Origin of the sequence: Sphingobacterium chuzhouense (assembly GCF_014692525.1) — a bacterium.
GTDB lineage: Bacteria > Bacteroidota > Bacteroidia > Sphingobacteriales > Sphingobacteriaceae > Sphingobacterium > Sphingobacterium chuzhouense.
Map to the genome: position 1 here is coordinate 346,028 of NZ_JACNYL010000003.1, position 115,343 is coordinate 461,370.

At 39.7% G+C, this 115,343-nt stretch carries 116 protein-coding genes and 1 pseudogene (1 of these 117 cut by a window edge); 53 read left to right on the forward strand and 64 right to left on the reverse strand.

Annotated features, from left to right (window positions below; translation table 11 throughout):
- The first annotated feature begins 34 nt into the window (after positions 1-34).
- The 4 genes from H8B21_RS13500 (at position 35) to H8B21_RS13515 (ending at position 4,091) form a co-directional block, all read left to right on the forward strand.
- Entirely contained in the window at positions 35-472 is a 438-nt protein-coding gene (locus H8B21_RS13500; RefSeq protein WP_190314301.1) for a hypothetical protein, read from the forward strand.
- Positions 473-765: 293 nt separating this feature from the next.
- Positions 766-1,215, forward strand: a complete 450-nt coding sequence (locus H8B21_RS13505) for a hypothetical protein (RefSeq protein ID WP_190314302.1) — start codon at positions 766-768, stop codon at positions 1,213-1,215.
- 219 nt (positions 1,216-1,434) lie between these two features.
- On the forward strand, positions 1,435-3,282 hold the full coding sequence (locus H8B21_RS13510) for a DUF6119 family protein (protein WP_190314303.1): 1,848 nt from the start codon (positions 1,435-1,437) through the stop codon (positions 3,280-3,282).
- A gap of 119 nt (positions 3,283-3,401) precedes the next feature.
- The gene (locus H8B21_RS13515) at positions 3,402-4,091 is read left to right on the forward strand and encodes a hypothetical protein (protein WP_190314304.1); all 690 of its coding nucleotides are present in this window, start codon (positions 3,402-3,404) and stop codon (positions 4,089-4,091) included.
- A 67-nt stretch (positions 4,092-4,158) separates the two neighbouring features.
- On the opposite strand, the gene H8B21_RS13520 is transcribed toward H8B21_RS13515, so the two are convergent.
- From H8B21_RS13520 to H8B21_RS13555, 8 genes are all read right to left on the reverse strand, one after another.
- Entirely contained in the window at positions 4,159-4,335 is a 177-nt protein-coding gene (locus H8B21_RS13520; RefSeq protein WP_190314305.1) for a hypothetical protein, read from the reverse strand.
- A gap of 621 nt (positions 4,336-4,956) precedes the next feature.
- On the reverse strand, positions 4,957-5,169 hold the full coding sequence (locus H8B21_RS13525; RefSeq protein WP_190314306.1) for a hypothetical protein: 213 nt from the start codon (positions 5,167-5,169) through the stop codon (positions 4,957-4,959).
- A 46-nt stretch (positions 5,170-5,215) separates the two neighbouring features.
- A complete protein-coding gene (locus H8B21_RS13530; protein ID WP_190314307.1) occupies positions 5,216-5,389 on the reverse strand; it encodes a hypothetical protein in 174 nt (57 codons plus the stop codon).
- 126 nt (positions 5,390-5,515) lie between these two features.
- Positions 5,516-7,462, reverse strand: coding sequence for an RNA-binding domain-containing protein (locus H8B21_RS13535; RefSeq protein WP_223815026.1), 1,947 nt, complete (start codon positions 7,460-7,462; stop codon positions 5,516-5,518).
- Positions 7,463-7,468: 6 nt separating this feature from the next.
- Entirely contained in the window at positions 7,469-7,693 is a 225-nt protein-coding gene (locus H8B21_RS13540) for a hypothetical protein (RefSeq protein ID WP_190314308.1), read from the reverse strand.
- A 57-nt stretch (positions 7,694-7,750) separates the two neighbouring features.
- Complete coding sequence (locus H8B21_RS13545; protein ID WP_190314309.1) at positions 7,751-8,941, reverse strand: AbiH family protein; 1,191 nt, start codon at positions 8,939-8,941, stop codon at positions 7,751-7,753.
- 185 nt (positions 8,942-9,126) lie between these two features.
- Complete coding sequence (locus H8B21_RS13550) at positions 9,127-9,564, reverse strand: hypothetical protein (protein WP_190314310.1); 438 nt, start codon at positions 9,562-9,564, stop codon at positions 9,127-9,129.
- A 177-nt stretch (positions 9,565-9,741) separates the two neighbouring features.
- Complete coding sequence (locus H8B21_RS13555; protein ID WP_190314311.1) at positions 9,742-10,569, reverse strand: class I SAM-dependent methyltransferase; 828 nt, start codon at positions 10,567-10,569, stop codon at positions 9,742-9,744.
- Between the two features lie 404 nt (positions 10,570-10,973).
- Between H8B21_RS13555 and H8B21_RS13560 the strand changes: the two genes are divergently transcribed.
- The 3 genes from H8B21_RS13560 to H8B21_RS20760 all read left to right on the forward strand — a co-directional run bounded on the left by H8B21_RS13560 (position 10,974) and on the right by H8B21_RS20760 (position 12,321).
- Positions 10,974-11,444 carry an OsmC family protein gene (locus tag H8B21_RS13560; protein WP_190314312.1) on the forward strand — a complete coding sequence of 157 codons (471 nt, stop codon included), beginning with the start codon at positions 10,974-10,976 and terminating at the stop codon, positions 11,442-11,444.
- A gap of 221 nt (positions 11,445-11,665) precedes the next feature.
- A complete protein-coding gene (locus H8B21_RS13565; protein WP_190314313.1) occupies positions 11,666-12,073 on the forward strand; it encodes a hypothetical protein in 408 nt (135 codons plus the stop codon).
- A 125-nt stretch (positions 12,074-12,198) separates the two neighbouring features.
- A complete protein-coding gene (locus H8B21_RS20760) occupies positions 12,199-12,321 on the forward strand; it encodes a hypothetical protein (RefSeq protein ID WP_262891558.1) in 123 nt (40 codons plus the stop codon).
- 16 nt (positions 12,322-12,337) lie between these two features.
- On the opposite strand, the gene H8B21_RS13570 is transcribed toward H8B21_RS20760, so the two are convergent.
- The gene (locus H8B21_RS13570) at positions 12,338-12,739 is read right to left on the reverse strand and encodes a type II toxin-antitoxin system HicB family antitoxin (protein WP_190314314.1); all 402 of its coding nucleotides are present in this window, start codon (positions 12,737-12,739) and stop codon (positions 12,338-12,340) included.
- 37 nt (positions 12,740-12,776) lie between these two features.
- Entirely contained in the window at positions 12,777-12,881 is a 105-nt protein-coding gene (locus H8B21_RS20900) for a type II toxin-antitoxin system HicA family toxin (protein ID WP_380907436.1), read from the reverse strand.
- Positions 12,882-13,110: 229 nt separating this feature from the next.
- On the opposite strand from H8B21_RS20900, the gene H8B21_RS13575 reads away from it, so the two are divergent.
- Positions 13,111-13,863, forward strand: coding sequence for a hypothetical protein (locus H8B21_RS13575; RefSeq protein WP_190314315.1), 753 nt, complete (start codon positions 13,111-13,113; stop codon positions 13,861-13,863).
- 18 nt (positions 13,864-13,881) lie between these two features.
- Here H8B21_RS13575 and H8B21_RS13580 read toward each other — a convergent pair whose 3' ends face one another.
- Genes H8B21_RS13580 through H8B21_RS13630 form a run of 11 tightly spaced genes read right to left on the reverse strand, consistent with a single transcriptional unit; the run spans position 13,882 to position 30,460 of the window.
- A complete protein-coding gene (locus H8B21_RS13580; RefSeq protein WP_190314316.1) occupies positions 13,882-14,172 on the reverse strand; it encodes a DNA/RNA helicase domain-containing protein in 291 nt (96 codons plus the stop codon).
- Positions 14,169-14,381, reverse strand: coding sequence for a hypothetical protein (locus tag H8B21_RS13585; RefSeq protein WP_190314317.1), 213 nt, complete (start codon positions 14,379-14,381; stop codon positions 14,169-14,171). Before H8B21_RS13585 ends, H8B21_RS13580 begins: the two co-directional genes overlap by 4 nt.
- A gap of 12 nt (positions 14,382-14,393) precedes the next feature.
- Positions 14,394-15,677, reverse strand: coding sequence for a glycoside hydrolase family 88 protein (locus H8B21_RS13590; protein ID WP_190314318.1), 1,284 nt, complete (start codon positions 15,675-15,677; stop codon positions 14,394-14,396).
- A gap of 28 nt (positions 15,678-15,705) precedes the next feature.
- Positions 15,706-18,099, reverse strand: coding sequence for an alginate lyase family protein (locus tag H8B21_RS13595; RefSeq protein ID WP_190314319.1), 2,394 nt, complete (start codon positions 18,097-18,099; stop codon positions 15,706-15,708).
- 38 nt (positions 18,100-18,137) lie between these two features.
- Entirely contained in the window at positions 18,138-19,316 is a 1,179-nt protein-coding gene (locus H8B21_RS13600) for an alginate lyase family protein (RefSeq protein WP_190314320.1), read from the reverse strand.
- A gap of 27 nt (positions 19,317-19,343) precedes the next feature.
- On the reverse strand, positions 19,344-20,759 hold the full coding sequence (locus H8B21_RS13605) for a PKD domain-containing protein (RefSeq protein WP_190314321.1): 1,416 nt from the start codon (positions 20,757-20,759) through the stop codon (positions 19,344-19,346).
- A gap of 1 nt (position 20,760) precedes the next feature.
- Positions 20,761-21,636: a DUF5017 domain-containing protein gene (locus H8B21_RS13610; RefSeq protein ID WP_190314322.1), complete on the reverse strand. Its 876-nt coding sequence runs from the start codon at positions 21,634-21,636 to the stop codon at positions 20,761-20,763.
- A gap of 43 nt (positions 21,637-21,679) precedes the next feature.
- Entirely contained in the window at positions 21,680-23,206 is a 1,527-nt protein-coding gene (locus H8B21_RS13615; RefSeq protein ID WP_190314323.1) for a RagB/SusD family nutrient uptake outer membrane protein, read from the reverse strand.
- Positions 23,207-23,228: 22 nt separating this feature from the next.
- Positions 23,229-26,411, reverse strand: a complete 3,183-nt coding sequence (locus H8B21_RS13620) for a SusC/RagA family TonB-linked outer membrane protein (RefSeq protein WP_190314324.1) — start codon at positions 26,409-26,411, stop codon at positions 23,229-23,231.
- A gap of 21 nt (positions 26,412-26,432) precedes the next feature.
- Positions 26,433-28,742: an FAD-dependent oxidoreductase gene (locus H8B21_RS13625; RefSeq protein ID WP_190314325.1), complete on the reverse strand. Its 2,310-nt coding sequence runs from the start codon at positions 28,740-28,742 to the stop codon at positions 26,433-26,435.
- Positions 28,743-28,753: 11 nt separating this feature from the next.
- Positions 28,754-30,460 (reverse strand): sodium:solute symporter family transporter, encoded by a 1,707-nt coding sequence (locus H8B21_RS13630; protein WP_223815027.1) that lies wholly within the window; start codon positions 30,458-30,460, stop codon positions 28,754-28,756.
- Positions 30,461-30,696: 236 nt separating this feature from the next.
- On the opposite strand from H8B21_RS13630, the gene H8B21_RS13635 reads away from it, so the two are divergent.
- Both H8B21_RS13635 and H8B21_RS13640 read left to right on the forward strand, forming a co-directional pair.
- Positions 30,697-31,866, forward strand: coding sequence for a LacI family DNA-binding transcriptional regulator (locus H8B21_RS13635; protein ID WP_190314327.1), 1,170 nt, complete (start codon positions 30,697-30,699; stop codon positions 31,864-31,866).
- Between the two features lie 4 nt (positions 31,867-31,870).
- Positions 31,871-32,845, forward strand: a complete 975-nt coding sequence (locus H8B21_RS13640; RefSeq protein WP_190314328.1) for an aldose epimerase family protein — start codon at positions 31,871-31,873, stop codon at positions 32,843-32,845.
- Between the two features lie 242 nt (positions 32,846-33,087).
- Here the strand turns inward: H8B21_RS13640 and H8B21_RS13645 are convergent, their stop codons facing one another.
- Complete coding sequence (locus tag H8B21_RS13645) at positions 33,088-33,318, reverse strand: prolipoprotein diacylglyceryl transferase family protein (RefSeq protein WP_223815028.1); 231 nt, start codon at positions 33,316-33,318, stop codon at positions 33,088-33,090.
- Positions 33,319-33,417: 99 nt separating this feature from the next.
- On the opposite strand from H8B21_RS13645, the gene H8B21_RS13650 reads away from it, so the two are divergent.
- Positions 33,418-33,960, forward strand: coding sequence for a hypothetical protein (locus H8B21_RS13650; protein WP_223815029.1), 543 nt, complete (start codon positions 33,418-33,420; stop codon positions 33,958-33,960).
- 47 nt (positions 33,961-34,007) lie between these two features.
- Positions 34,008-35,441 carry a leucine-rich repeat domain-containing protein gene (locus tag H8B21_RS13655; protein WP_190314330.1) on the forward strand — a complete coding sequence of 478 codons (1,434 nt, stop codon included), beginning with the start codon at positions 34,008-34,010 and terminating at the stop codon, positions 35,439-35,441.
- Positions 35,442-35,464: 23 nt separating this feature from the next.
- On the opposite strand, the gene H8B21_RS20905 is transcribed toward H8B21_RS13655, so the two are convergent.
- Both H8B21_RS20905 and H8B21_RS13660 read right to left on the reverse strand, forming a co-directional pair.
- On the reverse strand, positions 35,465-35,575 hold the full coding sequence (locus H8B21_RS20905) for a hypothetical protein (protein ID WP_380907261.1): 111 nt from the start codon (positions 35,573-35,575) through the stop codon (positions 35,465-35,467).
- The gene (locus H8B21_RS13660; protein WP_317170404.1) at positions 35,533-35,931 is read right to left on the reverse strand and encodes a DNA/RNA helicase domain-containing protein; all 399 of its coding nucleotides are present in this window, start codon (positions 35,929-35,931) and stop codon (positions 35,533-35,535) included. The genes H8B21_RS20905 and H8B21_RS13660 overlap by 43 nt, the downstream gene beginning before the upstream one ends.
- 419 nt (positions 35,932-36,350) lie before the next feature.
- On the opposite strand from H8B21_RS13660, the gene H8B21_RS13665 reads away from it, so the two are divergent.
- Entirely contained in the window at positions 36,351-37,025 is a 675-nt protein-coding gene (locus H8B21_RS13665) for an acyl carrier protein (protein WP_190314332.1), read from the forward strand.
- 320 nt (positions 37,026-37,345) lie between these two features.
- Here the strand turns inward: H8B21_RS13665 and H8B21_RS13670 are convergent, their stop codons facing one another.
- Positions 37,346-38,347 carry a PDDEXK nuclease domain-containing protein gene (locus H8B21_RS13670; protein WP_190314333.1) on the reverse strand — a complete coding sequence of 334 codons (1,002 nt, stop codon included), beginning with the start codon at positions 38,345-38,347 and terminating at the stop codon, positions 37,346-37,348.
- A gap of 385 nt (positions 38,348-38,732) precedes the next feature.
- Here H8B21_RS13670 and H8B21_RS13675 point away from each other — a divergent pair, with 385 nt between their 5' ends.
- Both H8B21_RS13675 and H8B21_RS13680 read left to right on the forward strand, forming a co-directional pair.
- Positions 38,733-39,602, forward strand: coding sequence for a sulfurtransferase (locus H8B21_RS13675; protein ID WP_190314334.1), 870 nt, complete (start codon positions 38,733-38,735; stop codon positions 39,600-39,602).
- Between the two features lie 73 nt (positions 39,603-39,675).
- Entirely contained in the window at positions 39,676-39,840 is a 165-nt protein-coding gene (locus tag H8B21_RS13680) for a DinB family protein (protein WP_190314335.1), read from the forward strand.
- A gap of 11 nt (positions 39,841-39,851) precedes the next feature.
- On the opposite strand, the gene H8B21_RS13685 is transcribed toward H8B21_RS13680, so the two are convergent.
- From H8B21_RS13685 to H8B21_RS13700, 4 genes are all read right to left on the reverse strand, one after another.
- Positions 39,852-40,886 carry a Fic family protein gene (locus H8B21_RS13685; RefSeq protein WP_190314336.1) on the reverse strand — a complete coding sequence of 345 codons (1,035 nt, stop codon included), beginning with the start codon at positions 40,884-40,886 and terminating at the stop codon, positions 39,852-39,854.
- Positions 40,887-41,128: 242 nt separating this feature from the next.
- Positions 41,129-41,443 carry a nucleotide pyrophosphohydrolase gene (locus H8B21_RS13690; protein ID WP_190314337.1) on the reverse strand — a complete coding sequence of 105 codons (315 nt, stop codon included), beginning with the start codon at positions 41,441-41,443 and terminating at the stop codon, positions 41,129-41,131.
- Positions 41,444-42,078: 635 nt separating this feature from the next.
- Positions 42,079-42,228 (reverse strand): hypothetical protein, encoded by a 150-nt coding sequence (locus H8B21_RS13695; protein ID WP_190314338.1) that lies wholly within the window; start codon positions 42,226-42,228, stop codon positions 42,079-42,081.
- 557 nt (positions 42,229-42,785) lie between these two features.
- On the reverse strand, positions 42,786-43,223 hold the full coding sequence (locus H8B21_RS13700) for a hypothetical protein (RefSeq protein ID WP_190314339.1): 438 nt from the start codon (positions 43,221-43,223) through the stop codon (positions 42,786-42,788).
- A gap of 150 nt (positions 43,224-43,373) precedes the next feature.
- Between H8B21_RS13700 and H8B21_RS13705 the strand changes: the two genes are divergently transcribed.
- The 4 genes from H8B21_RS13705 (at position 43,374) to H8B21_RS13720 (ending at position 45,713) form a co-directional block, all read left to right on the forward strand.
- On the forward strand, positions 43,374-44,204 hold the full coding sequence (locus tag H8B21_RS13705; protein ID WP_190314340.1) for a DUF695 domain-containing protein: 831 nt from the start codon (positions 43,374-43,376) through the stop codon (positions 44,202-44,204).
- Positions 44,205-44,301: 97 nt separating this feature from the next.
- Positions 44,302-44,733, forward strand: a complete 432-nt coding sequence (locus tag H8B21_RS13710; RefSeq protein ID WP_190314341.1) for an acyl carrier protein — start codon at positions 44,302-44,304, stop codon at positions 44,731-44,733.
- On the forward strand, positions 44,718-44,975 hold the full coding sequence (locus H8B21_RS13715) for an acyl carrier protein (RefSeq protein WP_190314342.1): 258 nt from the start codon (positions 44,718-44,720) through the stop codon (positions 44,973-44,975). The genes H8B21_RS13710 and H8B21_RS13715 overlap by 16 nt, the downstream gene beginning before the upstream one ends.
- 96 nt (positions 44,976-45,071) lie before the next feature.
- Complete coding sequence (locus H8B21_RS13720; protein WP_190314343.1) at positions 45,072-45,713, forward strand: alpha/beta fold hydrolase; 642 nt, start codon at positions 45,072-45,074, stop codon at positions 45,711-45,713.
- On the opposite strand, the gene H8B21_RS20765 is transcribed toward H8B21_RS13720, so the two are convergent.
- From H8B21_RS20765 to H8B21_RS13735, 3 genes and pseudogenes are all read right to left on the reverse strand, one after another.
- Positions 45,672-45,956: a DNA/RNA helicase domain-containing protein gene (locus H8B21_RS20765; protein ID WP_190314344.1), complete on the reverse strand. Its 285-nt coding sequence runs from the start codon at positions 45,954-45,956 to the stop codon at positions 45,672-45,674. The two genes, H8B21_RS13720 and H8B21_RS20765, sit on opposite strands and share 42 nt — an antisense overlap.
- A 5-nt stretch (positions 45,957-45,961) precedes the next feature.
- Positions 45,962-46,450 (reverse strand): annotated as a pseudogene (locus H8B21_RS20770) (DNA/RNA helicase domain-containing protein); the annotation flags it as partial.
- Positions 46,451-46,496: 46 nt separating this feature from the next.
- Positions 46,497-47,294: an ATP-binding protein gene (locus tag H8B21_RS13735; protein ID WP_190314345.1), complete on the reverse strand. Its 798-nt coding sequence runs from the start codon at positions 47,292-47,294 to the stop codon at positions 46,497-46,499.
- On the opposite strand from H8B21_RS13735, the gene H8B21_RS13740 reads away from it, so the two are divergent.
- A complete protein-coding gene (locus H8B21_RS13740; RefSeq protein ID WP_190314346.1) occupies positions 47,286-48,239 on the forward strand; it encodes a hypothetical protein in 954 nt (317 codons plus the stop codon). The two genes, H8B21_RS13735 and H8B21_RS13740, sit on opposite strands and share 9 nt — an antisense overlap.
- 90 nt (positions 48,240-48,329) lie before the next feature.
- Here the strand turns inward: H8B21_RS13740 and H8B21_RS13745 are convergent, their stop codons facing one another.
- Positions 48,330-48,863 (reverse strand): Crp/Fnr family transcriptional regulator, encoded by a 534-nt coding sequence (locus H8B21_RS13745; RefSeq protein ID WP_317170397.1) that lies wholly within the window; start codon positions 48,861-48,863, stop codon positions 48,330-48,332.
- A gap of 110 nt (positions 48,864-48,973) precedes the next feature.
- Between H8B21_RS13745 and H8B21_RS13750 the strand changes: the two genes are divergently transcribed.
- The 4 genes from H8B21_RS13750 (at position 48,974) to H8B21_RS13765 (ending at position 51,467) form a co-directional block, all read left to right on the forward strand.
- Entirely contained in the window at positions 48,974-49,663 is a 690-nt protein-coding gene (locus H8B21_RS13750) for an HAD family hydrolase (protein WP_190314347.1), read from the forward strand.
- A gap of 2 nt (positions 49,664-49,665) precedes the next feature.
- Positions 49,666-50,292 carry a chloramphenicol acetyltransferase gene (locus tag H8B21_RS13755; protein WP_190314348.1) on the forward strand — a complete coding sequence of 209 codons (627 nt, stop codon included), beginning with the start codon at positions 49,666-49,668 and terminating at the stop codon, positions 50,290-50,292.
- A 242-nt stretch (positions 50,293-50,534) separates the two neighbouring features.
- The gene (locus tag H8B21_RS13760; RefSeq protein ID WP_317170405.1) at positions 50,535-50,729 is read left to right on the forward strand and encodes an ORF6N domain-containing protein; all 195 of its coding nucleotides are present in this window, start codon (positions 50,535-50,537) and stop codon (positions 50,727-50,729) included.
- A gap of 153 nt (positions 50,730-50,882) precedes the next feature.
- Positions 50,883-51,467 (forward strand): hypothetical protein, encoded by a 585-nt coding sequence (locus tag H8B21_RS13765; protein ID WP_190314349.1) that lies wholly within the window; start codon positions 50,883-50,885, stop codon positions 51,465-51,467.
- Positions 51,468-51,577: 110 nt separating this feature from the next.
- On the opposite strand, the gene H8B21_RS13770 is transcribed toward H8B21_RS13765, so the two are convergent.
- Together H8B21_RS13770 and H8B21_RS13775 are read right to left on the reverse strand one after the other, a co-directional pair.
- A complete protein-coding gene (locus tag H8B21_RS13770) occupies positions 51,578-52,378 on the reverse strand; it encodes a penicillin-binding transpeptidase domain-containing protein (RefSeq protein ID WP_223815030.1) in 801 nt (266 codons plus the stop codon).
- A gap of 333 nt (positions 52,379-52,711) precedes the next feature.
- Positions 52,712-53,182, reverse strand: coding sequence for an Imm53 family immunity protein (locus tag H8B21_RS13775; protein ID WP_190314350.1), 471 nt, complete (start codon positions 53,180-53,182; stop codon positions 52,712-52,714).
- 220 nt (positions 53,183-53,402) lie between these two features.
- On the opposite strand from H8B21_RS13775, the gene H8B21_RS13780 reads away from it, so the two are divergent.
- The 5 genes from H8B21_RS13780 (at position 53,403) to H8B21_RS13800 (ending at position 57,529) form a co-directional block, all read left to right on the forward strand.
- Positions 53,403-54,476 carry an energy transducer TonB gene (locus H8B21_RS13780; RefSeq protein ID WP_190314351.1) on the forward strand — a complete coding sequence of 358 codons (1,074 nt, stop codon included), beginning with the start codon at positions 53,403-53,405 and terminating at the stop codon, positions 54,474-54,476.
- Positions 54,477-54,685: 209 nt separating this feature from the next.
- On the forward strand, positions 54,686-55,264 hold the full coding sequence (locus H8B21_RS13785) for a hypothetical protein (protein ID WP_190314352.1): 579 nt from the start codon (positions 54,686-54,688) through the stop codon (positions 55,262-55,264).
- Positions 55,265-55,279: 15 nt separating this feature from the next.
- Positions 55,280-56,032: an RNA polymerase sigma factor FliA gene (locus tag H8B21_RS13790; protein WP_190314353.1), complete on the forward strand. Its 753-nt coding sequence runs from the start codon at positions 55,280-55,282 to the stop codon at positions 56,030-56,032.
- 163 nt (positions 56,033-56,195) lie between these two features.
- Positions 56,196-56,780, forward strand: a complete 585-nt coding sequence (locus H8B21_RS13795; RefSeq protein ID WP_190314354.1) for a hypothetical protein — start codon at positions 56,196-56,198, stop codon at positions 56,778-56,780.
- 320 nt (positions 56,781-57,100) lie between these two features.
- Positions 57,101-57,529, forward strand: a complete 429-nt coding sequence (locus H8B21_RS13800; RefSeq protein ID WP_190314355.1) for a hypothetical protein — start codon at positions 57,101-57,103, stop codon at positions 57,527-57,529.
- Between the two features lie 14 nt (positions 57,530-57,543).
- Here the strand turns inward: H8B21_RS13800 and H8B21_RS13805 are convergent, their stop codons facing one another.
- From H8B21_RS13805 to H8B21_RS13845, 9 genes are all read right to left on the reverse strand, one after another.
- Positions 57,544-58,002 (reverse strand): GNAT family N-acetyltransferase, encoded by a 459-nt coding sequence (locus H8B21_RS13805; RefSeq protein WP_190314356.1) that lies wholly within the window; start codon positions 58,000-58,002, stop codon positions 57,544-57,546.
- Positions 58,003-58,058: 56 nt separating this feature from the next.
- A complete protein-coding gene (locus H8B21_RS13810; protein WP_190314357.1) occupies positions 58,059-58,283 on the reverse strand; it encodes a VOC family protein in 225 nt (74 codons plus the stop codon).
- A gap of 77 nt (positions 58,284-58,360) precedes the next feature.
- Positions 58,361-59,449, reverse strand: a complete 1,089-nt coding sequence (locus tag H8B21_RS13815; protein ID WP_190314358.1) for a Fic family protein — start codon at positions 59,447-59,449, stop codon at positions 58,361-58,363.
- A 136-nt stretch (positions 59,450-59,585) separates the two neighbouring features.
- On the reverse strand, positions 59,586-59,786 hold the full coding sequence (locus H8B21_RS13820; RefSeq protein WP_223815031.1) for a hypothetical protein: 201 nt from the start codon (positions 59,784-59,786) through the stop codon (positions 59,586-59,588).
- 123 nt (positions 59,787-59,909) lie between these two features.
- On the reverse strand, positions 59,910-60,443 hold the full coding sequence (locus tag H8B21_RS13825; RefSeq protein WP_190314359.1) for a dihydrofolate reductase family protein: 534 nt from the start codon (positions 60,441-60,443) through the stop codon (positions 59,910-59,912).
- A 35-nt stretch (positions 60,444-60,478) separates the two neighbouring features.
- Complete coding sequence (locus tag H8B21_RS13830) at positions 60,479-60,760, reverse strand: DUF6597 domain-containing transcriptional factor (RefSeq protein WP_223815032.1); 282 nt, start codon at positions 60,758-60,760, stop codon at positions 60,479-60,481.
- Between the two features lie 140 nt (positions 60,761-60,900).
- Positions 60,901-61,593 (reverse strand): hypothetical protein, encoded by a 693-nt coding sequence (locus H8B21_RS13835; RefSeq protein WP_317170406.1) that lies wholly within the window; start codon positions 61,591-61,593, stop codon positions 60,901-60,903.
- Between the two features lie 312 nt (positions 61,594-61,905).
- Positions 61,906-62,256 carry a hypothetical protein gene (locus H8B21_RS13840; RefSeq protein WP_190314361.1) on the reverse strand — a complete coding sequence of 117 codons (351 nt, stop codon included), beginning with the start codon at positions 62,254-62,256 and terminating at the stop codon, positions 61,906-61,908.
- Between the two features lie 74 nt (positions 62,257-62,330).
- Positions 62,331-62,744: a hypothetical protein gene (locus H8B21_RS13845; RefSeq protein WP_190314362.1), complete on the reverse strand. Its 414-nt coding sequence runs from the start codon at positions 62,742-62,744 to the stop codon at positions 62,331-62,333.
- Between the two features lie 280 nt (positions 62,745-63,024).
- On the opposite strand from H8B21_RS13845, the gene H8B21_RS13850 reads away from it, so the two are divergent.
- Positions 63,025-63,282 carry a redox-active disulfide protein 2 gene (locus H8B21_RS13850; protein ID WP_190314363.1) on the forward strand — a complete coding sequence of 86 codons (258 nt, stop codon included), beginning with the start codon at positions 63,025-63,027 and terminating at the stop codon, positions 63,280-63,282.
- Positions 63,283-63,582: 300 nt separating this feature from the next.
- Here H8B21_RS13850 and prfH read toward each other — a convergent pair whose 3' ends face one another.
- Both prfH and H8B21_RS13860 read right to left on the reverse strand, forming a co-directional pair.
- Positions 63,583-64,203: a peptide chain release factor H gene (gene prfH / locus H8B21_RS13855; RefSeq protein ID WP_190314364.1), complete on the reverse strand. Its 621-nt coding sequence runs from the start codon at positions 64,201-64,203 to the stop codon at positions 63,583-63,585.
- A complete protein-coding gene (locus H8B21_RS13860) occupies positions 64,203-65,600 on the reverse strand; it encodes an RtcB family protein (protein ID WP_190314365.1) in 1,398 nt (465 codons plus the stop codon). The genes prfH and H8B21_RS13860 overlap by 1 nt, the downstream gene beginning before the upstream one ends.
- Before the next feature lie 304 nt (positions 65,601-65,904).
- Here H8B21_RS13860 and H8B21_RS20915 point away from each other — a divergent pair, with 304 nt between their 5' ends.
- From H8B21_RS20915 to H8B21_RS13880, 4 genes are all read left to right on the forward strand, one after another.
- On the forward strand, positions 65,905-66,210 hold the full coding sequence (locus H8B21_RS20915) for a hypothetical protein (RefSeq protein ID WP_449618949.1): 306 nt from the start codon (positions 65,905-65,907) through the stop codon (positions 66,208-66,210).
- 296 nt (positions 66,211-66,506) lie between these two features.
- Positions 66,507-66,767, forward strand: a complete 261-nt coding sequence (locus tag H8B21_RS13870) for a hypothetical protein (RefSeq protein ID WP_190314366.1) — start codon at positions 66,507-66,509, stop codon at positions 66,765-66,767.
- Between the two features lie 32 nt (positions 66,768-66,799).
- Positions 66,800-67,627: a helix-turn-helix domain-containing protein gene (locus H8B21_RS13875; protein WP_190314367.1), complete on the forward strand. Its 828-nt coding sequence runs from the start codon at positions 66,800-66,802 to the stop codon at positions 67,625-67,627.
- A 71-nt stretch (positions 67,628-67,698) separates the two neighbouring features.
- The gene (locus H8B21_RS13880; RefSeq protein ID WP_190314368.1) at positions 67,699-68,304 is read left to right on the forward strand and encodes a DUF417 family protein; all 606 of its coding nucleotides are present in this window, start codon (positions 67,699-67,701) and stop codon (positions 68,302-68,304) included.
- Between the two features lie 99 nt (positions 68,305-68,403).
- Here H8B21_RS13880 and H8B21_RS13885 read toward each other — a convergent pair whose 3' ends face one another.
- On the reverse strand, positions 68,404-71,037 hold the full coding sequence (locus H8B21_RS13885) for a tetratricopeptide repeat protein (protein ID WP_223815033.1): 2,634 nt from the start codon (positions 71,035-71,037) through the stop codon (positions 68,404-68,406).
- A 475-nt stretch (positions 71,038-71,512) separates the two neighbouring features.
- Positions 71,513-71,680: a hypothetical protein gene (locus H8B21_RS13890; RefSeq protein ID WP_190314369.1), complete on the reverse strand. Its 168-nt coding sequence runs from the start codon at positions 71,678-71,680 to the stop codon at positions 71,513-71,515.
- A gap of 179 nt (positions 71,681-71,859) precedes the next feature.
- Between H8B21_RS13890 and H8B21_RS13895 the strand changes: the two genes are divergently transcribed.
- The 3 genes from H8B21_RS13895 to H8B21_RS13905 are packed head-to-tail and all read left to right on the forward strand — an operon-like array spanning position 71,860 to position 73,883.
- On the forward strand, positions 71,860-73,134 hold the full coding sequence (locus H8B21_RS13895) for an ATP-binding protein (RefSeq protein ID WP_223815034.1): 1,275 nt from the start codon (positions 71,860-71,862) through the stop codon (positions 73,132-73,134).
- A gap of 31 nt (positions 73,135-73,165) precedes the next feature.
- Positions 73,166-73,390: a VF530 family protein gene (locus H8B21_RS13900; RefSeq protein ID WP_190314370.1), complete on the forward strand. Its 225-nt coding sequence runs from the start codon at positions 73,166-73,168 to the stop codon at positions 73,388-73,390.
- 49 nt (positions 73,391-73,439) lie between these two features.
- Entirely contained in the window at positions 73,440-73,883 is a 444-nt protein-coding gene (locus H8B21_RS13905) for a DinB family protein (RefSeq protein ID WP_190314371.1), read from the forward strand.
- Positions 73,884-73,920: 37 nt separating this feature from the next.
- On the opposite strand, the gene H8B21_RS13910 is transcribed toward H8B21_RS13905, so the two are convergent.
- Positions 73,921-74,373 carry a GNAT family N-acetyltransferase gene (locus H8B21_RS13910; RefSeq protein ID WP_190314372.1) on the reverse strand — a complete coding sequence of 151 codons (453 nt, stop codon included), beginning with the start codon at positions 74,371-74,373 and terminating at the stop codon, positions 73,921-73,923.
- A 211-nt stretch (positions 74,374-74,584) separates the two neighbouring features.
- On the opposite strand from H8B21_RS13910, the gene H8B21_RS13915 reads away from it, so the two are divergent.
- From H8B21_RS13915 to H8B21_RS13925, 3 genes are read left to right on the forward strand one after another with little or no spacing between them, the layout of a single operon-like run.
- Positions 74,585-76,078 (forward strand): gluconokinase, encoded by a 1,494-nt coding sequence (locus H8B21_RS13915; protein WP_190314373.1) that lies wholly within the window; start codon positions 74,585-74,587, stop codon positions 76,076-76,078.
- A gap of 13 nt (positions 76,079-76,091) precedes the next feature.
- Positions 76,092-77,411, forward strand: coding sequence for a gluconate:H+ symporter (locus tag H8B21_RS13920; RefSeq protein ID WP_190314374.1), 1,320 nt, complete (start codon positions 76,092-76,094; stop codon positions 77,409-77,411).
- A 58-nt stretch (positions 77,412-77,469) separates the two neighbouring features.
- A complete protein-coding gene (locus H8B21_RS13925) occupies positions 77,470-78,120 on the forward strand; it encodes a YiiX/YebB-like N1pC/P60 family cysteine hydrolase (RefSeq protein WP_190314375.1) in 651 nt (216 codons plus the stop codon).
- Positions 78,121-78,146: 26 nt separating this feature from the next.
- Here H8B21_RS13925 and H8B21_RS13930 read toward each other — a convergent pair whose 3' ends face one another.
- The gene (locus tag H8B21_RS13930) at positions 78,147-78,563 is read right to left on the reverse strand and encodes a VOC family protein (protein ID WP_190314376.1); all 417 of its coding nucleotides are present in this window, start codon (positions 78,561-78,563) and stop codon (positions 78,147-78,149) included.
- A 226-nt stretch (positions 78,564-78,789) separates the two neighbouring features.
- Between H8B21_RS13930 and H8B21_RS13935 the strand changes: the two genes are divergently transcribed.
- The 4 genes from H8B21_RS13935 (at position 78,790) to H8B21_RS13950 (ending at position 81,584) form a co-directional block, all read left to right on the forward strand.
- Entirely contained in the window at positions 78,790-79,290 is a 501-nt protein-coding gene (locus tag H8B21_RS13935) for a DinB family protein (protein WP_190314377.1), read from the forward strand.
- 184 nt (positions 79,291-79,474) lie between these two features.
- Positions 79,475-80,665 (forward strand): D-arabinono-1,4-lactone oxidase, encoded by a 1,191-nt coding sequence (locus H8B21_RS13940; protein ID WP_190314378.1) that lies wholly within the window; start codon positions 79,475-79,477, stop codon positions 80,663-80,665.
- Positions 80,662-81,048, forward strand: coding sequence for a sensory rhodopsin transducer (locus H8B21_RS13945; RefSeq protein ID WP_223815035.1), 387 nt, complete (start codon positions 80,662-80,664; stop codon positions 81,046-81,048). Before H8B21_RS13940 ends, H8B21_RS13945 begins: the two co-directional genes overlap by 4 nt.
- Before the next feature lie 14 nt (positions 81,049-81,062).
- On the forward strand, positions 81,063-81,584 hold the full coding sequence (locus tag H8B21_RS13950; protein WP_190314379.1) for a DUF2721 domain-containing protein: 522 nt from the start codon (positions 81,063-81,065) through the stop codon (positions 81,582-81,584).
- 28 nt (positions 81,585-81,612) lie between these two features.
- On the opposite strand, the gene H8B21_RS13955 is transcribed toward H8B21_RS13950, so the two are convergent.
- Positions 81,613-82,503: an SDR family oxidoreductase gene (locus H8B21_RS13955; protein WP_190314380.1), complete on the reverse strand. Its 891-nt coding sequence runs from the start codon at positions 82,501-82,503 to the stop codon at positions 81,613-81,615.
- 130 nt (positions 82,504-82,633) lie between these two features.
- Between H8B21_RS13955 and H8B21_RS13960 the strand changes: the two genes are divergently transcribed.
- Positions 82,634-83,590: a TIGR03885 family FMN-dependent LLM class oxidoreductase gene (locus H8B21_RS13960; protein WP_190314381.1), complete on the forward strand. Its 957-nt coding sequence runs from the start codon at positions 82,634-82,636 to the stop codon at positions 83,588-83,590.
- A 7-nt stretch (positions 83,591-83,597) separates the two neighbouring features.
- Positions 83,598-85,226, forward strand: coding sequence for an alpha-amylase family protein (locus H8B21_RS13965; protein WP_190314382.1), 1,629 nt, complete (start codon positions 83,598-83,600; stop codon positions 85,224-85,226).
- Between the two features lie 52 nt (positions 85,227-85,278).
- On the opposite strand, the gene pepF is transcribed toward H8B21_RS13965, so the two are convergent.
- Positions 85,279-87,153: an oligoendopeptidase F gene (gene pepF, locus H8B21_RS13970; RefSeq protein ID WP_190314383.1), complete on the reverse strand. Its 1,875-nt coding sequence runs from the start codon at positions 87,151-87,153 to the stop codon at positions 85,279-85,281.
- A 178-nt stretch (positions 87,154-87,331) separates the two neighbouring features.
- Between pepF and H8B21_RS13975 the strand changes: the two genes are divergently transcribed.
- Positions 87,332-88,606: a DEAD/DEAH box helicase gene (locus tag H8B21_RS13975; RefSeq protein ID WP_190314384.1), complete on the forward strand. Its 1,275-nt coding sequence runs from the start codon at positions 87,332-87,334 to the stop codon at positions 88,604-88,606.
- A gap of 25 nt (positions 88,607-88,631) precedes the next feature.
- The gene (locus H8B21_RS13980; RefSeq protein ID WP_190314385.1) at positions 88,632-89,666 is read left to right on the forward strand and encodes a Gfo/Idh/MocA family oxidoreductase; all 1,035 of its coding nucleotides are present in this window, start codon (positions 88,632-88,634) and stop codon (positions 89,664-89,666) included.
- Between the two features lie 32 nt (positions 89,667-89,698).
- Here the strand turns inward: H8B21_RS13980 and H8B21_RS13985 are convergent, their stop codons facing one another.
- The 5 genes from H8B21_RS13985 to msrA form a co-directional block, all read right to left on the reverse strand.
- Complete coding sequence (locus H8B21_RS13985; RefSeq protein ID WP_190314386.1) at positions 89,699-91,660, reverse strand: alpha-L-arabinofuranosidase C-terminal domain-containing protein; 1,962 nt, start codon at positions 91,658-91,660, stop codon at positions 89,699-89,701.
- 38 nt (positions 91,661-91,698) lie between these two features.
- The gene (locus H8B21_RS13990; RefSeq protein WP_190314387.1) at positions 91,699-93,243 is read right to left on the reverse strand and encodes an alpha-N-arabinofuranosidase; all 1,545 of its coding nucleotides are present in this window, start codon (positions 93,241-93,243) and stop codon (positions 91,699-91,701) included.
- 210 nt (positions 93,244-93,453) lie between these two features.
- Positions 93,454-95,163, reverse strand: a complete 1,710-nt coding sequence (locus tag H8B21_RS13995; protein ID WP_190314388.1) for a RagB/SusD family nutrient uptake outer membrane protein — start codon at positions 95,161-95,163, stop codon at positions 93,454-93,456.
- 9 nt (positions 95,164-95,172) lie between these two features.
- The gene (locus tag H8B21_RS14000) at positions 95,173-98,196 is read right to left on the reverse strand and encodes a SusC/RagA family TonB-linked outer membrane protein (RefSeq protein ID WP_190314389.1); all 3,024 of its coding nucleotides are present in this window, start codon (positions 98,194-98,196) and stop codon (positions 95,173-95,175) included.
- Between the two features lie 322 nt (positions 98,197-98,518).
- On the reverse strand, positions 98,519-99,031 hold the full coding sequence (gene msrA / locus H8B21_RS14005; RefSeq protein ID WP_190314390.1) for a peptide-methionine (S)-S-oxide reductase MsrA: 513 nt from the start codon (positions 99,029-99,031) through the stop codon (positions 98,519-98,521).
- Positions 99,032-99,186: 155 nt separating this feature from the next.
- Between msrA and H8B21_RS14010 the strand changes: the two genes are divergently transcribed.
- Complete coding sequence (locus tag H8B21_RS14010) at positions 99,187-100,200, forward strand: C40 family peptidase (protein ID WP_223815036.1); 1,014 nt, start codon at positions 99,187-99,189, stop codon at positions 100,198-100,200.
- A gap of 11 nt (positions 100,201-100,211) precedes the next feature.
- Positions 100,212-101,279: a dipeptide epimerase gene (locus tag H8B21_RS14015; protein ID WP_190314392.1), complete on the forward strand. Its 1,068-nt coding sequence runs from the start codon at positions 100,212-100,214 to the stop codon at positions 101,277-101,279.
- Here H8B21_RS14015 and H8B21_RS14020 read toward each other — a convergent pair.
- The 3 genes from H8B21_RS14020 to H8B21_RS14030 are packed head-to-tail and all read right to left on the reverse strand — an operon-like array spanning position 101,266 to position 105,812.
- Positions 101,266-102,948 (reverse strand): sodium/sugar symporter, encoded by a 1,683-nt coding sequence (locus H8B21_RS14020; protein ID WP_190314393.1) that lies wholly within the window; start codon positions 102,946-102,948, stop codon positions 101,266-101,268. The genes H8B21_RS14015 and H8B21_RS14020 overlap by 14 nt on opposite strands.
- A 47-nt stretch (positions 102,949-102,995) precedes the next feature.
- Complete coding sequence (gene xylA, locus H8B21_RS14025) at positions 102,996-104,324, reverse strand: xylose isomerase (RefSeq protein WP_190314394.1); 1,329 nt, start codon at positions 104,322-104,324, stop codon at positions 102,996-102,998.
- A gap of 6 nt (positions 104,325-104,330) precedes the next feature.
- Positions 104,331-105,812, reverse strand: coding sequence for a xylulokinase (locus H8B21_RS14030; protein ID WP_190314395.1), 1,482 nt, complete (start codon positions 105,810-105,812; stop codon positions 104,331-104,333).
- A gap of 95 nt (positions 105,813-105,907) precedes the next feature.
- Here H8B21_RS14030 and H8B21_RS14035 point away from each other — a divergent pair, with 95 nt between their 5' ends.
- Positions 105,908-106,933 carry a LacI family DNA-binding transcriptional regulator gene (locus tag H8B21_RS14035; protein ID WP_190314396.1) on the forward strand — a complete coding sequence of 342 codons (1,026 nt, stop codon included), beginning with the start codon at positions 105,908-105,910 and terminating at the stop codon, positions 106,931-106,933.
- A gap of 9 nt (positions 106,934-106,942) precedes the next feature.
- On the opposite strand, the gene H8B21_RS14040 is transcribed toward H8B21_RS14035, so the two are convergent.
- Positions 106,943-109,096 carry a cation:proton antiporter gene (locus H8B21_RS14040; RefSeq protein WP_190314397.1) on the reverse strand — a complete coding sequence of 718 codons (2,154 nt, stop codon included), beginning with the start codon at positions 109,094-109,096 and terminating at the stop codon, positions 106,943-106,945.
- A 104-nt stretch (positions 109,097-109,200) separates the two neighbouring features.
- The gene (locus tag H8B21_RS14045; RefSeq protein WP_223815037.1) at positions 109,201-110,376 is read right to left on the reverse strand and encodes an ABC transporter permease; all 1,176 of its coding nucleotides are present in this window, start codon (positions 110,374-110,376) and stop codon (positions 109,201-109,203) included.
- 126 nt (positions 110,377-110,502) lie between these two features.
- Here H8B21_RS14045 and fmt point away from each other — a divergent pair, with 126 nt between their 5' ends.
- The gene (gene fmt / locus H8B21_RS14050) at positions 110,503-111,417 is read left to right on the forward strand and encodes a methionyl-tRNA formyltransferase (protein ID WP_190314399.1); all 915 of its coding nucleotides are present in this window, start codon (positions 110,503-110,505) and stop codon (positions 111,415-111,417) included.
- Between the two features lie 6 nt (positions 111,418-111,423).
- On the opposite strand, the gene H8B21_RS14055 is transcribed toward fmt, so the two are convergent.
- Positions 111,424-111,636, reverse strand: a complete 213-nt coding sequence (locus H8B21_RS14055) for a helix-turn-helix domain-containing protein (RefSeq protein WP_165293240.1) — start codon at positions 111,634-111,636, stop codon at positions 111,424-111,426.
- 345 nt (positions 111,637-111,981) lie between these two features.
- On the opposite strand from H8B21_RS14055, the gene H8B21_RS14060 reads away from it, so the two are divergent.
- Entirely contained in the window at positions 111,982-112,842 is an 861-nt protein-coding gene (locus H8B21_RS14060; RefSeq protein ID WP_105716195.1) for a sigma-70 family RNA polymerase sigma factor, read from the forward strand.
- Between the two features lie 57 nt (positions 112,843-112,899).
- On the opposite strand, the gene H8B21_RS14065 is transcribed toward H8B21_RS14060, so the two are convergent.
- A protein-coding gene (locus H8B21_RS14065; protein ID WP_190314400.1) for a M16 family metallopeptidase crosses the window boundary here: on the reverse strand, positions 112,900-115,343 show its 3' portion. 409 nt of this gene lie beyond the right edge of the window; 2,444 of the gene's 2,853 nt are visible here — the last part of the coding sequence; its start codon lies beyond the right edge, outside the window — the gene reads right to left on this strand; it ends in the stop codon at positions 112,900-112,902.

Below are 115,343 nucleotides of genomic sequence, written 5' to 3' on the forward strand. Positions count from 1 at the left end.
TCGATCATTGTACTGTTAATAAAAATAGTACATCATGAACACAGCAACATCAAACACATTAAACAACGGAAAATCAAAGAGAACGAAACCACAAGCTGGGGCAATACCAATCGTTTCAATATCTAAAAGAAATAAGAAACACCATTTGCAACAAAGTATAATCAATATAATTGAAAACGCAACCGGACAGAGTCTTTCAGTTACGAGAAATGAGATGAGCGAACGAGATTTATTCTTCTTAGGCTTACAGTATATTATCACAACAAAGAAGACATATTGTTTCGCTTTAGATATTCCAATAGAGGCTGGATGTAGGTATAAACGATTCTTCGAAAGATCAGGAAAATTGGTTCAGTCAATAGATAAAGTACGCTGTCCAGTCACAAAACATTGGGCTAGTCTCATAACAACTAATCCGCGAAATTTTGATTGTTTAAGAAAGTCTTATAATAGACAACTTACATTATTCTAGGGCAGTTGTTATACAAAGTGTATAAATATATAATACGAAGTTCAGCCTTGGAAAACTCAACGCCGATAGAGTTCCTGTTGGAATACCGAAAACCCTCCGAATTCCCCATATTCCACAGGATAGCAATAGCAATTCTAATTGGAATTATTTAGTTTTGGGTGTAGCTAGCTAGGGTAAGATTTCTCTTTATTTTTAGTTTTGTCGGAACATCCATAAACCACATATAAAGAAAAATCAATTATATTTGTGAGGAGCATGTCCAATTTTTAAGAAGTCAATAGTAAACCAGCGTTATGATTAAATACCTTTTGTTTTTCCTATTTATTATATTCAGTTCATGCGCAACGAATGTAGTAACCAAAATGTACGACGTCGTACTCATAGAAAATAGTGAGATATATTTTGGAAACGAAAATTATTTCAGTGCGAGTGAAACGATTGTCAAAGGAACTCCAGTCAAAATCCAAGCAAAAGTTTCGCGAAAAGGATATCAAAAAGTAAGATATGGTAATCGCTTAGGATATATACATTCGCCAAAGTATCGAGTCAAAGAATCAAGGAGAATTACAACCGATTCAATACCCAACTATTTTGTAACAGCGAGTACCGACACGTCTAATAGCATCAGGACGACCACAAATAAATACCGACCGTCATCAGGTACTGTACACGTGAAAGGATACTATCGCAAAGATGGCACTTATGTACGTCCACATACTAGAAGAGCACCTAGAAAAAGGTAGTCAATTAGGATTCAAGTCTCCTAGTCAAAGAGAAAAGGAAATAAATAAAAATACAGCTTGACAGAGTGAAAAAACAATTAAAATAGTCTTCAGTTTGCAAATTGATCACGCATATTTTCAAATCTAAACTGAGGTTCTAACGAAATGCAAATGATTCCAAATTGATTTGTGAACGTAATGTATTATATTTGAATAAGATCAACCAAAAGTTAACTACTCATGAACATAATTCCAAAAATTTTCAAAATTGATAGAGCACATCGGTTAATCAAAGAAATCACAGATACAGAGCAACTGATTAAAAAAATAATCAGAACCTCATATGGAAAGCTCGGCTGGAACCTTTCAGAATCTGATTTAGAATTTGCCAACTTTATAAAGAATAGTTTTACTTACTATTTATATCTTTATTCTATTGCAGATAAACAATCAAAATGGGCAGCATTTCTTCCCCCTGAACTTAAAAGCAACCCTGCTATTTTCAACCAAACCAAACTCACCCTTGTTTTATTTGTAGAAACTGAACATAATCTGTATGTCGTTATAGGCGGCAATGCTTATCCCATAGTAGTTAACTTTGTAGACCATTCGTTTGGACTAGACATCTACGACAGAATAATCGAAATTGAAAAAGATGAAGCATTCTCCACTAAATCACGCAGAATTATTGGGCAACAGGTTGGATTGAGCGAACAGTTCAGAGACAACTATAAAATGATCAACTATTTGCAGTTCGGAAAAATCCCTAAAGAATTGCACATTAAACTAGATGCCTCAACAAGTAATCAGTATTTTAGTTTTCTATTGAAAAAAGCCAATGAAAGGTTAAAAATTTCCGCTGGAAAAGCGCTTAGTATACATCGAGAAGTTGATTTTAACACACTCCATCTAATCATCAACGAACTTTGCACAATTAATCAACTCGCTCCTCAAGAGTTACTTAGTTCTTATACAGAAGTGAGAGACGTTGAGATCATAAATAAATTACAAATTGAGCTTAACAATAGGATATTCAACTACATTCCACTTCTACAACACACCGCAAATACCTCCGCACAACACTTCGAATTTGATTTTTGTAGCCCCAATAATATTGAAGCGTTCTATACCGCTGAAAGCTATCAACTGAAGGAGAAAGGAGAAGAAAAACATGAGACTTTTGCCACCCTTACCGACAAAGATGATATTTTCAAAACAGTAGTACTCAGAGCTTATGAAGTATGTGGAAACAATGAAAATGCCATCTTATTTTATTTACGTGGAGTAAGAGTACTGTGTTACAGAGGAACGAAAGTTGTAACATCGAGTAGCTTCCTATATCATTTAAATGCTGAGTTCCACTATAATCATACGCCCATATTCTTAATTGATACAAAATGGTATAGGTTAAAGGATTCTTTTGTAAAAAGCCTAGAGCATCAGACCGCAACTATTTTTAAGACTACGAAATTAGCTGCTGGGATTCTTGAGTATCCTTGGAGCTTGAAGCCACAAAGTAGCCACCTTATAGACGAAGGAGATTACAATATGCAATATAACGGAAAGCCAGGTTATCTTGTGCTTGATACGATCACACCAGAGGGGGTAGAATTGTGTGACATTGTTCACTACACCGATAACGAACTTTACCTGATACATGTTAAACACAGCTTTACAGCTAGAGTACGAGAATTAACCAACCAAATACTTATCAGCGCGAGACGAATATCCGAAGCAGTCGCCAGTAAAAACCAGGCATTTTTCGATAGCATCTATACCAGTATCATTAACAAAGGTAGAACAACGCACAACTTATCTAATACAGATTTTGCAAACCTCTTTTATAACAAAACCTTGGTATATGTTTTTGCTACAGCATCTCAATTCGCGGATGACCCACTCATATCCGACAAAATAGAAAAATACACATCAAACATTGCTAGATTCTCACTTACTACATGCTCAAGCGAAATAAGAACCAGATATGGGGATTTTAAGACTTGTCAAATTAGGCGAAAAACAGACACACTAACTCTTGAGATTATTGAAAATATAGATACACATAATGAGTCTATTTCTATTTTTTAATTTAATCGAGCCTAAGCGTTCGAGAGAAGTTGCAATTCAGCGATTTTTCATTCTAAAAAGGAGTAAGTTTGCAGAGAGTTAACTAGGATACTGGTAGTTGTAAGTAATATCAAAATTAAGTGAAAAAGAAAAGAATAAATCTTCGCGAAATAGTGACACTGAGCATTGGAGCGGCAATGTTTATCATTGGACTGAGTGCACTTATATATGTATGCAATGACACCATACCTAATAATCTAAAACTGCCTGCAGAAGTTTGGGGCACAATAAGCGATTGGATGATAATATTTGTTACCATCGTTACCGCGGTTTTATTACTTCTAACCCTAGAGAGTCAAAGAAAAGTTCAAGATGACCAAAGGTTAATGTTTCAATTGGAACAAAAAAAACATCGCAATTCCTTAAAACCATCTTTTGAATTTTCAGTCGAATATAATAATATGTGGGGAGACTTGGAAGATGGCGCCCCCTATTATGAGTATTTGTTGAATGTCAAGTCAGATCTACCAACAATATTTTCAATAGAAGTTATTGAAAGTTCAGATTTTAGGTTATCCGCTGTTTCCAATAAACGGTGGACGCATATACGACCTAGGACATCTGAGATAAGTCTACGTACCGAAACAGATTTATACACTGCAACACAGCTTTTATGCGGCATTATTCTTAGATACCAGGATAGAGAATATAATAATTATGAAATGAAGATTTTCCTTGAAATAAGTGAAAAGCAAAATAAGCCCCATGAGTTACAAGTTAAAGAGGAATTTATTAGTGACCGGTTTATCGACACCGCCACACACACTTAAACCACTCCACTATTTACAGAAAGTCCTCATTTCGAAGAGGTAGCGTATAGTCGTTGATAAGTTATTGTCACAGCACTTTCCACTGATGCCTTATCCTCGGTTTTGTAGGACGCGTGGTCAGAAGCTTTTTTACGGTACGCCAGTTTAGGCCGAGATGATCGGAAATCTTACGGATCGAACTGCCTTCCCGGTACATTTTGTGAACCTCATGATAGGTTATAAGTTTACTTAAATAATAGTTCATAAATAACTTTGTCTTTTTGCTGCGACAAAGCTTGTTTTTTCTTTTGGGCACCGCGTCCCAAAAGATGAACTATGTATTTATTAGAGCCAATTATGCTGCTATTCCTTATTGCCAAAAGTTGTGTATTCTGAGTTACCGATTACACGGGGATATAAATAGAGGTCTAGGCAGCTTTCTTCCTGTTGCGCAGCCAGTGGTTAAAAGTATTTTATTTATTTTTCTTCATGTACAAAATAGAGTAAGTTATAAAGGTTATAACTAAAGGTGCTGGTAAGCTATACGCCAAGTTGTTCACTAAACCTGTGATATTGTAAAATGCTAGTGAAAATAGAAGAGCAACGAACCAACTCGCTATAAAGGCCTTATAAAAACCATTAAAATAGCCCCTAATATTTTCTTTAAAATAGTTGAAAACTCCCAGATTGACGGCAATTAGTATTACCCATAAAACATACGTTAATAATTGTTTATCCATAATTGTATTGACTTTAGACAAATAAATTTAATAAGAAGGTTGTAAACTGGAAGGGGGTCTGTAAAGCTTCTTAGCATCAGAATAATAGCAGACAGCCCACCCTCATTGTGCCAGCGTAATTAAAAAAGCCACTCCAATGGGTGGCTTTATTTATCTTCGACAAATTCAGCTTCGTTGAGAACCTTTACAAATGGATGTAGTATCTTTTGAAAATCAATATCTCCGTTTTCTTTTAAATATTTTGTAGGATCCCCTTCGTACTGAAATTCAAAATCAATTTTAATGGTCATTTGTTTATTTGAACCTGCTCCTACTACATTTCCGTCAAAATTTGTGGATTTTCTTCTAAATTTAGCCATGATCAAATTTAATAAAAATACTCTTACCTAGTAGCCTCATAAAACTTCACCTATCTAACAGGATATGTACTTTTTCAAAAAAACGATCCAACTGGAATAACTTATCGATGAAGTGAAAAACTATCAATAACAAGATAATAGCAACAGTATACAGGAACATGGTAAATAAGTCCTGTTTTTCCCCTGTCGGATTTAATAATTTTACGATGCGTTTTCTCATTCCGGTATTACATTATTTTTTCACAGCCTCATGGAAGGCTATTAAGCGAAGATAAGCTGGACACTTTGACATATCCTTCTTCCATAAATAATAAGTTTCTAAAACAATAATCTGTACTCACAAACACTACAATTCATCTGCATAGTCCTCACTGGTTTTATATCCCTGTTCAGGATGATTATGGGTATACGGAAAACGCTTTTCCAGTTTTCCTTCTGAAATCATCTTAGGAAATATCTTGTTTTTCAGATAATCTACAGATTTTCCGATGATCTTTGCAACCTCATCCATCTTTACATAATCTTGCTTGCACGCGCGCATGATCGCTTGCTCGAGATCGGATTTTGATAAACGGTTTACTTTCTTTGATATGGAGGTGTCAACCTTTGAGGTGTCAACCTTTGAGGTGTCAACCTTAGTTGAATATTCTCCACCCTCTACCCCGCTATCATACTTACTGTCAGAACGTTTTGAAAAGGTGTCAACCCTTGTAGAAGTGTCAACCCTTGTAGAAGTGTCAACCCTTGTAGAAGTGTTAACCTTTTGCTTAAGTTTATAAATCGTCCAACGACCGTTATTATCAGATTCCAGATAGTCCAATGCACAAAGTTTTTTAAGCATCCCCGTTATGTCCGAGCTGTGCATATTCAAGACATATTGTAATCGATGATTAGAAATAGATCCCTCGATCAGGCAAAATGATAATGCTGTCAGCTCATCTGGATAAAGGTGCTCTACGTCACCAAAAATTGCGTTCAATTCCTGTAAGACATGATCTGGAATCACACTAAACATGGGTAATGTCAATTTTACGCGATCAGGTTGTGTTTCTATCTCTAAGAAAGGCTTTCTCCAATGAGAATATTTCCAGCCCTCCATTATCTTGTCCACACCGCTGCCGGCCTTCTCTGCCCGACCTATCAACATAAACATTTTTTGCAAAGCCGGGTTTCTACATTCACTCACACCGCCGGAATAATATTGGTGCAGCGACACCAATAAAGTTCCTGGGTTGGAGAATGCAAACTTTTCTGTGTCAAGCTCGATGGTAATATTGCCGCTCAACGAGTAGTCTGTGTGAACCAATGCGTTGACAAATGCTTCCCGTAAGGCAGTATGTGTAGGCGTTTCGTCTACTCGTTCATCTTTATCCAATTGGAAAGGTTTAGGCAAGGTGGAAGACAGCTTGGGCCAGACCTTCAGATAGAACTGCAATAAGTTACATTCCCAAGTACCGTCGGGATAGATTCGATCTGTCCATCTTATCTTTTCGTCAGTGGTGAGATGTTCTCTGAAATCGGGGAAATAATCCGGCAGGGCATCCTGATCTTTTATGCTATCTTCCTTGCCAAACATCAAAAGCCCAGCTAAGGTAACTCCCTCTATCTTTGTTTTTCGATCCGTCCTATAGGCCCCGAGTTTCTTCAACAATTCTATATCCTCCAATGCGTGCCATGGGTGATTTGACTGAGAAGAAGAAAACAATTGCCTAAATTGCTTTATGGTTCTTGGATCTAAATCTTCAATGGTATAATGCTCTAAGATAAGACTATCTCTTTTGAGCTCCGCACTGGAGTCAGCTAGCATACGTTTCACTTCATCGTCCGTACAGCGGTAGTCTCCCTCGTGATTGCGCTTGTAGGTATTTCCGAGAGGATTTCTAGTGAGGTAAACAGGTCTTTCAGTTCTAGAAGCAAATGGCACACGGATAGCCAACAAATTACGCCCTTTAATCTTAACAACGCGCAGATCATCATTATTTAAGAGATTACGACTGATAGTATTCGGGTTATTACAGTCATCCCAAAAATGTTTTTTGTAAGAAAGGATTTGCTCGTCCAAAAGGCCTTCTATCTCTAGGATGCCTCTTTTTTCTTTGACGCCGATGACTATAATTCCAGTATTGGTATTGGCAAATGCAGAATATGTTTTCCAAAGTTCTTTTGGAAAACCATTTTTCCCAGACTTGTATTCTACCTCAAAGTATTCATCGGGAAGAAATTCATCATTGACCAGAGAAAAAACAGAAAATTCATCGTCCTCAAAAAGATTTAGTTGCTTGTCTTTCATCATCAATCCCTAATTATTAATAAAAGCAATAAGTGAAATAAATGCTTTGCTATCCGGATCATATGCTACGGTATCAAAACGTTGACCTTTAATAATGAACTCCGATTTGATCAATTGAAGTCCGGTAATAGTTTTAAGATTAGATTCGAAAAGCAGTTGCATATCTTTCTTGAGCTTAAAAGGTTTCTCCTTTAAGGTAGATAATGTGTTTTTCGCTTGGGTGAATAATTGCATAGGCTAATATACATAATCTGGTTGATTTATGCTCTGATTTGACGGCAGGAAAATCGTTTAATTGTCTTTCACCTGCGGAATTGCACGGCAATGCGTCTTATTAAATACTCTGTTGCGCATCTTGACTTTATCCTTGAAATGACGCGCAATATTCTGGGTGATCTCTTCAAAATTGTCCCTTCCATCCTCTTTCTGATGATAAAAGATCTTGATGCCGGCACAATTATCGTGTTCGAATATCATATTGAGCAACGTACGATCCGACAGTCCACACGAATGCCCCCATATGTAAATGACATATGGTTCTGCAGAGACAAAGTTTACCAAACGAGAATATTGATTGGTAAGGAAATAAGCAAAGGACTTAATATGTTTTAAGTATGCATTGATATTGGTTTTCTCCATCTTCAGATAGTCTTCATCTAGCTCATCGCCATAGCCGAAGATCAAGGGATTTTCGGGATTATTCAGTGTGCCGTGTATGGGGATATAACCTGTATCGCTACCAGATGTGAGCTGTCTAACCAATGAGGTATAATTGAAGTCAAGAAACTTGACAGCGTTAGAATTGATAAAACCGGGCGGTTTTTTACTTACCTCCTCATTTGCTAAGTGATGTTTTTCCAATATAGCATGGGTATTTATATCTTCATGCACAAATTCTTGAAAGGCAGAATTGACCTCCGCTGCTTCGGATACAGCTATAAGATATTCCGAGAGCTGCTCTTTAAGCTCATCCAGTTCTTGGTTTAATTTATCTAACAACTCCGTACGTTCTTTAACAGAAAGCTCACCATTAATCCCCCCGAGATGAGGTTTTCGCTTAACAAGAATTTCCTGTAGCCGCTGATAAAAATGGTTTTCGATGTCGACCCACTGGTATTCCCTTTTATCAGCTAGAATCCCTTCAAGCAATGACGATTTCACAGTGCCCCTAATATTGAAATATTTATTACGAAGCTCGATTGTTTGATACTGATCGTTCAAATTGTATTTCCCTTCCAATAACTCATCTACCAAATCTTCGATACTCGAGAAGGATGGAGCACTGTATATAACTGTACCCGTGGATGCGCAGATCTCAAATATCTGATTGGATACATGTATAGGCCGTTTTGAAATATTTGCATCTTCAAAAGTGGCTTCTCTGAAACATTTGATGACAAACCATTTTATAAAGGAATTGTAATCAGTCTTGAGACCATGCGCCAGATCAAAGCCATTGCCGATGATTATCAATTTATTCATATGCTCAAATATTTTTTTGTTTAGACGTCTTGTTCTAGTTCGGTTGTCCTATACCACTGATTAGTTCAAGATTAAATTTACGAATTTCAAATATATCGCAATATAGGAAGTTTACATGCAATCGTATTTAATTACGAATACAGCGTATCCGCAATCGGAAACACATTACTACGCTCTGTTTTCTATTACGGCGTTAAATAGGTAAAAATGGCATCTATACCAACAAGTAACGAAATAAATAAAAAGATGACAATCAATGTGCAGCCTATCTCGCTAAACCGATCTTTCCAAGTCTCCTTAGTTGTAGTTGGCACCAAATCCTTACTTAACTGAGGAGATTCAACATGAAACAACCGGATTTCTGAATCTTTATCAATCCACGCACTCCCATCGGGAATCAAAGCTATCTTTTCAAATGCGTTGTCCTTTTCCTGATCTTCCAGATCTTTAGAGGCACATAATAATTGATAGGCAAATATCTTCAATCCTTCCTTATTAGCTTTAATAAAATATTTATCCTCTCTGGATTCACTGGAATCATAGAAGATGCCGAAACGACCGATATTGATAGCACTGTCCAACGCTAAGGTTTCTTTCAGAGAATCTAGTGTTTCTTTATTCATAGTTGGTTATTTTCTTGGCAAGAATAGAGCGAAGATAATCAAATTAAATTTATAATATCTAATAGAAAGAAAACTGCGACACAATGTCGCAGTTTTTGGTGTCGTATGTACAAGGTTAATTTAGTTGACCGTCGTTTTCCACTAATGCGCTGTAATATCTTTCTTTATTTTCCATAGTTACATATTTTTTTGAACCGCGATCATCATGTGTGGGCTAAAAGATAGAAGGCTACTGTCATTTTCCGTAAGTCGAATAAGCCCTAATAATGTGTTTCTCTTATGGTGATCTGATATATTGCCAAAAAAATCCTTGTCCAACCAGACCATACCTTCAACCGCATAAGTATCAAGATGAGTTAATCCCTGATGTATAAATTCATCTTTTAACTGTTCAGGTCGGTGGTAAAATGCTTCGGCTAAAAGCCAAGGAAAATCATTAGGGGGATTATGCTTGCCGGTTGTTAATTCTTCTTTACACATTTCAAAAAATGATCTTTTGTGAATGAGGCCGCTTAGAAGACCGACCAACGTCGATGCCGTATAATTAATGGCAAACCCCAATATAATGCCTCCACTTTTCAAAACTCGTTTAGCTTCACAGATGGTTAAATCTCGGTCTTCCCTGTTTTGAAGATGATAAAGTGGTCCGTGCAGTATAACGACGTCTGCATAGTTATTGGGAAACGGCAATTTCCGAGATTCTCCTAGATGCACAGAAAATCTGTGCTTCAATTTATTGGCTCTGCTTTGGGCTATTTTAATATGTTTTGAAACCGGCTCCACCAAATGAACCTGATGTCCTTTTTTAGCGAGCCATTCCGAATATTTACCCGTACCACCACCAATATCAATTATTTTGGAAGGTGAAACAGAGATATATTTCTCTATAAGGGATTTAATTCTTTCGAATTCAAATACCCCCATTCCTTTTTCGAGTCGGGTTTCTTCGGATGCTTTGTTATAGAATGCCTCTATATTTCTGCTTATTAGCTGTTTCTTATTCATTACATTCCTTGTGTTTCTCCCTCAACCTGTTGTAAATCGGATACATACAGTCAGATGAGGCAATAGATCCTATGATCAATTGTGTGTTGAAGATTTGTGAAATTAAGGGATATGATTATCTGTGCGTTAAAACCAACAGGTTTCCACGCAGCAACTACTCGTTTCCGAGTCCGTCTTTCTAGCGAAGACGCAGATAATATGTTAGATATAGCTTAACAGACTGTAAAAATAGAAATTCCGGATTGATTTTTATATCTTTCTCATTACCGCACGAAAAAAACATATTTTGGTGGAAAACAATAAAGCTGGAAGTTGAGCCTAGAAAAATTTAATTTGCTTATTTACTACGGTATGTAGAATTTTGTGATAGCGCAAAAAAACCGTATAACTGAAACTCATAAGAAATGCAGAAACAACACCATTACAAGGCGACAGTCTTATGGACTGGCAACCTAGGCACCGGAACTGAAAATTATAGAAGTTACGAAAGAAGCTACGAGATCATCATCGAGAACAAACCTAATATTTTGGGGTCATCGGATCCTGCCTTTCGTGGCGAAAAAAATAAACATAATCCGGAAGATTTTCTGATCACTTCCTTATCTTCCTGTCATATGCTATGGTATTTACATTTTTGTTCAGATGCAGGAGTTGGTGTGATAGATTATGTGGACAATGCTACGGGAATAATGGTTGAATCGTCTAATGGTTCGGGACAATTTGCTGAAGTGATACTTTATCCAACCGTAACGGTAAAGGAACCAACCATGGTACATAAAGCTATTGAACTGCATAGAAAGGCGAACGAGTACTGTTTTATAGCAAATTCAGTGAATTTCCCGGTCAAACATAATCCTACGATAATCGTAAAATAAGATGGCGTCTGTTTCTGCTTGCTGGGTTCCAGCTGGTGCAATTGGTATCTCATCGTCTATTTACTATTTCTAGAAAGGATGACAGACTATCGCTACAGGGTAAGTCTTTGAGAAAGAAAAAAAATCATTAAGTTTGAAAATTAAGACAATCCAGTTGTAAAATAGCTTGGTTTATTGGTCGCTAACTCTGGTGTACTTTTGTGGGAATATTCAAAAAGAACTTGACAGACGTTTTAAGCAATACGCCGACAGAAGTCAAAATTGAAAAAGTAATCAACCAACAGATGTGCGACATTATGAAAAACGAAACTCTAAAGGAAATATTCCAAAATTACCCAAATCAAATTCTATTTGATGACATTGTTGATTTTGAAAATTTTGATGAACGTTTATCTATAGTTGACTGTATTGTAGTAAATATAATTGGTGTCGAAGAAAATTTGATTGAATTTATTCCAGACAATAATCCACCTTTAGATGATGAAATTCTTTGTTGGATTTGGGCATTTAGACCTGACTTAACAAAAGAGATACTCGAAACAACTAAGAAGGAAGATCTAAAATTTGCTCTGAATTCATATCTAAACAACTCCATGGACAAATTTTGGGATTATGTCAGTAAATCATGAGTGCTAGTAACGGGATAGTTATACCAAATGACTTCTAAACAATGAAAATTCATAAATTAATACTGTCATTAATGTTGTTGACAATGGCATCATGCGCTACAAACAAATTTACGTTTCAAAAACAAATGTTTAACAGATTGAGCGAACTTGACATCAAGACCGTAATTGAAGAAAAAGAAAGGAACTCTAAAGATATTAAACCCATTCATCTGATAGAAATAGGAGAAGGAATTTATCCAATGATCTAACTATTAAATCAGAGATCTACACCAATTCGACCGCCCGCAACTCAGCCGCCAGCTTGCGAAGCCCATCCTCTATTTTCTTAAGTTGAGGTTGACGCGGTTTTTTTAGCCCTGATGAGTAATGTTGCAGTTGACGTTGGTTGATCCCTGTAATTTTCTCAAGCGCTGAGTTGGTAAATATGCCTTTGTAATAGTTCAGTAAACTCTCTACATCAAAATGGTATACGATCTCATAATCGTCTTTCAATATAGTGGGAATATTCTCAGCAGTAAATTCATCTTTGATAATCTGTATAGCATCTAAGATAGATTGTTTAGCTTCTTCAACAGTATCTCCACCTCCGTAAATCCCCTCAACATTCTCTGCATAGGCACTGAACATATCCGCACTACGTTCAATAACAATTCTCAAAGTTTTCATAATGTCGCTCCTTTCTTTATCATGAGGAATCCGGAGCTTATTTTAGCCCCAGATCCTTCATGATTTTTTTGTGAAGGCCCTCTCCCATTTCCTTACTACCATGATAGGGAACGGGATAAGTCCTCCCATCCTTCTCATAAATCTAGTGAGATCCACTGGTGCGGATATGGTTCCAGCCATTCTTTCGCAAAAACCTGTGGAATTCACTTGATTTCATACCGAAATTAAATTTAAATGTGTCTGGATAATTTACGCCTTAAACCACCAAGCACATCTCGAACTCCACAATACAAAGGTAGTACATCTACTACTATTTATCAAAATTATTTTTGCGCTATATTTAGTTAGTTATATAACGCATCTCTTTAAAAATGAAAAAAGGAACAAAAATCACACATAAATCTTATCCATTCAACTCTGACGGAGATCACGATATTAAATGGGACAAGACAGAGACGGTCAATGAGGAAGAATTCAACACAATCTTTGATGGTCCAGAAAATTTCTTTATGCACATCCATGAGGGGAATATCTATGGTGTCAATAAATTAATATTTAGGGGGAAGCGTTTTACTCTTCTGGAACCTAATCCAGTTACGTTTTATTTTTCGGCGGCTCATGATATGGCAAGGCAGATCAATGATGCATACAACAAGTTAGAACATGCATTGGATAAAGTTCCGAACGCTTGGCCTGTCTCTGTTTCCTATAGTTATATATTTAAGGTGAGTAGTATGTGTATTATATTCGCCTATAGTGCCTGCGATGCTTTCTTGAACCAGAGATTGCCAGAATATCGAACAATAAACATAGAAGGCAAAGAATTAACGAAAAAGGATATTGAACGGCTGGCATTGGAAAGAAAGCTCAAAGCCGTCAGCACTGATACACAGAAGGATTTTGCTACAAAACACCCGCGTAAGATGAAGAAATTATTAGAATTGAGAGACTTGAGAAACCAACTAATACATCTAAAAGAAAAGCGTCGTGGTATAGCTACGTCTTATAATGATATCTATCAAATAATGCTTGAACTCGACCTCACGAAAATCATGAATACAGTAAAATCCTTTATTAATTTCTATCATCCTAAGTTAATCGTAAACTACAATTATGGAAAATGACAAACGTCTATGAGACACTCACCTCCTCACCCTACTCCGAAAATACCGCTCCGTCTCCTTATCCATAAAATACACATAGCAAGCTTTCATGCCACGGCCGAGAAGGACACGATAGGTATTCTTAACCAATTGCAAAAAATTCTCGCTTCCCTTCACCTGTCCATCGTGCGAATTTGCAGGGAATCCCTCCCATTCGCCGGTATCCGGGTTATATTTAAGATCATTACCAAAAATGACGCCCGCGTAATCAAACTCAAAACCTTGTGCGGTTATACACACAGCCCATCTAGTCGATACCCGCCTCGTCATACGCCCAGTGTTGTGATTTGGGAATACCACGGCGCATACCTTTGGTATTCTCGTCTGCATTCCAAGGCCGTATAATCGTCCACAACAACATCTTTGTGCAATTCTCCATCGGCATCTGCTTCCTTGGTCCAAGGCCAGCAGAAACCTGCCATCACCCGGCCGGTATAACCTTCTGCAACTTTATCGCGGATGGCCAAGATGTCTCTCACAAGAGGAACAGACTACTCAACAGTGAGCCTCTCCGTAAGCGATACTCCTGCAAGCAAGCGCTGGTGTCGTAACAATGCTTCCAGAAAATAATAATCCGCATACACCAATGGCACATCAACCTCATTGTTGCCGGGTAAATTGCCGACACTGTGTTTCAGTATAAAATTATTGTTCTCTCTTGGCCTAGCAATATAAGGAGCAGTGCTGAGATTATGTAACATACGTTCCGCAGCGTTAAAGTATTTTTTTTGTTTCTCTTCTTCTTTAACAAAGGTAGAGAGTTCTAAAAGAGCGGAAGCTGTAATAGCTGCTGCCGAGGCGTCTCTAGGAGGTTCTATAAAACGTGATGAATCATATTCCCAGTCTAAATTAGTAATCTTATCAGATGCATTGAAATCCCAATAAGGCACAAAATCATCTGGTAGATTTTTATTGTTTAAAAAGAAATCTGCTAACCCTGTAGCTGTTGTTAGAAATTTATCGTCTCCTGTGAATCTATACATCATCGTAAAACCATAGATTCCCCAAGCTTGCCCACGAGCCCAAGTAGAGCTATCAGCCAATCCCTGAGCGGTCTGACGATGCAGTACTTCTCCTGTTTGAGGATCATAGTCGATCACATGAAATGTACTAAAATCAGAACGAACGTGATTGGCCATCGTTCGTTCTGCATGACGAATTGCAATATCTCTAAAAACACTATCCCGGGTATGCTCAAAGGCAAAAAATAAAAGCTCGAGATTAATCATGTTATCGATGATTACCGGAAAATCCCAGCTATTCTTTCCGCCTATAGATTTACGCGGATTCCAAGACATGATACTGCCCACTGCAGGCGAGTATCGTTCGCATAATGAGCGCGCTGACTGGATTAGAACATCTCGATATTCTTCCTTCTGCGTTAACCGATATGCATTGCCATAACTACAATACATCATAAAACCGATATCATGATGACTCGTATTGTATTTGTTACTTTCTAATGATTCTGTCCACCGAACAGCTTCTTTTTTCCATTTATCATTTTTTGTGAATTCATAGACATACCACAGGTTACCTGGCCAGAATCCACCTGTCCAATTATGAATATCTACTTTACGTAGTGAACCGTCCAATTCAGATGTTCTTGGATACTGTGTAAGATCGGTAGCGACGTTCATCATATTTGTATAATGCTGCTCAGCTAACGAAAAATTAGTCGCAATGTAACTGTCGTTTTTCGTTTCAGTACAACTGGAAAAAATCATACATAAAGTCAAAAAAAAGAGTAACTGTATATCGTTATTAGTTCTCATTTGTCGTTTTTTTATAAATGGATAATATTTAATAGAGTGGTGAATCGATATTTATAGTTTGATGTTTAGTTAGTTGTAGCCACTGCTTTGGTTGTAAAATAACTCTTTTTTTGAAAGGTTTTGTGAGGTCAACTTCAACCAGATCTTCTCCCGAATTGAGCATCAATAAAACACCTCTTTGATGTGAAAACACGATATCAGTGGCTTTACTTACTTTAAAAGCAACTTTTTTACTTTTATAAAATGACAGCTGCCAACCGCCTATATAGGTTGCCTCATCTACTAAACCGATCTTTTGACGAAAAACCACACCTTCTGCGTCGCAAATAACTTTACCAATCAATTGTTTTCTGAAAGAAAATAATTGCGACTTACCCGTTTTTGAAACTAACACCGATAAATCTTCTTTCGATGTGCGTATATTTTTTGCCCAAACGGTTCCTGTTTGGGCTAGGTTAATATCAACAGCATTAATATTGGGGTACTCTTTATTTTCTAAAAAAGGATACAGTATTGTTGCAAATATTGCCGGAGTCTCTTGTTGTTTCCGATAGCGTGCGGTGGGAATTGGCCGGTGTTCACTTGGCATCCATCCAAGCATGGGGTCTTTCTGTCCCTGAATAAGTTCTGTAGTTAAGTTTTCAGTTTCCAACGCAAACAATGCTATCTGGGCATCATCTTCACTTTTGCTATATACTGCGTTGGCAACGGTATCAATTGTTGCAGAGTTCGCATTTAAATGAAAATGTGCATCGTACGTATGATAACCTGTGCCATCCAACTGATCGAGAATTAGCGCATAAAACGGTTTGAGATATAAAACGTGCCGCGTATGACGAACAGAGGTATCCCGATCATCCATCCACCTTTCAGGACGATATTGTTTGCTCGGGTCATATTCATTCGTTACATACCCACTATCGTAAGTAGCAGAGACATAGTCAAATAATGGCGTCGTCACCCAGGTATTATCAACCGGGAGATAGGTTTTAGGTATCTGTTTCTTTCGGTACTGCCACTTGCCGTCTACAATAATTGTGTTATGTGAGGGCGTATTGATAGCAAAACGACGCCATTCTGACTGATCATAATTATATTTTCCCGGGTCGAATAGCAATGATTTGCCATAAGCTTTCATGACCACCTGCAACATATCCTGCTCTGCATGCCCTATCCCTTGCGGTCCGCCTCTAAAAAACAGAAATTGGTCTTCCTTTTTCCAGCCGCTTCGCATCGCATAGAATCCCGCATAAGGTAATACAGTGGAAGTCGCTGGTGCTCTGCCTTCCTTGCCATTAGAAGCCGCCCAAGCCAATAATGGATCGTAGCCCAATGAGAGACCTTTTTTTGATAGTGCGCGAATATTCCTAGGATTAGAATCATTGGTACGGACAAAATCTCCTGTTTGATCCATTATCAAGACAGGCGCACGGTACATTAATTGCAGTTTCTCTATAAAGCCCTCAGGCAACGGAAAATTATTCAAAGTAGCGATATCATACAGATTATGATAAGATGCTACGACGCCGTAATGATAGCTAGGAGACAACTCCGCTTGTAAACCATCAGGAGGTACGACTCTATCAATCTCCCGTATGTATCTTTCAACAGCTATTTTCCGCCAGTTTTCGGCATCTTTAAATTCAGGAAATAATGCTCCGACAACATACAATGCATAGCTTTCGGTCGTAACGTGATTACCGGTCCGATCTGGTCTTGATAGAAGCATACCCTTTAGTCTATGGGCATGTTGGTACGCTAAAGTAGAAACTATCATTTGATCCGAAGCAGTAAAAAAGGGCGCATCTCGTAAAGCAAAGTAGGTATTCATAATAGAAGTTACGCGAATGGCGACCTCCAATGTTCTCCATAATTTCGTCGAAGAATCTGATTCGCTATAATCGGATTGAAGTGGATGCTGCTCTAGAAAATTTTGCAGGAACCATAAAGCTTTTTTTCCATACTTTTCATTATTTGTATGTTGATATGCTTGCACCAGATGTTCTAAAAATTTCATACGGCCAACAACTATCCATGTCCATTCATCCGTAAAAGCGGGATCCGTTGGCTTTCTGGGATTGTGGAGCCAATCAAAATCCTCGCCCATAAATACAGCACCTTTTACGTAGGGATGGGGACTAATATCATCGCGAAGATAGTGTGCGCATATGCTGTCTGCTTTTGCATCGGTACTAATTTTATTGCCGGGTTGCAAAGCTATTGGGTCTACATTCCACCGTACTGGACTTTTCAAACGCCTGTAGTTTAGATACTCTTCTGGTCCTACCTTGGCGTGAATATCATACTCACCTACCATTTCATTAAAAATATAGTAATCTTGTGCATGCCCCGCATACGTCGTACACAGCATTATCATCAGCATCAGCAAAATTCGTTTTCCAACTCTTAAAAATATCATCATATATAGATTATTGCCCCAACCTTAACATTATCCGACCTTTATCTTGGCATTTTCATCAGGGTCGGATAAAACCATCCTGAGTGCGTTATTGTTGTTCCGTCGTATCCTCCTTTTATCGGTCTATGTCCTGAAACAAATGTTGTATACTCATCATCATAAAAATCATTCATTGCTTCCAATAGGTCTACCGGCCAATCGTCGTCTTGTGGACCACCCGCGCCCATTGGATAATGTGGCCATTCATCTTTATGCTGCACGTAATAGTGCAAATAGTCAAGTGCCTGTTTCAACGTACCAGCGGTATCCGGAACAAAATTAAATATATCATCTTGATCTCTATTTAAAGCCAATTGAGCAGTCATGGTGATGGGGGTTAATGCAAAATAAGTATACCATAATCCATTAACTCCCCGAAGTACTTCTTTGGGCATATGGCCATCACTCGCGATATTTTTGTCCATGCGTAATTTTACGCGGTTGATTTCGAATGCGAGCTTTGTATCGTCCTCCAGTAAATGATAGGAAGCGGCTACCGCGAAAGTTCCCCAATCTCCTTTATTATCTGTCCATGCCTTTGTGGTTGCTACTGCGGGAACATACACATTCTCCAACCATACTTTAAACTGATTCTTGTCTATCGTCGGCCAAACCGTATGCCCCATTAACAAGTCAGCAGCAGCAAGCAGTCCTGCCATACCATAAGCTGCAATGAGTCGGCTATCATCGGCATGCGAAATCGCAACGTTCGTCTGCGCCCATGCATTGAGAAAATAAATAGCCTTTTCAGCATAGGATGTGTCACCTGTTAGGGAAAATGCCAGTGCAGTTGTATACGCCCCGTGACCATCGCTAAGTATACCGGCCTTTGCGGCTCGATGACCGGGGGTATCTTCATAATATTTTGGCACATAGACAGTATCTGTTGCATGATGACTAACTGTCTTGAATGCGTCTGCTTTATCGATAAAATCATCATAGGCACTGCTCCAGGGCTCCAGTCCTCCATCCACTTTGCCTCGAACAAACGTAAGCTGATCCTGGGTATGAAGTAGACGTGGAAACAATGTATCTGCCGGGACGGGGATTACCATTACCGGAGATAAATTAGTCAGCTTCTCTTCTTCGTGAGCTAAATATAGCTCCTCTTGAAACGAACAAGAGATAAAAGCTAAGCAAATAAGTAAATTTAAACTGATTAATTTAAACGCTTTTTTCATAATGATTTAATTTTAGTGTATAATTTGTTATTCTTCTACAACAATTTTCATTTTAACTATCACCACATGACCATCTGTTCCTCTCCCCGAAAAAGTTGCTGTGTAAGTTCCCGGATTAGCATATTGATACTCGTATTCTTTTTCTATGGTTTTTGCAGACGAACCGTCGCCGGTATCGAGCGATACATCTCCTTTTATCCCCGTGAGTCGATTCCAGAAACGTACTGTCTGTCCCGGTCTCAGCCCTCGTACCGGTGTATGGTATGCCCAACCGTATGCCAATGATTCATTATTCTGATTATCAAAGACGCGCACCTGCAAAAAGTCTCGATCTTCAGATCCATCATCAGTTCGAACAATCAATTCTTCTGTATATAACCCGGGACGAGAATAGCGAAGTTTATGTTTTGCTTGGTTGACGATCTGCCCGTCGTGCAATTTCCAGGTATAATCAACAATACGGTGCCCGGTACGGACAATACTTCTGGTGGCATCTAACGCTACTTCTTCTCCGGGCATGGTATAAGCATAGCTTCCGGATATAGCTATTAAATTTTCCGGATAGTCACGGAAATATGCTTCGATCAAAAATGGAAATGTACTGACTGGCCTACCTTTGTACGTAAAATCAATGTGTAGATGGGGATCTCTATATTGCGCTCCTGGGCGACGATACGTATTCCCGGTCTTGGCCAGTATTCCACCGTCTTCAATATGAACGTCTTTTTGGATATTTTTTTGAACTGTAGTCGTATTGACATGTGAGACACGATAAGTAAAATCTGCGTCATGCCGCACAACAATGGCATTACTTTTACCATCTCCTTTAGGCAAAGGAGTTTCCATCACAGTCCCTTCAAGAATAGCCTGTACTTCAAGTTGATCTGGAATAGCTCCAAAATCCTCTCCGCGGTGGTAGTATAAGGAATTATAAGGCACTAATGATCCCCAAGTGTTTTGATAGGGGGATGATCCCCACCGATAGGATCGTATCGGAAATAGCATATCACTCGGCCCCCAGCTTTCGTTGTCAAGTGCTACCGCAATACGCGCGTCTTTTGGAAAGCTTTCTATCGCTAAAAAAGAGGCTTCTTTTGCCCATCTTTTCGTATCCTCTACATATAGGCGGAAACCGTCGACTGAAATAGGGCTTTGATAGGGCCGCTTTGTTAATTCCACTTTTCTGCCATTCACCTCTAAGGACAAACGTGCACTTTTTAAGTGTTTGGCTTGATATTCCTTGGGGATACGATGCCAGTAATTAGGTGCATATTCATGATCAATGCTTACTAGTTTTAATTTGCACGTATGCTTCTCACCATATCTATCTGGTAAAGTGATATGGTGGTCTTCTCCAATATTTAAGTCAATATACATAGGCCATGCCGCTACTTGTTGGCATATGGCTGCATAGAGTAACAATCCAAAAAAACGAATCATCATGCTAGGGTTCAATAGTTATCGAAATGGTTCGAGTGGCTTTCTTTTCTTCAAGTGCAGTAACATTCACGGCTTCAAATCTAGTATTGTACGTCCCGGATTGGTTAAACACGTAATGATATTCTTTCTGCTGTCGATCAATAACAGCTTTAATAGGTACCCCTCCGGGTTGCAGCGCATCGGTATCTATCGGATCTGCTATTGCCCATCCTTCTGCGTATGTGGTACTCCCTGCGGGGTCAAATAACAAGCGGCCACCTGGCCCGTCTGCTGACCATCCCCATCCTGCTCCGGTTGCATTTCCGGCAAAATTGACAAACTTCCAATCCACAGATGTATGCAGGGCGACATTGGATACAGATCCTGGTAATGCTACGTCGACCTTAAAATGATTGACCCACCAATTACGTTGGGTGGCTGTCGCACTAGCTTCTCCTACATAACGAAAAGCAATATATAAAGGATGCCCTTCGATCACCAGATCGGTTATACTAGCTGTGCCTGACGGTCTTAGGGTTGTATTAATACCGAGTAAGAAACGGTCTGTGATATCGTGCCATGTGGCCGTATTAATACCGGCTTCGGTGTAGTTCCCCTTAAAATCCGAAGACGCCATCACACGGAGTTGGTTTTCCTGGGATCCAAACCGCACCTGACTTGCGAATGATAACTGCAAGTCACCTACTTCCCCCGAGTAGAATGTGATTACGTCTGCTTTTCCTTCGAGTATGAACCTAATGGTATCACCCACGTTATATGTATCTGACAAGGTATAGACATCAAAATCTGGCTGGGATACCTTGAGGTCTTCATATCGATCACAAGATGCTATCGTCATCATACTAATGAGTACAAAAGCATAATTTAGTATATTTTTCATGGCTAAACTTTAAATAAGTGTATTCAATATAATTATTGCTGACCTACCACCCCGCATTCTGTTCAAGATCTCTATTCAAACTCAACTCTCGCGCAGGAATAGGAAATAGGACGTTCCGATCGGTAACATTTTCAAAGGCCATTCTGTAAAATGCACCGGCGGGTAAGGTGCTTAAAACCTCTTTCATCTCCAATGTCAATATTCCCCATCGAATAAGGTCATACTTTCTAAGTGCTTCAAAACACAATTCCCGAGCTCGCTCTTCTTGAATGATCTGCTGGAACGTAACTCTATCCGTAATCTCATCAGTTCCCTCAAACAGCATAGCCTGTGCTCTAGCCCGAACTTGATTGAGTGCCGCGTGTGCATCGGCTGTCGGGCCATTAAGTTGATTTTCGGCTTCCGCATACATCAATAATACATCGGCATACCGTAATAACGGAAAGTTGATCGGTGTACCCAAACGGTGTTTAGGGATTACAACTTCATGCTCTCGACGATATTTGCCCGGATTTCTTTCAAGTATAGGCCGATCAACGCGATTTCCCTGCGCATCATAAGTAAAAGGACATATAGCCCAATCTCTTCTTATATCATCATCGTCATAAAGATTATAGAGTTTCGGAGTGGCGCGTATAAATCCATATGCGTGCCCGATTACATCTTCATTGGTAGTAAACACACCGTTTACATTGCCCACTCTTCCTACTGCATGAAACGCGTCGGTAAGATTTCCCCAAAATTCAACCTCAAAAATACTTTCTTTTATATCGTACAAATCTTGAGAATAGTTTAGAAACACCTGTTCAAAGGATGGGTTTAGCATATGGCCTTCGAGGGGATCCATGACTTTTTCAGCCCATTCTTTGGCATCTTCATATTTTGATTCGTCCCTAATAGGATAACCTGCCCAGTGAAGATAAACTCTGGCTAACATTCCTCTCACTGCCGAACGGCTTACTCTTCCACCAAAACCGACACTGTCCGCAGAAGGAACCAATGATTCTGCTTCTTTCATATCGGCCACGATTTGTTCATATACGTGTACCGCACTCGCCCGCGGAATATTGTTGCCTTGTGCTGATTCCGTTGGTTCTAAAATTAGTGGTACACCTCCCCAGTTTATGACTAATAAAAAATAAAAATAAGAACGCAAGAAAAGTGCTTCACCTTTTATAACAGCTCTTCTATCTTCATCCATATTAGGTTTATTTATATTTGTTAATAGGATATTGGCACGATTTATTCCCTCATATAAGGTCCTCCACAAATTCGTCACCGTGACATCTGAAGGTCCGAAGACATAAACCTGTGGACCATTCACCTTGCTGGCGGCGCGATAATATCCTTCATCCGCTTCTGTACCCATCTCGGAGATATAATTAGTGGAATACAAGTTGCTGTGCGCCAATATTTCATAGACTCCTGATAATGCATAGTCCAAATGGGCTTCTGTATTAAAATAATTTACAGGCGAAAGAAAATCATCTGGGGTGGTTTCGAAGAATTTATCACATGAATAAAAAATCATAAAAATCAGTGATAGCGAAACTATTTTTAATTTTTTCATAATACTTCTTTTTTTCAATACGTTACAATGTCGCTTTTAATCCAACTACAAACGTTCGGGAGCGAGGATAGGGGGCATAATCGAAGCCTGGTGTCAATACGGAATTGCGAACCGAAACTTCCGGATCCATGCCTGAATAATTTGTCCAGGTCCAAAGGTTCTGTGCGGTAAGGTCTATCGATAACTTCTTTAGGGCAACCTTAGAGGTTAAAGCCGAAGGAAGTGTGTAAGAGAGCGCAACTGTTTTTAGTCGTAAAAACGATCCGTCTTCGATGACTCTCGAAGAATATGTCCCGACCGGAGCATTACCTCCTGCCCTAGGTATCGTGTTACTAGGATTCTCGGGCGTCCATCGATCGATTACGCTAGCAAATTGATTTAGGTTAGCTCTTGGTCGTTCACCCTCAAAGATAATACGGTTTGCATTGTATACATCATTACCATACGACCATTGGAAAAATACATGCAGCTGAAAGGCATCGTACGAAAAGTTATTTGCAAAACCGCCGATATGTAAAGGGATAGGTTTTCCCAAAATCGTTTGATCGTATGCATTTACAGTACCGTCACCATTTACGTCTTTATATCGGATATCTCCTGGTTTAATTAAACTACGGGCATTACCATTATCGGCGACGTCACCTTTTAATACGTATGATCCATTTGCTAATTTATCAAAATCTTCCAACTGATATATACCATCGAATACAAAACCATAAAACATCGCAGCGGGACTTCCTAAACGAGCCATATACAAAGGCACCTGGGCATAGGCATATTCCCAAGGAAGTGCTGTTAAACGATTATCTTCATTTTCTGCTAGTTCTAGAATTTTATTACGGTTAAAGGCAATATTAAAACTGCTTTCCCATTTAAATTTTGGGGTGTTAATGTTTACGGAGCTGATTGTTAATTCTAATCCCTCATTTCTCACGGAACCAATATTGCTATAAACAGCTGCGTATCCGGTAGTATATGGCACGCTGGCGTTTAACAACAAATCTCGTGTCGTCTTTCGATAGAGATCAGCAGTAAAATCAACGCGCCCATTGAACAACGAAAGATCCATTCCCATATCTATTTGCTGCGTTGTTTCCCACTTTAATTTTGCATTTCCCAGATTATTTGGTGTAATGATCGGTTGAGGAGTACCATTGTTAAACGAGTAGCCATCATAGGTATTCATTGTAAAGCTGGGAAGGTATACAAAATCACCCACGCGGTTATTACCTGTAGTACCGAAACTGGCCCGGATCTTGGCATTGGTAATAAACGAGAGGTTCTGCATAAATTTTTCCCGACTCACAGTCCAGGCCAACGCTGCCGAGGGAAAATATCCCCATCGATTGTAAGAGGGAAATTTAGAGCTCCCATCGGCACGGAAGCTAACCGTTGCATAGTACTTTGATTGATAGTGGTAGTTAACTCTTCCCAAAACAGACCCTAACGTTGATGTGCTTTTTAACGACGTATTACTGTAAGGAATACCTTCGTCCAGTCCGCTAATGCCTAATTCTTCATTGGGTACATTCATAGCGGCAAAACCATACCGCCCGAAGTTATTCCCTTGCATTGTAATTCCCCCAAGGGCTTCTATTCGATGGTCTTTTTTGAATTGCTTACGATAGGTTAATGTATTTTCATTCAACCAAGTGCTGACTTCCTGATGTTCAACACTGCCGTTGACTCCCCTTGTATTGTTGGGATTTCGATTGCTTCCTCGGGAAGTCAATGAGTTGTAAAATCTGTCTGTACGACGTACCTGCCCTTTGTATGATCCGGTCACTTTTAAGGTCAATTCTGGTAAAATTTTGTAACTAACAAAAGAGTTAAGCAATAAATCGTTGCGTTTAGATGCCATTAAGGTATTATTGGCGTTAATAATAGGATTGATACGGAGATCGGCTCCAGAGAAATCTTCAGGGTCTAAAAACTCGTCTTCTAAATCAATGTTATTTCCGGTAATTGGCCTATATCCCCACACACCATAAAATAGATTGCTGGTGGCTGATCCAGACTCTCCAATAGCAACTGGTTGACCATGCGTACCAACACTGCTATAATTGATATTTAACCCAGCGGTCAATTTCTCATTTACAATCTGTTCAACAGATGCACGGACCTGAGCACGTTCATATCCGGAATTAATAATAACACCTTTTTGATCGTATAAAGACCCCGACAATGAATATCTTGTTTGTGCATCTCTACCTCCACCCCCACGTAGTGCGATATTGTGGATTTGAATAGGGGCCGTACGGGTCACTTTATCCTGCCAATCATACCCCGTTACTAAACGGTAGGACTCCAGATCTCGTCCGTTTACAAAATAGCGTTCTTCTGTTAGTGTAGGATTGAACTCATAATGGTACTTGACAAATTCATAGGGGTTCAACAGATCCATTTTTTTTGTAACCTGCTGTGAGCCGTATGAACCATTGTACGTAATAACAGGATTGCCTATCTGTCCTTTCTTCGTTTCTACAACGACCACACCATTTGCTCCTCGAGCTCCATATATCGCCGTCGCAGATGCATCTTTGAGCACATTAATAGAAGCAATATCATCGGGATTTAAAATGGCGTCTTCTGCTTCGACAGGAAAACCATCTATAACATATAACGGGGAATTATCTTGCGTAAGAGAGTTACCTCCACGCACAACAATGTTCATAGCTTCTCCTGGCTGACCATCGTTCGAAGACACTTGAACCCCAGCTACCCGACCTGCTAGTGCTTCTGTAAACGAGGCAACGGGAGCTTTAACGATATCGTCCATTCGAACCTGCCCCACGGATCCTGTCAGGTCCTTTTTTAAGACTTCTCCATATCCCACCACCACGATCTCTTCCATAAGAGAAGCTTCTTCTACTAAGGCTACTTCAAGCTCCTTCTTTCCCTTTAATGGTATCTCTTTTCTTACATATCCAACCCGAGATAAAATAATTGTCGCATCTTCTTGAACGCCTGTTAGGACAAATCTCCCCTGTTTGTCTGTAGTCGTTACAAACGAAGTACCTTTTACGGTGACGTTCACCCCTTCTAATGGCGTGTTATTTTCGTCCGATACAATTCTTCCTTTAACCGAATATTGTATTGTATTTGAAACCTCATATACGCTAGCCGACAGCGATAAAGGATAAATAAGCGGTATCGATATACATATTAGTATTAACGAAGACCATAATTTTGGTTTTATTTTCATGTTATTGAAGGTATAATTATGTTAGCATTCATTCCCGACGCCATAGCATCTTATCTCATAGATTTGGGCAGACGGATCACCGTTTGTTGCTGTAACGTTAACTCTCAAACGATTTGTACGAATAGCGTTTGCTAATTGGTGGCTTCTGCGACGTTGATAATTATCTACAACCTGAAGGAGTAACTGCCATTTTCCGTCAATGAAGGCCTCAATAGCGTAATCCTTTGGACATTGCGGATCACGATAAAACGGACTATACGCGTGAAGTTCACGAATAAGATGACCGGGAAACGTTAGTTCTATGGTCTCGATCTCGATCTCTTGATCCCAGGATAAAGTTATCCATTGCGGTAGCCCCTGTGTGGATTCTGATTTCCAAAGATTCGTAAAGCCTGCAGGACGTGTAACTCCATTTGTGATATTTTGGGCGGGATAACAAGGTTGCCCAGGCGTAATTTTATAGCTTAGGGTATGTCCACTCCCAAATCTTCTCATTTTGTTTTCTCCGATCTGATAGGACGCCATATGACCGGTGATGATTTTCCCTGCAATGGGCCAGCTAACCTGGGGATTAGGCAATACATCTAAACGCATGAACGTTCCAACGTTTAAACCATGAAGATTGGCGGGGATATCTACCCATTGCTGCTCTCCTATCGGAACATCTACTCTTGTCTTCAATATTACAGGCAATTCTTCTATTCGATAATCCCAAATATCTCTTACGCCTAACAATTCGATATCAAGCTGTTGAATAGATGCTGTATGGTTACTCAAACACAGGGTAATTGTATCGATCTGATCTGTACCGACGGCTATAAGCTGCCCTCTACGAGTTTTCAGTTCAATATCTGTATATTGGGGTTGATCTTTCCAAATAGACAGCCCTTGATGAAAGCCTAGATCATTTGGACCTGCTCCGTATTCTAACGCATCACTACTAGAGGTAACACGAGCCTGTAATGCCAAGTCTTTTGGATCTTCATTTTTGCTATTTAACAAAAAGCATCCATCTCGGAGCAGTTGTTGCTGAATTGTATTTACAACATTTTGTGTGAGGTTGGCGACGGGAATATTTTGACGTAAGGCGATCGCGGCAGCTGTTCCTACAGCTTGCCCAAGTAATGCGGTTGTTCCCATTACTCTTACTGTGCCTAATGCGGCGTGAGTGACACTTACATTACGTCCAGCCATCATCAGATTATCGACGTCTTTTGCAATTAAACAGCGTAAGGGAACACCATATGGGCCTGCATAACTCTTAACTGCATATTCTGTAAACGTATTATAGTCTTCTCCGCTAGCCGGTTCGCTATGCTGTGCGAGTAGGCCCCCTGGTGTGTGCAAATCAATAAACCATCCTCCAAATCCGACTTCGTCCTCGAATACAGTACACTGTTGCGGATCGTGTTCAGTCATCAAATATTGCCCCATAATTCGACGACTTTCTCTTTTACCTGGAACTTGACCTATCCAATCTAATGCATAATTTTTAGTCAATTCTTTCATTTTTGGATCTCTATTCTTCATCCAATCCCATACGCCGAGAGCATGACGAGTCAGTTCATGTCTAATCTCTTCGTTTTCATAAATGGTATGAAAAGGCACTCCAATTTCTAACCACCAATATCCGCCGCGCACTTCTTTGGGAGGCCGTCCGTTCTCGTAGAAAAAACTAGCATCTTCATAATGAATGGCCCATTCGGGTGCTTCAAAGGGAGCAGGGTAATCTAAACGTTTCGTCTTAAAATGAATAGAGCTGCCCATAACGTCTCCACTGGGAATCTCCGGGGCATGAGGCTCATTAAATTCATCTCTACCCTCGCTACCCATTCGCGACTCACAACCGGCACTGTGCGCTACTATGCCATCCCCGGTACAATCCACAAAAATTTCTCCCGCTATTTGTAATTCGATTTCGGCATTCTGTACAGTCGCTTCAACTGCCTTGATATTTCGTTCATTATGCATGATTACTTTTTGAAAATCCGTATTTAAATAAAGTGTAAGATTTTCAGTTTGCTGAACCAGATCATATTGCACCACATCCCAAATCGAATTCGTCCACCCGTTCTCAAAAATCTCTTCGTGATTCTGCGCTCGCTCTTGAATCAATAATTCAGAAATTATACCTGTTTCACGAGCGTAAGCGTGGAAAGCAGCTGCACCATGAGGCGTTACCCTTATTTCTGAAGAACTGTTTCCTCCTAATACCGGTCGATTGTGAACGAGACAAGTGCTTTTACCATTTCTTGCTGATGCAACCGCAGCGCACAGGCCAGCGAGGCCTCCACCAACGACTACAACATCATAAGATACATTTTTAACCATATTTCAACATTCTATTTATTAATTTTCTTAAACTTATTCAGATACCATAATATGATCACACAAACTACCATTAAAGCCGCCCCAAATGCTGCAATCATTACTTTCTTATCGTTCACTGCAACGGATAGGATAAACATGATAAGTGCCAGGCAACCGATACTATATGCTAATAACCTTGCAGGATATTCTGCAATAGCTGTTGGAGTGTCTGCTACGCTATAATTGATAGACTTCAATTGCACTTCAATAAATCCTGGAGCGGTGTTTTTCGCAAATAGTTCAAACAAGGACAGCGATAATAATGGCACAAGTATGCCTACACCGGCCTCTAAAACTAACGAGTTGGCTAGCAACCAATCGATAAATGAATTTCCCGAGTCTTCTTGGATGAAAATCTTCACTAAAGCCGCTGCTAAAAAGCTTATTCCGGTAGTAATCCAGATGGCCTTCTGCGTCGTTTTCTTAAAAAGAAGTCCCCATAAAGTTGGTAAAACCATAGGCACCACGAGCAAAGAGGTAATGGTGAGGATTACATTTTCAGCACCACCGACATAGGGTATAGCTACCGCTCCGCAAATAATTATCGCTCCTATGAGAAATGTACTGATCCTCCCGACCATTACTAATTCTACCTCGCTTGCTCCAGGTCTTACCAAAGGCTTGTACCAATCATTCGTTATCGCACCTGCGTATACATTTATCTCACCGTCGATATAACTGGCTGCAGCTGAAAACATCGACGCCAAAAGTAGCCCCATCATCCCAGCAGGTAACACCGCAGCACAGGCTAAAAAATAGGCTTGTTCTGGATTGGCGTTGGGATCCACAATACGATATATCATGGCGGGCAACATCCATATTACAGGACTCACCAAGTACAGGATTCCTAGAAGATACGCAGACTTTCTTGCATCCTTGGGTCCTTTTACGGCAAGGAACCGCTGCACAAACACCCATTCGCCCCCCAATTTAAATGTATGGACGACTATCCAGCCCAAAAGAAACCAATAGGTGAACTTGCCACTAGCTATTTGTAAAAAGCCATTTGGCACCTGGTCAAGAAAACTTCCTACCCCGCCAATAGAAGCAAAGCTAAGGGGAACAACGAATAATACGGTTACGGTAAGTATAACAAACTGCACCGCATCGATGATTAATACGGCCCAAAGCCCCCCGCTCACGGTATAGACTAACATCAATAGCCCTGATATAATACAGGCATAGGTTATGGAAAGATTACCTGTACTCTCGTCTCGAAGAAGATTCCCTTCTCCTAAAGGTACAAGGCTGCAAAATAATATTGCAAAAGCATATAAAGCTACACTCATGGACACGAGCTTAAGGCACATCCCTATCCATGTGTAGAATTGCACCACAGATCTACCGAAGCGAATATTTATATATTCTCCTATGGTAGTTACCCCTAATCTCGCCCAACGTCCCGCTAATGTTTTTCCGACGATGAAAGAGCTAATACCTAAACACATCAAAATACTAATCGCAACCGCTCCATGTTTGAATGCGATACCTCCCCATACAACAAAGGTTCCTGCGGAAAAAGCACTCATAAATGAAGAAATACCAGATAACCACCATGGGGATTGTTTACTTACGGCAAACATGTCGGCAGCGCTTTTATTCCATCGACTTAAGATTAAACCAATGGCTAACATTCCGACGGAATATATCATCAATATAATGTAATCGTGCAGTGTCATATTGTATATATAATATTGCTTTTAAAAATAGATTCAATTAATAAACAGGAATATAATCTTCGACTAAGATATCTAATAATTAAGCTATTATACAACATAAAAAACTTTGAAAAATCATTTTTTCTATCGAAATCGTTTGCGGAAACGTTTGCGATATATATCTATAAAAGTATTATTTTACTATTTTTGTGAATGTAAAATCCAAACCGTATATAAACAATAATTAGAAGAGCAATATGCCTAGAGTAAAATGTCCAAAATGCAATAGAGATGAGACCGTATTAAGATCTGGTTTTGTCCGAGGTTTACAACGCTATGTATGCAAGTTTTGTAATTTTCACTTTACACTCGTCAAGAAAAGGCAAAAAAACAACGCCTCTGCCTTTCGAAAACACCAAACGACTATTCTAGATATCGCAAAAGCAGTCGGTATGTCTGCTTCAACGGTGTCTCGGGCATTGAAGAATCACGGTGATATCAGTGAGGCCACAAAGAGTTTAATTAAGCAAGTTTCTATCGAAATGGATTATCAACCTAATCCACTCGCACGCAGCCTGTACAGTCGAGAGACGCAAACCATTGGAATTATAATACCGGATCTGGAGAATCCCTTTTTCGCAAAAGTACTCAGTGGTATCCAACATGCTGCTTCGACAGCCGGTTATAAAGTGATGATTTGCCAATCCAATGAATCACACAAAACAGAGGTTGCTAATTTGCAAACAATGATGCAAAATTGGCTCGATGGAATATTGGTGTGCCACACCAAAGAGACAAAATCTTTTGAACACATAAAATTACAACTTAACAAGGGAATCCCTATCATCCATTTTGATCGCATATGTGAGGAAATCGACACGTCGAGAGTACTACTCGACAATGAAAATGGAGCAGAACAAATTACAGACCATCTCATCGATCAAGGATGCCTTAATATTGCGGTGCTTGCAGGACCGAAACACTTATATATCACAAAAAAACGTCTGGAGGGCTATTTTAAGTCACTTCAAAAAAATAATATTCCGACTACTCCCTCACTCATTGCTTACACTGACTTCACTAAAGTTTCCATTTTGCAAACGGTAGATCTCTGGCTTTCGTCAGAAAATCCTCCTGACGCTATTTTTTGCATCTCAGACAACAGTGCGATTATTACAATGATGTATCTAAAAAAGAAAAATATTAAGGTTCCGCAAGAGATTTGTGTGGCTGGTTTTGGAAACGATTATACTGGAGAAATAATTGAACCAGCACTAACTTCTTATGACCCCTATGCGTTCAAAATAGGTCAATCGGCAGTGGAGTTGTTCTTTGATCAAGTCATTTCGGGCGACAGAGCCGCAACAAAAACGAAAACGGTGATAGGCAAACTTTTAATTCGGGATTCTTCTTTAAGAAAAAAATAGCATCATGACGGACGTGAAAATATCAGCATTTGGCAGTATTCGTGATCAAAAAATAAATCTATATACACTTTTTAATAGGCACGGACATGCGGTTTCTATTACGAATTATGGGGCAACGATTACGAGCTGGCACGTACCGGACCGATACGGAAAATGGTCTTCTATCGTCATCGGATTCGATAACATAATTGACTATTTAAATTGCACATTCTATCCTGGAGCAACAATCGGTCGATATTCCAACTTTATAGCCGATGCGAAATTTTCGTTAGATGGCCAAAATTATAGCTTGAGTAAAAATCATGAGAACCACCATCTACACGGCGGTAACTGTGGATTTGATAAAAAAATATGGAAACTAGAGCAGCTAGATCGCGCTACAGCTTCTATTACCTTTTATCATCTAAGTCCCGATGGGGACGAGGGGTATCCTGGTAATGTGAAAGTTTGGGTAACATATAGTTTGGGAGATGACAACTCATTATCAATTAAATATAGGGCACAAACGGATAAGCCTACCGTATTGAGTTTAACGAACCACACTTATTTTAATTTAGTTGCTAATAAAGACGCAATGCTTGAGCATTCCCTGACGGTTTTAGCAAATACATACACGCCAACAGATAGGAAAATCCCAACTGGCGAGCTATCTGATGTCCACAATACTCCTTACGATTTTAGAGAACACCGACCTATAAAAGCTCTTATCGATAAGGTCGAAGTTTATAATGTTAACTACGTAATACAGAAAAATTTGTCAGAAAAGTTAGCTTTAGCAGCAACTCTCTCTCATCATTCCAGTGGAAGAACATTGAAGGCCTACACAACTATGCCTGGGTTACAGCTTTACGTCAACAATGGCGGAATATGCCTGGAAACACAACACTTTCCTAATGCACCTAACCATACGTTCTTTCCTTCCCCTATCCTACTTCCGGGTCAAGAATATCAACATATTACAAGGTACGTCGTTTCCTAATCCGGAGGCATGATAAGATTCTTATTGATTTCTTTGTAGAGATAATAATTTAGCAATAGACGTACCCTATTCCAATACGACGTTTCCGATTATATATCATCTTCCATTGAAAGATTCGTTAAATCGTATTCTTTTTCAAATATACTAGAAAGAACACAATGAAATAAGCTATTGCTTCGTGTAACTGCGCAGCATATCTGGGTATATCATCAATCTTTCTGAATATAAATGCCCACGGTTTATCAGAAACATGACCAATCATTTAAGTTTACTAAACGAATAAAAGCACAACCTAGTGGTGCGACAACTCCCATTAAATCAAGCATTCTGATAAACTTAATTTTATACTTTCTGGAATATAACAGCAAAGCCAAAATAAGGCCAATGGTACCGCTGTGACTTGCAAGTCCGGCATATCCTGTAAAGTTATATTTACCGTCGCCATCTTGCTGTACCGGTAGGACACCATGCATTACCTAATACCAAATCGGCGCAAACGGATTTTCATTTTGCATGGAGTGTAAATATTGGATATATTAGTGAGGCATTTTATAAAATAACACAACCATTACATGTATACATTCTCTCAGCGTTTTTCAGACTATATCAAAAGGCCACAGACAAGAAAAGATATGCCAATATACCTATTAGATGTTGTCGATATACTCGACGCACAAAGCACGCAGGCAAAAGATATCGATCTCATACTCGGTAAACATGATATCCAAGGGTTTGACCGTATAAAGGTAGAAACTATTGACCTGCTGCTTGCCTATGCGAACTATATCCTGGAAGACAGTGTCATTACCGATGAAGAAGCGTATGATTTCGCCGCGTTAAAAATGACTTTCAGGATTAAAGAGGGTGATTTCTTACAGCTTCGCAGCTTTGAGGTAAGAGAAATCTTAAGAAAAGAATTTATACGTATATATTCTGATAATTTTGTAGATAAGAAAGAAGATCTTGAAAAAGTAAATCTGCAGGCTCTGTTCGACCTGAGCTACGATCAATTTGAAGAGATAAAGAAAGACGAAGTTATCAATGCATTGTTAAATGGGGCCAATCCAACGGATTTAAGTATTACCAAACTTCCAAAGGGTTTTAAAGTGGTATAATTGATTAAGGGAGGGATAAGATTTATGCATAGTTAATAACTCAAAAAATGTTTATCACAAGACTTTTGGGTTCTCCATTGAAGGTCATGGCCTTTCTGACCACCGCTGTGGGACTGTTGGCAATTTTTACTTTTAGCTATTTTTTCTTTCTAGGTATTTACCTCTTGGGCATAGGATTGTTGTTGTATATCATCAACTTCGCCCTATCGAAGTTGTTAAAGAACCGGAGAGTATATGGAGTTGGTCAGACTGTGTTAACCCTAATTTATTTGGTTTTAGTATTTGTCTTCTACATGCGGCGGCAAGAACACAACTACATCATATTGCCGAAAGATTTTGACGGGCAGTCTGGTATCATTTTCGGTATCGAGGGCTACCCCGAACTGCCCAAAAAAAGATTTTGGAAGAGAACCATCACGCTGCCCGAAAGCGGTATTCTGATCACTTCAACAAAATTTGAAGACATTCCCCATATGGTTCGCTTTGCGTCTGCCGATTCTCCAGCGCCAGTCTATCCTAGCGTGAGATGGGATCCAAATGTAACAGTAGACTGTATCGTTTGCGATAATAAAATTGAAGCATGGAGCTTCTCAAAGGGAAAAGAAGACGATTCAAATCTGAAAGATCTAATGGTTTCATTCTGCAATGATATTGCTGAAGGAAAGGAAAAAAGCTTTTATAAAAGTGGATACTCATCTATTTTACAAGACGCTAAAGGTAATTATCTATGGCTTATGAATCGAGGATTATCTACGCTACCTGAGGGGATTGGGAAATTATCCGTCTACAAAGCTATCTTGACCGACAACAATTTTACAAGTATCCCGGAACAGATTTTCGAGATAAAGGGATTAGAAGATCTTGTGCTTGTCGTAAACCCTATCACAGAATTTCCTTGCGAGCTCCCAAGACTACATTCCTTAAAGAGCGTATCTTTCGCAGAAACGGGTATAACGAAGATCCCGTGCGACCTATCGAAGATGGATAGTTTGGCACATTTTGATTTATCTAGAAACGATTTGACTACGTTTCCAGAGAAGATCAAAACAATTCCTAGTCTAAAATGGCTTTCGTTGCAGAATAATAAACTAGCCGACATTACCTTCATTGACGAGTGCTTGCAAAAGCTGGGAACATTATATTTATATAGCAATGTTATCAAAAGCTTAACCCAGGAAACGAAGTTTCTGGGAAACGTTAGGGAGTTGCTAATCTTCGACAACGAGATTGACAGCATTCCAGACAATATAGCTGATTTAAAAAATCTTGAAAAATTGGAGATATGGAATAATCCTATTACATATATCTCCCCTAAAATAGCGACGTTGACCGGCTTACGGAGTTTGCGATTGGACGACGATTCTTTAGCTGAACATGATAAAGAAAACTTGAGAAAATGGTTGCCAAATTGTACTATTTTCTTTCAAACAAGAGGTAAAAAAATACTGTCGGTTGATTCTGAAAAAGATCGGCCCATTTGATATCGTGTAAAACACCGTTTCAATCATCTCCTCTCCCTACTCCTAAAATATCTCTCGGTCTCCTTGTCCATAAAGTAAACATAGCATGCCATTATACCACGACCAAGGAGGATACGATATGTATTCTTAACCAACTGTAGAAAGTCAGGTCCTTTGACTTGGCTATCGTGGGAGTTCTCGGGAAAACCCTCCCATTCCCCGGTATCGGGATTGTACTTGAGATCGGTACGAAGATCACTCCTCCATAGTCGAATTCAAAACCTTGAGCAGTATAGATACGGCCTACCTGATCAATGCCTGCATCGTCATAAGCCCAGTATCGCGATTTAGGGATACCACGGCGCGTACCTTGATTCTTTTCGTTTGAATTCCACGGGCGGATATAATCACCCACAACAACATCTTTGTGCAGTTCCCCATCGGCATCGGCTTCCTTCGTCCACGGCCAACAGAAACCTGTCATTACGCGGTCGGTATAATCTTCTTTAATCTTTTCCTAACTCTTCTAATAACTCTTCTCTTAAAATTATTCCTTCACCTCTCTTTTCTTTGTTACAGCACGCTTTTTTTAATGGTTATGCTTTGTTCTTCTAATAATTTCTCTCTTAAATCTCTCTTAATATTTTAATTTCTCTTAAGAGACCACTTTGGTTTAGTATAATGCAGAGCTATCATCCATCCATTCGGGCAGTTTATTCCACAACAGTTCGTCTACCTCTTTTCTTTCCAAACTATTGTGTTCTTTAATAGTCTTTTCAATAAGATCAAGATAATAATTCTTGTCAAAACCTTATTCTTGGAATACCTAGCCTTCTGCCATGCGCTGAATCGAGAAATATTGTTTTATAAGAGATTTTTGGTAGTTTTATAAAGTACAGTTATCTATAAAAGAACTAAAACAATTGACTAATGAAAACAGACGACGTTCTCGAAAATATCGACTCTGAAGATATTGATGATCTGCTGACAGAGATTGAAAAGTCATTCGAAATTTTCTTTACGGATGCAGAACTATCATCCATTACGACCTTCGGACAGCTATGTGACTTGGTTATGGAGAAAATTAAACTTGAAAACGTTGACGGCTGCACCACACAACAAGCGTTTTACAAACTCCGTAACGCCATCTCCGTTACATTAGAGATAGATCAAAAATCGATATCAACAGACCTTCCATTAACAGTAATCTTACCACATAAGGAGAGGCGACATAGGACTAAGAAACTAGAAAGATATTTGGGGTTTAAATTAAATGTACTGAGCCCTCCTGATTGGTTGATCACGACACTCATGATTGTATTCGTTGCTTCCGTAGGTTGGCTATTTATGGATGCTTTTATAGGAACATTGGGTATTTTGCTTGCATGTTCGGGATTCTGGTTTGCTCAAAAAGTGGGAAAAGAACTCCGTGTAGAAACGGTTGGACAACTTGCGAAAAAAATAACGAAGGAAAACTATGTTAAATCACGTAGGAATCCGAAGACTTACAATAAAAATGAGGTAGTCAATCTCCTTATAGGGATTTTTAGTGAGAACTTCGGATTGGACAAAAGTAAGTTAACAAGAGAGGCAAGACTTTTTTAATTATATAGATGCTGCCAGAACGTCATCTTGGTATCGCCTACTTATTAACTGACCAAAAAGAAAAAGCACGTGATACTTTTTTGATTTTAGGGGACGAAAGCAATTTCGATGTCAGAAATTTCTTACGATTTTATTGCAATAATTAGTCTAGAAACATCGGTGAGCCAATTACTAACTAAAGGAACTTGTGCATTTGCCCGTTGATTTGGCATAGCGTATCTGCGTTTTCTCACGAATACGATGCGCCTCGTCCATCAACAGGACATCAACTGAATTTGGCATTACATCATCGTAAGATAAGAAGCACTTACGCAACGTCTCTATTTCTCCCCAAAACTTTTTAACTCTTTGTTGATCTCATCCAACAGTTGCTCTTCAGTAGGTAAATACAGCTTATATTGACTGGCAATAATCTGTCTCTGCCCTGCAGGTAAAGTAAATTTCACCATAGCATCGTTTTTATTTGCGCAGAGCAAAATACCAACAGTTGGGTTCTCTCGCGAAAGTTTCTCTATGCGATCGTAATAATTAACATACATCTGCAATTGGCCAATATCTTGATGCGTCAACTTATGAGTTTTAATCTCGACAATTACAAAAGACTGTAACAAACGATTATACAGCACTAAATCAACAAAAAAATCATCACCCTCGATATGGATTCTTTTCTGCCGCGCCACAAAGGAAAAACCATTCCCCAATTCCAATAAAAATTCTTGTAAGTGAGCGATAATGGCACCTTCCAGATCTTTTTCATAGTATGATGCTTCTCTTTTTAATCCTAAAAACTCCAAATACATCGGGTCTTTAATAATCTCTTTAGCATCAGACGGAAGCTTCTCATTTTTAGCTACTGACAGGATATTTTCTTTATCATTGCTTACTAACAAGCGCTCGTATAGGTTGCTGTATATTTGTCTTTCTAACTGCCTTGAAGTCCAATTATTCTTTATTGTTTCTGCTATATAAAAATCTCGTTGTTCTTCATTATCAACACTTAATAGTAACTTATACTGTGTCCAACTTAATTGCGTCCGCAGTGCGGACGCAATTGGAAATACACGATAAAACTGTCTGTATCGTTCTAATTGACGAGGAGAAAAACCACTACCAAATTCCGGTTGTAATTGTTCGGAAAGCAACTTAATAAGGTAAGTTCCGTAATTGGCCCTCTCTTTCCCCTCTTGTTCTTCTTCAAAAATACGCTTCCCAATGTGCCAATACATCAATGTACGTTGATGATCAACGGCGCGGATGGCCTTATCCTTTGACTGGACTATGATATTCTTGATATCTGTAATAATAGATTGGTTTATAATCATGTTAATCGGTTTTACTGTATAAATTATAATCACTTCAAAGTTATAAAACAGAAATCAATAATACTAATTTTTTTAGCAAAAAATAATGTTGCACCAAATGGTTGCTTTTAAACAATAATTCTATATTTGTTAACAGGATACTTCTTATCTTTCGTCACCTCGCTAAGTTCGGTTTTACTTTTGTGTGGGATGATCGGAATATTTGATGGGACAATCGGCTTTAAAATTGCAAAGAGGTTAAAACCATACGCAGGAAAGGTAAATTATGATGAAATTAAACATGATTATTCCGTCGTACTAATAATTTTCTTCTTAGCTATAATAGTAGGAGCGCTGGGTTATGCTTGCGCCTTTTTAGTCGGTTTAGAATAAGTAACTTTACGCCATGGACACAAGCCTATCCCCTATTATTACAGCCGAGGAGCTTCTACATATAAGAAGCAGCGAAAATCTGGTGATCATCGATGCATCAAACGCCAAAGATGCCTATGCAGACTTTAAACGGGAACATTTAGATAAAGCGGTATTCGTAGATGTGCATACACAGCTCGCATCCGTACAGCAAGACGTTTCCCACGGAGGAAGGCATCCGCTACCTAGTATAGCGACGTTCATAACGGTACTGGATAACCTCGGTATATATAAAGATGCTCATGTTGTGGTATATGATCACGCAGCCGGAGCAAATGCTGCTGCGAGGTTTTGGTGGATGCTCAAAGCGATAGGTCATCAAAAAATACAGGTATTGAGTGGTGGATTTGAATACGCTGAAAGTAAAGGCTTCCCCATTTCGAAGGGAGAATATGTTTCTCCAAGAGGAACAGACTATACGCTTGATAGGAATTGGACGCTCCCCACGGTTGATATCCATGAGGTAGAAAGGGCATCTGCCGACGACGGGTATACGATTATTGATGTGCGCGAAGAAAACCGGTACCAAGGGATACACGAACCTATTGATTTGGTTGCCGGACATATTCCATCAGCGATCAATCTTCCATTCTCACTGAATCTGGACGAGAACGGTCTGTTTCTCGACGCCAACCACCTAAAAGATGTCTACCGAACCGCATTGGAGGGACGCGACCTGGAGAAGACAATCGTACATTGTGGCTCGGGTGTGACAGCTTGCCACACGATACTTGCCATGCATCTCGCTGGTCTATCGATCCCCAAGCTATACGTAGGATCATGGAGTGAATGGAGCCGTAATAATAAGCCGATAGATGGGAAGAGAAGTTTAGACCCATTGTAAAGATGTGCGGACACAAAAGTATAATTGAACGGGAAAATATAGCTAAATCCAAATAAATTTAACAATCCACAACATGGAAACATTATTTAAAACAGGGGAAACAAGTCGTGGAATCTATTTAAGTTATTTTGAAAATTATTCATTAGACCAGCTTAACAAAATCCCAAATGGTTTCAATAATAATCTTATCTGGAACATTGGGCATATAATTGTAACACGACAAAAAATTGATTTATAGCGGCTCTTGAATCAAAAATAAGTTTTGACGGCAAACCGGAATTGCTCCATAAATATTTCCTTGAAAACACTGATGTTGTTCTGCTCATAAAAGATCAGCATCGCTTTTTTGTATTCGACGGAATCAATCGTCCTAAAGGAAATCGGGCAATACTTATTGGCAATCAGAATGGCATTGCTGACAATTCGCGCTGTTCGTTTGTTTCCATCATTGAATGCCTGAATGTAGGATAACAACACCAATGCCAACAGGGATTGTTCAAATATATTCTTCCTGTTATTGATTAGGTGGCACATATCTTCAAGGGCCTCCCTTATCTGGTGTTCGTTGTCCAAAGGCTTGTAATTTGTACCGGAAATACCTACCCGACGTTGCCTGATATTGCGTTCAACTGGAAGATCCTTGACCAAAATGCTATGAATATCTTCTATTCTTGCTATGGTTAAGGGTATAACGTAATCGGGATTACCAATGATGAAGTTCAATGCTTCTTTATGATTTAAGAGCATAGTGGCATCGTCTTTCGGTTTTCCAGCAGCAGTTTCCTTATCCTTTAGCAGACGTTCTGTTTCCAGCAAGGAATAGGTATTTCCCTCGATCTGTGATGATTTCCAGCTCAAATCGATGGCAAGCCTTTCCATTTCCTTATTGTACACATCCTGGCTCATGTGTGCTACGTTTCGTCGAAATTCGTCCTGCAATTGCTGTAAATTGCTTGCTTCATCTACAGTAAAAATATCAGCGTTGGCCAGCACTTCCCTGATCAACTGAAAATTAAATACGCCCTGTATATCGCGTTCGTCAATCTCTTTTTCAAAATAGGCGTCCATATCAATGTATCTTAACAGTTGATTGGCTGGACTTACCCAATAACGGGTTGCACGGCGTTGTCCCTCGGATATGATCTGACCGCTTTCCAATAAGTTAGCAATAACCCGCTTTACGGTTGCATAAGATCCTTTGCCGATACCTTTGTGGATTTCAGGAGATGAACTCGATGGATTCTCCTGTAGGAATTTAATAATGTCGTTACCTATCTCTGCCATGATGAAGCTCATTATATGCTTTTATAAGCTCAAAGTTACGTATAAATGAGCTTATTTGTTATTTTTTTTGAGCCTATATATTAATAATGAGCTCTTTTCTTAAATATTATAAGCTCAAATAATCCATTTTGTGAGCTTAAATAGTGCAAGCGGTGAGCCTATAAGCTCATGCTACAAACTTATGCTGCATCAACCATCTAGTCTAGCATGAGATTGTTATGTCGGTTTTTAATCAACAGAGATTAAGACGGGGTGCCTTTGGCTTTTTCTACGGGATATTTCTCGTTGTTGCGCTTGATCTTGTCTTCGATGATCTGCTGGATATCGAGTCCATGCTTGTCGGCCAGCAACAGGGCGTACATCAGCACATCCGCCAGTTCTTCTTTTAACTTTTCGGGATGGGCTTCTTCGTTGCCTTTCCAGAGGAATAGTTCCAGCAGCTCGGAGGCTTCTATACTGAGGGCTACGGCGAGGTCTTTGTAATTATGGAACTGCTGCCAGTCGCGGGCATCGCGAAAGTCCCTGATCTGCTGCAAGAGTTGTTCGATATCTATCATGGTGTGCTTCAAAAACGGCTTGATGCTAAATTTACGAATTTTGTGGGAGTTTCATTTACTCTTTCTTTATACTTGGTTCGCTATTTATTCGCAAGTTGTTCGGAAGTGTACCGGGATTTTACCGGGGAAGTACCGAGGATTTACCGTGTTGCGTACGGTAAATTCTCGGTAAACACTCGGTAAATCCTCGTTGAATGGGCGAACAAGGTGCGAATAGTGTCCGAATACTGTTTAAGTAATGTTCGAAGAAAGGACGATCTGACAAAGTGAATAAGGACACAAAGGAACAGATGATTTACGAGCCTCAGGTTTATCAGGCTTGGTTTCAGAGCCTACAGGCAGAGATTGAGCGGCGAAAGGCGATGGGAAGGTAATTTTGGGTGAAAGCTGTTCGCTTGTTGGATGGGTAGTGTAAATTGACAGTTCAATTTACACTACCAAACATTGACTCTGAATAATTAGCTTATCCAGAACCCTACATTTTTACAGCTATTGTTCTTTTAATTTAAGTTCCTTCATTTTATACTAATGATTTCAGCGCTTGGGTAGTAGTCCATATAGAAGTAAAAACACAAAACTGTTCGTTAACTTTTTGCTAAAATTACTAGATGCTTATTGTTTTATAACGCCGTATTTTATTCATTTAACATTTGATATATTTCCCAACCAAACAAAACCGCGCCACCTGTTACTACGACCGCTCCATTTAGTCCCGGAATCAAAAGAGCGGCACCCAAAATAACTTGTCCCCCGTCTGTCCAATTCCATTTTCTTTCACTATACATACAGCCCCGAGGAAAATTCTTTTGTCTTCAAGGTAAACTATATCCGTTGGAAATACCCTATTGGCGACCGTTACTATTATTATTTCCTGAACAGCCATAAGGCGGAGGTAGCTAAGCTGTTGAGCAGCTTTAATAATAACGCGATCGATTTTCACCACTCTGTATATGTGGAGTCTTCTTTTTTTAACGGTTTTGAGATGTCCGATATGATGTTATCCGGTGAGGGAAACTTATTCAGCGAGAAGCAACAGCAAGTGGTATACACTATTCATAATAATATCAGTATAGTTCTTCAAACTCCATGGCTCGATAGAGTAGTATTCGACCCTGCAGCTTTCAGCTTGGCATGCACCAAAAATTTATTCATATGCTCAAATATTTTTTTGTTTAGAGGCCTTGTTCTATTTCGGTTGTCCTATACACTGATTAGTTCAAGGTTAAATCTACGAATTTCAAATATATGGCAATATAGGAAGTTTACATGCAATCGTATTTTAAAGTAATTACGAATACAGCGTATCCGCAATCAGGAACACATTACTACGCTCTGTTTTCTATTACGGCGTTAAATAGGTAAAAATGGCATCTATACCAACAAGTAACGAAATAAATAAAAAGATGACAATCAATGTGCAGCCAATCTCGCTAAACCGATCTTTCCAAGTCTCCTTGGTTGTAGTTGTCACCAAATCCTTACTTAACTGAGGAGATTCAACATGGAACAAGCAGATTTCTGAATCTTTATCAATCCACGCACTCCCATCGGGAATCAAAGCTATCTTTTCAAATGCGTTGTCCTTTTCCTGATCTTCCAGATCTTTAGAGGCGCATAATAATTGATAGGCAAACATCTTCAATCCTTCCTTATTAGCTTTAATAAAATATTTATCCTCTCTGGATTCGCTGGAATCATAGAAGATGCCGAAACGACAGATATCGATAGCACTGTACAATGCTAAGGCTTCTTTCAGAGAATCTAGTGTTTCTTTATTCATAGTTGGTTATTTCTTGGCAATATACATTGTAAAAATAGGGAAATGAGTATTAATAATTCCGCTATTATTTCCTACTTTTAGAGAAGTAAAGAAAATTATGAATTCCATATAAAGAGGCTTTGTCGCAAAATTCACAGTATGAAAAAAATAATGATGTGGACATTTTTACTTGCAATATTCGGCTGTAGTAATGCAAATCTGGAATCCACTAAAATATCATTAGAAGAAATTGAAGAGATGTTTTCCGACATGGAAGCAAATGGCGTTTATACGGATACGACATTGCTTTGGGGTTATTTCTTTACTTCAAACAAAAAGGACGATTTCGAAAAGGTTGCCAACGAACTTAAAAACAAAGGATTTGAATTTGTGGATATTTTTCAGGCAGATGATAAGAGTTATTGGCTGCATTTGGAGCGAAAAGAAGTTCATAATGCCAAAAGTTTGTATGAACTTGACGAGGAACTTTACGAAATAGCTGGCAAGTATAAAATCACTTATGATGGTTTTGATGTCGGTAATGTAGACGAGAACAGGCCACTTGAACGTGATACTTATGTAGTTCCTGAGGAATTTAAAACCGTCGATCACCAGAAAGACAATTTTCCCTGCTTATTAGTCGGTAATACTGCATTTGACCGATTTCCGCATAAAGAGGAATTTTGCCATTTCATTAAGGTAACAACACCGTATAACATGGATGAAGAATCTATGCTACCAGTGCAAGGAGAACTGGACGAGCTGGATAAATTTGAGCTTTTTTTTGAAAACAATTTGACGCAGAAAAATATCAAAAACTATTTCGTCTTTCGTGATACCCATAAAGGAATCAGAAACTTTTATATAGTAACCAATGATAAAGTAGGTGCAAAAGAAGTTATCGATAACCTAAGCCAATCGGGTGAGCAAAGACCGTTTGAATTTGAAATCTCAACGGACAAAGAATGGAGTTTATATAATGCGTTTAAAGGAAAAATATAATGATGCGTCTTGGCATTATGGCGGGAATTATCTCCCAACTTTACCTGAGGAAAACTGAGCAACGCATTCTCTGTGAAATAACTAAAGCAACTGACTAATGAAAACAGATGACAAACTCGAAAACATCGACTCTGAAGATATTGATGATCTGCTGATTGAGATTGAAAAATCATTCGAAATTTCGTTTGCAGATGCAGAGCTGTCTTCCATTACGACCTTCGGACAGCTATGTGACTTGGTTATGGAGAAAATTAAACTGGAAAACGTTGACAGTTGTACCACACAGCAAGCATTTTACAAACTCCGTAACGCAATCTCCATTACGTTACAGATAGATCATAAATCGATATCGACAGACCTTCCATTAACAGTAATCTTACCCCATAAGGAGAGGCGACATAGGACTAAGAAGCTTGAAAGACACTTGCGGATTAAATTAAATATACTGAGCCCTCCTGATTGGTTGATCACGACACTTGGGATGCATTGTTTGCTTCCGCAGGCTGGCTATTTGTGGATACCTTTGTAGGGGTCTTGGGTATTTTGCTTACATGTTCGGGATTCTGGTTTGCTCAAAAAGTAGGAAAAGAACTCCGTGTAGAAACGGTTGGGGAACTTGCGGAAAAAATAACCAGGGAAAACTATGTTAAATCACGTAGGAATCCGAAGACTTATAATAAAAATGAAATAGTCGATCTCCTGACAGATATTTTTAGCGAGAACTTCGGACTGGACAAAAGTAAGTTGACAAGAGAGGCAAGACTTTTCTGAATATATGGATATTAAAAGAACAGTTTTCCAGCTGTAAAAGCAACAATCAAATAAACGTTGTTTCAATTGAGCGGCATGTATTAATTTTAAATCGTCATGAAAAAGGCTTACATTTTTAGTGGCTTAGGTGTCGACAAAAGAGTTTTTCAAAAAATAGATTTCGGAATCTTAGATATCGAATTCATAGATTGGATTGAACCTCGAAAGGATGAAAGAATTGAGCATTATGCGAAAAGGATTTCAAAGAAAATAAATGCTGAAAACCCGATTTTAATTGGTCTTTCTTTCGGCGGTATTATTGCTGTCGAAATTGCAAAAACGATAGCAATTGACAAGCTAATTTTAATTGCTTCGACCAAGACTAGAAAAGAAATACCAATGCTGTATAGGATTTTGGGGAAACTAAAGATACATAACTTTATACCCGCACCTTTTCTTAAAAGCGCTAATTATATTTCTAATTGGTTCTTTGGAGCTCAGACACCGAGCGACAAAATATTATTAAAACAGATCTTAGAGGAAACTGATAATAAGTTCCTTTACTGGGCTATAGACAAAGTAGTAACTTGGGAGAACCTGCAAATACCCCTAAATTATGTTCATATACATGGTCTCAATGACAGAATTCTACCTATTAAAAACATAAAAACGGATTATAAAATTCAGGGTGGTGGTCATTTTATGACGGTAAATAAATCAGAAGAAATAAGTAAATTGCTCAAGAAGATCATTGGTTAATAGTTCAGTAAACTGCATTAGTTTCGATTTCATAAAGTAGACATAACAAGCTTTCATACCACGACCGAGTAATACCCGGTACGTATTCTTCACCAACTGCACAAAATTCTCGCTTCCCTTCACCTGTCCATCGTGCGAGTTTTCAGAGAATCCCTCCCATTCGCCGGTATCCGGGTTATACTTAAGATCGTTACCAAAAATGACTCCCGCATAGTCAAACTCAAATCCCTGTGCCGTATACACACAGCCTACCTGATCGATACTGCCTCATCATAAGCCCAGTATTGTGATTTGGGAATACCGCGGCGCATACCTTTGGTGTTCTCGTCCGCATTCCAAGGCCGTATATAATCACCCACGACAACATCTTTGTGCAATTCCCCATCGGCATCTGCTTCCTTCGTCCAAGGCCAGCAGAAACCTGCCATCACCCGGCCGGTATAACCTTCTGCAACTTTATCACGGATGGCCTGCTCCAATGCATGCGGGCTGTCCATGATACGGAACTCGAAGGCATCTTCCTGCCACCACTCTGTAGTGGCGGTCTGCCGGATATGCAGGGTATGATCGATCCACTCGGTGTATTTCTCTGACCCACCGTTGCGAAACTGCGATTCCAGATTGTACTCGTAAACGGTACAGCCCATCTGTTCGGCCCGCATACGGATAAAGCTGGATGAGCCGATTTCGCCTTTTCGCACGGCTTGATAATCGTCGATAAAGAAAACGCATATGCGGCCTGCGTGAGCTAGCTTACCGCCATATTGCCCAACTTTTGCCCCACTATTGCCCCACTATCTTATAGAAAATACTTGAACCGGAAGTACCAGTTTTGATTAGAATTTTGAATTTACTAGACAACTCTGTTAATTCAGTCGTCGCTGTTCTTTTGGATATACTATTCAACGTCTGATAGTCACTATTCGTGATTTTCCCTTCTTTAGCAAACAACACCGCTTTCACTTGCCGGCCGTTCAATCCAAGAGACTCAAGATACTCCGTGTTATAAATATCCTTCTTGAATATAACCCAAAAATCCGATCCCTCCACAACATAACTTGGCTCGGGAAGACCACCAGCTAAACACAATTCCGTCATTTTGCTGATACCACGTCCCCAAGACTCCACATAACCACTACGGAAAAAAGAGTTGGCTATATCCGGATTATATGGCCGGGACGAATGGCTTTTTAATAAATTACCCACCGTCCAGTTTTCCGGGAGATGCCCTTCATTCCAAATCATAAGCTTATCAGGATATACTCGAATCTGAATCGGGGTTGATCCCGAATAATCTTTATGTGCGATGGCATTTAACAAGGCCTCCCGAACAACCTCCTTGGGGTATTCATATGTTTCATTACGATGGATCCCATCGTAACTGATAATCGCCTTAATATATTTGGTGAACAATAGATCGATAGTCCCTTCAACCTGTTCAAACAAATTTCCATGAACTTCATCCTGAAATATGAGGTCTGCTTCCCGCTCAAAATACCCAATCTTCGCATAAGCTCCCGTTATATCTAGCTTGTGGCAAATCTGGTGGGCATTAAGGAAGATTATCAAATTATGGGACATAATTACGACATTTATACAATGAGCATGTCGCAAGAAATATGGGAAGAATTTATTAAAAAGTACCCACAGGCAAATAGTGGTAAACTATCTATCGAGCAGATCAATGTCCTGATGGCTGAATATATAGAGAAACGCAATGCGTCAGCAGTCGATGATTTTGATGGACTCACCCCACACCAAATGCATCTCCTACTCCACTACCCCTTAGCTGAGGATAGCCCATTGAAATGGGTAGCTCCTCATTATGAAAGCGATTTGGCTGCAATCCCGTTATTGGCATTATCCGACATGCTGCTAGCAGAAATACAGAAAGCGGGCGAGCTCAGACTCACCGCGAAAGGTAATCTTCCGGTAGCGGTGTGCACATTGTTGGTGAAGAAAAATTTAATTGACTGGAAGTACATGAAATACGTGAAAATACTTTCGGAGGATAATATTCCATATATATGGCCAATCAAGGAGTACCTCACTACGGAAGGCTTGATCAAGAAACGTAATAACAAGCTGTTTGTGACAAAAAAGGGTGAAAAGTACCCGAAACTTGCTCACAGCGAGAGACTACAGCAACTACTTTCCTTTTTTACTGCTCGGTTTAATTGGCAGAATCTTTACGGCATAGAAGATGACGGAGAAATTGGTTCCATGGGATGGGCGTTTTCGCTCTATCTGTTCAGGAAATATGGTCACGAAACGAAAAACGCCCAATTCTATGCGGATAAATGGATTCGTGCATTTCATACACAATACTGGACTGAACGGAATAATCCCGCTTACAATGCGATCATATCCGATATTAGATCTGCGTATGAACACCGATTTTTCGGATGCTTTGCCAAGTGGTTCGGTTTTGTGAAGGTTGAAGAAATTCAAATTCCGAAACAGGTTATATCGCTGATGGAAGTAAAGAAGTCTGAAACGCTGGACAAGTGCTTTGGAATGAGATAGGACATAACACATATTGGCCGACGCTCTTAGCAAGTTATAGGGCGGTATGAGGACCATTAGCAGTGGGCTGTTTTTTTTATGTCTTCAAAATCATTCCGACAAACTTTTAAACGCCCTGTTCAGACTTCTTACAGTAACACCAAGATACGAAGCCATATCTTCTTTTGACATAGCTATTTCCTGTTTGGATTGCAGTTCCAAAAGTTTGCCCAAGCTATGCTCTATGGTGTACAATTGTTGGTATGATGCCCGACTTGCTGTATTGATAATACGTTCTGCAAAAACATCTAACAGCAGGTTGTTCAGTTTAAGGTCGTTTTTGATAAGTTCCCCAAAATAGTCGGGAGTAATAGCATAGACCGTTACATCTGTCATTGCTTCGATATTGCACAGACAAACGATCTTTCGGATAAACTCAATTTCGCCCACTATTTCGCCTTTTCCTAAAAATTCAAGTATATATTCCTTGTCGTTGTCTTCCGTAAAAAAGCATTTGGTAATGCCTTCTTTTATGAGCATTACTTTCGTTGCTTTTTCATTTTGAAAAAATAACTTTTGCCCTTTGGCGTATTGCTTTACGATGATATTCTCCTTACGTTCCTGTTGCTCGTAAAGTTCCTGCACATACCCTAAAAATGATTGGTTTGTTCGTAATATATATTCGGGACAAATGTCCTTTTTTTAGATTTTTCCTTTGTTGAATTTTGCCTTTTTATAAATACAAAACTAAAGAAATGAAAGACAGCATAAAAACAATAGCGTTTGATGCAGACGATACTTTATGGGTAAACGAGCCTTATTTTCAGGAAGCAGAAAAACAATTCTGTACATTACTTGAAAATTACCTGCCCCAACATTCGGTATCGCAGGAACTGTTTAAAACCGAAATGAAAAACCTGCACCTGTACGGCTACGGAGTGAAAGGTTTTGTATTGTGTATGGTTGAAACCGCAAGCAGGATTTCCAACCGTACCGCTTCGTTGGAGCTGATTGACAAAATCATAGCCATAGGACAGGAACTTTTGCAAAAGCCTATCGAATTATTGCAAGGCGTGCCCGAAACTTTGGAACAGTTGAAAGGCAGATTCAGGTTGATTGTAGCCACCAAAGGCGATTTATTAGACCAGGGACGGAAGCTAAGAAATTCGGGATTGGAAAGCTATTTTCATCATATCGAAATAATGAGCGATAAGAAAGTAAGCGATTATCAAAAGCTGTTAAAACATTTGGAATGCAAACCCGAAAATTTCCTAATGTTGGGCAATTCCATTAAATCGGACATACTGCCTGTTTTGGAGTTGGGCGGATATGGCGGACACATTCCGTACCACGTAACGTGGACACACGAGCAACACGAATACAATCTGAAACACGATAATTTTATGGAACTAAAAAGCATTGACAGCATTCTAAATTATTTATAGAAATGAAAACATTGATAGACATTGAACAATGGAACAGGAAAGAGCATTTTCTATTCTTTTCCCAATTTGAAGAACCGTTTTTTGGGGTTACGGTAAACATAGACTGCACACAAGCGTACAAAACAGCCAAGCAGAAAGGCAATTCATTTTTTCTGTATTATTTATTCAGAGCGTTGAAAACAGCCAATGAAATAGAAAATTTTCGATACAGGATTATCGACAAACAACTTTATCTTTTTGACCGTATAAACGCTTCGCCTACTATCAACCGACCAAACGGCACTTTTGGTTTTGCCTATATGGATTACTACCAAGACGAAAACGATTTTTATGCAGGAGCGTTAAAAGAGATTGAACGAGTACAGCAGTCCAATGATTTAATACCTGCGGTTTCGGGCGAAAGTGTTATCCATTTTTCGGCTATTCCGTGGATAGACTTTACAGCCCTTTCCCACGCCCGATGTTTTTCCTATCCCGACAGTTCGCCAAAAATTTCTTTTGGAAAAGTAATCGAGAATAACGGACGAAAAACAATGCCTGTTTGCGTTCACGGACATCACGGACTAATGGATGGCTATCACGTAGGGCTTTTTGTGGATAGGTTTCAGGAACTGATGAATGAAGAATAAATCGGTTAATATATGCAAAAATTCTACACCGAAGTACTGAACAGATTAGAAACGGCAATCCACGAATTGGAGATTGAACCGATAGCCTTTTATAGCAGACAGAAGCCATTATTCTACTATTACGCAAAGCCTGTCCGAAATAAAAGAATATGTGCTACAAACAGGGTTCAGCGACGAATACGAAGAAATCCGTTTTTTCAAACACCAGAACCTACTATTGCAAAGCTCATTTTTAGATAGCTATCTGTAAAAAGCCGTTCCGTCTACGTGAAGAAGTTCGTCGGAATATCGAAAAGTTTCCAGAACACTTCATGTATGAGCTCACGGAGGAAGAAGTTGAAATCATGGTATCACAAAATGTGATACCTTCACGTCAACATTATGGGCGAAACTGGAGGTCAATAGAAATTCATCGAAAACTTCTTTCACCAAATTGAACATAATTATTGAGTTTAGTCTGTATCACCGAAAAATAAAGGGATACCAAAACGGTATCCCTTTAATCTCCTACTTAGTTACGTTTCATTGCTGAAAGAGGCTTTACCAAGTCTTACGTTACAAACGTACCAAATATTAAACCAATTACCAAAATGAAGATTGATCTTAGACATAAATATTTATCTAGACCGCGATACAATAGGTATCTTCAAGCAACACAATCCGATATATCTCGAGCAAAGCGTCTATATAACGCCAATATACGTCTAGCACGGGCTTTTCATCCGTTACTTATGTCACACCCTTTGCTCTCTAATTCCAGATACTTCTTAAAGGAATCTATCTCTAATACGGAACGAAAGCTTCGTCGGAGAAAAATTGCCATCACAAGCGGTAAACTTTTGGCTGATCAAACATTCGGTTTTTGGACAGCCCTCTTTCTTGGACATCACTATTCATTGCTGAACGGATGTCCAATACATGTCTTTCCTCATAAGCCGTCGTCTGAAAACCGTGCAAGCATCTATACCAAATTAGAAAAAATAAAAGAGTTCAGGAATAGAATAAATCACTGTGAACCGATTTGTTTCAACGGCAACCATATCGATTGTTTGGATGCAGACGATATATACAAAACATTATACGATTTAATTGCGTGGTTAGATCCACAGTTAACTCCATTCTTTTCCGACATCGACAATGTGCCAAGCAAAATAAAGCTGATCAAGAGGATTTGAAAATTAACGGAAGGTCATTACAAAATGAACTGAAAAGGCACCCGAATGTTCAAATCTCGTTCTTGTCCATAGCAGTGTGACTTTTTTTGAAAGCAATATGAGAATCGATGTTAAAACACACCGATTTCTTTAAGAGCATTTCTTGTTATATCAATTCGGCACTTTTGAAAATCAGGTCTCTCATCTTCCTTATCTTTAGTAATCCGAGTTGAAAAAAAATAGACATTATCATTCTTCTCAACATAACCAACCCACCACCCAACATGTTGTTGATTTTGTGAACCCCAACCCGTTTTCGCCCGAAGAACATACTCGTCATTTTTCTCATTAATCATCACTCGCTTTAAGATTTCAATGTTTCTCTGAGAAAAGGGTGTCTTACCCTCATATACCTTCACTAAAAATTCTATCTGATTACGTGGCGATATGGCCAATGGCCCAAAATTCCAAAAATCTGCTTTATCATTAACATGTCGGTTGCCATAACCACAAGCTTCAAGATAATGAAGATACTTTTCTCTACCTATCTTTTTAGCCAACTCCATAAACACCCACCCTGCAGAAACCTCAAATGCCTCTTTCACTGTCATATCTTTGTATGTGGATGGACGATGCATGTATAAGTCCTCATTTATCTCTCCGATCCATTTTACAGTATCAAGTTCGTCAGATATAACTCCTGTTTCTAACGCAATCAACAAATTGATAATCTTAAAAGTTGAAGCAGGGACTTTTTGTATTGACGATTCAGTACTATCACTCATAATCCAGTTTTGATTTTTATAATCATAAATGGTAATGCTTCCCTCGAAACCACAGTCCGCAAAATATTGTTTAAAGTTAGTTTGACCAAATGCACTTGATACAAATAGAAATGTAAAGAAAAGGCCGTACATTGTTCTTATTACCATCCAAATATCCTCCGTTTTAAAATTTAGCAAGTGAATTTACTCAATATCTCTAGTAAATTGTATGCTATTATTAAATAACACACTGCATTCCGTGAATGCCCAATGCGAGAACAGGGCAGGCCAAGAGCGGTGGGGGCAAGATTACTTAAGAAAATGGCTTGATGAGAATACAGCAGTGAATTTACATGTTGATCCGTTGTACAATATATATTCATAATCTTAATATTTAACGACTACCCCAGTCAAATAAATCTACTTTTGTTTGATTAATAGGCATAATTCTACTAATCTGACTCGCAGGCATTATTCCTTATGGCTGGTTCCGGGATAATCTCATGGCTTTATAAATTCGGCAAACTTATTTAGTACGAAATCAAGTTTTTTCGGATCCCCATACCCTTTAAAAGTTTTACCATCACTCTTTATACTATACCAGTCATCGTCATCATCTATTGATTCTTCAAAAGTAGTTTTTCCTTCCACTTCCGTATCTAAAATATCCGCCTTAAAACTCCAACTTGGATTATCAATAGTTTGTATTTTTATACTAAATGTATGTTCCCAATCATCATCACAATTCGAAGCATACCAATTCATCAATTGCTTTATACTTTCCATAATCGATTTTTTTTGATCCCGTAATTCATCCTCTCTTGCTGGTCTTGTATTTTTCCCCTTGCGAGCTTTATCTTTCTTCCTAAAAAATTGAACATCATAATTGTGTTTAGTTATTCTTCTAAAGTACTGAAAAAAGATTGGGTTATAAAATTTGGAAGGTTTCAGCTGGTGCCATTGGTATTTCATCGTCTATTTACTACTTTTAGAGAATTAAAGGAAATTATGAATTCCATATAAAAAAGCTTTGTCTCAAAATTTACAGTATGAAAAAATAATGATGTGTAATAATGCAAATCCGGAATCCACTAAATATCATTAGAAGAAATTGGAGGTATGTTTTCCAACATGGAAGCAGATGATATCAAGGCTAAAATATAAAAACAAAAACCTGAATAGATTGAAAATTATGAATTTAAGAAACATATTTTCAAAAGCTAATAGTAACCATATCCATTTAGCAATAACAACTTTCTTCTTTTTACTATATGGATTTTTCCCAATAAAGGCACAAGAAAAAGCAACCTTGTTAGGCGATTGGATAAAAGTAGGTGTGACCTATTTAGACGACACGGAAGTAGAAGAATCGCACCCGCTGAAATATGCATTCTTAAAATACAGTTTCAAACCAAAGAACAAGGCTGCCATAATTACTGATTATACCCATGCAGGAAACTTCAATTCTTATGAGGATAGAAACGGTACAATAGAGATTTCTACCAATTTTAACGCCAAAATAACATTGGGAATTATCCATCTTACTTCGGATAGCTTAATTGTCGTCCAACCGGGAACTTTAGGAGTAACAGATCCAAGTTCACTATTGATAACATTAATTAGATACGAACATTTACAAAATACATCGGAATGGAACGGAAAGGATTTGGTAGGTATTTCCAAAACTGACACGGTTTACAAAGCCAGTCGAAAGATCCATCCTACTTTTTCGAACCCCTATGGACTACGCCATGCTTTGCAAACGGCGATGCCATCTTATAGCAAATATATGACGGGCTTTTCCCAGGATTATGGGCGGCTGTTTTTGGCAACTTTTGTTGTTCGTAAATCTGGCTTCGTAGATAATATAAAAATCTTGCAAGGGATGGATGATAAATTTAACAAGGAATTTATTAAAACCTGTAGTAAAATGGCAAAGTATTGGAACCCGGCTCATTACAATGGAGAGCCTGTTGACGCTCAAGTCACTCTGGAAATAGATTTCAATTTTATGGATCAATTTTTAACAGATGAACGATATACTAGATACGCTGCGAAGCGGATTGAGGAAGGTGATATTTATGGCGCTATAACGTACTTTGACAGGATGATCGCCAAAAACCCTAAAAATGAAAAAGCTTTGATAAATCGCGGTTACTGTTATCTCTTGTTGAATGATCAAGAGTCTGCCTGCGAGGATTTCAGAATACTGCGAAATCTCGGATTCGACTCTGGAAAGTCATTATTAGTAAAGTACTGCAAATGATAATATTAAATGGAGTATAGAATGTTTGGAAACAAAACTAAAAAACCATTATACCGAAAGGTAAATACGAGAGCAAGAGGTGTCCATCCTAACTTTGGCGGTGACTTTAAATATTCGAAGAGTACGAAAGGTGAAACTCAGGAACAGATTAGGGGAAAGTATGAACGGAGTAGCTTTCTAATGGGAAATCTGCCAAAACTGATTACAAATTGAAACGATATCAATATAAAGATCTGACAATTGAAATACTTGACGAGAAAGATTATAGATTGGGATCGGCAGATAATTCTTTCTTTTACAAGAAACAATATTTCGGTATTGATACACAAGAATATCCGACTTCAAAACACGGCATCAAGGTTTGGCGAGACGACCAAGTAATTGATAGTTGTATCATAATTGGCTCCGGTGGCGCTACAGGTGTTCATCAAAATTCTTCGCTACTTGACGACGAGCATTTACTAATTTGCTGTTGCGACACCATATTTTGCGTTACGCTTCCATATCTAAACTTAGAATGGAAGACACAGGTCGACCCAGCCACATGTTTTCAGGTGTTTAAATTACGAGATGACTATGTTGTTCACGGTGAACTTCAAATAGTTAGGATTGATAAAAAGGGAATAATAAAATGGGAATTTAGTGGTGCAGATATTTTTGTCTCGGGAGACAATAAAGAAGAATTTAAAATCGAAAATGACGGAATTTTACTTACGGATTTTTCTAATACGAAATATAAAATTGGTTTTGATGGAAGACTAATTTCGGATACTTATGGCAAGTTATAACTAATCAACAAAAACATGAAAACATCGCTAGCATTTTTTATTTTCCTATTTGCGTTTATGTATAAAGGGATTTGCCAATCTAAAACAATACCCATAGAAGAAAAGGCCTATTCCTTTGCAGTAGATCTACTTAAAGAAGGAACATATCAAGCAGACATCCTAGACACTCCTCCTATAAGTCCTGAACAGCAAATAATCTTGCAGAAAATGCAAGAAAGTCTCGCAAACAATCCGGAGTGGGCAAAAGAAATGATCCTACATTTAGAACCTGGTGAGCCGTTCCCTTATCATGAAAATCTAGGGATTGATGAAGATGAGTACCGGTCGATTTTAACCGCTTTGGATTCCGAGAGATTGATAAAAGTAGATTCGACAAGCGTACGTATTATTCATGAGGATCATATAATAACGTTTTCAGAAAGTGAAAACGACGAACAGTCGTTACTAGATTACCTATACATTGACACAATACATCGCCAAATCTATATTGATGATGCTCCTTTGGCGTTTAGGACTCATTTATTGGCCGACAAAGCGAATAGTACATTTTCAAATGCTTGGCATGGTTACACTTGGGAATATAAAGATGTCCCGGTAGAGAAACTAGAAGACTTAGATTTCTCAGAGCCTTTCGACGCCACACTATTCAGATGTACTATCGGCAAAATGGAAGAGACTGATGATATTATATTGTATATTACGGCTAAAGTTATTGAACAGGGACAACCAGCTGTTGACACGAAGTTGATGTTAGTGTTTAGAAAATAACCACAAATCAGCGTGTACTATATGATAGCTTCTGCCATTTGTGGAATATTGGTGAAAATGAAAAGGAAACAAGTAGAACATATCGTTGTATGAGTATCAATATAGGTTTTGACAACATATTACAGCACGTAAAATTGGTTTCAGATTATGATCGCTTAGTACTATGAGATTTATTACAGTCATATTAGCCTTTTTCTTAACGGTCTCCTGTAGGGAGCGAACAAGAGATTTCGGAGCATTTTCTCTGAAGATTCCCTCGTCATGGCAATACATCCCCCAAAAAGGAATAGATTCTTATGTTGGGTTAATTGCTATAGATTCGAAAGACACTTTGTTTTTCGATTACGGCCCCTATTCGAGCAATCTAATAAGCGGCACGCTAGATGAGATGTTTGAAATGGACACTATACCAATGAGTTCTGAAGAATTTGAAAATATTTCTAGCTATTACTTCAGCTTTCAAGAAGGCAATCTTAGGGATTCTGTTCATTTGAAACCTTATCTTATAGAAAGATATAAAGACACTGTAATTCAGCATTTTCCGGCTATTAAGGTTAATCCCAAAATAATTGGGACTGGTAAGACAGGTATATTTGTGGATAGTATATGGTATACAGAACCTCACGATGGTATTTACCGCATGACAAAGAGGTTTTGTCTGGTAGGCCACAACCTAAGCGAGATAAACCATAAGGCATTATTGAAAGCGATAGCGAGCCTTAAATTTAAAGAGTCAAAATCACGATAGCTGACAGCGAGATCGTAATGGTATACTCACTTATCCGAATTATGTCCAGCAAATAAGATGACCTTTACTCGACTGGATTTCTTGGATGGTCTTAAAGACCTCCAGAATACGCACATTCCTTTTTCGAGTCGGGTTCTAAGGAGATGATTATCTGTGCGTTAAAACCAACAGGTTTCCACTCAGGGCCTACTCGCTTTCGAGTCTCTATTTGACTCGGTTCGTGCTGAAAACAATAATTTTGTCACAAATATTCACTAAACTTGTGATAAAATAAAAAGGGGACTCCGATCTCCGCCTGGTATATTAAACCGTCGTTACACATGAAATTATTCTTTTTATCAGCGTTAATATTCATAACAACATTTGTTAAAGCACAAGTTGACACATTAAAGGCCTACGATAGGGCGGATAACATAATCCGATTGATAGACGAAAGAAATATGGAAGAGCTTATATTAAACAGTACAGATTCAATAAGATGTTTTCTATGCGAGAATAAGAACATGCTGGCATCACGCTTTTTCAAATCTGAATTATACCATATTTTCAACCCCGATTTAATAAGAAGGCTTAAGTCTTCCGTTAAACAGCTACATGTAGACAAACATAATGCTGATGTGGTAATTGTGTTCTATAATATTTACCAAAAGAATGAACTTGCTCCAGGCCATGAGGGCGGTACGTTCGGTATCTGGCTATATAGGGATGACGAAAATTTGAGATTTACGGGAATTGAAACTGTGCCGTAATTAATGATTAAAAATTAATTTTGTGTGTCTGTTTTATAAACATTTGGGTCGAATAGTTCCATATATAATTCTGGTTTTGGCAGTTTACGAAAGCCATATTTTTCATAAAGCCAATCTGCTGTGGATGTCAATAAAATCCACCGTCTTAATCCTTGCAAATTCGGATGTTTAATTACAGCGTCCATTAGTTTTTTTGAAAGTCCTTGTCCTCGATAAATATCTAAAACATAAATGTCTCCCAAGTAAGCAATAGTTGAAAAATCCGATATGATTCTTGCAAACCCAATTTGTTTGCCGTTATGAAATAGTCCGAAGTTTAAAGAATTGTCAATTGAAGTCTTTACTCTTTCAATGGGAATATTGTCACTCCAACCTGAATATTTTGATAGAAAGTCGTGGATTGCAACAATATCCATTTTTGATTTGTCTGTCGTAATTGTAAAGTCGTCAAAAGTGATTTCAATTATTTTCATTTCGTATTCATTTTTATTTCAGTTTTATCTATTTGGTTGGTCTTCTCCAATGACCGCTATTCCTGCGGTGGTGAATATTTTACAATGTCAATACCAACTCCGTTTGGGTCTTGTATAGCAAAATGCCTATCGCCCCACGGTTCGTTGCGAATGTCTATTTTGATTTCAATTCCTTTTTGTTTCAGTTCGCTGTAGATACTATCAACGTCGTCTACTTCAATGGTTAGATAAACTCCCTTATTTTGAAAAGGCGATTGAAACAGCGATTGCTGACTTTTCATCTTAATTTGTTTTTTAGTCGTTGAACTTGATTGAGAAGATAGTTGAACTATAGAGTTATTGTCATCGTCACCATCGGTTATTGCTTCAATATATCAAACAATGCTTGATTAATGTAGAGGGTTTCCTTCCAAACTCTTTTAGGAATCACAATACCCAGTTGTTCCAGGCCTTTTAAGTATTTAGATGCAGTTATTCTGGAGACCCCCATTCTTTCGACGACGAATTCAATTTTGCTGTAAGGTTGTTCAAAAATAAGCTCCAGCAATTCTTTATTATAGAGTTTTGGCGCTTCGGTTTTCATCTTATCCTGCGTTTGTGCGAATAAGGTCTTGATGGCATCTATCTGATGAATGGTCTGTCGCGATATTTCTTCAACTGCGTTCAGCATGAAAAGAATCCAATCCTCCCATTTATCGTTTACCCTTACTTCTTGTAGCAGACGATAGTAATCTACTTTATTTTTAATAATGTAATCACTTAAATAGAGCACTGGGCTATCGAGTAGCCCGTGCATAATGAGATACAGTACATTCAATATGCGACCGGTTCTTCCGTTACCATCATAAAACGGGTGAATACTTTCAAATTGATAATGCTGTATCGCTAATTTGATCAACGGAACTACTTCATCGTCGGTTTTATTGATATAATCTTCAAGATTTTTCATCAACCTGAGTATCGTATCTTTATCGTCAGGAGGTGTATAGATCACTTCGCCTGTAACGGCATTTTTCAACGCAGTACCGGGCAGTCTTCGCAAGCCTGCGTTATTCTCTTCCAATACTTCTTGAATAGCAACAATTGTATTTGTGTTTAAAAATCCTCGTTTTTTTACAACGCTGTATCCTTCTAAAATTGCTTCGCGGTAGCGAAGTACTTCCTTTGTCGCCGAATCTATTTCTATCCCTTTTGCTGATAATGCTTGATAAAGTTTGTCATGCGTAGTAATTACATTCTCAATCTCCGAGCTTGCACGGGCTTCTTTTAGAATAACTGCATTCAATAAAATGGAGGGATTAGGCAATGTATGAGCTATACCTTTCAACTCTGCCAAGGCAATAGATGATTTTACTACTTGTCGCAGAACGCGTATTGTCTCAATTTTTGATTGTGCTACAGGTAATGGAGGGAGCGTGTTATATGGTGTTTCAACATTTAGTTTCATCGTGTAAAGTTTTTATACATGAGCCCATCATCATGTAAAGATAATCCTTTTTTCTTTACATGATGACGTTGTCATGTAAAATTTCTTATCATGTACTATGAACTGTGGTTTTCATAAAGCCAATCTGCTGTGGATGTCAATAAAATCCACCGTAGCCTGCGTCAAAGAATAATTTATTCTGCCGCAAACTTTGCTTTGAGGGCTTTGCTCTTAAAATATTTTGAAAACGAATAACTTTGCTGAATGTCTTGGCAGTATCTCCGACATAAAACTCAAAAATTCTGCGAAGTTGTCTTTGACTGATACCTGTGTTTAAGTCTTTCTCAATATCAAGCATTCCGAAGTTTTGTAAAATGATGTCTACAAAATATTTCCTACCGTTTCGCTTTGCCTGAGGGAAAGAAAAAAGCCTTTCAACAAGTCGCTGAAAGGAAAGAAAACATTCAATTTAGTTGAGGTTTTATTTTTGTCGCTTGTAATGCAGTTGTGTCAATCCTGTCTCAAACGTTTTGACTTTGATAAATTCAAGTGTTTGCTCTGGTCTGCCGTCTTTGAAAAGTCTTGTTCCGTTACCTAATAAAATGGGTACTATCGAAATGATAAACTCGTCTATTAAGTCGTGTTTCAACAGCTCATTTATTACCTCCGCTCCACCGTCACAATAAATATTTTTACCTTTTTCAGATTTCAGTCGTTTGACCAATTCAGTTAAATTCCCTGTATAGAAAGTAGTTCTACCTATTCTCGGTCTTTCCGTTCTTGTGATGACATAAACATCTCGTCGTCCGTTGTCGTAATGAGATAGACCGACATTTTTAAGCACATAATCATAAGTTCTTCTGCCAATAATCAATGTGTCAATGGTGTCTGTAAATTCTCCATAACCATAGTCTTCTCCTGTTTTTTCAACGAGTTTTAAGAAAGTAAGGTCGTCATTAGGTTTTGCAATGTAGCCGTCTAAACTCATTGCGATGAAAAGTGATATTTTTCGCATTTTTATAAATATTTAATGTTTCCGCAAAGTTAGCTTCAGACAATATCCTGAATAACCGATTGCAATGGATTGTTTTTTATTTTTATTCTATCAGAAAAATTGATTAAGATAATCAAATGGGTTGTCGTCTTTCCAAATTCCAAAGAAAGTGAGCCATTATCTGTTAAACAAGGATCTCCCAAATTCATCAATACACCTGCACAGCCGTCTGGAAAAACACGTTCCCATTGGCTTTCAAGTTTATTCCCTTTTAACTCCCAATAGAAATGAATAAAGGGTTTTAAGTCTTTGTGGGGGTTTGTCTTTTTATATTTCATTTATTTTTTTGACGGTTCTACAGTGAACACTAATCTGTTTATAGATGTTTATGCTTTGTTCTTCTAATAATCTTTCTAATAAATAAACAATCCATCTATCTTGCTGCGCTTTGTAGCAGGTTATCTATTTTTGCAAATGACTACCCACTTATCAAATACCGCATCAAAATACGGCGTACATCTTTATTATCGGCTCTGTATCTGATGTGTTTTATCAGCTGGTCCCCGGGTGTTTCCCGGGCACAGAAGCCAAACCCTCTGTAGATACCGCACTCGATATAGACCAGCCCCTTTTCTGCGGAACTTCTGCCTTCTACCTCAAATAGTTTGGTAAACCGCTCGAAACGATGGGCATGCAAGAACGTATCGACACGCTGGTTATAGCTTTCGGGAGTTTCCTGATCAATGCAGGCACCATAGCAGCTCTTGATCTGGTAATGAAAACAGGCAGACCGTGTTTTATAGAGTCCGTTTATTTTCGGGCAGAGATTATATTTTTCCGTGAGCCGATAAAGGGTGTTTTTCGCCTCCGTTATCCCGGCAAAGGTAATGATCTCGTCTCCCCGCTCCTGGTTATTCACAATGCGCAGTGCCTTATAGCCATTTTCGTGCTGTATATATAATCCGAACCGGTCCATAGTACGCCGCTGTGCACAGTTATAAAGCGGTTGGTGGCGCTTGATAAGGTCGGACTCATAAAGCAGGGCGATGAGTTCGCTCCCCATCGGCTCGCAGGCGATACGTGTCACCGTGCGTTGTATTTTGCGCGATTTACTGTCTTTGCCTTGAAAATGTTGCTGCACACGCTTACGGATGTGTATGCTCTTGCCGATGTAGACCAGATCGTCGTGTTGGGTGTAGAAGAAATAGACACCCGGCAGGCCGGGTAGTCTTTCGATCATCGCTTGCAATTCTGCTGTCATTTGTTAAATCTGCTGCGTATCATGTTCGAACGTTAATAACACTTTGTTCAAAATCTGAACAACAAAAATACTAATATTTTTAGTTTTTAAAACTATTTGCGATATTTGAGTAATCTTTTTTACTGCTCGATTTAATTGGCAGAATCTTTACAGCATAGAAGATGACGAAGAAATTGGCGCCATGGGATGGACGTTTTCGCTATATCTATTCAGGAAATATGGTCAATGAGAGTTGTTCCAGATTATATGCCACTTCCTAAACTCGTCAAGCGAAACCCTGTACCGGGCATAATTTCCTTCGTGCATACCCAACAGTTCCGTTTCCACTGCTTCTATGAATTTGTTGCGATCATCAGCCGGCAGTGTTTGGGCTTCGCTTTGTATGGCGTGTTTGGCCAGGTCTTTATTCATCATCTGCAAGACAATATTCAGTATAACAGTCCGGATTTTGTCGCGATATTGTAAACGGAATGTGTCCGGTTCGCCCAATGATTGACGGATCGCAGCATAGCGCATCGCTGATCTTTCATAAGCCCAGATAAAAACGTCTTTAAAAAACTCGATACGGTTCAATTCGTATACACCAAGAAGACCTCTGACATAATATTCCTCTGGAACATCTATGAATGTTAATGGGACAAAATTAGCTATCTATCTATATGGGGGCGGTAATGCTCTAAAAACAACCTATTGTAGCTAACCGGCTTCCGTTTGGCTACGGGCTTGGTAATAAAACCAAGAATCTCTTTCCCTTCCGGAGACAGAGGAACCAGATCTTCCTGCTCCTTTGGCAAGTCCTGTTGTTTTTCTTTTAATGAGTAACGTGTAGCACGGGCGTCTCCCGACACGGCAATACGATTATCTTCCTTTAACTCTTTTAACCGTCGCTGTAATGTCCGTCGCTCAATGGTAAAACCGAGTCGATCACTAATCTGCTCAATAGACAAACTACCTCCAGCCAGAAGGGTCAAGATAGTTTCTATTTGTTTTTTTTTATTCACACCATTTCTTATCGCGACAAAGTTAAATGAATTTTGTCGCGATACCAAGTATTGCGACATGTTTTGTCGCGATACTTGGTATCGCGACCGCTGTCAATCCCAGTAAATACGATATTAATACACCCGTTGGAGCAATGCGATGTACTTTTGTCGGAATATGCAATCTTTACAAGTTGGATACTACGGTTCGATTTGTGCCAGGCATTTCGGTCGGATGCCCGGAATATGCAGCTTACAGAATCTTCATAAGAAAAAGTAATTAACGTTGCTAATGTAGCTGATATTCTCTATTTTTAGAGAGGACATTAATCACTATAGACATATCAAACCTTCTTAAGTTGTGAAGAATACGCCTCTAGCTGAAATGAGCACCGAAGAACTCATCAAAAATAAAAAAACAATCGGCACTGCGACAGCAGCTTTGGCAGGATTACTACTATCCTTGTTCATTTTATCACTATACAAGTGGATGACAAAAGGTTTTACATCACTTGTTCTCGTACCTCTTGCCCTATTACCAATAGTGTTTGTTAATCTTAAAAAGATTAAGGAAATACAAAGGGAGTTGCAAATGAGGGGGAAAGATGTGACGAAATGAATCGCACCATATTATGTGCAAACTTTTAATAAGACTGTACCGGAGAGATATAAATGGCTACTAGAATATGAAAAACAGACGATAGATGAGTTTAGTTGAGTTTTTTGATAATCAAATTGTACTGGAGAGCGATAGAGCACTTTTAAGACCCCTTGCTGCATCAGACATTGATGACTTAGAAACAATAAGTTATACCGATGGTCTATGGGAGTATGGGAGGAGAGTGAAAAACAAATGATGATCTTTTTTGTCTTTTAAGCTCGGTGGTACAATTGTCGGTGGAATACGTATATAGCCGAATCAGAACAAATTGCGCTTAATTATTTTGATGGCATTGCCACGCGCCAACTCATAATGATTCTGCCATTGGTTTTGCTGTTGCTCCATCAATTGCTCTGCCTGCCAGACCAATAATTTTTCCTGCAATCTGGCTAAACAAAGTTTTTTGTTCTCCAACTGGGAGCGTGTATCCATAACAAGTACTTGTAAGCCTGATAGCAGGTGTGTTCCGCGCACGGCTGTTTCAACTTTATTTATGTTTTGCCCACCGGGACCCGATGATCGGCAGGTTTCTAGCTTAACATCTTTGGGATCCCATTGCATTAGTGTCTTCACATCGAAGGCGGCAACACCCACAAACCAATTTTTACGCTTGTGGTATCTACGATATGGGCTTTGTGCGATCCATTGTATCGTTCCTACGCATTCTTTTAAAAAGTCATCCAGATTATTGCCTATAAGCATCATAGTGGAAGACAATAGTGCTCCCTTTAATTCGCCAACCTTATTTTCAAGCACCTGCATTTGAAAACCTTGTTGTTTGGCCTGTTTAATCATTAAACTTTGCACACAGACTACAACCCGGCAGCATTCTGCCGGGCCTTTACCTGATGTAATTTGTATCATAATTTTCTTCATCATTACTCTTTATTCATTCTAACAATACGTGGATAGAATTTACCTTGGATATCAACTAAATCACGTTGTGCAGTCATGACAACGTCAATATCCTTATATGCCAAAGGGTTTTCTTCAACCGTCCCCCCGATTAAAGTAACATCGGCATTGATAAGCATCTTTTTCATGGCGGATACCGTCATGCTATCCTTAGCCTTTTGCCTACTCATAGCACGGCCTGCACCATGCGATGCGGAATACAGGGCATCGTGGTTTCCTTTGCCGGACACGAGGTAAGCTGGTGTTGTCATGCTACCGGGAATAATGCCCAGTTTACCTTTATGTGCTGGTGTTGCGCCTTTACGATGTATGATCACCTCTTTGCCATTAGATAATTTGTCTTTCCAGGCAAAGTTGTGATGGTTCTCCACTACACAGATTGCTTTTAGCCCTAAAGCTTTCAATAGGTTCGAATGGATACGGTCATGACAGGCTTTGGCATAATCGCCAGCCAATGTCATAGCAAGCCAGTATTCCTGCCCTTCGCTATTCATGTCCAGCCAAGCCAGTTGTTGTGCATGCCGCGGCAACTTACAGGTGTCCATAGCAAGCTTTGTGTAGTGTTTAGCGATAGCCGCACCTAAACCGCGACTTCCGGAATGTGTTAATAATGCCAGATACCTTCTGGCCGGTAATCCCAGGACATTATTGGCCAGCATCTCTATTTCACCAAACTCCACAAAGTGGTTGCCTTTTCCGGAGGTACCCAATTGCCTTACGGCTTTACCTCTTAGCGGTTTCAAAAAAGGTATTTCGTTGAACACCGGACTATCTAAAATTTCATGCTCCTGCCTGATGTCCAACCCCCCTTCCATTCCAAAATGGGTATGGTTTTTTAATGCCTGCTTGATTTGGTATGCAAACCTTTTTATAAAACTATCGCTTTCATCAATAATAGAAAGTGCCATGCGGCAGCCGATATCCATACCCACCGCGTATGGGATAACAGCGTTATCCGTAGCCAACGCACCTCCGATAGGTAAGCCAAATCCCATATGCGCATCTGCCATTAAAGCGCCTTGTATGCTCACCGGCAACAGGCTGGCGAATTCCATTTGTTTTTTTGCAGATGGTTCTATGCCCTTACCGCCATATGTTTTAAAGAATACCGGTTCATCACGTAACGTGTAAGCTTTAAACGGGGCTCCTTCTTTCTTGCCCATTATTTTCTCGGCTATTTTACTTGTCAATTCATTATCCAAAAATGCTTCTGGATCGTTCTTAATATCCACCAACAGCTCAAGTATTTGTTGCTTACTGTGGTGTTTGAAATTTTTGGAAACTATACCAATAACCAGACTTCGTAGCTGATCATTATGATAACCTATCTTACTTAAATCTTTTGTTCTTAAATTGCCCATGTGGGAATATATATTTAAACTCAGAAAAGCCTAATTGGCGCTATATCTGGAAATGTTTTGTAATTTTTGTTGAATTTGATTTTTGATTGCAATTCGTCCTTGTAGAAGGATATACCCTTTTAGGAGCGCTCAGCAAAATCTAATGAAATTTCGGGCAGACAAACATTGCATAAGTTAATTACACAACTGCTTAATTATAAAAAAACGAGGTTTGACTGCCTTTTTAGGCAATGAGCGAAAGGGACGATATGTAAATTTGCTCTGTCATGATTCCTTGATATTTAAAAGATGAATAAAATCAAGAATGACTCCAAAGATAGGGAATAATTTAATATTGCGAAAAAAATCTATTTACAAACATCAAGAACTTGCCTCCTTTGCGGACATAAAGAAGACGGAACTTCGTGCCTTGATGGCTTTTGACACGGTAGCCTACGGAAATGATGGCGTCGAGGTTGTAATATTTGTAGGCTTGGTAGAAAAATCGGAATTTCCGATTTTTCTCTACTTCATCCTCAACCAGTTCTCCCTCTTTGAAGATATTGAGCACATGTTCATTAATCGTCGATTTAGACGAAGATATCGTTTACATAGGAGAAGTTGTCGTTAAACGTCCTAATATGTGGCAACGATTTTTTCAATTTTTTAAAAAGATATGATCCACAATTAGTTAACCATGAAAAAGCTTATTCTCATTCTAATCGCGTTTACTGCAACACATTCATTTGCCCAAACACTGAACACGATGTACTGATGTGCTTCAAAATGACTTGATGGCTAGATTTACGATTTTTTGGGGTATCGGCTCAGAAAATATACATTCACATTTCTACCAATATTTCGTATTTTTAGAAAAAAAAGAAATTATGAATTATATACAAAATCGACTAAAGAAAATTTCGATATATGAAACCAAATAATTTGACTGAATTTACTAATAATCAATTGTTCCAAAAAATAAAAAACATAAAGAAGAACAGAATAATAAACGCCTTTATCGTTGGAGCTACCGTGGGAATTTTCTTCTTCGGAGTAATGAAAAATGGACTAGGTGTGTTTACGTTTTTTCCTTTAGTCATCGGATATTTGGTAATTAAAAATTCAGCAGGAGATAAAATTATTGAACAGGAAATCTGGAAAGAAATGCGGTCTAGGAATTTGGTGTAAAATTATCTGCCTTTACTAAATAAGATCAAATTATGCACAGAGGTATCAGGGTTCGTGACAACAAATATTCCGAAAGCGACATCATAATAAATGATGCCTATTACTATGTACTAATACTAAAACAGGTAAAGGAGGTAGCAATCAATGTAGTGAATTATAATATTTCGGATTGTTGCATTTTATTTCTATCGCCATTCCAATTAGCAAGACTTCACGTAAACGAGCATTCAACGGTTCACATCTTACACTTCCACGCAGATTTTTATTGCATTGAGTATCACAAAAAAGAAGTAGCGTGTAATGGTGTATTGTTTAATAATATTTTTGAGCAACCGTTTATTCACGCGTCTCCAAATTTTAGCGACGAAGTGTATTGGTTTTTTGAACGAATAGCGCGTCTTCAAAAATCGAATGAATCATATGATTCATCAATTATGAAATCTTACTTGCAGCTTATTTTAGCGATTTGCAATAAGGAAATGGTTCTTCAAAGAAGAAAATGTACGACTGCAGCCATTCATTCATTATCCGAATTTACGGATTTAATTAATGAGAATTTTATTCGACACCGAACAGTGCAGTTTTATGCAGATTATTACAAAATGGGCAAATCAACTTTTAGCAAGCGAGTTAAGAGTGAATATAGTAGAACACCTCTGGAACTGATACAAGAGCGATTGATCTTAGAAGCAAAAAAACTTTTGCATTTAACCTACAAAAGTGTAAAAGAAATAGCATCTGAATTGCAATTTCAAGATGTATTCTATTTCAGCAGATTCTTTAAGAAACATGTGGGGGTGTCACCTAAAAAGTTTAGAGATACAGTAGGGATAGCAGAAGTGGCAAAAAAGTCCATATAATTTACGAAGTTGTCCATTTTTAGTAGTTTGCATTAAACATAATTTAGCATTGTGTAAATTAGTTAGTAAACATGAAAAATTTGTTAGTATTCTTCGAGCGTTCCAATGCATATTTCGTTAATTTCTTACGTATATCAATTTTTGTCGTAACTGCATGGATTGGCGGATTAAAAGCTTTTCAATATGAAGCAGATGGTATTGTGCCATTTGTCATTAATAGTCCATTTATGAGTTTCTTTTATACTAAATCAGAAGCGATGGAAAGTAATAAGGATGGGATTTTAATAAAACAATATCAATTACACAAAAACCCTGAAGGCTTAGTTGTAAGTAAGAATATTGAATGGCATAAGGAAAATGGCACATATATATTCTCTTACGGACTGGGTATTGTAATTTGTGTCATAGGTATTTTAGTTCTGCTTGGAATATGGTTTCCTAAAGTTGGATTTTTTGGGGGGATGTTGACTTTTGGGATGTCAATTATTACGCTTTCATTTTTAATTACTACTCCAGAAGTTTATGTACCAAATTTAGGAGGAGACTTTCCGACACCGCAATTTGGATTTCCTTATTTATCAGGAGCAGGACGATTGGTTTTAAAGGACATTATAATGATGGCTGCAGCATTAATTCTTGTATCAGATTCAGCTAGAAAATGGTTGAAACACATTTAAAAAATACTACTGCTTCGACAACGACAAGTTGTTGACCTTTGTGCAATTCCTAATCGACAGTTTCCGAGTTGATTGATAAGAGATAAAGATTTATATAAGTCACTTAATCTTCAATTTCTTTAAACGTTCTTTTGCTGAAGGAATGACATCATCATCTCCTTCATAATTTTCAATCACACTTTCCAACGTACTCTTCGCCTGGAGTTTATTACCTTTTACAGAATAGGTATCTGCAAGCAGAAGGAAGCTCTTGGCCACCCAGTAATCATGTGCCCCCATATTGTTGATCACATCAAAAGCTGTTTCTTGAGCTTTGTCGTATTGCTTGGATTCATACTGCAATTGTCCAACGCGATACCGTGCCTCTGCGCCGACTGCCGTTTGGCTCTTAAGCGCCGCCAGATTCAGTTCCTTCAGGGCAGACGTCACATTTCCTTCCTGCAGCATGGCCCGCGCACCGTACAAGTGCGCCTTGGCAATGTCTTCCTCGGATGAGCGATCGTAACTCTTTATCAACTTCGCATACTTCGCCACCTGCTCCAAGTCACCGAGTTCGAAATAACAAATCATCAGGTTAGTTACCGCGTAGTTATAGTTTTCTTTATATTCCGAATTGAGCTCCAATTTTTTGAGGTGTACAATGGCTTCGTTGTATTCCTCCAGTTCTAGGTATAACGCAGCTACCGTCAGCAAGGTGCTCTCTGTATACTTGCTCGTCCAGTCGTTCAGGATAATGTTCAAGTCGCGCAGCGCTTCTTTTGGGTGTCCAGTACGGTACAAACTCACCCCACGGATATAACGGGCATGTTTTTCCTTTATCGGTTTCGGAAATTTATCAAAATAAGCATTGATTGCTTCAACCGCCGCCCCATATGCCCCCTTAATAAACAAAGAGTTGGCGACTTCAAAAGTGAAATTATCCTGCTGTGCAGCAGTGAGGTTACTGATGTTGGTATTGGTCGCATAATGGATATAACCGGAAGCATCCCCTTGATCCAAGTAAATGTTTTCAATGGAACGCAATGCTTGCCCTGCTTCATCCGTCTTCGAATGTTCTTCTACCACCTTCTGGAAAGAGGCTTTGGCTGCTTCGGTCTCACCTTTATCGTACTGGACAAGCCCAATGGTCATCAATGCACGGGGCACATAGCTGCTTCTAGGATATTTTTCGACCATTTTCTGCAGTCCTTCGATAGCGGTATCGTAATCTCCCGAAGTAAAATATGTATATGGAACCTCAAAGGCCACATCATCCGCATAGTTTGATCCGGGGAATTTCTCCAAAACAGACCACAGGGTGCTGATTTTAGTTTCATTGTCGCCTTGCAATCCATAAATAATTCCTCGCTGGAACAGCGCGTAGTCTTGGTTGGGAGCTTTGTTATCTATCAGCTGATTATAGTATCGGTTTGCCCGTCCATAATCGCGCACGGACAAATACGAATCACCCAAGCGTGCGATCACGTCATGACGCACATTTTCGTCTATCGAATGTCCATCAGTCGCCAAAAAACGCTCAAAGTAATCAGCTGCCATGGCAAAGCTGTTATTTCGAAACGCCGCATATGCCAGCCCATAGTTTGCATAATTGTATACTTCGGTGTTTCGTGCGGCGGGCAATCGAAGGAACCGGGAAAAGTTTTCCACCGCCTCCTTGTACTTACGCACTTCATACATTGCTTCTGCTTTCCAATACGTTGCCAACGCCGCCATTTCCTCATCTATCGGGAATTTTTCCGATCTCATAAACATAGATATACTATTTTCGAACGCACGCTCATTATAGAATTCCAGAGCACGGTAATACGTTGCTTTTTGATAGGTTACATCGGCTTCGCGGCTTCTTTTGTTTAACGATTCCAGCATACTTACTCCAGCATGAAAATTACTCGTACCCAACAAAACAGCTATGGATAATGTTTGCGCACTCTCCGGTGCGTTGCCATCACGATCCCTATCGACATGTTTCTTCGCGACATAGCCTTGGAGTAATTTTAAGGCGACTTGGGTGGAGTCTAGTTCATGTAAGACTTTGGCGTAGTTATACAACGCTATCATTTTCAATTCCGGATCGAGATCCATTCTCGACGCTTGGAGAAAAGCATTCCGCGCACGTTCTTTATCGCCGGTCTCTATACCAATATTGCCCAAAGTAATTATAGCGCCCTGATAAAAGGCATCCGATTTTTCCAAACTCTCCAAAATAGAGGTCGCTCTTGGATACTCCCCTGCACGATAGGCCAAATAACTAATTCGGTAATTGTCGATATTGTCGCGTGAAGCGTTGGGATTCCGTTTAAGCAATTCATCATTGTAGGCTTGCTTGAAACCATTTATTGAAAAATAGGTAGCGGCGGCGATCTGCTGCAGCTCATTCTCAATCGCGTCCCTGTTGATACGCATATCCGGACTCCGGCGGGCCTTTACGGCATCGGCCAGCATCGGACGGTAATCGCGTACGATATCAATGGAATCCATAACTTGAGTTTGCCTTTCCCGTTGCTCACTAGGTTGTCGTTTCTCTTTCTGTTGTTTATCCTCTTCCTGCGCATACCCCATAATCAGCAAAGCTGAAAAGATCCCGGTAAGCAGGTATTTCAGGTAGTTATAGCCGATGTTTTCTTTCAATGTCATTGTTCTTCCGTATTTCTGAATTTCTCCAAACGTTCCTTCGCCTAGGAGATAATACTGTAATCTTCTCCTAACGCTATAGCCAAAACTAAAGAAATCCATTCAATTATGTGAATCGTCTGCAAAAAATGGACCCTAAATTAATTCACTTCTGATAAATTCATAAATTTCTTCATCATTACTGGGGTCGACGAAGCCTGTATGACCGGAAAATACGCCCCGTCCGGCACTAAAATAACCATCAAACAAGGGTATGATTTGAAGTTTGAGTTGATTGATTATGGGGAGGGAGTAGAAACTTAATTGTAATACCCAACTGCCCTAAATGATAAAGGTCATGATGGATAAGCCCTTCTATCAGATATTTAAAACTTTCATTATTGCGATAGCGCTTATCAAGAAATGTATCATCTTTTTTCTCTAAAATTTCAGTAAGTGTATACTAACTTTGGAAAAAATCATTCTTTAAATTCTGCCATCCAATTTCCATTAACTCCTCATTCGTTCGCCAGTTTTCAGGGCTATCTATTGTTAATTTGGCATCGAGGTTTTTTAACTTCCGCACTGTTTCTAACCTCTATACCAATACATGGGAAATGAGTTCCGCACCACTATGCAGTTCCGGTAAAGGTCTTTTGAAGACTTTATCCTCTGCGACGCTTCCAAGCTTCTTTACAAAATTTTCATCTAGCCAATTTTCCTGCCACTGTAAGTCCTGCAGTTGCGAAATAATGTTTTGAATCATAATTTTGCGATTGAAAATAGCAAATCCGAACTAAAATATCAACGGTACAATCGATTTCCCAAGATTTCTTAACACTGTCTTTAATGAGATAAACCGCTCACGGGTTAAATTACTATTTTTTTTAGCTAAAGCACGCTTTAGTTAAATAGGTTTTGTTAGATTTGGACTATAGGTTTATAATGATGAAGAACAGTACTAAAATAACGAATGCGAGTATAGAGTCCGCAGGGCTGCCAAAGGATGTGAAACAAGTCATTGCAGAATATGTATGGAACGGTTTTGATGCCAAAGCCACTGTTGTAGCCATTGATATATCGAGCAATGAACTGGGCTATATAGAACGTATTCGCATTAGCGATAATGGTGAAGGTATCACACACGACACTTTGGACTATTCCTTCGGTAACTTTCTGGATTCCTTAAAAAAAGGACAAGCCAAACGGACTTCTTATACGCGCGGTAAAAAGGGCAAGGGCCGGTTTTCTTTCTCGCTGTTCGCAACACGTGCTACTTGGTATACGGTGGTAGCTGACGGAGAAAACCTGATGCAGTATAAACTGGTAATAAACAGGGACGCTAAGGAAGAGTATGATAGCTCGGAACCACAGCGCTCTAATGCGTCACACACCGGGACGACCGTGGTATTGGAGGGTGTATTTGGCCTGAATGCTGCAACTCTACAATCGGAGGAGTTTATGGATTTTCTAGCACAAGAATTTGGCTGGTTCTTACACCTTAACAAGGATTTGGGGCACAGCATTATGATAAATGGCAAGCCTATCTCCTACCAGCAACTGATTCAGGAAACGGACGAAACTTCTTTTACAATATACAGCACCGAGGAGAATTCTTTCGTATTCAAGGTAAACTATATCCGGTGGAAATATCCCATCGGTGACCGCTACTATTATTACTTCATGAATAACGATAAGGTGGAAATAGCTAAGTTGCTGAGCAGTTTTAACAATAATGCAATCGAATTTCATCATTCTGTGTATGTGGAATCGGCTTTTTTCAACGGTTTTGAGCAATCCGATATGATGCTATCCAACGAAGGAAACTTATTTAGCGAGAAAGAACAGCAAGTGGTATACCGAAGACTAATAACAGAGCTGCGCGACATGCTGGACCGTAAGCAGAAGAAGTATGTGCGCGAGCAGGCAGTGGATGTCAAACTGCAGGAACTTATACAAAAGAATCTATTGCCTCGCTATGACTCTTCGGAAGTGGATAAACAGCGTAAGGCGGTCCTAATGCAACTGATACAGGAGTTGTATATCGCAGATCCGCGAGCTTTTGTAGGCATCAAAGCTGACCTCGTCAGAACCTACCTAGGATTTCTGGATCTATTACTGCAAACGGACCGCAAAGCGGAGATACTCCCCATCGTAGAGCAGGCTATCCCACTATCGGACAAAGAACGGGAAAGGATCAGAAAGATATTGGAAAAATAAAAACAATCACTATTTTTTGTAATTTTATTGCATGGACAAACAACCAAATAACCCTTTACATGGCAAACGGCTCGATACGATTATCGAAGAATTGCTGATGTACTATGGCAGTTGGAAAGCGCTAGGCCAAGAGATACGGATTAATTGTTTCATTGACAATCCAAGTCTAAAATCATCGTTGACTTTTTTAAGGAAAACCCCCTGGGCCCGTAAGAAAGTAGAGGATTTATATCTTGCCACTTTTACAAAGCAATAAGTGCGTTAATTTATTTTGAGAATTTAAATCCATCTACACGGATAGAATAATGATACAATTCTTCAGGGAACTTTTCGATTACAATTTCGAATGCAACCAAAGATTGGCACAGGCGATAGTCTTACAACAAGAACAACTACCTGAAAGGGTCGTCAGCTTATATAGTCACATACTTGACGCGCACCAAATCTGGAACAATAGGATTGATCCAAAAGAAAAGACCTTCGGGGTGTGGCAGATACACGACACCGCTGAGTTTATAAGTCTGGATCTAACAAACTATGAGCATTCGTTAAGTATTTTGGAGAGTTCCGACCTCAACCAAGCTGTAAATTACAAAAACAGTACAGGGCGGCATTTTACCTCCTCTATACGAAACATCATGTTTCATATTATCAACCATTCTACCTATCACCGCGCGCAGATTGCCACGGAATTCAGACAGAGTAGTCTGGATCCTTTGATGACAGACTATATTATGATCAAGAGATAGTTTTATTTCGTACTGACATGAGATACGAGATACTCTGTCAAAAGTCAATAGATACATTGATCCATTCAGGATCAAAGTGCGCATTATATTTTTTATAAAAGTCGATTGCAGATTCGTTCCAATCCAATACTTGCCATACGATACCGTTATATTTTTTGGCTTTACCGTATGCAATTAATTCATCCAAAAGCTTTTTCCCAATCCCTGCTCCGCGCATGGCCTCGGTTACTATTAGATCTTCTAGATATAGGCGGCGTCCCTTCCAGGTTGAATAGCGGTCATAATGCAAGGCAATACCGACAATTACTCCATTTACCTCGGCTACCAACGCACCCCAAATTGGTTTAGCTCCGAATCCACACGCTACCATCTCTGCTAACGTAATAGTCACTTCTTCGGGAGCTTTTTCATACAAAGCAAGCTCTTTAACCAATTCCAATATACGTGGGCAATCTTCTTTTTTTGCTTCTCTTATCTTTAGATGTTGCATTTATTAAAAAAAATAGATCGATTTTTATTTAGTAAAAACGCGAATTTACGAATTACAACTGGACTTAACGTTATCCGTGCATCTTCAATATTATTCATGGTATCCAATATAATGCGAATATTTGATCCGTAGACCAAATATTTTAGTAAGGATGGTGTATAAATGAGATACATGTTCGTACCTTGTACTCGGCTTTTCAAGTAAGTAAAATATGATCATTGGTTTAGATATTGGAACATCATCAACAAAAGCAATCGCATTTGACCAAATAGGCACAATTATTACGCAATTTAGCGTACCATATCCTATTTTATCTCCACAAAGTGGTTTTTACGAACAAGATCCACTCCAAATCTATGAGGCTTGTATACGCGCAGTGTCAGAAGTGATGGATGCCTTGAAGAATAGCAGCCAGGAATATCGTCTAGAGGGTATAGCTTTGAGTAGCGCCATGCATGGGGTAATCGCCATGGATGATATGGGTACTCCTCTTACAAATTGCATTATTTGGGCCGATACGCGGAGTCAGGATATTGCGGATAACCTAAGAGGGACTTCTGCAGGCCATCAGCTATTCCGAGAAACAGGTACACCGATACACCCGATGTCTCCGCTATGCAAGCTAATCTGGATAAATAAGCATATGCCAAATATCTTTCATAAAACACATAAGTTTATAGGAATAAAAGAATACATCTTTTTTCAACTGTTCAGGACCTATGTTGTAGATTATTCTATTGCTTCGGCAACGGGTTTATTGGATATCCATAGGATGCATTGGAGTGAACTAGCGCTTTCAAAGGCAGGAATAACAGATAAACAATTATCTTCACTAGTTTCGGTTGATTATGTACTAACGGTGGATAATGAGGCTACAGCATGCCTATGGGGAATTCCTATAGGCACACCTTTCGTGATTGGTGCTAGCGACGGATGTCTTGCTAATTTAGGTGTCGGGGCAACGACGCCTGGGATTGCCTCCGTGACTGTCGGCACCAGTGGAGCTATAAGAGTAGTGACTGATCGTTCCAATACAGACTCCAAAGAGCGGGTTTTCAGTTATATCCTTCGTCCTGGCGAATTTGTGGTGGGTGGCGCGATTAACAATGCCGGAGTCGTGCGAAAATGGTTTATGGAGCAGTTTATGTCTGAATTCCCTCAATTATCCCTAGGAATGGATGCCGCGGCTTTATTTGATAACGAAGTCCGATCGGTCGCACCTGGGTCGGACGGGCTGATATTTCTACCTTATGTTACGGGAGAACGTGCGCCATATTGGGATGCAAAGGCAAAAGGTGTTTATTTTGGCATCCAACTTCAGCATAGTAGAGCACACTTTGCGCGTGCGATGATTGAAGGGATGCTATTTGCGTTGTTGAGTGTTGGAATTGCACTGGAAGAAACGACACAGCCTATAGAAATTATTTATGCGAGTGGTGGCCTAGCACGTTCCGTGCTGTGGGTTCAAATGCTGGCCGACGTATTTAACAAACCTGTGTATGTAAAAGAGAATGTAGAAAGTTCGGCATGGGGAGCTGCTATCATAGGAATGGAAGCACTTGGCATCAGTAGAGCATATCTATCGACACATACACTTGATGCGCACAGCACACAATATCTTCCTGATGAGCATAACCACCGAATTTACATGGAGAACTTTCGGAAATTTGAACGTCTCTATTTCAAATTGAAGGAAGAGTTTTAAAATCATTTTTATTATGCCATTATTGATTGTTTTCGCTGGAATAGTTTTACTTCTACTATTAATAACAGTAGTTAAGCTCAATTCGATTATTTCTTTACTAATTACGTCGATAGCCGTTGGTTTCGCTATGGGAATGGATGGAACGTCTATTATGAAATCTGTGGAGGTTGGCGTGAGTAGCACAATGGGACAGTTGGCTTTAATACTTGCCTTCGGTGCAATTTTAGGAAGGTTGTTAGCTGATGGTGGAGCAGCCCAAAAGATAACCGATGTTTTGACAAGAGTATTTGGTGTGAGGTATATCCCTTGGGCTATGGTGCTAACAGGATTTCTCGTAGGAATACCGCTTTTTTATAACGTAGGGTTCATCGTGTTGGTTCCGTTTGTTTTTATGGTATGTCGATCGAACAAGCTTCCATTATTATATGTGGGTATACCCTTACTTGCGGCACTATCTGTAACGCACGGTTATCTGCCACCACACCCTGGAGCAACGGCTATTGCGATCATATTTCAGGCAGATATTGGGTTAACGATGATCTATGGAATGATTGTCGCCGTGCCAGCTATCATTATCAGTGGTCCAATTTTTGGACGATTCTTGAAATCTATACCTACCAATCCGCCCGAAGAACTATTTGTCCCTCCATCCAAAGTCCAGACAGCTTACCCTGGATTTGCACTTAGTATTTTTACGGGATTGTTTCCGGTTTTTCTCATCGCGCTGGGATCATTCGGACCTATGTTTCTTCCTGAAAACTCCCAATTTCTCCAGGTTATACTATTTCTGGGAGATCCTGTCTTTGCTTTACTTTTAGCGGCCCTAATGGCAATGTACACCATGGGGATAAGGCAGGGCAAGAGCCTGAAGCAGCAGGCTGAGAGCATTGAAGAAGCGCTCCGTGGTGTAACAATGATACTGTTTATTATCGGGGCATCTGGCGTGTTCAAACAAGTGCTCGTGGACAGTGGCTTGGCACAATATATCACGGAAATTACTGCTGACCTTACGCTCTCACCATTAGTTCTAGCCTGGGCAATTGCCGCTATTATACGTCTTGCCGTTGGATCAGCTACTGTGGCTGGGCTTACGACCGCGGGGATTATGCTACCGATCCTGGAGTCTTCACACAGCAGTCCCGAACTTATGGTGTTGGCGACCGGAGCAGGAAGTCTCATGTTTTCGCATGTAAATGATACCGGTTTCTGGATGTTTAAAGAATATTTTGGATTGACTATGCGGGATACTTTCCTATCGTGGTCCATTATGGAAACATTGGTTTCTATTATTGGCTTATTTGGCGTTTTAGTCCTAAACTGGCTTGTCGGCTAGCTGATTTTAAGAGAAAGATGAAGCTGATAAAGTATTTATCTATATATTCGTTGCTAGGATGAAGCAAGCAGCAATTTTACTAGCGTTGGTATTTCAGGTATTATGCGTATGTGCACAAGACAGCATAGCGTATAGGGGATTAACGATCCGTCATGGTGATCTTTTATTTGTTGGAGCACAGTCTGAAAATCTCTCCGGCGCTATCAACCGCGTCACACAACGGACAAACAATACTTCTTTCGATCATATAGGCCTCATCGAAATAGCGCACGGACAACCCTATATACTCCATGCAAGTAGTAAGAAAGGTTCTGTAAAGGAACCTTTGGATAGTTTAATAAGAATCGATCATGAAGCTACAAGGCTATTTGCCATATATCGCATTGATAGCATTTACCAAAATGCTATCCCTAAGGCAATAGAAAGGGCACACCAACTGTTGGGTAAGCCTTACAATTGGAGTTATACGCTAAATGACAGTTCGTATTACTGTTCAGACTTTGTGGAAAGAGCTTTTCGACACATCAGGTTATTTGAACTAGAACCCATGACATTCAAGAATCCAAAGACAGGTGAGTTTGATGAGTTTTGGATAAGTTTCTACGCGAATCAGGGTCGAGAAATACCAGAAGGCGAATTAGGATGCAACCCTAATGGTATGGCGGCCAATCCCCATATCCATCATGTCGGTTCTTTTCACGGTTTGTAACAAACATTACGAGAGGAATATTTTTATTATTCCTTTTGTTCAGCTGGGATTTTTGACATATCCATATAGAAAATCTCCCAAGTGTGCCCATCTAAGTCTTCAATAGTACGCTGTTGCATAAAGCCATAATCTTTCATTTCGCTGGGTTCCACTCCTCCTGCACTCAATCCATTTGTCACGATATTATTGACCTCGTCAACACTGTCCACCGATAATGAAAAAAGTCCCGCGACATTATTTTTTGTGTCTGCAATAGGTTTAGTCGCAAACGTTGCAAACTTTTCGTGCGTCAAAAGCATCACAAAAATGTGATCACTCCATACCATACATTTTCCTGCGTCATCCGAAAATTGAGGGTTGTTTGTAAAACCCAATGCAGTATAAAAGCCCATTGACTTTTGTAAATCTCTTACTGCTAAATTGATAAAAACTTGTTTTGCCATTGTATCGCTTTACATTAATGAAATTCTTCTACAAGTTACTGTGTTTCAAGTTTTGTCAGCTTGTCTTATGGCAAGAAATCCGATTCGGATTAAATACTGCAACGCTCTGTTGCAGTTTTGTAGGTTCATTAATATATTTTCAAATAGTAATTTACCAGATTCCAAATCAGTCAAAACTTTCTCGGATCAATTGTGTTTTCATCATAGTAAATTATAAATTAAGCATATGATACTCAAATATTGGCTTCAAGAGTTTGAACAGGAAACGAATAACACACGCAAATTGCTTCAATCGATACCGCAAAAGGATCTCGGTTATCGTCCGTCAGATATCTCTTGGACGATGGGCGAACTGGCACAACATATTGCTACCATATACTATTGGTACGTGGGAACACTTACACAAGATGTTTATGATATCGCAACCGACCGCCTGGAAAGAGGAAGCCCAAATGACATAAAAGCTACGCTGGCATTGTTCGAGGATAACGTTAAAAAAGCAAGAACAGCATTGGCGTCCCTCACCGAAGAGCAGCTTTCAGATGAATGGACGATGAAAGCCGGAAACAAAGTTGTTCTCGGTCCTATGCCGCGTGGAATAGTCGCCAGAAGTTTTCTGTTCAACCACATCTATCATCATCGTGGAGAAATGATCGTGTATTTACGCGCTACAGGTAATAAAGTGCCAGGGTTATATGGCCCGACGTATGAAGACGGTGCTGGTTAAAACTTCCATCTGAAAACTTGCTATTTGGCTTGCTTCATTATTTGTACACTGTCTACGACCCGACAGTATTCTGCAGGGTCTTTACCTGACGTAATTTGGATCGTTATTTTCTTAATCACTATCCCTTATTCATTCATAGTGAGTTTTGTATAGTTATCTTTATATGGCAATTTTCCGTGAAAATATGAATAAATCCGAGCAAAGTAACTGGGCGGGAAATATCCGTTTCGAACCTCATGAATATTACGTAGCAGACGACGAACAGACATTGATTCGCACGCTAAAAAAAGCAAACCTGGATGGGAAGACAGTACGAGCTTCGGGAGCACGTCATTCTTGTTCCCCTGTAATCGAAACGGACGATATATTGATATCACTTGATAGGTTTAAGCAGTTCCACGGCGTAAATGATAAACAAACAGAGGCGACCGTCGGAGCCGGAATGACGGTGGAAGAAGTTGGTAAGGCGTTATTCAGATATCATCTCGCTATGGAAAATACTGGACATATCGATCAGCAGTCGTTAGGCGGTGCTATCAGTACGGGGACGCACGGAGCCGGGAAAAAACTAACCAATCTCTCCGGGCAGGTGACAGCGATAAGGTTGATTACAGCAGCCGGCGAAATCAAAACATATAATGATTATGATCACGCTGAAATCATGCGGGCACTGCGGGTTTCTTTAGGATCTCTGGGTATTTTCACTCAAATAACCTTAAGGGTAATTCCTGCATTCCAGGTTCAGCGCCAGCATTATTGCACTTCGGTTGCAGACTGTCTGAAGCACTTACCTGCATTGATGGAGGAGAATCGTAATTTCGGATTTTACTGGTATCCGCGCCGTGATGACATAAGTCTTCGCTTGTGGAATGTACCCGGTACGGGCACACAACAACTGCCTTTTGCCCGTCTTGACAAAGAAGAAACTGGATGGGGTAAAGATCTACTGCCAACACCTCATGAGCTTCGCTATGTTGAACTGGAATATTCTTTTCCCATAGAACTTGCCACCGATTGTTTTATGGAAATTAGGGAACGTATTCTTAAAAAGCATCGACAGCAAGTCGGTTGGCGCGTATTGTTTAGACCTGTAGCAGCAGACAACAACTACTTGAGCAATGCGTATGGTAGACAATCTGTAGCGATAACTGTCCATCAGAACGCGGGCTTACCCTATCAGGAATACTTCAAGGATATCGAACAGGTATTTCAGGCTTACGATGGCAGACCGCATTGGGGCAAAATGCATAGTATGTCCGCCAGTCAATTGAAACAGCGCTATCCAGAATGGGATACCTTCCAGCATATCCGGGAAGAGTTAGATCCCAAAGGAACGCTGCTTACTCCTTATTTAAAACGTATTTTAATAGAATGATGAGCAAACAGACTTACATCGGACATAGAACTTGGGCCATTCCTGGTTGCTGTATTCCAGCTGAAAGTACAGGCGATGAACCTGTTAATACAAGCCGCGATGAAATCAGTATATTGAATACCGGAGGATCGGTAGTCTCTATCACTATTACTATTTATTATGCAGATAGGGAACCGGCTGGTCCATACCGCATCTCCGTGGATGCAGAGCGAAGCCGTAGCATCCGATTCAACGACCTAATAGATCCAGAAGCCATCTTATTGCAAAAGGAATTCGCTGTCCTCCTACAATCAGACAAGCCTATAGTTGTCCAATTCAATCGACTCGATACAGCCAATGGAGGGCGAAACCACAGCACGACAATGGCCTTTCCGATTACCTAAATTTATATGCAACGATGGATAATTTTACGCAAGTGCTTACTGTCCTTTCCTCGATGATCACACCTGTCGTGCTCATCATGGCAAACGGGTCGCTGATCCTATCTACCTCACAACGTTTGAGCCGCGAAATTGAACGGACGCGAAAGTTGGGGAGAGAGCTTAAGGAACTAACGGACGCAAAAACAGTAGAAGATGGAGAACAGGATGAAATCCTTGCTATATATCGGCAGCTCAAACGTTCTACAAAACGCGTTATGCATTTACAAAGGTCTATGACGAGTTTGTATCTATCCCTTCTTTTTTTTGTGGCAACCAGTGTCAGCATCGGTGTGATCGACATCTTGCACTTAAACTATAATTGGCTTCCCGTCACACTTGTCATTATGGGAGCGCTACTTCTATTTTATGCTTGCTTGGAGCTAATCAGCGAATCGCGACTTGCCTTTTTAGCCGTTAACTTCGAAATGTCACGGGCAATAAAAACAGTAAATAACTATCTCCCTTTTCGTTACAAAGATCCAGTCAAACGCAATTAACACGATTGCAATCAAGGAGTTTTAGTTTTTAAGGATGTCCTCCTCCTCCCGCTGCTCCGTAAATCTGTCCCGTGGAATAGCTTGCATTATTGTCTGCCAATTGTACAAAAATCGATGCCAGCTCGGCAGGTTGTCCTGCTCTTCCTAATGCCGTATCTGCTCCAAAATCAACTAAGGTTTCGGGTTCTTTGCTACAAACCTGTAAGGGCGTCCAAACAGGTCCGGGTGCAACGCCGTTTACGCGAATACCAATAGGCCCCAACTGCTGCGCCAGTGCTTTGACCAGAATTACATTTGTAGCCTTTGTCTGTGCATAATCCAGTAACGTTGCTTCGGGATCATAAGCTTGTACAGAAGCTGTGACTATAATAGATGATCCCGCTGGCATGTGAGGAATAGCGGCCTTTGTAATCCAAAACGGCGCGTATACATTTGTTTTCATCGTCGTATCAAAGCTTTCGTCCGGAATATCCAAAATAGACTCGTAGCTCTGTTGATAAGCCGCATTGTTTACCAAAATATCCAGTCCTCCCAGTTTATCGACAGCTTCATCTATTAACTGCCGACAGAAATCTCGGTTCGTAATATCTCCCGGGATAGCGTAACCTTTTCGTCCGGCTTTTTCAATCAGATCAATAACCTGCTTGGCATCTTCTTCTTCTGCCGGCAGATAGTTAATCGCTACATCCGCTCCTTCTCTGGCAAATGCAATGGCTGCAGCTCGTCCGATACCGGAATCTCCGCCCGTAATCAATGCCCGTCGATTTTCTAAACGACCTGAACCAAGATAACTATCTTCGCCATGGTCAGGAAGGGGATCCATTTTTCCTGTTAACGCCGGAAAGGGTTGTGATTGCTTTTTGAAAGGTGGCTTGGGATATTTATCCACAGGATTTTCAAGTTTTGATTTTATTTCCATGATCTCTATATATTCTCTTTTGATTGAACAACATGCTGGACATTCCGTTTTACCTTTTTAGTATATTATCACGTTGTTTATCGAGAACTATCGGAGGGCAAGCGTGTTAATACTAGAAAGAAAGGTTTTTATGAAGATTGGATATCATGCTTCTCACGAGCAATTTTCACCGAGCCAACTTCTTGCTTATGTTCAATTAGCGGAAAAGGCGGGCTTTAATGCGGTAATGTCTTCGGATCATTTTCATCCGTGGAGTGAGAACTATAGTCAAAGTGGATTTGCCTGGAGTTGGCTGGGAGCGGCTATGCAGGCGACCTCGATAGAATTCGGCATTGTGAACGCGCCCGGTCAACGCTATCACCCCGCCATAGTTGCACAGGCTGTAGCAACGCTTGATAATTTATTTCCGGATCGATTTTGGATAGCCTTGGGCAGTGGACAAGCCTTAAATGAAAAGATTACAGCTCAGGTGTGGCCAAGTAAAGAAATCCGCCATAAACGTCTGGAAGAATCTGTTCAGATTATGAAACGTCTTTGGTCGGGTGAGACAGTTACACACTATGGTGCTATTGAATTGGAAAATGCTACATTATACACTAGACCTCTTTCACCTCCATTTGTATATGGAGCGGCCCTTACCGAATCTACTGCTGCATGGGTTGGTACTTGGGCCAATGGTCTTATTACGGTCAACCAAGATATACACAAATTACAACAGATTGTTAACGCTTTCCGAATGTCTTGCCCCAATGGAGCACTAGCATTGAAATTTCAGGTATCGTATGCCTCAACCGAAGAAGATGCGTTAGATAGCGCATGGATGTCATGGCGCAATAATACGTTAGGCAACAAATTACAAGCCGAACTAGCCCTACCCGAATTCTTTGACCAAGCTGGATTGCATGTTACACGTGAACATGTAAAGAGCCAGGTACTAACAAGCAACAACCCTTCACAGTTTATTGAAGCGATCCAAAACTACCATGAAATGGGTTTCGATAAAATTATTGTACATAATGTGAATCAACAACAGGAGGAGTTTATTGGGTTTATGGGAAGAGAAGTTCTTCCTTTCATTAAAGAATAAAACTGATATGAGTAAAAATCTTTGGTATAAAGACGCTATTATCTACACCTTAGCTATCGAGTCATTTAAAGATTCCAACGCAGACGGTTCCGGTGATTTCCGTGGACTTCAGCAGTCGCTTAACTATTTCCGGATTCTGGGCATAGATTGCCTGTGGCTATTGCCGTTTTATGATAGTCCAAATAAAGACGACGGCTATGACATACGGAACTATTACGAAGTCGACAAACGTTTCGGAGATATGGGAGACTTTGCGGAACTTATCGATGCTATTAAGGCGGCTGGCCTACGGGTTATCATCGATCTAGTCGTAAACCATACTTCAAAAGAACATCCGTGGTTTTTGGAAGCTGCAAAGAATCCGCAATCTCCCTATCGGAATTATTATATCTGGTCTAACGAGAAACCCGAGGAAAGTGGAAACAAGGCTATTCTCGCGGAAGAGCAGGAATACACGAATTGGACATATAACAAAGAGGCCGAAGCCTTCTATTACCATACATTTTACAATGACCAGCCGGATCTAAACATGACCAATCCGACCGTAGTCGAAGAGGTAAAAAAAATCATACGATTTTGGCTTAAATTTGGTGTAGATGGATTCCGGATCGATGCGGCACCGCATATGATAGAGGAGAAAGGGAATTACAAATTCAAAGGTGACCCACACGATATATTCAGGGAATGGCGTATGTACATAAAAGAACTTAATCCCGATGCGGCTTTTATCGCCGAAGTCGATGTACCTCCTTCGCGCTATACGGATTTTTTAGAACATAATAGACAAATGCACATGTTGTTTAATTTCTATCTAAACAATTATTTCTTTTTAGCTTTTGCGCGTGAAGAAGCAGAACCTATTGCGAAGGCACTACAAAAAATCCCATTACTTAGTGAAGAGGAGCACTTGGTTAATTTTCTGCGAAACCACGATGAACTGGATTTAGAGCAACTGAAAGAAGAGGAACGTCAGGAAGTGTTTGCCGCGTTTGCACCTGATGAAAACATGCGTATTTTCAACCGTGGTATACGGCGAAGGTTGCCTCCTATGTTTGAAAACAATCGACAGCGTCTGGCGTTGGCCTATAGCATCCTATTTTCTTTACCGGGTACACCGGTAATAAGATATGGACAAGAAATAGGTATGGGAGACGATCTGCAAAAAGAGGGAAGAAAGAGTGTTAGAACACTGATGCAATGGAGCGCGGACAAAAACGGAGGATTCTCTGATGTAATGGAAGGTGCGATCGACGAAGATATTATTGCGAAGGGTCCCTATGGATATAAAAAGGTCAATGTAAATCACCAATTAAAGGATGACACATCGCTTTTGAATACGATACGAAAATTAATACAGGCTAGAAAGAACATGGGTTTTCGGAGAGGAAAATTTACCGTACTCCCTACTTCTTCGAAACATTGCCTAGCTTATCGGTACGAACTCGATAAAGGAAATGTATTAATATTGCATAACTTGAGTAACAAACCCATCACGATTTCATTAAAATCGGATCTTCCAGAACGATATTACACTGTCGTCTCCGATAAAAAATACGGTAATAATACGAACAATAAACAGAGAATAGATTTAAATCCCTACGGTTACAGGTGGTTGATTGATAACTGGATTTTTTGAAAATTAAGGCGTCCAAAAGGACGCCTTCTTGTACCCTTTTATTCCTCAAAAATTACTTACCCATTCTTGTCAGAATGGTTTCCATTTCTTCCATTACTTTATTGATCTTCGCGATAGTCAGATCAAAAGGTTCTGTGGTATTCATATCCACACCTGCATCGACAAGCAGCTCTACAGGATATTTAGTACTTCCTGAAGCTAGAAAATCAAGGTATCTTTTTCGATCCTCATCTGTTCCCTTTAGTACTTTTTCTGAGAGCGCTGTAGAAGCGGTGAACGATGTAGCATATTGGTATACGTAAAAATTGTAATAAAAATGCGGAATGTAAGACCATTCAGATTTGACATAGTCATCTACTATACAGACGTTTTTATCATGACCATAGTACCGTTTAGTCAGATCAAGATATAATTTATCAAAATCTTCACCAGTGAGCGCTTCGCCATTCGCGACTTTTTCATGGATCATCGATTCGAATTCGGCAAACTGCGTCTGGCGGAATAATGTTCCTTTAGCACCTTCGAGATAGTTACCCAAGATAGCGAGTCGGATCTTATCGTCTTTGATCTGCTGTAGCATATAATCGTTCAACAATTCTTCATTTAACGTAGATGCGACCTCAGCGACGAAAATAGAATAGTTTGCGTTAGCAAAATGCTGCTTCTTGTTGGTTAGATAACTATGCATGGTATGCCCCAGTTCGTGGGTTAGGGTAGACATATCATTGTATTTCCCATTGTAGTTCATGAGTATGTACGGATGTACATCGTACGCAGCCCCATTAGAATACGCACCAGATCTTTTTCCTTCGTTTGGATACATATCAATCCATCTTTCATTGAATGCTCTTTTTGACACGTCCACATAATCAGTACCCAAAGGTTGCAAGGACTGCAAAATATTTTCAACTGCTTCCTCGACTGTATAATCTAAATCCACCTTCTCAACCAAAGGAGCGTACAAATCATAATAATGCAGTGTGTCTACCCCCATCATACGCTTCCGGAGATTTAAATAGCGGTGAAAGGTTTCTAAATTTCCATTCACATTTTTGATAAGATTATGGAAAACATCTGTGGGAATATTATCACTATCCAGCGCCCTGTTTAACGTACTCTCGTAATTTCTGGCTTTTGTTGCAAACAATGCAGCATTGATATTTCCATAAAGCTGCGCCCCGAAGGTCCGTTGAAATTCATTCAGTTTACCAAAATAAGTTTCAAATACTTTGCTTCTGACTTCTCTATCATCGCTCGCTCTATACAATGCAAAATTGGCAGGATTGAGCTTTACATGCTCACCGTCCAGGTCGATTTCGGGATGCGGAAACTCGGCATTAAAAAATGTATTGAAAATATTTGCGGCATTGCCCGACATCAAGGAAGAATACGCCATTACTTTTTCAACATCTTCTGAACCTCGATGCGCCCGCTTCCGAAGGAGATCCATAAGATAAAATTTGTATGTTGCGAGCTCTTTTTCTTGTGTAAAGAAAGTGTTGAGCTGATCTTCCTGTAAGGTTAATAATTCAGGTTCCATGAAAGAGGTTAATGCTCCGTATTCTGAAAAAAGCTGTTGCAGTTCTTGTGACATACCCGTGTATTTAGTTACCCGTGTATCCTGGTCAGATTTCATCGATGCATAAGATGAAAGCCTAACCATTTCCTTAATCAGCGTACTATTCAATTCCAATGCTTCCAAAAGTATGGTAGCGGATCCCGTGAGCTTGCCCTTGTAGGATGCGGCTTTTTGCATTTCCTGTTGCACCCTTTCTTTTTCTTCTTTCCATACCTCATCTGTTGCATAGAGGTCGGACAGATTCCACTTATATTTATCAGGCAGTTCTTCTCGAACCTTCATCTGACTTACAGCAACCGTCGTAGAAAATAACATCATGGCTGCAATCAATTGTGTTTTTTTTCTCATACTTTATATTAATATAGATAGTGCGCACAATTTACAAAAATCTTTCCAGTTTTGGTCGATAACCAGTTTAGCGTCCTACCGAACCGCTAGGATGTTTTGTATATAAACAAGAGCTCAGCATCGTCACTCCAATTATATTTTAGCTAACTTTGTCTTTTATTCATTTAATTGTTCAGCTGTGTCATTAGATAAATTAAAGCTTAATAAACGTCTTCATGCGTCCATGAATGATCTGGGTTATTTTACAGCAAAAGAATTCCAGTTAAAATCACTCTCTCGAATCATCGGTGGGCATAGTATTATTGGTATCGCACCTGAAGGAGCCGGAAAAACCACGACGTATGTTCTTGGTGTATTGATGCGTTTGAAACATACGCGAGACGAAGCTCCCAAAGTCTTAATTTTGGCGCCCAATGAAGAAAGAATTGCTGAAATAGTGGAACGCTTTCTGACTGTTAGCAAGAATAAGAACCTTTATATCATGGGGCTTAAAACGAGCGGAAGTATGGAAGAAGAGATCGAAGATCTGGTTCGTGGGGTGGATATTGTCGTAGCAACTCCTAATCGTGCCCGTGCAATATATCTAAAACTAGGACTTAATTTAAATCGTATTCAGACATTCATCATTGACGATGCAGAAGAAATAATTAAGCAAGGAATGCAAACTCCTGTGAGAGAATTGGCACAAAGCTGCGGAAAAGTTCAATATTTGGCATTTAGCACGGTCGAACATGAAAAGTTGCATTTGATGATCGACGATTTCATGCCTTTTGCTACGCTAGTCGAGGTAGAAGAGCAAGGTGGAAAAACAACCGAAACACATGAGCTCATGCTGTATCAAGTTCCTAATTTTACTACAAAAATCAATTTACTAAATCTGTTGATGGGAGACGATGATGTATTTGATAAAGTTGTGGTATTTGTGAATAGTCGACTTACTGCGCAAAAATTAGGTCAAAGGCTGCACGCTAAAAAAGGAGAAGTTACTGTATTACATCCTTTATTTCATGATGATGTAGGTATCGACGACATCCATGATTTTAAGCAAATCCCTGAATGTCGGATACTCATTATTGCCAACGAAGGCACAAATAACATCGATTTAAGTGGGATTCCTTTTATATTTCATTTTGAAATACCAGAAAATAGGGATGTTTTTGTACAGCATATCGCAAAAACTTCAGATGATGAAGTTTTTGCCATTACATTTGCCACGGACATCGAACTTCCGGAACTCAAAAAAATAGAGCAGTCGTTGGGGAAAAAGATACCCGTCATGCCTCTTCCAGATGATTTGATTATCTACCGGCCATCTGCTAACCCAAAAGAAAAGAATGAAATGGACGAACAACAAGGTGCAGCTTTTCATAAAAAGAAAGAAAGCAATAGCAAAAGCTACAATTATGGCGCTGGAGTAAAAGCCAAAATGACGATGAAGAACAAGAAAAGGTAGCCATTATTTTTTGTAGTTTTATAACATGGAAAAACAGAGAATCAATACGGGCATACTAAGCTTTGGAATGTCAGGACGTGTTTTCCACGCTCCTTTTATTTATACCAATGATAATTTTGATTTCACAGCCGTTGTCGAAAGAACAAAGAAAACCGCAAAGGAAATCTATCCCGATGTGAAAAGTTACGACAGTGTTAGCGATCTATTAGCCGATGATAGTATAGAACTTGTTATTGTTAATACGCCAAATTATACGCATTTCGAGTTTGCAAAAGAGTCTCTGGAAGCAGGAAAACATATTTTGTTAGAAAAACCTGCTGTAGACAATCTTGATCAGCTCGAGAAGTTATCCGAAATAAGCGAAAAGACAGGTAAAAAAATATTCTTTTATCAGAATAGACGCTATGATAGTCACTTTATGCAGGTGAAAGAGGTTATTGAAAGTGGTCAACTTGGAAAAATCATAGAGGCACATATACGTTTTGACCGCTACAATATGGAATTGGGACCAAAAGAATTCAAAGAAAATAGTCAATATGTTTCAAGTGGCGTCGCATATGATTTAGGCCCCCATGTTCTTGACCAGGCCTTCTCCGTTTTCGGCAAACCTAACAACATTATCAAGACAACCGCTATTAACAGACCCGGATCACAAGTGCCTGATTTTTTTAATTTCCATTTACTTTACCCAGATAATCTACAGGTATTTTTGACTGGAAATCTTCTGGTGGCCGATCCACAGCCTGCCTTTGTCGTTCATGGATCCAAGGGAACTTTTACCAAAAAAATGGTCGACGTGCAAGAGCGGCAATTAATTGATGGCATGCTGCCAAATGTACCAGGATATGGGGTCGAACCGGAAGGCAGTGAAGGAAAGCTGGTGACGGTTGATGGGAAAGGAGAAAAACAAACATCATTACTTACGGCACAAAAAGGAAATTATAACCTCCTATTTGATGCTATTTACGATAGCTTGCGCAACCAGGCAGCGTATCCAATAACGATAGATCAAATTAAATGGCAAATAGAAGCTTTACAGGCTCCCGATTTTAGCCTGTAAAGGCTTTATTAGACTCCCTTCCGGTCAATCTGTTATTGTACAGATATCTTAATCACTGTGAATGAATAGGGTAAAAATGTATCGTTAATTGTTTTGCCTTTATAGTTTACTTGCACTGTTTGTGGTTGTATTTTCAATGGCTCTTCCAAACTATTTGCCACATTAAGGTTTTCATTTGCCAATGTAATTTTCGTTGCGTCGCCTTTTATCTTTTTCTTCGTATCCAATTGAAAGTTAGCCACTACCGGTTGATCGTTATAATTCACAAATTTAATGATCAGTTCTTTGGCTTCCGCATCATAAACAGCCGACGCATATAGACTATCTTGTCCTGTTACATTTTGACCATCTCGCTGTATAGGTATTATATCTGTTCCCTTATAAAGTGAATATAATTTCTGTACATGATAACTCGGTGTACCGTATACATGCAAATTATCAACCCAGATAAGGTCAGGTGACCATTGCCAACCGTCTACATGCCCAAACAACGGTGCGTAGGATGCCATTGTCACGATATCTCCATTTCGTTCCAGCCCAGTCAGAAAAGCAGCCTCCGACAAAGCGGCTTCCCAAGTACTCCTACCCGGCCCGTTTGGACGTGTTGTATGTGAAGCATATTCTCCCGCAAAAATCTTAGGTCCATTTCTATCGTAATCGTCGTAGCGATCAGCACCCGAAAGGAACCATGCAGGCGGACGATAATAATGTTCGTCGATAATATCAATGTTCATTTCACGCAGCTTTTGATCCAGATAGTCAAAACGTTCACCTTCAGGATCCGTACCTGAACTCGCTATAATTTGTATTTCGGGATGTTTTTCCTTCAACACCTGTTGGAACGCAGCAAGTCTTTCGATATACTGTGGTCCCCAGTTTTCGTTTCCAACGCCCAACATCTTCAAATGAAAAGGTTCGGGGTGCCCCATATCTGCACGCAGCTTGCCCCAAGGGGTGTTGATATTGCCATTAGCAAACTCTATCAGATCTAACGCGTCTTGAATATATTCATCAAGTTCGTCCAAAGGCACTACCTCTCCCGTATTAAATTGACAAGCCATCCCACAGTTGAGAATAGGAACCGGCTCTGCACCAATATCTTCTGATAATAAAAAGTATTCATAAAACCCCAAGCCGAATGTTTGGAAATAATCAGGGGTTAGACGGTGATTAAACTCCGTATTCCATCGGTTTATGATCAATTCTCTTTCTTCAATAGGGCCTACTGTTTTTTTCCATTGGAAACGAGTTGCTAAATCCCGTCCCTCTACGATACATCCTCCCGGGAAACGGATGAAATCGGGTTCCATGTCCGCCAAAATTTGCACCATATCTTTCCTTAGTCCTTTAGGCCGACCCTTCCACGTATCTTGTGGGAAAAGCGACAACATGTCAACTTCCGCGTTACCTGCTCCCTGAAACCAAATGTTTAGTTTTGCTTTTGGTGAGGTTTCTGCCGATGTAAATACGACAGAACCTGTTTGCCAATTTGCGCCTTCTGATAGGGGCAACTCTGCTGTACCGATTACGTTGTCATTTTCATTCAATAACTCGACCTTTATACGCATATCGGGTGAAGCCTGACGGTACATTAGTGAAAACTCGTAGCCCTCTCCTTTTCTCACACCCATACCGCGAAATCCTTCGTTTTGCAAACCTGCCTTTATATCAGTGGCTTTATGTATTTTTAGCGAACGGGGGTTACCCTTGCGCCGGCTGTCGTTAACAATTAAAAAAGTACCTTCCGGAACATTTTCGAGACGTTTCCATGCCATCATGGGATGATTAAACTCAAAAGAACGATTTTTCACCAATTCCGCGTATATTCCGCCATCGGCTCCCATATTAATATCTTCAAAAAAGATTCCCCACATGTGGGAAGATATCTTCCCTGAAGCGTTATCCAATTGAACCTTTAGATCTATTGCATTCTGCGCAAAAAGAAAAGTTCCGCAAATGGCAAAAATAGTTGTTAGCGATAGTATCTTTTTCATGTATTATATTATTGTGATCGGTGTGTTTAAAAATCCTGCTAAATAAGTTCCAATACAACAACGGAATGAGCAGGAATGTCTACTTCTAAACGGTTTCCTTGTAATTTTGCTTCATTATATTCTTTAGGAAGCACTGTTTTTGGCTGCTCGAATGTGTTATGCTCTCTTAAATCGTTAGTTGTCAGAATCCGTCCCGCTACTTTCTTAACATGTACAGCACCTAAATCCAATGAGACCTTTTTTCTCTCATTTGGGTCGACATTGACAACGGATATGTGCACTTTTCCCTGTTTGTCTTTCGATGCAGAAGCCGATAGAGCCGGAATAGCGTCCTCGCCATATTTATAATTGTCGCTTTGCAACTCTATCGGGATCAATATGGCATCCTGATGCACTTTATACATTTCCATTACATGATAAGTTGGGGTCAGGATCATATCTTTGCCTTTTGTCAGGATAACCGCTTGCAAAACGTTGATTGTCTGAGCAAGATTTGCCATTTTAACCCTTTTAGCATGGTTGTTAAAGATGTTTAAGGTCATCCCCGCGATCATCGCATCTCGCATAGTATTTTGTTGATACAGAAAACCTGGATTTGTACCGGGGTCTACTTCGTACCAGCCTCCCCACTCGTCTACCACCAGATCCACTTTGCCTTGTGGATCGTATTTGTCCATGATGGCTGTATGTTTTTCTACCAATTCGTTCATAAACCAAGCAGATTGCATCGTTTTAAAATACTGTTCGTCGGTATAATCTGTTGATGAACCTTTCTGATTCCAGTTTATCACCGCGTAATGATGCAAGGCCACGCCTTTCATGAGATGGCTCGGTACTTTCTTCATTAACGTTTCGGTCCAATGGTAATCGGCGCTACTCGCTCCAGAGGCTATGCGGTATAAACCGCCGCTGTTATCCCAATCCGCCATAAAGGTGGCGTATTTTCTATATATATCGCTATAATATTCTGCGGTCATATTTCCCCCACATCCCCACGCTTCGTTTCCTACTCCCCAGAATTTGACGTTCCACGGTTCTTCCCTACCATTTTCACGTCGGAGATCGGACATCGGGCTTTTTCCGGAGAAGTTTACATATTGCACCCAGTCCGCTAATTCTTGCACTTCTCCACTTCCCACATTTCCTGCTAGATAAGCCTCTGTTCCCAGCAGTTCACACATATTTAGAAAATCATGTGTCCCGAAAGAATTGTCTTCTGTAACTCCTCCCCACCAGTTATTGACGATGGAGGGACGATTTTCTTTTGGCCCTATCCCATCTTTCCAATGATAAGTATCTGCGAAGCAACCTCCCGGCCATCGTAAGTTCGGTATCTGTAGTTTTTTCAGTGCTTCTATTACGTCATTTCGGACCCCAGCTGTATTCGAAATGGAGTCATTGGTCTCCCCTACATAGAAACCGTCGTAAATACATCGACCTAAATGTTCTGCAAAATGTCCGTAAATATGTTTATTGATCGTGACTTCACTTTGTTGATCGGTTAATTTAATATGGTTCTGTGCATAGGAAAAGCTACAGACAGACAGCAAAGCAATGCTCAGTTTTAACTTTACGTTTATCATATTTAGTAGTTTAAATTACATTTTCGGCTTATAATACTTCTTTATTTAAGCTATCCTTCGTGATGATAAAAGCACACAAGAATCTATCCTTAAAATTAATGTCAAATTAACACTTATTTTTATAAAAGCAAATTTTTTTTCTACTCTATGTCTAATAAATTGATAAAAGCTGGAAGTTTTTTATATTCCAGCTTTCATTTACATATTTTCTTACTTGCTATAACCTGGATTTTGTGTCAATGGTTCCCCTTCTTTATTATTTAACTGAATTTCACTCAGTGGGATCGGGAGCAGGGTGTTATAATCTTGAAAACCCGATGTAATCTTATTTGCCGGACCATCATCGCCGTTAAGTGCAATACGTTCTTTTAGTTTGCCTGTACGTACTAACGTCATTCTCCTGTTTTCTTCCGAAATCAATTCTCGTGCGCGCTCATCAAGGAGGAAGTCAACCGACATATCCGAAGCACTCACCTTACCCAAGTTAGCGTTACCTGCTGTTTCGCGTGCGGCTTTAAAGGCACGATCTCGCAAAACATTGATATCGTCAGCTGCACCGCCTGCATTTCCTTGGCGTAAGCGGGCTTCAGCACGTAGAAGGTAAGTTTCCCCTAGACGCATAACGGGCCAATCCTTTACCAATGCATATCCAAAATCATCCGCGGGATCATAGCCTCCCCACTTTGTAGGAAACGGATACCAAACCTCTAGGGTGTCTGTGCGATACGGAATCACCTTGTCTCCAGTTCTGATGGTCACGTTCCTTACTCCTTTATCTTTTTCCACACGATAACCATCGGCGTCGATGCCAATCGTTGCCTCATAGTCGGGACGGTTATAATTTGTAGTCCGGCGGATATTGTAATTGCTGTTTCGAATATCGCCATCTAATCCGTTCCATACCGTGTATTTCATGAAATTACTCAAACGAAGGCGCCCGTTTCCACGCCCACCCAGCGAGTCTGCATTCACCATACCCTCCCATTTATGATAGGCCGGCTGCCAAACACGGCGGTGCTGTGGATTATCAATCGTACCGCCATTTACTTCACGGTTAAATTCCAATTCAAATGTCCAAATGGCTTCCGTGTTTCCCTCTAAACGGCGCATATTTCCTTGACGGAACATATCCCGATAATAATCGCCACCCTCTGCTAAATATTTGCCATAGCGAGCTTCAACTAGTTGATATTTTCCTCCATCAATTATATCCGTAGCCATCTTCTCCGCTTTCTCAAAATAGGAAGCATCGCGTTCACCTATACGTAGGTAAGCTTCCGCAGCTAACTGTCTGGCCATATCTTTGTTAATGCGGCTGGCATTGGCTGCTTCTCCTACATTGGGTAGGTTAGCAATGGCATATTCCAAATCTTCCTCTATCACACGGTCAACTTCCGCTACCGGCTTTCTGGAATAATTGAAGGTAGGTACGCTAATCGATTCCGTTAACAAAGGGACATCGCCCCATAACGTGACAAGTGTATTATATGCATAAGCTCGAAAAAAGCGGGCTTCTGCGGCAGCAGCAGGGTTTTCTTCTCCAACGGAGCTGATGATGGTATTAGCGTTGTTTATAAACTGATAGCTTCGCTCCCATAAGTAGGATACTCCCCCGTTTTCAGAATTAAGATCAGCATATTGGTAAAATGGGTTTTCTACACCTTCCGTGGCTCCAGCACTGGTGATATCCATGCCAACCTGCCAACAGGACAGAAAACCTTGACGTGCACTCCATCCCCATAATTCCGCGTAAATATAATGCAAGCCAAGCAACTGGTTTTCTACAATAGTTGGATCACCGGTTCCAGCTTTATATTGCGAATAAGGACTCTCATCTAAAAAACTATCGCTGCACGATGCCACACCTAAAGAAAGCAATGCCAGCACCGAGTATAATTTTGTATGTTTATATATTTTCATGACTTAATTTTAAAATGTAAGGTTTACTCCAAAAACATAATTACGAACCATCGGATAGTTCGTATTATCACCGACGTTATCCTGTGTATGCCCTCTTGGGATATCCCTAGCTTCCGGATCCCACCCCAACCAATTTGTCCAAGTATATAGGTTTCGACCACTGGCATAGAGTGTAACACCTGACACACCTATCTTACCTGCTGCATCGGAAGGCAGATTGTAGCTTAATGTGATATCTTTCAACCGCGTAAAACTGGCACTCTTTGGAAATCCATAACCATATACATTGGAACGGTTACTCAACGAACGCCATTCATTGCTTTTATTTTCGGGTGTCCAATACCCCAGATCTGCCGGAGCGCTTCGTCTTCCCAATTCATCTGACGCACCACCTATTTGCGGGTTGTTACGTAGTGCACCTTGTACGGTTTGAATGAAAATATTCAGCGAGAAATCTTTGTATGTAAATGTATTGGTAAGACCACCTGTCCACTTCGGAGCAGTCTGCCCTAATATCCGACGATCATCATCATTGATTATACCATCGCCGGATAGGTCTGCCAACTTCACTGCACCTGCTTCCGCCTGCTCATCCCATCCTCTATTTAAGCCCGCGGCTATTTCCTCTTCTTGCCAAATACCCACTTGTGTATAATCGTATATCACGCCCACGGGATGACCGATAAACCATCTATTGCCTAAGTCGTCTTTTCCATCGCCGTAGATATCAGTAATTTTGTTCTTGTTATGTGAAAAGACCAACGTGGTAGACCAGCTGAAATCGTCTTTAACCATATTTTTCGAATTCAACGTCACGTCGATACCGGTATTTTCAACTTTACCCAAGTTGGACCATACGTCAGCAAAGCCGGTTATTCGCGGTAAGCGCTGTCTTAGTAACATGTCTTGTGTATGCGTACGATAAAATTCAACTGTACCGCTTAAACGATTTCCCCATAATCCAAAATCAATCCCCGTATTAAACCCGGCTGTTTTTTCCCAACGCAAATTATCATTTCCCATTAAAGTGCGATAGCGCAAGGCAGCATTCGATAAGTTGCCCATGGCTAAAGGGTTTGAATCCATTAAAGCCAAAGTTTGGTAAGTTCCGATAGCTTCGTTCCCCGATACACCATAGGAAATACGGAACTTCAGGTTGTCAATTACATTTTTCGTATCTGCCATAAACGACTCATTATGGATATTCCAAGCCACAGCGGCGGAAGGGAATAAACCATACTTATTATTTTTGCTAAACACAGAAGCTCCATCTCGACGTGCCGTTAATGTCAACATATAACGGCTATCATAGCCATAGTTTAGTCGTGCCATCTGCGATATTGTACGGTAAAGATTTGCTTCGGAAGTAACCTTATGAGTAGAAGCAGTCCCTAAACTTCCCCACTCCAAGATGTCATTCGGAAATACTTCTCCGATTGCCTCAGATTGTTGCCAATATTTGCTTCTGGCAGCATATAAACCGGTAAAATCAAAACGGTGTAAGCCGAATGTTTTTTCATATGTCAAGATATTTTCAACGGTATAGGTCTGCGATTCCGCATTCAGTATTCTTCCCCAGCCGTTAGCATTGTATACCGACAGCCCGTGATATTCGTTGCTGCGTTTGGGCACATACGAATACCCGGCATTGAGCCGGTATTTCAATCCGGACAATGGCTCCCATATATTGCCAAAATTCATTTCGGCATAACCATTGAGGGATATATTAAATTCTCTACGTTCCGGGTTGGTCGTGGTATGTAGCAATGGGTTTTCCCACAGCTGCTCCGAATACATTGGCCACCGTGTCAATTGACCATCCTCCCCATACATACGAGCATATGGGCTCATGGCTGCTGCCTGGGTTAAATTAGCACGTCCCCCATCTCGGTTATGTGCAGTTACAAAGGCCGAGGTTCCAACAGAAAGGTATTTTGTAGCATTGAAATCTGTGTTTGCCCGAAAAGAATAACGCTTATAGTCAAAACCTTTGATAATCCCCTTTTGTCCTAAATAATCTACGGACACATAATATCTGGCATTTTCACTACCGCCGGATAAACTAACATTGTGATTCTGCACTTTACCAGTCTGCATCACTGCATCAAACCAGTCTGTTGTTATGCCATTTTGATAATTATCCCACTCATATTCGTTACGAACCGGACCACCGTTGAATAAGCTCGTGTTGGTGATTCGTGCGTATTCTGCATATCTTTCCAATAATCCCTCCGGAGATACAGGATCCAGCATGTGTGCAGGTTCTTCAATTCCTGCATAACCACTATAACGGATCTGGGGAGTTCCCGAAGTTCCTCTTTTCGTTGTGATTAAGATAACCCCATTAGAACCGTTCACCCCGTAAATAGCTACTGCCGACGGATCCTTTAAGATTTCAACCGATTCAATATCGTTTGGATTAATATCGTTAATGGAACCGTCTGTTTTTGATAAAGGAATGCCATCCACAACAATATAGGGTTCCCTGTTGGCATTTATGGAATTAAGTCCTCTTACTTGGGTAGAGGGTGCATCTCCGGGTATGGATGACGACTGTGTAATATTGACGTTTGATACGGCCCCCTGAATGGCTTGCATTACGTTGTTCACCGGCAATTTAGACAACCTTTCTTTAGGCACAGAAGCCACCGAACCAGTAATGTCAGACCGCCTTTGTGAACCATATCCCACCACCACCAGTTCCTCCAGAACATTGTCTGACGGCTGCATATTGACTTCCAACGATGTCAACTGTCCTATAGCGAGTTCATATGGTTCATAACCAACGAAAGAAAACACTAACACCTGCCCGGTGTTCGCGGAAATCGAGAACGTACCGGAAGCGTCTGTCTGCGTGCTGTTCGAGGATCCCCTTATGGCAACTGTAACACCAGCAAGTCCGCTCCCTGTTACCGCGTCCTTCACAACACCTTTTCGTGCCGTCTCTTGTGCGAAGCCCGATGCCAGACAAAGCATCGCACATAAAAGCATAGAAAATGCTTTGTAGTAATTTTTAGTAATTCTTTTCAGCATAGCTTTAAAATGTTTAAAATGGTTAACTCACTCTTTTATCCTTTAGATGTTTTCTGTCGTCACCACCTCCTTACAAAAAACAGAAACATCTGCACTTATTAACTGCCGTAAGATGTGTAGGTTTATGAGTCAGCTTTTATCATATTTCTGTTACAAACATAGCGACGTAGCAAGTTCATGAGGTTGGATTATCGTTCAAAAGTGTCTAAAATGAATGCAGAGGAGATATTTTTCAGCACAGATTGATGGACAGTTGTCCTGATGGCACAAAAAAAACCTCGCTAACGCGAGGTTTACAGTGTATAATATACAGTGATACGGTTTATCTGTATTCTTTCAAAAACTTCTGTAGCTTGGGAGCAATAACTGCCGCACAATAAGGATTACCCGGATTTTGGTTGAAATAATCGTGATGATAGTCTTCCGCTTCCCAAAATGTTTCTGCAGGTTCTACTGCCGTTACTATAGGTTTTGAAAAAACAGCCTGTTTTTCCAATTCTGCAATAAAACGTTTGGCATCTTCTTTTTGTGCCTCGTCATGATAGAAAACGACAGAACGGTACTGCGTTCCAACATCATTCCCTTGTCTGTTTAGTGTTGTGGGATCGTGGGTTTTAAAAAACACCTTTAATAATGCGTTAAAGTCAACTTTATGTTCATCAAAATCCAGTTGCACTACTTCGACATGATCGGTATCGCCATTACACACTTCTTTGTATGTCGGGTTATCTGTTTTCCCGCCCATATAACCGGGTAAAACACTACGGACACCTTCTATGTTTTGGAATATCGCTTCGGTACACCAAAAACATCCTCCTCCAAATGTTGCTTTCATTTTGCTAAATTATCTTCCATGAATCCTTAAAATATGGTTAAAAAGTAAAATTTTTCTACTTATTAACCTTTAATATTCCCACTGCAATTATACAAAAATTATGTCAGCTTTGTTTTTGCACCATTTAGTTTATATTCGTATTTATAATGATAAAGATGATGCAATTTTTGAGTAAAACGCTATGGCTGGTATTATTCATTCTATATACCACAGGTTCCAACGCCCAAGTAGATTCGGCTATATTCGATCAGGATTATGGTATAGTTAACTTATCCGTTGCCAATCTACGTACAAAGCCTTCCCATGCCGCCGAAATGGCAACCCAGCTTCTTTTAGGCACAGGGGTAGATATTCTTCAAAAACAAGGTGGAAACTATCGCGTACGTACACCCGAAGGATATATCGCGTGGGTTCCCTCCTCTTCCATCGTTCCAATGGGCAAGGCTGAAATGATGACGTGGAATAAAAAAAATAAGATTATATATACAGCAGAGTTTGGAAAATCATTTTCCCGTCCCCAAACGTCTAGTCAACGTGTGTCTGATTTGGTGTACGGTAATATTTTATCTTTACAAGGTGAAGATCACGATTTTTATGAGGTAGCTTATCCTGATAATCGCATAGCTTATATCCCTAAGAAGGAAGCCATGTTATTTACCGATTGGCTAACAACACGCCAAGCAACGCCGGATCAGATTCTTATTAGTGCAAAGTCTATGCTCGGTTTGCCCTACCTTTGGGGAGGAACTTCTGTAAAAGGGGTTGATTGTAGTGGTTTTACTAAAATGTCTTTCTTTATGAATGGCTATATAATCCCACGAGACGCGTCGCAACAGGTATTGGTTGGAGATACAATTGACATTTTGGATGATGCTAAAAATTTTGCTCCGGAAAAAGCCTTAAAAAATCTCAAACCCGCCGATTTATTGTTTTTTGCCGCGGACAAGAAAAATAAACCTGATGCCCGCGTAACCCATGTGGCTATATATATAGGAAATGGTGAATTTATTCATGCAGCAGGAACAGTTAAGATCAACAGTTTAATAAAGGATGCTGCAAATTATGATGATGTGCAGACCCGTACTATTGTTGCCGCACGCCGTTACATCGGCTCTAAAGACGCTGCCATCCAGAAAATTGAAAAAAGCCCTTATTACAATAATAAGTAAGAATTAAATCTATGCCGACACAAGAAGATCAAATAACAACGAAAATGGGCAAATTTACGCTACGCTTTAGACCTTATACACTGGAAATGAAGCATGTATTTACGGTTGCCTCGTTCAGCCGTTCCACTACGCCAGTTGTTTTGACAGAACTGGAATATGATGGCGTGGTTGGTTATGGCGAAGCCAGTATGCCTCCTTATCTTGGTGAATCACAGGAAAGTGTCACCCATTTCTTGAACAAGATTGATTTATCCGGTTTTAACTCTCCTTTTGATACGGAGGAAATACTACATTATATCGACAACATCCAGGAACAAAATACCGCAGCAAAAGCTTGTATCGATATTGCTCTACATGATTTGTTAGGAAAACTCATGGGGCAACCTTTCTATAAAATATGGGGACTAAATCCGAACCTTATTCCGCCAACTTCTTTTACAATTGGCATCGATACTGAAGAAACCATACGCAAAAAAGTGGCAGAAGCAGACCAGTTCAAGATCTTGAAAGTCAAACTTGGGTTGGATACAGACAAAATGATTATCAATACGATTCGATCTATAACGGATGTTCCTTTATGTGCCGATGTCAACCAAGGTTGGAAAAACAAAGAGCAGGCACTAGAGATGACGCATTGGCTTGCCGAACAAAATGTAGTCTTTCTCGAACAACCGATGCCTAAAGACCAAATAGACGATATGGCTTGGCTAACGGAGCGCTCTCCTATTCCAACTATTGCGGACGAAGGATGTCAACGCCACAGCGATATTATTTGTTTAAAAGATGTTTATACAGGTATCAATATTAAGTTGATGAAATGCACCGGGATGCGCGAAGCTAAAAAGATGGCGGAGCTTGCAAGAGCCTTAGATATGAAAGTAATGCTTGGCTGTATGACAGAAACCTCTTGTGCTATTTCAGCTGCCGCACAGTTAGCTCCTCTTGTAGACTGGGCTGATCTCGACGGTGCCCTTTTAATCAGCAACGATGTGTTTGACGGCATGAAGGTATTAGATGGTGAATGCCAATTACCCGATCGCGCGGGTATTGGCATCCATCCTCTTTTTACCAATACATAATATATAAAGCCGCGGTTACCAAAGCTACTAAAAGTGCGCCTACAACGAAACCTGGATGCGCTTTGAACATCTTCGTATCGACTTCCAATCCTCTTGGTACTACACCACGAGCATTCTCGATTTTACTGATGATGTACATACCAATGATACAAATCACAAATACAAATCCCATCCGATCGATGAAAGGTATTTCGTATAAACCACTTGCCGGATTTATTACCGCAAAACCTGTCGGGTTTAAGAAAGATAAATCTGCAAAATTCGGTAGGAATTTAAAGAAAACAGACAACAGGAATCCACCGATGGTCGCAAATAATGCAGCACTCGAAGTTGTTTTCTTCCAGAAGAAACCAAGGATAAACATCGCAAAAATACCTGGTGAAACAAAGCCTGTATATTCTTGGATATATTGGAATCCTCCTTTTTTATCGATACCCAAATGCGGTGCAATAAGTACCGCAAGTATCATCGATACAATAATGGTAATCTTACCTGTATTAACCAATTGCCTTTCTGAAGCCGTCTTATTAAATACTTTTTGATAGATATCGAGCGAGAAGATGGTTGCCACGCTGTTTGCCTTTCCAGCCAGTGAAGCTACTACTGCTGCTGTTAAAGCTGCAAACGATAAGCCTTTCAGACCCGACGGCAATAAGTTTAGCAAAACGGGATAGGCACGGTCTGGATTCACTTCTCCTCCCTGCAACATTTCTGCTTGGAAAAGCCCGTCCTTCCAGAGGACGTAAGCAGCAATACCAGGCAGTACTACGATGATAGGCATCAATAATTTCAAGAAAGCAGCAAACAGGATACCATTACGTGCCGTTTTTAAATCAGCACCTAAGGCTCTTTGCGTAATATATTGATTACAACCCCAGTAATTGAGGTTCACAATCCACATACCACCGATCAAGACCGACAATCCTGGCAAATCCAAATAATTTTCGTTATCCTTCGCAAAGATCATCTCAAAATGCTCCGAAGCTTTATCCGTCATGATAGCGTAGCCATTCAAAATTCCTTCTCCACCATAGTGTTCAGAAACGAGGCTTAATGCGAGATAGGTTGTTGCTAAACCACCTAGGATCAAGAAAAAGACTTGGATAACATCCGTATATCCAATCACTTTCATTCCTCCTAAAGTAATGATAACTGCAAATACTGCAATGGCATACATACAGAATTCCAAACTAAACCCGGATATACTGCTAACGGCTAACGCACCCAAGTATAAAATGGATGTTAAATTGACGACCACGTATAATGCCAGCCAGAAAACAGCCATAATCATAGCTACCGTCCCATTATACCGTTTATTAAGGAATTGGGGCATGGTGAAGATTTTGTTCTTTAAATAAACAGGTATAAAGAACACAGCCACAATGATTAATGTAATAGCAGCCATCCATTCATATGTCGCTATTGCAAGTCCCATCTTAAAGCCCGAACCGCTCATACCGATGAACTGTTCTGCTGAAATATTAGAGGCGATTAACGATGCCCCGATAGCCCACCACGTTAACGAACCTTCTGCAAGAAAATAATCCTTGGAGTCCCCTCCGACTACCCTTGATCTTTTTTTGTTATAGACCCAGATACCATACGTAGCGACAATCACGAAATAAACGAGAAAAACTAAATAGTCTGGAGTTGATAATATATTGTTCATACGGCTTATTTGATCCCGGATGCTAAGGTAATAAAAGAATTTAAAAATTAAATAAATCGATTTATGATATTTTCGATATACTCTTGTCTACCACTGATTAATGCCGGTTCTCCGTGCTGCACAGCATAATTCCTTAAATCCTCCAAACACAAGTTGCCATTTTCAAACTCTGCTCCCTTTTCGCTGTCAAAGCTATTATAGCGCTCCGATCGTATTTTTTTATAATCTGAATGCTGTAAAATATTATCTGCTATAATAAGTGCTCGTGCAAAATTATCCATCCCGCCAATATGCGCGTGGAATAAATCTACAGGATCGGTTGAATTCCGTCGTATTTTAGCGTCGAAGTTTACACCACCTCCTTGCAAACCGCCCGCTTCTAAAATAACAAGTAGAGCTTCGGTGAGTTCATTCAAGTTATTAGGAAACTGATCGGTATCCCATCCGTTTTGGTAATCGCCACGATTCGCATCGATAGAGCCTAACAAACCAGCATCTACAGCTACCTGCAACTCATGTGGGAATGTGTGACCAGCCAATGTGGCATGATTCACCTCCAAATTCAGTTTAAAATCCTCCAACAAATCAAATTGACGCAGAAAGCCTATCACGGTAGCAGCATCATAATCATATTGGTGCTTTGTCGGCTCACATGGTTTCGGCTCAATCAAGAAAGTTCCGGTAAAACCTTGTTTTCTAGCATAGTCTTTTGCCATATGAAGGAAACGTGCAAGATGCTCCTGCTCTCTTTTCATATTGGTATTTAACAGCGACATATAACCTTCACGTCCCCCCCAAAAAACATAGTTTTCTCCTCCTAGCGCAATAGTTGCATCTATTGCGCCCTTCACTTGTGCACCCGCATGAGATAGCACATGAAAATCTGGATTGGTAGCGGCACCGTTCATATATCGGTGGTGGCTAAACAAATTTGCTGTACCCCACAACAGCTTCACACCACTCTGTTGTTGTTTTTCCTTTGCATATTCCACAATCTGTGCCATATGATGCTCATTTTCCTCAATATTATCCGTATGATCAATCAAATCCACATCATGAAAACAATAATAAGGAAGCTGCATTTTTGTTATAAACTCAAAAGCTGCATCCATTTTATCCTTTGCTCGTTCGAGAATTGTTTCTTTTTTATCCCACGGGAAAAATAAAGTAGATCCACCAAATGGATCCGAGCCATTTGCATTGAAAGAATGCCAGTAGGCACATGCAAATTTAAAGTGCTCCGCCATTGTTTTCCCAGCTATAACGCGGGACGCGTCATACCAACGAAAGGCTAACGGATTATCTGAATCTTGTCCTTCATATTTTACCTGTCCGATGTTTTTGAAATACGCTTGATTTCCTAATAAAATCTCCATTGTGTTTTAAATTGATAGTTTATATTCTAGACTTTTTTTCCATTTATGATATAGTTCATTGTATAGTTCGACTTCATTAGGTTCAACTGTACACTGTTTTTTTAAGCCCGAGAATGCCTCCTTTCGGTCGACATAAATACCTACGCCCATACCCGCTCCTAACGCCGCACCGACGCTTCCGTCGTTATCATATAATTCTACAGGAATGCCTGTAGTGCCGGCAAAAGACTGTTGAAATACATTGCTTAAGAATAAATTGGCATGCCCGGCCCGGATAATCTCCGGCTCAATACCGTTCTCCCGCATAATGTCGAGACCATACCGGAATGCAAAAGCAATTCCTTCTTGGGCCGCTCGCCAGAGATGAGCTGCATCGTGGCGCACAAAATCCATGTTTTCGATATGTGCATGTACTGTTTTATTCAGCAGCATTCGTTCTGCACCATTACCAAATGGTAAAACTTGGACACCCGCTGACCCGATAGGAATCGCAGCAGCCAATTCGTTGATTTGTGGATAATCATACCCCATTGCTGTTATTTTTTTTAACCAACTATTTTGGATACCCGTGCCATTAATACATAACAGCACGCCCAGATTGGGATTGTCATCCTTATAATTTACATGTGCAAAAGTATTAACTCGAGATTGCTGGTCGTAAACCGATTTATCTGTTACCGCATAAATAACACCCGATGTTCCTGCAGTAGCGGCTACTTCTCCCGGTTCAAACACATTCAGAGAGAGCGCATTGTTAGGTTGATCTCCAGCTTTAAAGCTCACCACGACTTCGGATGAAAGACCGAGTTCATCGGCCACCGATGGACGAATTTTGCCATACGTCGAAAAAACAGGCAATAAGTCCGGTACAAGTGTTTCCACTATGCCGTAATAACTTAGAAGCGAACTTGATAAGCGGTGCGCCGCAAAATCCCAAAGAACACCTTCCGATATCGAACTTATATTTGAATTTATTTCCCCTGTAAAGCACATACTCAAATAATCTCCGGGCAACATAAACTTATGTATCTGTTCATATACTTCCGGCTCATATTGCTTAACCCACGCCAGCTTAGACGCTGTAAAATTTCCGGGAGAATTTAAATGTGTTGCTAAAAAGGAATGTCCTCCCAATTGGGAAAAAGCATTATTGCCCAGTTCTACCGCTCTACTATCACACCAAATAATGGCGTTCCGTAATGGCTTGTGGGCTTTATCAACAACAACCAGTCCATGCATTTGATAGGCAATGCCAATAGCGCCGATATCTTTGGGATTATACAATCCGCTCCGATGTGCTTTTTTTATGGCTTCTTTTGTATCAGACCACCAAGTTTTGGGATCTTGTTCAGCCCAGCCGACCCTATCCGACAATATCCTCGCCTCGGATTCCGGAAAACTCGTTGAAATTATTTTTGTATTAGTCGCTGTATCTATAATGGAAACCTTAATAGATGACGTACCTAAATCTATCCCTAATAATAACATATCTTGTGTATTAATGGGTTACATTATGCAACCGATTGCATAAAACTATTTAATAAATTTTATATTTACAAAAATTAAATTTAAAAGATTTCATTTTGGCTAAGAAAACCACTGTCTACGACATCGCTAAAGAGCTTAATATAACCGTATCTACGGTATCTAGAGCATTAAATAATATATCGACCATAAGCGAATCAACCCGTAAAGCCGTTTTAGAAACAGCAGCTCGTTTGAATTATCGTCCAAATAAAATTGCCTCTTCTCTTACCTCTGGCAAGACCTATACTATCGGCGTATTGATTCCGAGCGCGCAGATTCAGTTTTTTGCATCAGTTATTCATGCCCTTGAACTGTCTTTAAAATCGTTCGGTTACAGTATCCTCCTATATCAAACCAACGAATCATTAACATCCGAAAAGAACGGTATCACGACTCTTCTAGAGGCGCAAGTAGATGGTATAATCGCCTCGATGTCTCTAGAAACAAAAGATCCCTCTCATTTTGAAAAAGTTAAAGAAGAAGGTAAACCGCTTATTATTTTTGATCGAACACACGACGATCTACAATGTCCGATGGTGAAAATAGATGATCTACGCGCTGGTTATATTGCCACAAAACATTTACTAGACGAAGGTTATCGGAAAATAGCATACATCACCACCAAACACAAAATAAAAATTTTTAAAGAGCGGTATGAAGGATACTTACGTGCGCTGCAAGAGGCGGGTCTCACAGCAAATCCCGGATATACCATATTGGGCGAACTGAACGTAGAAGGAGGGTACACAGGGACACATGAACTATTGAAACTCCGAGAGCGCCCAGATGCTATTATTGGCGGTGACGATTATGTGGCTCTTGGGATTATCAAAGCACTCCATGACAAAAACATTACACCTCCCCAAATCGGAGTAATAGGCTTCGCAAATCAAAACTTTTCGGAACACATTATACCAAGTCTTTCCACCATTGATCAACAAGCCCTAAAAATAGGTACCGCCTGTGCAAAGATGTTTCTGAAGATTAATGAACAACCGATTGCTATACGTACAGAACAGAAGCCGGTGGTAATTGAACCGTTACTTCTCGCTAGAGAGTCGACCAACCGAAGAAATAGGTAGGCTCCTAATTTATTCTTTGGTAAACATATTACCGATTTCGCGGCTGATTTTTCGAAAGATAGGTGCTGTCTTCACATCTTCGTAATCATCTATATGTTGATTTTCACGACGGCTAGGGAAAATCAAAATCAGGTTTTGTTTTTTGAAGTAACGCCCTACCCTTTTTGCTAAACCATCCAGCGAATCCCGATACGACACATCGCCATAACGCGCGGAGACAAAGACTAACAATGCATCCGCATTGCTAAAGGTTGCCAAGCCATAAATATTATCCCAATCTTCATAATTATCAAAAGAGCAGGGAACACTTGTTTCAAGCATTTTCAGCACTTCCAAAATCGCCGGCTGGGTACGGTTATTACAAACAAATGTGAGTGGCAAGGTTAACTCCCCCGCTAATTTTAACATCTTCTCCATCCAGTATTCGAATCCCTTTTCTGATTCCGCTAACGGCGGAACAAAAATGATAATGGATTTGTTGGAAAGGAATGGATTATCAAATTTGCACATAAACAAACTGGTGTTCGTGCGATTTAAGATACTTTCCGTTTTCTCACCCACAATCTTATCAATAAAGGATGTAGCGCTGGGCCAACCCAAAATAAGGCAATCGGCTAATATATCTTTAGAGGTACGCCCGATACCGCTGGCTATATTGAAATCTATAGTGGCCAGTAACTCTACATCTGTTTCTGAACCAGATGCATACTTCGCCATACTATCCAGATTCCTTCGTGCATTTGCCATATTCCGTTCCGCCTGTTCATTATCTGCTACCACACTTAATATATGCAGTGGATGTGGGGACTTTTTTGATTTTATCAAAGTTGCGAAATCCAAGATCGGCTCCATGGTATCTAAATTTGCTATAGGTAGTAATAGACGTTCTTCATGCTCGGGCACATGTTCGATGTGCTCGTCATCCTGATGCCCTGCCATCACGATACGACGCGATGCGTTTTCCGTGACTAGCGATGCGATAATACAAGTAATTAGAATTAAAACGATCGTACCATTCAATACATTTTCGTCTATAATTTCCCTATCATATCCCACCATGATAATGGCCAATGTGGCAGCCGCGTGTGCATTACTCAATCCAAAGATCAAATTCCGGTCGCTTTTAGAATACTTTGCCAAAAAACTGGTTGCTGTAGCCGCCAAAAATTTACCGGTTACGGCAACAACCGTCAACGTTCCTGCAATAATAAGCGCCATAGGTCCTTTCATTAACACGCTAACATCCACAATCATACCCACAGAAATTAAAAAGAAGGGGATAAAAATAGCGTTCCCAATGAACTCTATCCGATTCATCAGTGCAGAGGAATGTGGTATTAATTTGTTTAATGCTAATCCCGCGACAAATGCTCCGATGATAGGTTCTAATCCAGCTATTTCGGCAAGAAAAGCGGCAAAGAAAACAACCGCAAGAACGAAAATATAATGTGCTGTTTTCTCACTTTCAATCTTTTGAAAAAACCATTTAGCGATCCGCGGGATAATGCCAAACATGATAAATAGAAATAATACAAACGACACCCCCAAAGTCACCCAAAAGTCTTGGTTTATCTCGCCTTGCGCCGCACCAACTATAACAGCAAGAATAATCAGCACCGCCGTATCGGTTAATATTGTTCCGCCAATGGTGATTGCCACTGCTTCCCGTTTAGATATGCCGTAACTGTTGACAATCGGATAGGACACCAGCGTATGTGTAGCGAACATGCTTGCTATCAATATACTTGGCAAAAGCTCATAACCTAATAAATAGTGGCAAACAGGAAACCCGATACTGATCGGTATAATAAACGTCAGAAATCCAAATAACAAGCTTTTGTTTTTAGTTTTCTTGAACTCATTCATTTCCAGTTCCAATCCCGCTATAAACATGATATACAAGAGCCCAATAGTGGAGAATAAGTCTATCGCATCTACACCATTCCCTTGTAACGTATCTTTATCAATTTTTGCCAACCAGTTTAAACCGTGAGGTCCTAACAGCACACCAAACAAAATCAATCCAATAATACCCGGGACTTTAATGGGGCGTAAAATAATAGGAGAAATTAGAATAATGGTGAGGATAATGGTAAAAACCAGAACAGGGTTTGTAATAGGCGTTGAAAATGCCTCTGATATATGATGCAAGAGTTTATCCATAAAAATAACTATTGTTATATAACAAATAGAAGTGGAAAATAAGAAAACTTTAGCCTATTTCCTAATCCTTAGGATCTAGGCGAACCAACATTACTGGTAATGAATTATTTAAACTGTATCGTTTTAATTGGTGAAATCCGGCTAATGAGCATCGCGGGAATAAATAAGGTCAGCAGACCTATTATCGCTATGGCGACATTTAAACCAACGACTTCATACCATACAATATCCATCGGTACATAATGAATATAATAGGTGTAGGGATCTAGTTTAAAAAAGTGTGTCTGGGTTTGGAAAAAATAAAGGGAAATAGCAATTAAATTTCCTATAAGCAATCCGACACCGATAAGATACATGGAACCATACAAAAAGACTTGTCGAATTCCCCCATTTGGATATCCTAAAGCTTTCAATATCCCGATCATGGAAGAACGCTCCAAAATACTGATCAGTAACGAAGACACCATATTGATAACAGCTACGATAACCATTAACACAAAAATGATGTTATCGTTCATATCGAGCATATTCAGCCAGTTAAAAATATCAGGCATTTGCTGTACAATATTGGTTGCATCCAGTTCGATGGGTAGCATATGCTCAATTTCTTGTGTCGTGTTTTCCAACAAGTCAAAAGACGTTATCCGGATTTGATATGCGCCCACTTCATTTTCTTGTAAGTCATTCAGCCTTCGAATCAAATCTAGCGACCCGATGACATACGTTTTATCCAACTCTTCCGAATGCGTGGTATAGATACCTTGAATAGTAAAAGGACGTCTACGTATCGGATCTTGGATAAAATACATAATAAACTTATCCCCCACATCCAATTGTAATCTATTTGCTAAATATTCCGAAATTAAGAGTTGTGTATTGCCTGATGAGGAAAAGTCAAGCGTGTCTCCTTTTACAATATTTTTTTGTAAATATTGTTGATTATAGGTTTGATCTACCCCTTTCAATAGTACACCCTCCACTTGTCCATCGACATTCATAATACCTGCTTTAGTAGCAAAAGGTGTAATATCCACAACCTGAGGCAATGCTTCCAGTTGTTTCAGGTTTTCGGATGATAGCTGAATGGGAGTATTTTCGTACGAAGCATTCAGATCATTTTTAGTTATTACAATATCTCCGAAGAATCCTCTTTGTTTTTCAATAATCTCCCGTTTAAACCCATTCAATATAGCAACAGATAAAATAATAGCAGAAATGGCCAGTGCCAACGCTCCTATAGTCACACGGACAATAAGCTTCGAAAAAGTTCGATGCCCCATGAATGTGATCCGCTTAGCTAAAAAGTAAGGAAAATTCAAGGTGAATATTAATTTTGTAACTTCGCAAAGTTAATAATTTTTGTCACTTAGCATCATTTCGTTTCGATACTAAAAATAGAAAAATATATGCGGATTATTTTTATGGGTACCCCTGATTTTGCAGTTGCATCTTTGGCGGCGTTGTTACAGGCTGGCGAAGAGGTTGTCGCAGTAGTTACTACGCCAGATAAACCAGCGGGACGAGGGCAGAAAATGCATGAATCAGCTGTTAAAAAATATGCCGTACAGCAAGGTTTGCCGGTACTGCAACCAGAAAAACTAAAAAATTCTGAGTTTATTGGAGAACTACGATCCTACCGTGCAGACCTGCAGGTTGTTGTAGCTTTCCGCATGCTACCGGAAGTGGTATGGAACATGCCTCCTTTCGGGACGATCAATGTCCACGCATCACTTCTTCCACAATACCGGGGTGCTGCTCCCATCAATCACGCCATCATTCAGGGCGAAACCTATACTGGTGTGACCACGTTTTTGCTGCAACATGAAATAGATACAGGCAATGTCCTATTTTCGCAACGTGTAGAAATTGATCCTCAGGACACAGCCGGTATACTACACGACAAATTGATGGCCGCCGGAGCTGAAGTGCTACTGAAAACTGTCCATGCGATAAAAAATGACAATGTCCAACCCGTTCCTCAAGCACAATTGGAAACCGTAGAACTTAAAACAGCGCCAAAGATTTTTAAAGAAGACTGCAAAATAATATGGGATAGACCTACAGAGCAAGTATATAATCAAATAAGGGGATTGAGCCCTTATCCTGCTGCATATACGTTGTTAGATGGAAAAGTTTTGAAAATTTTTAAAACAGAAAAAGGAGAACTTCTCGACAGATCACCGGGGGCGTATGTCACTGATGGAAAAACTTTCCTTTCATTTGCTACGCAAGATGGTTCGCTTTCCATTACCTCACTCCAACTCGAAGGTAAAAAAAGGATGCAAATCGACGAGTTTTTGAGAGGATATCGCTTTGATTGACCGGTCTTATTTTTCTTCTTCTATATATTCGATCATATCACCTGGCTGGCAATCCAGTGCCTTGCAAAGTGCCTCTAGGGTACTTAACCGAATTGCTTTCGATTTTTGATTTTTGATAATAGAAAGATTTGACAGCGTTATCCCCACGCGATGACTAAGCTCATTTAAGGAGACTTTCTTTTCGGACATAATCTTATCTAAATGAATTTTAATTGGCATAACTTCTCATTTTAAATATGACATATTGTACCTATAAGTAACAATCCTAATATAAAATAAGTTTTATTGAATGACAAAATTTCATTCATCTTTCAAATTAAGAACTTCATAACAAAGGCGTTACAAGTAGCGTTTAAATAAAACAGATAAAACAAATTCGGAATTCCTACGTTTTACTTAATAATACAATGGGGTTTGGAATAATTTTTGCTGTTATTTTTACACTAAACCCCCTATGTTAACTTCCTCATACAGAGTATATAATTTACACTTATATGAAGGAACTATGGGTAAAATTCACTATTTTTGCAGACATTTCAAAAGAGAAAGGTATTTATACATTAAATGAGACAGCTCAAAATTACACAATCCATTACCAATCGCGAATCACAGTCGTTAGACAAATATTTGCACGAGATTGGTAAAGTAGACTTAATTACCGCAGAAGAAGAAGTGATCTTGGCGCAACGCATACGCGAAGGTGATCAAGTTGCTTTGGAGAAATTGACAAAAACCAACTTACGTTTCGTTGTTTCTGTTGCTAAACAATATCAGAATCAAGGTCTTACATTAGGCGATTTGATTAACGAGGGCAATTTAGGCTTAATTAAGGCAGCAAAACGTTTTGATGAAACAAAAGGGTTTAAGTTTATCTCCTATGCCGTATGGTGGATTCGCCAGTCTATCTTGCAAGCGATTGCTGAACAATCACGTATTGTACGTCTACCTTTGAACCAAGTGGGTTCATTGAGCAAGATCAGCAAAGCTTTTTCCAAATTGGAGCAGGAATATGAGCGCGAGCCGTCTCCGGAGGAACTGGCTGATATTTTAGAAACTACTGTTGACAAAGTGTCAGACACGTTAAGCAACTCAGGAAGACATGTATCTATGGATGCACCATTTGTTCAAGGCGAAGAAAATACCCTTTTGGACGTATTGGAAAATGCAGATCCGGATACGGATAGTATATTGATTGATGAGTCGCTATCTGAGGAGATTAAACGCTCATTGGCAACCTTGACAGAGAGAGAACGTGAAATTATCGTCTTGTTTTTCGGATTAGGAACCAATCACCAATTATCCCTTGAGGAAATAGGTGAAAAATTTAGCTTGACGAGAGAACGTGTACGTCAAATCAAGGATAAAGCCTTACAGCGTCTTCGCCATACGTCGCGTAGTAAAATTTTAAAATCTTATTTAGGCTAATCGCCGACACATTATTAGCAATGCGCAGCCCGAAAGCTGCGCATTTTTTTATACAGATTATTTTTCATCTGGTAAAAGAATAAACTTAAATAGCTTTTCTTCCTTCAGATATTTGTTGGCGACCTCTTTAATAGATTCTGCCGATACCTTCTCCAAATCTTCTAGATAGCGATTTATATACGTCGGATCTTCTTCACGTTGGTATGCACCCGAAATCTGCCCCATCCAGAACTTATTTTCTTTCAAGGAAAGTTCCAATTGACGCTTTTGCTCTATCTTGAACTTTTCTAAGTCAGAAGCCAACGGACCATTTTGTTTTACTTTATTGATTTCGTCCAATGCGGATGCTATTAAAGATTCATATCGATCTACACCCGTACCGAATGATACGGTAAAACTATAACGATTTTTCGGTTCTTTACTTGTTGACGACCTCGCTCCCGTTCCATATACGCCACTTTCTTCTTCCCGTAAACGCTCAATTAGCTTAATACTCAAAACTCTCTCCAAAGCATTCATGTTCAGATTTTCTATCTCACTATACGTGTAATCACCATAATAAGTCAGCATTACATTCGCTTTTTCTTCCTGACCTTTACGCACTATTTTTTCAAAACCTTTCTCGGGTTCATAAAGCCCTAAATCCTTCGACTGTTCTTTACGATCCAAAACCGGCAAAGCAGCTAAGTATTTCTCTAGATACGGTTTAATATCTTCTTCTGTAAAAGAACCAACAATCGTAAATACAAAATCCGATGCATCTGCAAAACGCTCTCTATAAATGGCCAAAGCACGTTCTTTGTCAATCTGTTTGATACCTTCCTCAGAAATAGGAACACGACGGATGCTACCGTTATATAAGCTCTCCAAAATTGATTTTCTAAAGACAAAATTTGGATCGCTCTCCTGATTGCTGATCATAGACAACGATCTCGTAATAATACTTTGGAATATATCGTCCTCAATCCGAGGTTCGGTAAAATAACCATAAATCAATTCAAAAGCGGTATTTAAACCCTCTTTATCGGTGTAGCCAGACACTCCCTCGCTACGTTCGTTTATATATGGGCTAATGTTGACATTTTTGCCTGTCATATATTTACGGAGCTCAATTGTATTCAACTGCCCCACTCCGCTACTATTGACCAAACTAGCAGCTTGCGCAGCAGAAAAATAGTCGTCGTCACCGTATAGCGAAGTTCCACCTGGGCTAAAGGCACTGATTAAAATTTCATCGTTTTTAAATGTTGTAGGCTTCAAAACTACCCTTACTCCATTACTCAACGTTAGTTCTTTGGCTTCTATCGTCTCCATAGCCTTTACAGAAGCGACATTACCTGCTGGAGGTTCCTTCGAAAGCAATGGTAAATCAGATACTTTATCTTCGTACGCACTGATTTCTTCCCCCTCTATTTCATCAAACCATGTGTTTACACGCTGCTCGTCTGGAAGATTCTCCTTCTCTTTATCAGGCGCCATGATGATGACATCCCGATTCGTATCCACATAAAACTCCTTTCCTATTTCCTCAACCTCTTTTAACGTCAAGGTAGGTAGTAGCTGATTATATAGTTTGTAGGAGTCTTCATTGCTCAACGCGGGGCTATCTTCCAGATAAAAATTTAAATATCGATTTACATAGCTATCTGATTTCTTCTTATCACGTTCAATATAAGCGGTTTCATTGTTCTTCTGAATAGCCACTATTGCGCGTCCAAATTCCGTTTCTGTAAAGCCATATTTTTGTACGCGTTCCAGTTCGCGAACCAACGCTTTAAAACCATTTTCAAACTCATTCGGCTTTGCCGCAAAAAAAGCCGTATAGGCGTCCAGTCCGCCCAAGAATCCACCTATCCCGACATTAGCTTGTATAAAAGGCGGATTAGCAGATTGTGACAGCTCGGAAAGGCGCGCATTTAACATCGTATTATAAACCGATTTTAAAATGCTTCTTCTAAAGTCGCGAACGGTTTCGACTTTTTCTTCTTTATGTTTTATGGAAATTTGCCCCAACGTATAGGTCATTTCGGGGTCGGTCACGGCTATAAACTGATTTTTATCCAATAATGGAACTTTATGCTCCACGCGTTCAGGCGGGTTTTCAGGCGATTTCAAATCGCCAAACAACCGACGTACTTCTGCCTCTATTGCCTCCAAATCAACATCGCCTACAATAATCAACGCCTGTAAATCTGGGCGATACCACTTTTTATGAAAATCACGTAATACGTCGTACGAAAAATTCTTGATTATCTCTTCCGTACCGATAGGCAAGCGATTGGAATACAGTGAATTATTTAACATAATAGGAAGATATTGGTCGCGCATACGTTGTTGAGCACCGCGTCCACCACGCATTTCCTCTAACACAACCCCTCTTTCCTTATCAATTTCTTCATCTGTCAATAAAGCATCCTGTGCCCAATCCCGTAACACCTGAAGCCCGTTTTTTAACAATTCGGGGTCATCCGACGGGATAGGTAGCTGATAGACCGTTTGAT

Bases quoted from the DNA above. Each gene is read 5' to 3' on its own strand.
- H8B21_RS13590 (WP_190314318.1), bottom strand. From the start codon at position 15,677: ATGAGAACTAATAACGATATACAGTTACTCTTTTTTTTGACTTTATGT.
- H8B21_RS13705 (WP_190314340.1), top strand. From the start codon at position 43,374: ATGATGTGGACATTTTTACTTGCAATATTCGGCTGTAGTAATGCAAAT.
- H8B21_RS13885 (WP_223815033.1), bottom strand. From the start codon at position 71,037: ATGGATTTCTTTAGTTTTGGCTATAGCGTTAGGAGAAGATTACAGTAT.
- H8B21_RS13815 (WP_190314358.1), bottom strand. From the start codon at position 59,449: ATGAAACTAAATGTTGAAACACCATATAACACGCTCCCTCCATTACCT.
- H8B21_RS13620 (WP_190314324.1), bottom strand. From the start codon at position 26,411: ATGAAAATAAAACCAAAATTATGGTCTTCGTTAATACTAATATGTATA.
- H8B21_RS13890 (WP_190314369.1), bottom strand. From the start codon at position 71,680: ATGATTCAAAACATTATTTCGCAACTGCAGGACTTACAGTGGCAGGAA.
- H8B21_RS13615 (WP_190314323.1), bottom strand. From the start codon at position 23,206: ATGAAAAAATTAAAAATAGTTTCGCTATCACTGATTTTTATGATTTTT.
- H8B21_RS14020 (WP_190314393.1), bottom strand. From the start codon at position 102,948: ATGAACAATATATTATCAACTCCAGACTATTTAGTTTTTCTCGTTTAT.
- H8B21_RS13700 (WP_190314339.1), bottom strand. From the start codon at position 43,223: ATGAATAAAGAAACACTAGATTCTCTGAAAGAAGCCTTAGCATTGTAC.
- H8B21_RS13645 (WP_223815028.1), bottom strand. From the start codon at position 33,318: ATGCATGGTGTCCTACCGGTACAGCAAGATGGCGACGGTAAATATAAC.
- H8B21_RS13750 (WP_190314347.1), top strand. From the start codon at position 48,974: ATGAAAGACAGCATAAAAACAATAGCGTTTGATGCAGACGATACTTTA.
- H8B21_RS13765 (WP_190314349.1), top strand. From the start codon at position 50,883: ATGAAGATTGATCTTAGACATAAATATTTATCTAGACCGCGATACAAT.
- H8B21_RS13755 (WP_190314348.1), top strand. From the start codon at position 49,666: ATGAAAACATTGATAGACATTGAACAATGGAACAGGAAAGAGCATTTT.
- H8B21_RS13505 (WP_190314302.1), top strand. From the start codon at position 766: ATGATTAAATACCTTTTGTTTTTCCTATTTATTATATTCAGTTCATGC.
- H8B21_RS13635 (WP_190314327.1), top strand. From the start codon at position 30,697: ATGCCTAGAGTAAAATGTCCAAAATGCAATAGAGATGAGACCGTATTA.
- H8B21_RS13595 (WP_190314319.1), bottom strand. From the start codon at position 18,099: ATGATGATATTTTTAAGAGTTGGAAAACGAATTTTGCTGATGCTGATG.
- H8B21_RS13910 (WP_190314372.1), bottom strand. From the start codon at position 74,373: ATGCAACATCTAAAGATAAGAGAAGCAAAAAAAGAAGATTGCCCACGT.
- H8B21_RS14015 (WP_190314392.1), top strand. From the start codon at position 100,212: ATGCCGACACAAGAAGATCAAATAACAACGAAAATGGGCAAATTTACG.
- H8B21_RS13570 (WP_190314314.1), bottom strand. From the start codon at position 12,739: ATGAAAACTTTGAGAATTGTTATTGAACGTAGTGCGGATATGTTCAGT.
- H8B21_RS13580 (WP_190314316.1), bottom strand. From the start codon at position 14,172: ATGACGAGGCGGGTATCGACTAGATGGGCTGTGTGTATAACCGCACAA.
- H8B21_RS13955 (WP_190314380.1), bottom strand. From the start codon at position 82,503: ATGGAAATAAAATCAAAACTTGAAAATCCTGTGGATAAATATCCCAAG.
- H8B21_RS13950 (WP_190314379.1), top strand. From the start codon at position 81,063: ATGGATAATTTTACGCAAGTGCTTACTGTCCTTTCCTCGATGATCACA.
- H8B21_RS13675 (WP_190314334.1), top strand. From the start codon at position 38,733: ATGGACACAAGCCTATCCCCTATTATTACAGCCGAGGAGCTTCTACAT.
- H8B21_RS14030 (WP_190314395.1), bottom strand. From the start codon at position 105,812: ATGTTATTATTAGGGATAGATTTAGGTACGTCATCTATTAAGGTTTCC.
- pepF (WP_190314383.1), bottom strand. From the start codon at position 87,153: ATGAGAAAAAAAACACAATTGATTGCAGCCATGATGTTATTTTCTACG.
- H8B21_RS13790 (WP_190314353.1), top strand. From the start codon at position 55,280: ATGAAAACATCGCTAGCATTTTTTATTTTCCTATTTGCGTTTATGTAT.
- H8B21_RS13555 (WP_190314311.1), bottom strand. From the start codon at position 10,569: ATGAATAAGAAACAGCTAATAAGCAGAAATATAGAGGCATTCTATAAC.
- H8B21_RS13845 (WP_190314362.1), bottom strand. From the start codon at position 62,744: ATGTCGCAATACTTGGTATCGCGACAAAATTCATTTAACTTTGTCGCG.
- H8B21_RS13945 (WP_223815035.1), top strand. From the start codon at position 80,662: ATGATGAGCAAACAGACTTACATCGGACATAGAACTTGGGCCATTCCT.
- H8B21_RS13875 (WP_190314367.1), top strand. From the start codon at position 66,800: ATGCACAGAGGTATCAGGGTTCGTGACAACAAATATTCCGAAAGCGAC.
- H8B21_RS13540 (WP_190314308.1), bottom strand. From the start codon at position 7,693: ATGCAATTATTCACCCAAGCGAAAAACACATTATCTACCTTAAAGGAG.
- H8B21_RS13690 (WP_190314337.1), bottom strand. From the start codon at position 41,443: ATGATAGATATCGAACAACTCTTGCAGCAGATCAGGGACTTTCGCGAT.
- H8B21_RS14060 (WP_105716195.1), top strand. From the start codon at position 111,982: ATGAGACAGCTCAAAATTACACAATCCATTACCAATCGCGAATCACAG.
- H8B21_RS13530 (WP_190314307.1), bottom strand. From the start codon at position 5,389: ATGAGAAAACGCATCGTAAAATTATTAAATCCGACAGGGGAAAAACAG.
- H8B21_RS13995 (WP_190314388.1), bottom strand. From the start codon at position 95,163: ATGAAAATATATAAACATACAAAATTATACTCGGTGCTGGCATTGCTT.
- H8B21_RS13990 (WP_190314387.1), bottom strand. From the start codon at position 93,243: ATGATAAACGTAAAGTTAAAACTGAGCATTGCTTTGCTGTCTGTCTGT.
- H8B21_RS13870 (WP_190314366.1), top strand. From the start codon at position 66,507: ATGAAACCAAATAATTTGACTGAATTTACTAATAATCAATTGTTCCAA.
- H8B21_RS13895 (WP_223815034.1), top strand. From the start codon at position 71,860: ATGATGAAGAACAGTACTAAAATAACGAATGCGAGTATAGAGTCCGCA.
- H8B21_RS13740 (WP_190314346.1), top strand. From the start codon at position 47,286: ATGGGACATAATTACGACATTTATACAATGAGCATGTCGCAAGAAATA.
- H8B21_RS14000 (WP_190314389.1), bottom strand. From the start codon at position 98,196: ATGCTGAAAAGAATTACTAAAAATTACTACAAAGCATTTTCTATGCTT.
- H8B21_RS13650 (WP_223815029.1), top strand. From the start codon at position 33,418: ATGTATACATTCTCTCAGCGTTTTTCAGACTATATCAAAAGGCCACAG.
- H8B21_RS13900 (WP_190314370.1), top strand. From the start codon at position 73,166: ATGGACAAACAACCAAATAACCCTTTACATGGCAAACGGCTCGATACG.
- msrA (WP_190314390.1), bottom strand. From the start codon at position 99,031: ATGAAAGCAACATTTGGAGGAGGATGTTTTTGGTGTACCGAAGCGATA.
- H8B21_RS13905 (WP_190314371.1), top strand. From the start codon at position 73,440: ATGATACAATTCTTCAGGGAACTTTTCGATTACAATTTCGAATGCAAC.
- H8B21_RS13545 (WP_190314309.1), bottom strand. From the start codon at position 8,941: ATGAATAAATTGATAATCATCGGCAATGGCTTTGATCTGGCGCATGGT.
- H8B21_RS13920 (WP_190314374.1), top strand. From the start codon at position 76,092: ATGCCATTATTGATTGTTTTCGCTGGAATAGTTTTACTTCTACTATTA.
- H8B21_RS13860 (WP_190314365.1), bottom strand. From the start codon at position 65,600: ATGGGCAATTTAAGAACAAAAGATTTAAGTAAGATAGGTTATCATAAT.
- prfH (WP_190314364.1), bottom strand. From the start codon at position 64,203: ATGATGAAGAAAATTATGATACAAATTACATCAGGTAAAGGCCCGGCA.
- H8B21_RS13935 (WP_190314377.1), top strand. From the start codon at position 78,790: ATGATACTCAAATATTGGCTTCAAGAGTTTGAACAGGAAACGAATAAC.
- xylA (WP_190314394.1), bottom strand. From the start codon at position 104,324: ATGGAGATTTTATTAGGAAATCAAGCGTATTTCAAAAACATCGGACAG.
- H8B21_RS13625 (WP_190314325.1), bottom strand. From the start codon at position 28,742: ATGGTTAAAAATGTATCTTATGATGTTGTAGTCGTTGGTGGAGGCCTC.
- H8B21_RS13780 (WP_190314351.1), top strand. From the start codon at position 53,403: ATGAATTTAAGAAACATATTTTCAAAAGCTAATAGTAACCATATCCAT.
- H8B21_RS13735 (WP_190314345.1), bottom strand. From the start codon at position 47,294: ATGTCCCATAATTTGATAATCTTCCTTAATGCCCACCAGATTTGCCAC.
- H8B21_RS13960 (WP_190314381.1), top strand. From the start codon at position 82,634: ATGAAGATTGGATATCATGCTTCTCACGAGCAATTTTCACCGAGCCAA.
- H8B21_RS14055 (WP_165293240.1), bottom strand. From the start codon at position 111,636: ATGCCAATTAAAATTCATTTAGATAAGATTATGTCCGAAAAGAAAGTC.
- H8B21_RS13500 (WP_190314301.1), top strand. From the start codon at position 35: ATGAACACAGCAACATCAAACACATTAAACAACGGAAAATCAAAGAGA.
- H8B21_RS13775 (WP_190314350.1), bottom strand. From the start codon at position 53,182: ATGAAATACCAATGGCACCAGCTGAAACCTTCCAAATTTTATAACCCA.
- H8B21_RS14010 (WP_223815036.1), top strand. From the start codon at position 99,187: ATGATGCAATTTTTGAGTAAAACGCTATGGCTGGTATTATTCATTCTA.
- H8B21_RS13665 (WP_190314332.1), top strand. From the start codon at position 36,351: ATGAAAACAGACGACGTTCTCGAAAATATCGACTCTGAAGATATTGAT.
- H8B21_RS13680 (WP_190314335.1), top strand. From the start codon at position 39,676: ATGGAAACATTATTTAAAACAGGGGAAACAAGTCGTGGAATCTATTTA.
- H8B21_RS13550 (WP_190314310.1), bottom strand. From the start codon at position 9,564: ATGAATAAAGAAACACTAGATTCTCTGAAAGAAACCTTAGCGTTGGAC.
- H8B21_RS13770 (WP_223815030.1), bottom strand. From the start codon at position 52,378: ATGGTAATAAGAACAATGTACGGCCTTTTCTTTACATTTCTATTTGTA.
- H8B21_RS13695 (WP_190314338.1), bottom strand. From the start codon at position 42,228: ATGTATAGTGAAAGAAAATGGAATTGGACAGACGGGGGACAAGTTATT.
- H8B21_RS14045 (WP_223815037.1), bottom strand. From the start codon at position 110,376: ATGGGGCATCGAACTTTTTCGAAGCTTATTGTCCGTGTGACTATAGGA.
- H8B21_RS13795 (WP_190314354.1), top strand. From the start codon at position 56,196: ATGAGATTTATTACAGTCATATTAGCCTTTTTCTTAACGGTCTCCTGT.
- H8B21_RS20915 (WP_449618949.1), top strand. From the start codon at position 65,905: ATGACTCCAAAGATAGGGAATAATTTAATATTGCGAAAAAAATCTATT.
- H8B21_RS13640 (WP_190314328.1), top strand. From the start codon at position 31,871: ATGACGGACGTGAAAATATCAGCATTTGGCAGTATTCGTGATCAAAAA.
- H8B21_RS13525 (WP_190314306.1), bottom strand. From the start codon at position 5,169: ATGGCTAAATTTAGAAGAAAATCCACAAATTTTGACGGAAATGTAGTA.
- H8B21_RS13965 (WP_190314382.1), top strand. From the start codon at position 83,598: ATGAGTAAAAATCTTTGGTATAAAGACGCTATTATCTACACCTTAGCT.
- H8B21_RS20760 (WP_262891558.1), top strand. From the start codon at position 12,199: ATGTTTAACAGATTGAGCGAACTTGACATCAAGACCGTAATTGAAGAA.
- H8B21_RS13940 (WP_190314378.1), top strand. From the start codon at position 79,475: ATGAATAAATCCGAGCAAAGTAACTGGGCGGGAAATATCCGTTTCGAA.
- H8B21_RS13710 (WP_190314341.1), top strand. From the start codon at position 44,302: ATGAAAACAGATGACAAACTCGAAAACATCGACTCTGAAGATATTGAT.
- H8B21_RS13610 (WP_190314322.1), bottom strand. From the start codon at position 21,636: ATGAAAAATATACTAAATTATGCTTTTGTACTCATTAGTATGATGACG.
- H8B21_RS13820 (WP_223815031.1), bottom strand. From the start codon at position 59,786: ATGCTTGATATTGAGAAAGACTTAAACACAGGTATCAGTCAAAGACAA.
- H8B21_RS13805 (WP_190314356.1), bottom strand. From the start codon at position 58,002: ATGAAAATAATTGAAATCACTTTTGACGACTTTACAATTACGACAGAC.
- H8B21_RS13720 (WP_190314343.1), top strand. From the start codon at position 45,072: ATGAAAAAGGCTTACATTTTTAGTGGCTTAGGTGTCGACAAAAGAGTT.
- H8B21_RS13800 (WP_190314355.1), top strand. From the start codon at position 57,101: ATGAAATTATTCTTTTTATCAGCGTTAATATTCATAACAACATTTGTT.
- H8B21_RS13600 (WP_190314320.1), bottom strand. From the start codon at position 19,316: ATGAAAAAAGCGTTTAAATTAATCAGTTTAAATTTACTTATTTGCTTA.
- fmt (WP_190314399.1), top strand. From the start codon at position 110,503: ATGCGGATTATTTTTATGGGTACCCCTGATTTTGCAGTTGCATCTTTG.
- H8B21_RS14040 (WP_190314397.1), bottom strand. From the start codon at position 109,096: ATGGATAAACTCTTGCATCATATATCAGAGGCATTTTCAACGCCTATT.
- H8B21_RS13655 (WP_190314330.1), top strand. From the start codon at position 34,008: ATGTTTATCACAAGACTTTTGGGTTCTCCATTGAAGGTCATGGCCTTT.
- H8B21_RS13670 (WP_190314333.1), bottom strand. From the start codon at position 38,347: ATGATTATAAACCAATCTATTATTACAGATATCAAGAATATCATAGTC.
- H8B21_RS13830 (WP_223815032.1), bottom strand. From the start codon at position 60,760: ATGAAATATAAAAAGACAAACCCCCACAAAGACTTAAAACCCTTTATT.
- H8B21_RS13510 (WP_190314303.1), top strand. From the start codon at position 1,435: ATGAACATAATTCCAAAAATTTTCAAAATTGATAGAGCACATCGGTTA.
- H8B21_RS13930 (WP_190314376.1), bottom strand. From the start codon at position 78,563: ATGGCAAAACAAGTTTTTATCAATTTAGCAGTAAGAGATTTACAAAAG.
- H8B21_RS13520 (WP_190314305.1), bottom strand. From the start codon at position 4,335: ATGAACTATTATTTAAGTAAACTTATAACCTATCATGAGGTTCACAAA.
- H8B21_RS13605 (WP_190314321.1), bottom strand. From the start codon at position 20,759: ATGATGATTCGTTTTTTTGGATTGTTACTCTATGCAGCCATATGCCAA.
- H8B21_RS13630 (WP_223815027.1), bottom strand. From the start codon at position 30,460: ATGACACTGCACGATTACATTATATTGATGATATATTCCGTCGGAATG.
- H8B21_RS13535 (WP_223815026.1), bottom strand. From the start codon at position 7,462: ATGATGAAAGACAAGCAACTAAATCTTTTTGAGGACGATGAATTTTCT.
- H8B21_RS13980 (WP_190314385.1), top strand. From the start codon at position 88,632: ATGGAAAAACAGAGAATCAATACGGGCATACTAAGCTTTGGAATGTCA.
- H8B21_RS13810 (WP_190314357.1), bottom strand. From the start codon at position 58,283: ATGAAAAGTCAGCAATCGCTGTTTCAATCGCCTTTTCAAAATAAGGGA.
- H8B21_RS13985 (WP_190314386.1), bottom strand. From the start codon at position 91,660: ATGAAAAAGATACTATCGCTAACAACTATTTTTGCCATTTGCGGAACT.
- H8B21_RS13925 (WP_190314375.1), top strand. From the start codon at position 77,470: ATGAAGCAAGCAGCAATTTTACTAGCGTTGGTATTTCAGGTATTATGC.
- H8B21_RS13825 (WP_190314359.1), bottom strand. From the start codon at position 60,443: ATGCGAAAAATATCACTTTTCATCGCAATGAGTTTAGACGGCTACATT.
- H8B21_RS13575 (WP_190314315.1), top strand. From the start codon at position 13,111: ATGAAAAAAGGAACAAAAATCACACATAAATCTTATCCATTCAACTCT.
- H8B21_RS13685 (WP_190314336.1), bottom strand. From the start codon at position 40,886: ATGGCAGAGATAGGTAACGACATTATTAAATTCCTACAGGAGAATCCA.
- H8B21_RS13560 (WP_190314312.1), top strand. From the start codon at position 10,974: ATGCAGAAACAACACCATTACAAGGCGACAGTCTTATGGACTGGCAAC.
- H8B21_RS13880 (WP_190314368.1), top strand. From the start codon at position 67,699: ATGAAAAATTTGTTAGTATTCTTCGAGCGTTCCAATGCATATTTCGTT.
- H8B21_RS13915 (WP_190314373.1), top strand. From the start codon at position 74,585: ATGATCATTGGTTTAGATATTGGAACATCATCAACAAAAGCAATCGCA.